This window comes from Pseudomonas tructae (assembly GCF_004214895.1).
Classification (GTDB): domain Bacteria; phylum Pseudomonadota; class Gammaproteobacteria; order Pseudomonadales; family Pseudomonadaceae; genus Aquipseudomonas; species Aquipseudomonas tructae.
This window is the reverse complement of record NZ_CP035952.1, coordinates 1,141,466-1,254,384: the sequence shown is the minus strand read 5'-3', so window position 1 is coordinate 1,254,384 and position 112,919 is coordinate 1,141,466. Positions and strand designations below refer to the sequence as shown.

At 61.5% G+C, this 112,919-nt stretch carries 107 protein-coding genes, 2 tRNA genes, 6 pseudogenes and 1 riboswitch (2 of these 116 running past the window's edge); of the genes and pseudogenes, 54 read left to right on the top strand and 61 right to left on the bottom strand.

What is annotated here, in order from left to right:
• The 3 genes from ampE to EXN22_RS05670 form a co-directional block, all read right to left on the bottom strand.
• Positions 1-583, bottom strand: partial view of a regulatory signaling modulator protein AmpE gene (ampE, locus tag EXN22_RS05680; RefSeq protein WP_130263146.1) — the 5' portion only. 239 nt of this gene lie to the left of the window's left edge; 583 of the gene's 822 nt are visible here — the first part of the coding sequence; its start codon is at positions 581-583; its stop codon lies beyond the left edge, outside the window.
• Positions 580-1,146 (bottom strand): 1,6-anhydro-N-acetylmuramyl-L-alanine amidase AmpD, encoded by a 567-nt coding sequence (gene ampD / locus EXN22_RS05675; protein WP_130263145.1) that lies wholly within the window; start codon positions 1,144-1,146, stop codon positions 580-582. Before ampD ends, ampE begins: the two co-directional genes overlap by 4 nt.
• A gap of 79 nt (positions 1,147-1,225) precedes the next feature.
• Entirely contained in the window at positions 1,226-3,424 is a 2,199-nt protein-coding gene (locus EXN22_RS05670; RefSeq protein WP_130263144.1) for a DUF1631 domain-containing protein, read from the bottom strand.
• Between the two features lie 245 nt (positions 3,425-3,669).
• On the opposite strand from EXN22_RS05670, the gene nadC reads away from it, so the two are divergent.
• Positions 3,670-4,518, top strand: a complete 849-nt coding sequence (nadC, locus tag EXN22_RS05665) for a carboxylating nicotinate-nucleotide diphosphorylase (protein ID WP_130263143.1) — start codon at positions 3,670-3,672, stop codon at positions 4,516-4,518.
• 68 nt (positions 4,519-4,586) lie between these two features.
• Here the strand turns inward: nadC and trxB are convergent, their stop codons facing one another.
• A complete protein-coding gene (gene trxB, locus EXN22_RS05660) occupies positions 4,587-5,549 on the bottom strand; it encodes a thioredoxin-disulfide reductase (RefSeq protein ID WP_130263142.1) in 963 nt (320 codons plus the stop codon).
• A gap of 105 nt (positions 5,550-5,654) precedes the next feature.
• Positions 5,655-6,254 (bottom strand): peroxiredoxin, encoded by a 600-nt coding sequence (locus EXN22_RS05655; RefSeq protein WP_130263141.1) that lies wholly within the window; start codon positions 6,252-6,254, stop codon positions 5,655-5,657.
• A 271-nt stretch (positions 6,255-6,525) separates the two neighbouring features.
• Between EXN22_RS05655 and cysZ the strand changes: the two genes are divergently transcribed.
• Entirely contained in the window at positions 6,526-7,254 is a 729-nt protein-coding gene (gene cysZ, locus EXN22_RS05650; RefSeq protein ID WP_130263140.1) for a sulfate transporter CysZ, read from the top strand.
• A gap of 39 nt (positions 7,255-7,293) precedes the next feature.
• On the opposite strand, the pseudogene EXN22_RS26625 reads toward cysZ, so the two are convergent.
• Together EXN22_RS26625 and EXN22_RS26620 are read right to left on the bottom strand one after the other, a co-directional pair.
• Positions 7,294-7,653, bottom strand: a pseudogene (locus tag EXN22_RS26625) (methyl-accepting chemotaxis protein); the annotation flags it as partial.
• 228 nt (positions 7,654-7,881) lie between these two features.
• Positions 7,882-8,520: pseudogene (locus EXN22_RS26620) on the bottom strand (PAS domain-containing protein); the annotation flags it as partial.
• A gap of 266 nt (positions 8,521-8,786) precedes the next feature.
• Here EXN22_RS26620 and EXN22_RS05640 point away from each other — a divergent pair.
• The gene (locus EXN22_RS05640) at positions 8,787-10,004 is read left to right on the top strand and encodes a glycosyltransferase family 4 protein (RefSeq protein WP_130263138.1); all 1,218 of its coding nucleotides are present in this window, start codon (positions 8,787-8,789) and stop codon (positions 10,002-10,004) included.
• Here the strand turns inward: EXN22_RS05640 and EXN22_RS05635 are convergent.
• The 3 genes from EXN22_RS05635 to EXN22_RS05625 form a co-directional block, all read right to left on the bottom strand.
• Positions 9,973-11,076: an NADH:flavin oxidoreductase gene (locus EXN22_RS05635; RefSeq protein ID WP_130263137.1), complete on the bottom strand. Its 1,104-nt coding sequence runs from the start codon at positions 11,074-11,076 to the stop codon at positions 9,973-9,975. The two genes, EXN22_RS05640 and EXN22_RS05635, sit on opposite strands and share 32 nt — an antisense overlap.
• A 141-nt stretch (positions 11,077-11,217) precedes the next feature.
• Positions 11,218-11,700, bottom strand: a complete 483-nt coding sequence (locus EXN22_RS05630) for a glutathione peroxidase (RefSeq protein ID WP_130263136.1) — start codon at positions 11,698-11,700, stop codon at positions 11,218-11,220.
• A gap of 154 nt (positions 11,701-11,854) precedes the next feature.
• Complete coding sequence (locus tag EXN22_RS05625) at positions 11,855-12,340, bottom strand: FKBP-type peptidyl-prolyl cis-trans isomerase (protein WP_130263135.1); 486 nt, start codon at positions 12,338-12,340, stop codon at positions 11,855-11,857.
• On the opposite strand from EXN22_RS05625, the pseudogene EXN22_RS26305 reads away from it, so the two are divergent.
• The 4 genes and pseudogenes from EXN22_RS26305 to EXN22_RS05605 form a co-directional block, all read left to right on the top strand.
• Positions 12,309-12,425: pseudogene (locus tag EXN22_RS26305) on the top strand (DUF3565 domain-containing protein); the annotation flags it as partial. The gene EXN22_RS05625 and the pseudogene EXN22_RS26305 overlap by 32 nt on opposite strands.
• Before the next feature lie 93 nt (positions 12,426-12,518).
• Positions 12,519-14,615, top strand: a complete 2,097-nt coding sequence (gene pta / locus EXN22_RS05615; RefSeq protein ID WP_130263134.1) for a phosphate acetyltransferase — start codon at positions 12,519-12,521, stop codon at positions 14,613-14,615.
• A 2-nt stretch (positions 14,616-14,617) separates the two neighbouring features.
• Complete coding sequence (locus EXN22_RS05610; protein WP_130263133.1) at positions 14,618-15,520, top strand: acyltransferase; 903 nt, start codon at positions 14,618-14,620, stop codon at positions 15,518-15,520.
• A 69-nt stretch (positions 15,521-15,589) separates the two neighbouring features.
• Positions 15,590-16,174, top strand: coding sequence for a hypothetical protein (locus EXN22_RS05605; RefSeq protein WP_130263132.1), 585 nt, complete (start codon positions 15,590-15,592; stop codon positions 16,172-16,174).
• 79 nt (positions 16,175-16,253) lie between these two features.
• Here EXN22_RS05605 and EXN22_RS05600 read toward each other — a convergent pair whose 3' ends face one another.
• The 13 genes and pseudogenes from EXN22_RS05600 to EXN22_RS05545 form a co-directional block, all read right to left on the bottom strand.
• Positions 16,254-16,559, bottom strand: a complete 306-nt coding sequence (locus EXN22_RS05600) for a DUF3077 domain-containing protein (protein WP_130263131.1) — start codon at positions 16,557-16,559, stop codon at positions 16,254-16,256.
• A gap of 382 nt (positions 16,560-16,941) precedes the next feature.
• The gene (locus EXN22_RS05595) at positions 16,942-17,637 is read right to left on the bottom strand and encodes an OmpA family protein (RefSeq protein WP_130263130.1); all 696 of its coding nucleotides are present in this window, start codon (positions 17,635-17,637) and stop codon (positions 16,942-16,944) included.
• A gap of 95 nt (positions 17,638-17,732) precedes the next feature.
• A complete protein-coding gene (locus EXN22_RS05590; protein ID WP_130263129.1) occupies positions 17,733-18,371 on the bottom strand; it encodes an MBL fold metallo-hydrolase in 639 nt (212 codons plus the stop codon).
• Positions 18,372-18,413: 42 nt separating this feature from the next.
• Complete coding sequence (locus EXN22_RS05585; RefSeq protein WP_130263128.1) at positions 18,414-19,217, bottom strand: hypothetical protein; 804 nt, start codon at positions 19,215-19,217, stop codon at positions 18,414-18,416.
• Complete coding sequence (locus EXN22_RS05580) at positions 19,214-20,362, bottom strand: AAA family ATPase (RefSeq protein WP_130263127.1); 1,149 nt, start codon at positions 20,360-20,362, stop codon at positions 19,214-19,216. Before EXN22_RS05580 ends, EXN22_RS05585 begins: the two co-directional genes overlap by 4 nt.
• A gap of 584 nt (positions 20,363-20,946) precedes the next feature.
• Positions 20,947-21,639, bottom strand: coding sequence for a sensor histidine kinase (locus EXN22_RS05575; RefSeq protein ID WP_130263126.1), 693 nt, complete (start codon positions 21,637-21,639; stop codon positions 20,947-20,949).
• Positions 21,636-23,243: a response regulator gene (locus tag EXN22_RS05570; protein WP_130263125.1), complete on the bottom strand. Its 1,608-nt coding sequence runs from the start codon at positions 23,241-23,243 to the stop codon at positions 21,636-21,638. The genes EXN22_RS05575 and EXN22_RS05570 overlap by 4 nt, the downstream gene beginning before the upstream one ends.
• A 199-nt stretch (positions 23,244-23,442) precedes the next feature.
• Positions 23,443-23,646: pseudogene (locus tag EXN22_RS26615) on the bottom strand (response regulator transcription factor); the annotation flags it as partial.
• Positions 23,647-23,717: 71 nt separating this feature from the next.
• Positions 23,718-26,163 (bottom strand): annotated as a pseudogene (locus tag EXN22_RS05565) (helix-turn-helix transcriptional regulator); the annotation flags it as partial.
• A 204-nt stretch (positions 26,164-26,367) separates the two neighbouring features.
• A complete protein-coding gene (locus tag EXN22_RS05560; RefSeq protein ID WP_130263123.1) occupies positions 26,368-27,732 on the bottom strand; it encodes a DUF1329 domain-containing protein in 1,365 nt (454 codons plus the stop codon).
• Between the two features lie 27 nt (positions 27,733-27,759).
• Positions 27,760-29,649, bottom strand: a complete 1,890-nt coding sequence (locus tag EXN22_RS05555; RefSeq protein WP_130263122.1) for a DUF1302 domain-containing protein — start codon at positions 29,647-29,649, stop codon at positions 27,760-27,762.
• 332 nt (positions 29,650-29,981) lie between these two features.
• A complete protein-coding gene (locus EXN22_RS05550) occupies positions 29,982-31,664 on the bottom strand; it encodes a fatty acid--CoA ligase (RefSeq protein WP_130263121.1) in 1,683 nt (560 codons plus the stop codon).
• Between the two features lie 126 nt (positions 31,665-31,790).
• A complete protein-coding gene (locus EXN22_RS05545; RefSeq protein ID WP_130263120.1) occupies positions 31,791-32,420 on the bottom strand; it encodes a LysE family transporter in 630 nt (209 codons plus the stop codon).
• A 131-nt stretch (positions 32,421-32,551) separates the two neighbouring features.
• Here EXN22_RS05545 and EXN22_RS05540 point away from each other — a divergent pair, with 131 nt between their 5' ends.
• The 5 genes from EXN22_RS05540 (at position 32,552) to EXN22_RS05520 (ending at position 36,378) form a co-directional block, all read left to right on the top strand.
• A complete protein-coding gene (locus EXN22_RS05540) occupies positions 32,552-33,130 on the top strand; it encodes an NAD(P)H-dependent oxidoreductase (RefSeq protein ID WP_130263119.1) in 579 nt (192 codons plus the stop codon).
• 11 nt (positions 33,131-33,141) lie between these two features.
• The gene (locus tag EXN22_RS05535; protein WP_130263118.1) at positions 33,142-33,510 is read left to right on the top strand and encodes a MerR family transcriptional regulator; all 369 of its coding nucleotides are present in this window, start codon (positions 33,142-33,144) and stop codon (positions 33,508-33,510) included.
• 20 nt (positions 33,511-33,530) lie between these two features.
• Positions 33,531-34,493, top strand: a complete 963-nt coding sequence (locus EXN22_RS05530; RefSeq protein ID WP_130263117.1) for a 2-hydroxyacid dehydrogenase — start codon at positions 33,531-33,533, stop codon at positions 34,491-34,493.
• A 51-nt stretch (positions 34,494-34,544) separates the two neighbouring features.
• A complete protein-coding gene (locus tag EXN22_RS05525; RefSeq protein ID WP_130263116.1) occupies positions 34,545-35,543 on the top strand; it encodes a class I SAM-dependent methyltransferase in 999 nt (332 codons plus the stop codon).
• Between the two features lie 38 nt (positions 35,544-35,581).
• Positions 35,582-35,703: riboswitch (yybP-ykoY riboswitch) on the top strand.
• 87 nt (positions 35,704-35,790) lie between these two features.
• Positions 35,791-36,378, top strand: a complete 588-nt coding sequence (locus EXN22_RS05520) for a TMEM165/GDT1 family protein (protein ID WP_130263115.1) — start codon at positions 35,791-35,793, stop codon at positions 36,376-36,378.
• A 58-nt stretch (positions 36,379-36,436) separates the two neighbouring features.
• On the opposite strand, the gene EXN22_RS05515 is transcribed toward EXN22_RS05520, so the two are convergent.
• Positions 36,437-37,252: a M48 family metallopeptidase gene (locus EXN22_RS05515; RefSeq protein WP_130263114.1), complete on the bottom strand. Its 816-nt coding sequence runs from the start codon at positions 37,250-37,252 to the stop codon at positions 36,437-36,439.
• A 155-nt stretch (positions 37,253-37,407) separates the two neighbouring features.
• On the opposite strand from EXN22_RS05515, the pseudogene EXN22_RS26610 reads away from it, so the two are divergent.
• A pseudogene (locus tag EXN22_RS26610) lies at positions 37,408-38,646 on the top strand (methyl-accepting chemotaxis protein); the annotation flags it as partial.
• Positions 38,647-38,706: 60 nt separating this feature from the next.
• Positions 38,707-39,549 carry a methyl-accepting chemotaxis protein gene (locus tag EXN22_RS26605; RefSeq protein WP_407691961.1) on the top strand — a complete coding sequence of 281 codons (843 nt, stop codon included), beginning with the start codon at positions 38,707-38,709 and terminating at the stop codon, positions 39,547-39,549.
• Positions 39,550-39,594: 45 nt separating this feature from the next.
• On the opposite strand, the gene EXN22_RS05505 is transcribed toward EXN22_RS26605, so the two are convergent.
• Genes EXN22_RS05505 through EXN22_RS05495 form a run of 3 tightly spaced genes read right to left on the bottom strand, consistent with a single transcriptional unit; the run spans position 39,595 to position 40,673 of the window.
• Positions 39,595-40,218 (bottom strand): SOS response-associated peptidase, encoded by a 624-nt coding sequence (locus tag EXN22_RS05505; protein ID WP_130263112.1) that lies wholly within the window; start codon positions 40,216-40,218, stop codon positions 39,595-39,597.
• A gap of 12 nt (positions 40,219-40,230) precedes the next feature.
• Positions 40,231-40,491, bottom strand: coding sequence for a putative signal transducing protein (locus EXN22_RS05500; RefSeq protein WP_130263111.1), 261 nt, complete (start codon positions 40,489-40,491; stop codon positions 40,231-40,233).
• On the bottom strand, positions 40,491-40,673 hold the full coding sequence (locus EXN22_RS05495; protein WP_130263110.1) for a CPXCG motif-containing cysteine-rich protein: 183 nt from the start codon (positions 40,671-40,673) through the stop codon (positions 40,491-40,493). Before EXN22_RS05495 ends, EXN22_RS05500 begins: the two co-directional genes overlap by 1 nt.
• 122 nt (positions 40,674-40,795) lie before the next feature.
• Between EXN22_RS05495 and EXN22_RS05490 the strand changes: the two genes are divergently transcribed.
• On the top strand, positions 40,796-41,962 hold the full coding sequence (locus tag EXN22_RS05490; protein WP_165392186.1) for a 1-acyl-sn-glycerol-3-phosphate acyltransferase: 1,167 nt from the start codon (positions 40,796-40,798) through the stop codon (positions 41,960-41,962).
• A gap of 39 nt (positions 41,963-42,001) precedes the next feature.
• Here EXN22_RS05490 and EXN22_RS05485 read toward each other — a convergent pair whose 3' ends face one another.
• Positions 42,002-42,262, bottom strand: coding sequence for a hypothetical protein (locus tag EXN22_RS05485; RefSeq protein ID WP_130263109.1), 261 nt, complete (start codon positions 42,260-42,262; stop codon positions 42,002-42,004).
• A 170-nt stretch (positions 42,263-42,432) separates the two neighbouring features.
• Between EXN22_RS05485 and EXN22_RS05480 the strand changes: the two genes are divergently transcribed.
• On the top strand, positions 42,433-42,639 hold the full coding sequence (locus EXN22_RS05480) for a hypothetical protein (RefSeq protein WP_010225766.1): 207 nt from the start codon (positions 42,433-42,435) through the stop codon (positions 42,637-42,639).
• 62 nt (positions 42,640-42,701) lie between these two features.
• Here EXN22_RS05480 and EXN22_RS05475 read toward each other — a convergent pair whose 3' ends face one another.
• Positions 42,702-43,286 carry a YajG family lipoprotein gene (locus tag EXN22_RS05475; RefSeq protein WP_130263108.1) on the bottom strand — a complete coding sequence of 195 codons (585 nt, stop codon included), beginning with the start codon at positions 43,284-43,286 and terminating at the stop codon, positions 42,702-42,704.
• Between the two features lie 176 nt (positions 43,287-43,462).
• Here EXN22_RS05475 and EXN22_RS05470 point away from each other — a divergent pair, with 176 nt between their 5' ends.
• Together EXN22_RS05470 and mqo are read left to right on the top strand one after the other, a co-directional pair.
• The gene (locus EXN22_RS05470) at positions 43,463-43,696 is read left to right on the top strand and encodes a hypothetical protein (RefSeq protein WP_130263107.1); all 234 of its coding nucleotides are present in this window, start codon (positions 43,463-43,465) and stop codon (positions 43,694-43,696) included.
• Between the two features lie 605 nt (positions 43,697-44,301).
• Positions 44,302-45,807, top strand: coding sequence for a malate dehydrogenase (quinone) (mqo, locus tag EXN22_RS05465; RefSeq protein ID WP_130263106.1), 1,506 nt, complete (start codon positions 44,302-44,304; stop codon positions 45,805-45,807).
• A 126-nt stretch (positions 45,808-45,933) separates the two neighbouring features.
• Here mqo and EXN22_RS05460 read toward each other — a convergent pair whose 3' ends face one another.
• The 4 genes from EXN22_RS05460 to EXN22_RS05445 all read right to left on the bottom strand — a co-directional run bounded on the left by EXN22_RS05460 (position 45,934) and on the right by EXN22_RS05445 (position 47,862).
• Entirely contained in the window at positions 45,934-46,224 is a 291-nt protein-coding gene (locus EXN22_RS05460) for a PA4642 family protein (protein ID WP_130263105.1), read from the bottom strand.
• 70 nt (positions 46,225-46,294) lie between these two features.
• Complete coding sequence (locus EXN22_RS05455; RefSeq protein WP_130263104.1) at positions 46,295-46,762, bottom strand: hypothetical protein; 468 nt, start codon at positions 46,760-46,762, stop codon at positions 46,295-46,297.
• A 65-nt stretch (positions 46,763-46,827) separates the two neighbouring features.
• Entirely contained in the window at positions 46,828-47,301 is a 474-nt protein-coding gene (locus EXN22_RS05450; RefSeq protein WP_130263103.1) for a WbuC family cupin fold metalloprotein, read from the bottom strand.
• Positions 47,302-47,304: 3 nt separating this feature from the next.
• The gene (locus EXN22_RS05445; RefSeq protein ID WP_130263102.1) at positions 47,305-47,862 is read right to left on the bottom strand and encodes a hypoxanthine-guanine phosphoribosyltransferase; all 558 of its coding nucleotides are present in this window, start codon (positions 47,860-47,862) and stop codon (positions 47,305-47,307) included.
• Between the two features lie 164 nt (positions 47,863-48,026).
• Between EXN22_RS05445 and upp the strand changes: the two genes are divergently transcribed.
• The gene (gene upp, locus EXN22_RS05440) at positions 48,027-48,665 is read left to right on the top strand and encodes a uracil phosphoribosyltransferase (RefSeq protein ID WP_130263101.1); all 639 of its coding nucleotides are present in this window, start codon (positions 48,027-48,029) and stop codon (positions 48,663-48,665) included.
• Between the two features lie 2 nt (positions 48,666-48,667).
• Entirely contained in the window at positions 48,668-49,942 is a 1,275-nt protein-coding gene (locus EXN22_RS05435) for a uracil-xanthine permease family protein (RefSeq protein WP_130263100.1), read from the top strand.
• Between the two features lie 68 nt (positions 49,943-50,010).
• On the opposite strand, the gene hemH is transcribed toward EXN22_RS05435, so the two are convergent.
• Complete coding sequence (gene hemH / locus EXN22_RS05430) at positions 50,011-51,024, bottom strand: ferrochelatase (protein ID WP_130263099.1); 1,014 nt, start codon at positions 51,022-51,024, stop codon at positions 50,011-50,013.
• 13 nt (positions 51,025-51,037) lie between these two features.
• Positions 51,038-51,943, bottom strand: a complete 906-nt coding sequence (locus EXN22_RS05425; RefSeq protein WP_130263098.1) for a TIGR01777 family oxidoreductase — start codon at positions 51,941-51,943, stop codon at positions 51,038-51,040.
• Positions 51,944-52,129: 186 nt separating this feature from the next.
• Between EXN22_RS05425 and EXN22_RS05420 the strand changes: the two genes are divergently transcribed.
• The 5 genes from EXN22_RS05420 to EXN22_RS05400 all read left to right on the top strand — a co-directional run bounded on the left by EXN22_RS05420 (position 52,130) and on the right by EXN22_RS05400 (position 57,270).
• Positions 52,130-53,116 (top strand): NAD(P)/FAD-dependent oxidoreductase, encoded by a 987-nt coding sequence (locus EXN22_RS05420; protein ID WP_130263097.1) that lies wholly within the window; start codon positions 52,130-52,132, stop codon positions 53,114-53,116.
• Between the two features lie 150 nt (positions 53,117-53,266).
• Positions 53,267-54,235 (top strand): YbgA family protein, encoded by a 969-nt coding sequence (locus EXN22_RS05415; RefSeq protein ID WP_130263096.1) that lies wholly within the window; start codon positions 53,267-53,269, stop codon positions 54,233-54,235.
• Positions 54,225-55,118 (top strand): MerR family transcriptional regulator, encoded by an 894-nt coding sequence (locus EXN22_RS05410; protein WP_130263095.1) that lies wholly within the window; start codon positions 54,225-54,227, stop codon positions 55,116-55,118. The genes EXN22_RS05415 and EXN22_RS05410 overlap by 11 nt, the downstream gene beginning before the upstream one ends.
• Positions 55,109-56,551, top strand: coding sequence for a deoxyribodipyrimidine photo-lyase (phrB, locus tag EXN22_RS05405; protein ID WP_130263094.1), 1,443 nt, complete (start codon positions 55,109-55,111; stop codon positions 56,549-56,551). The genes EXN22_RS05410 and phrB overlap by 10 nt, the downstream gene beginning before the upstream one ends.
• Complete coding sequence (locus tag EXN22_RS05400; protein ID WP_233281681.1) at positions 56,548-57,270, top strand: SDR family NAD(P)-dependent oxidoreductase; 723 nt, start codon at positions 56,548-56,550, stop codon at positions 57,268-57,270. Before phrB ends, EXN22_RS05400 begins: the two co-directional genes overlap by 4 nt.
• Positions 57,271-57,291: 21 nt before the next feature.
• Here EXN22_RS05400 and EXN22_RS05395 read toward each other — a convergent pair whose 3' ends face one another.
• The 6 genes from EXN22_RS05395 to hemA all read right to left on the bottom strand — a co-directional run bounded on the left by EXN22_RS05395 (position 57,292) and on the right by hemA (position 62,653).
• Positions 57,292-57,810 carry an acyloxyacyl hydrolase gene (locus tag EXN22_RS05395; RefSeq protein ID WP_130263093.1) on the bottom strand — a complete coding sequence of 173 codons (519 nt, stop codon included), beginning with the start codon at positions 57,808-57,810 and terminating at the stop codon, positions 57,292-57,294.
• 113 nt (positions 57,811-57,923) lie between these two features.
• The gene (gene murI, locus EXN22_RS05390) at positions 57,924-58,724 is read right to left on the bottom strand and encodes a glutamate racemase (RefSeq protein WP_130263092.1); all 801 of its coding nucleotides are present in this window, start codon (positions 58,722-58,724) and stop codon (positions 57,924-57,926) included.
• The gene (locus tag EXN22_RS05385) at positions 58,717-59,472 is read right to left on the bottom strand and encodes a molybdopterin-synthase adenylyltransferase MoeB (RefSeq protein WP_130263091.1); all 756 of its coding nucleotides are present in this window, start codon (positions 59,470-59,472) and stop codon (positions 58,717-58,719) included. Before EXN22_RS05385 ends, murI begins: the two co-directional genes overlap by 8 nt.
• Positions 59,466-60,296 carry a peptide chain release factor N(5)-glutamine methyltransferase gene (gene prmC, locus EXN22_RS05380; protein WP_130263090.1) on the bottom strand — a complete coding sequence of 277 codons (831 nt, stop codon included), beginning with the start codon at positions 60,294-60,296 and terminating at the stop codon, positions 59,466-59,468. The genes EXN22_RS05385 and prmC overlap by 7 nt, the downstream gene beginning before the upstream one ends.
• On the bottom strand, positions 60,297-61,379 hold the full coding sequence (gene prfA / locus EXN22_RS05375) for a peptide chain release factor 1 (protein ID WP_130263089.1): 1,083 nt from the start codon (positions 61,377-61,379) through the stop codon (positions 60,297-60,299).
• Complete coding sequence (gene hemA / locus EXN22_RS05370; RefSeq protein WP_130263088.1) at positions 61,376-62,653, bottom strand: glutamyl-tRNA reductase; 1,278 nt, start codon at positions 62,651-62,653, stop codon at positions 61,376-61,378. The genes prfA and hemA overlap by 4 nt, the downstream gene beginning before the upstream one ends.
• 176 nt (positions 62,654-62,829) lie before the next feature.
• Here hemA and EXN22_RS05365 point away from each other — a divergent pair, with 176 nt between their 5' ends.
• The 9 genes from EXN22_RS05365 (at position 62,830) to ppk2 (ending at position 70,620) form a co-directional block, all read left to right on the top strand.
• Positions 62,830-64,554 carry a tetratricopeptide repeat protein gene (locus tag EXN22_RS05365; RefSeq protein WP_130263087.1) on the top strand — a complete coding sequence of 575 codons (1,725 nt, stop codon included), beginning with the start codon at positions 62,830-62,832 and terminating at the stop codon, positions 64,552-64,554.
• A 4-nt stretch (positions 64,555-64,558) separates the two neighbouring features.
• On the top strand, positions 64,559-65,176 hold the full coding sequence (gene lolB, locus EXN22_RS05360; RefSeq protein ID WP_130263086.1) for a lipoprotein insertase outer membrane protein LolB: 618 nt from the start codon (positions 64,559-64,561) through the stop codon (positions 65,174-65,176).
• Positions 65,177-65,179: 3 nt separating this feature from the next.
• On the top strand, positions 65,180-66,031 hold the full coding sequence (gene ispE, locus EXN22_RS05355) for a 4-(cytidine 5'-diphospho)-2-C-methyl-D-erythritol kinase (protein ID WP_130263085.1): 852 nt from the start codon (positions 65,180-65,182) through the stop codon (positions 66,029-66,031).
• A gap of 34 nt (positions 66,032-66,065) precedes the next feature.
• Positions 66,066-66,140: transfer RNA gene (locus tag EXN22_RS05350), tRNA-Gln, on the top strand.
• A 48-nt stretch (positions 66,141-66,188) separates the two neighbouring features.
• A complete protein-coding gene (locus EXN22_RS05345; protein WP_010225730.1) occupies positions 66,189-67,130 on the top strand; it encodes a ribose-phosphate pyrophosphokinase in 942 nt (313 codons plus the stop codon).
• A 137-nt stretch (positions 67,131-67,267) separates the two neighbouring features.
• A complete protein-coding gene (locus EXN22_RS05340; protein ID WP_130263084.1) occupies positions 67,268-67,858 on the top strand; it encodes a 50S ribosomal protein L25/general stress protein Ctc in 591 nt (196 codons plus the stop codon).
• 80 nt (positions 67,859-67,938) lie between these two features.
• A complete protein-coding gene (gene pth / locus EXN22_RS05335) occupies positions 67,939-68,523 on the top strand; it encodes an aminoacyl-tRNA hydrolase (RefSeq protein WP_130263083.1) in 585 nt (194 codons plus the stop codon).
• A 21-nt stretch (positions 68,524-68,544) separates the two neighbouring features.
• Positions 68,545-69,645 (top strand): redox-regulated ATPase YchF, encoded by a 1,101-nt coding sequence (gene ychF, locus EXN22_RS05330; RefSeq protein WP_130263082.1) that lies wholly within the window; start codon positions 68,545-68,547, stop codon positions 69,643-69,645.
• A 165-nt stretch (positions 69,646-69,810) separates the two neighbouring features.
• Complete coding sequence (ppk2, locus tag EXN22_RS05325) at positions 69,811-70,620, top strand: polyphosphate kinase 2 (RefSeq protein ID WP_130263081.1); 810 nt, start codon at positions 69,811-69,813, stop codon at positions 70,618-70,620.
• Between the two features lie 13 nt (positions 70,621-70,633).
• On the opposite strand, the gene EXN22_RS05320 is transcribed toward ppk2, so the two are convergent.
• Complete coding sequence (locus EXN22_RS05320) at positions 70,634-71,803, bottom strand: MFS transporter (protein WP_130263080.1); 1,170 nt, start codon at positions 71,801-71,803, stop codon at positions 70,634-70,636.
• A gap of 371 nt (positions 71,804-72,174) precedes the next feature.
• Here EXN22_RS05320 and EXN22_RS05315 point away from each other — a divergent pair, with 371 nt between their 5' ends.
• Positions 72,175-72,732, top strand: a complete 558-nt coding sequence (locus EXN22_RS05315; RefSeq protein ID WP_130263079.1) for a hypothetical protein — start codon at positions 72,175-72,177, stop codon at positions 72,730-72,732.
• A 7-nt stretch (positions 72,733-72,739) separates the two neighbouring features.
• On the opposite strand, the gene EXN22_RS05310 is transcribed toward EXN22_RS05315, so the two are convergent.
• Positions 72,740-73,957, bottom strand: a complete 1,218-nt coding sequence (locus EXN22_RS05310) for an MFS transporter (RefSeq protein ID WP_130263078.1) — start codon at positions 73,955-73,957, stop codon at positions 72,740-72,742.
• 174 nt (positions 73,958-74,131) lie between these two features.
• Between EXN22_RS05310 and EXN22_RS05305 the strand changes: the two genes are divergently transcribed.
• The 4 genes from EXN22_RS05305 (at position 74,132) to EXN22_RS05290 (ending at position 78,277) form a co-directional block, all read left to right on the top strand.
• A complete protein-coding gene (locus tag EXN22_RS05305; RefSeq protein ID WP_130263077.1) occupies positions 74,132-74,653 on the top strand; it encodes an RNA polymerase sigma factor in 522 nt (173 codons plus the stop codon).
• Entirely contained in the window at positions 74,650-75,591 is a 942-nt protein-coding gene (locus tag EXN22_RS05300) for a FecR family protein (RefSeq protein WP_130263076.1), read from the top strand. Before EXN22_RS05305 ends, EXN22_RS05300 begins: the two co-directional genes overlap by 4 nt.
• A gap of 101 nt (positions 75,592-75,692) precedes the next feature.
• Positions 75,693-78,107 (top strand): TonB-dependent siderophore receptor, encoded by a 2,415-nt coding sequence (locus EXN22_RS05295; protein WP_130263075.1) that lies wholly within the window; start codon positions 75,693-75,695, stop codon positions 78,105-78,107.
• Positions 78,108-78,200: 93 nt separating this feature from the next.
• Positions 78,201-78,277, top strand: a tRNA-Met gene (locus EXN22_RS05290).
• A 66-nt stretch (positions 78,278-78,343) separates the two neighbouring features.
• Here EXN22_RS05290 and EXN22_RS05285 read toward each other — a convergent pair.
• A complete protein-coding gene (locus EXN22_RS05285; protein WP_130263074.1) occupies positions 78,344-78,958 on the bottom strand; it encodes a LysE family translocator in 615 nt (204 codons plus the stop codon).
• A 123-nt stretch (positions 78,959-79,081) separates the two neighbouring features.
• Between EXN22_RS05285 and EXN22_RS05280 the strand changes: the two genes are divergently transcribed.
• Positions 79,082-79,960, top strand: coding sequence for a LysR substrate-binding domain-containing protein (locus EXN22_RS05280; RefSeq protein WP_130263073.1), 879 nt, complete (start codon positions 79,082-79,084; stop codon positions 79,958-79,960).
• Here EXN22_RS05280 and EXN22_RS05275 read toward each other — a convergent pair.
• A complete protein-coding gene (locus EXN22_RS05275) occupies positions 79,948-80,565 on the bottom strand; it encodes a D-Ala-D-Ala carboxypeptidase family metallohydrolase (RefSeq protein WP_130263072.1) in 618 nt (205 codons plus the stop codon). The two genes, EXN22_RS05280 and EXN22_RS05275, sit on opposite strands and share 13 nt — an antisense overlap.
• A gap of 87 nt (positions 80,566-80,652) precedes the next feature.
• On the opposite strand from EXN22_RS05275, the gene EXN22_RS05270 reads away from it, so the two are divergent.
• A complete protein-coding gene (locus EXN22_RS05270) occupies positions 80,653-81,792 on the top strand; it encodes a hypothetical protein (protein ID WP_130263071.1) in 1,140 nt (379 codons plus the stop codon).
• An 80-nt stretch (positions 81,793-81,872) separates the two neighbouring features.
• On the opposite strand, the gene can is transcribed toward EXN22_RS05270, so the two are convergent.
• The 3 genes from can to EXN22_RS05255 are packed head-to-tail and all read right to left on the bottom strand — an operon-like array spanning position 81,873 to position 83,814.
• Positions 81,873-82,511 (bottom strand): carbonate dehydratase, encoded by a 639-nt coding sequence (gene can, locus EXN22_RS05265; protein ID WP_130263070.1) that lies wholly within the window; start codon positions 82,509-82,511, stop codon positions 81,873-81,875.
• Positions 82,512-82,571: 60 nt separating this feature from the next.
• Positions 82,572-83,024 (bottom strand): ribosomal protein S18-alanine N-acetyltransferase, encoded by a 453-nt coding sequence (gene rimI / locus EXN22_RS05260; protein ID WP_130263069.1) that lies wholly within the window; start codon positions 83,022-83,024, stop codon positions 82,572-82,574.
• A complete protein-coding gene (locus tag EXN22_RS05255; protein ID WP_130263068.1) occupies positions 83,017-83,814 on the bottom strand; it encodes an energy transducer TonB in 798 nt (265 codons plus the stop codon). Before EXN22_RS05255 ends, rimI begins: the two co-directional genes overlap by 8 nt.
• A 179-nt stretch (positions 83,815-83,993) precedes the next feature.
• On the opposite strand from EXN22_RS05255, the gene mksB reads away from it, so the two are divergent.
• The 3 genes from mksB to mksF are packed head-to-tail and all read left to right on the top strand — an operon-like array spanning position 83,994 to position 88,790.
• Complete coding sequence (gene mksB / locus EXN22_RS05250; RefSeq protein ID WP_036993806.1) at positions 83,994-85,271, top strand: Mks condensin complex protein MksB; 1,278 nt, start codon at positions 83,994-83,996, stop codon at positions 85,269-85,271.
• Complete coding sequence (gene mksE, locus EXN22_RS05245) at positions 85,261-85,962, top strand: Mks condensin complex protein MksE (protein WP_130263067.1); 702 nt, start codon at positions 85,261-85,263, stop codon at positions 85,960-85,962. The genes mksB and mksE overlap by 11 nt, the downstream gene beginning before the upstream one ends.
• Positions 85,959-88,790, top strand: a complete 2,832-nt coding sequence (gene mksF, locus EXN22_RS05240; protein ID WP_130263066.1) for an Mks condensin complex protein MksF — start codon at positions 85,959-85,961, stop codon at positions 88,788-88,790. The genes mksE and mksF overlap by 4 nt, the downstream gene beginning before the upstream one ends.
• A 74-nt stretch (positions 88,791-88,864) precedes the next feature.
• Here the strand turns inward: mksF and EXN22_RS05235 are convergent, their stop codons facing one another.
• The 5 genes from EXN22_RS05235 to rplU all read right to left on the bottom strand — a co-directional run bounded on the left by EXN22_RS05235 (position 88,865) and on the right by rplU (position 92,541).
• Positions 88,865-89,320 (bottom strand): CreA family protein, encoded by a 456-nt coding sequence (locus tag EXN22_RS05235; protein WP_177413995.1) that lies wholly within the window; start codon positions 89,318-89,320, stop codon positions 88,865-88,867.
• 10 nt (positions 89,321-89,330) lie between these two features.
• The gene (gene proB, locus EXN22_RS05230; RefSeq protein ID WP_130263064.1) at positions 89,331-90,449 is read right to left on the bottom strand and encodes a glutamate 5-kinase; all 1,119 of its coding nucleotides are present in this window, start codon (positions 90,447-90,449) and stop codon (positions 89,331-89,333) included.
• Positions 90,450-90,524: 75 nt separating this feature from the next.
• On the bottom strand, positions 90,525-91,748 hold the full coding sequence (gene cgtA / locus EXN22_RS05225) for an Obg family GTPase CgtA (RefSeq protein WP_130263063.1): 1,224 nt from the start codon (positions 91,746-91,748) through the stop codon (positions 90,525-90,527).
• Between the two features lie 192 nt (positions 91,749-91,940).
• Complete coding sequence (gene rpmA, locus EXN22_RS05220) at positions 91,941-92,198, bottom strand: 50S ribosomal protein L27 (RefSeq protein WP_010225698.1); 258 nt, start codon at positions 92,196-92,198, stop codon at positions 91,941-91,943.
• 31 nt (positions 92,199-92,229) lie between these two features.
• Positions 92,230-92,541: a 50S ribosomal protein L21 gene (gene rplU / locus EXN22_RS05215; RefSeq protein ID WP_130263062.1), complete on the bottom strand. Its 312-nt coding sequence runs from the start codon at positions 92,539-92,541 to the stop codon at positions 92,230-92,232.
• A gap of 252 nt (positions 92,542-92,793) precedes the next feature.
• Here rplU and EXN22_RS05210 point away from each other — a divergent pair, with 252 nt between their 5' ends.
• The 3 genes from EXN22_RS05210 to EXN22_RS05200 all read left to right on the top strand — a co-directional run bounded on the left by EXN22_RS05210 (position 92,794) and on the right by EXN22_RS05200 (position 94,617).
• Positions 92,794-93,762 (top strand): polyprenyl synthetase family protein, encoded by a 969-nt coding sequence (locus tag EXN22_RS05210; RefSeq protein WP_038997216.1) that lies wholly within the window; start codon positions 92,794-92,796, stop codon positions 93,760-93,762.
• 139 nt (positions 93,763-93,901) lie between these two features.
• Positions 93,902-94,243, top strand: a complete 342-nt coding sequence (locus EXN22_RS05205) for a zinc ribbon domain-containing protein YjdM (RefSeq protein ID WP_130263061.1) — start codon at positions 93,902-93,904, stop codon at positions 94,241-94,243.
• 125 nt (positions 94,244-94,368) lie between these two features.
• The gene (locus tag EXN22_RS05200) at positions 94,369-94,617 is read left to right on the top strand and encodes a PA4570 family protein (RefSeq protein WP_038997219.1); all 249 of its coding nucleotides are present in this window, start codon (positions 94,369-94,371) and stop codon (positions 94,615-94,617) included.
• 67 nt (positions 94,618-94,684) lie between these two features.
• Here the strand turns inward: EXN22_RS05200 and EXN22_RS05195 are convergent, their stop codons facing one another.
• The 5 genes from EXN22_RS05195 to EXN22_RS05175 form a co-directional block, all read right to left on the bottom strand.
• Positions 94,685-95,302 (bottom strand): FKBP-type peptidyl-prolyl cis-trans isomerase, encoded by a 618-nt coding sequence (locus tag EXN22_RS05195; RefSeq protein WP_130263060.1) that lies wholly within the window; start codon positions 95,300-95,302, stop codon positions 94,685-94,687.
• 86 nt (positions 95,303-95,388) lie between these two features.
• Positions 95,389-95,694: a DUF6482 family protein gene (locus EXN22_RS05190; protein ID WP_130263059.1), complete on the bottom strand. Its 306-nt coding sequence runs from the start codon at positions 95,692-95,694 to the stop codon at positions 95,389-95,391.
• A 134-nt stretch (positions 95,695-95,828) separates the two neighbouring features.
• Complete coding sequence (locus EXN22_RS05185) at positions 95,829-96,317, bottom strand: TIGR00645 family protein (RefSeq protein ID WP_010226381.1); 489 nt, start codon at positions 96,315-96,317, stop codon at positions 95,829-95,831.
• A gap of 99 nt (positions 96,318-96,416) precedes the next feature.
• A complete protein-coding gene (locus EXN22_RS05180; protein WP_130263058.1) occupies positions 96,417-96,758 on the bottom strand; it encodes a PA4575 family protein in 342 nt (113 codons plus the stop codon).
• 173 nt (positions 96,759-96,931) lie between these two features.
• Entirely contained in the window at positions 96,932-99,370 is a 2,439-nt protein-coding gene (locus tag EXN22_RS05175) for a Lon protease family protein (protein WP_130263057.1), read from the bottom strand.
• Between the two features lie 276 nt (positions 99,371-99,646).
• Between EXN22_RS05175 and EXN22_RS05170 the strand changes: the two genes are divergently transcribed.
• From EXN22_RS05170 to EXN22_RS05160, 3 genes are all read left to right on the top strand, one after another.
• Positions 99,647-100,135, top strand: a complete 489-nt coding sequence (locus EXN22_RS05170) for a DUF3015 domain-containing protein (protein WP_130263056.1) — start codon at positions 99,647-99,649, stop codon at positions 100,133-100,135.
• 77 nt (positions 100,136-100,212) lie between these two features.
• Positions 100,213-102,066: an Lnb N-terminal periplasmic domain-containing protein gene (locus EXN22_RS05165; RefSeq protein ID WP_130263055.1), complete on the top strand. Its 1,854-nt coding sequence runs from the start codon at positions 100,213-100,215 to the stop codon at positions 102,064-102,066.
• Between the two features lie 113 nt (positions 102,067-102,179).
• Entirely contained in the window at positions 102,180-102,533 is a 354-nt protein-coding gene (locus tag EXN22_RS05160; protein ID WP_130263054.1) for a hypothetical protein, read from the top strand.
• A gap of 1 nt (position 102,534) precedes the next feature.
• Here the strand turns inward: EXN22_RS05160 and gdhA are convergent, their stop codons facing one another.
• Positions 102,535-103,872, bottom strand: a complete 1,338-nt coding sequence (gene gdhA, locus EXN22_RS05155) for an NADP-specific glutamate dehydrogenase (protein WP_130263053.1) — start codon at positions 103,870-103,872, stop codon at positions 102,535-102,537.
• A gap of 233 nt (positions 103,873-104,105) precedes the next feature.
• Positions 104,106-105,770, bottom strand: coding sequence for an energy-dependent translational throttle protein EttA (ettA, locus tag EXN22_RS05150; protein WP_130263052.1), 1,665 nt, complete (start codon positions 105,768-105,770; stop codon positions 104,106-104,108).
• Positions 105,771-106,037: 267 nt separating this feature from the next.
• On the opposite strand from ettA, the gene EXN22_RS05145 reads away from it, so the two are divergent.
• The 4 genes from EXN22_RS05145 (at position 106,038) to EXN22_RS05130 (ending at position 112,709) form a co-directional block, all read left to right on the top strand.
• On the top strand, positions 106,038-109,868 hold the full coding sequence (locus EXN22_RS05145; protein ID WP_130263051.1) for a sensor domain-containing protein: 3,831 nt from the start codon (positions 106,038-106,040) through the stop codon (positions 109,866-109,868).
• Between the two features lie 151 nt (positions 109,869-110,019).
• Positions 110,020-111,273, top strand: coding sequence for a serine hydroxymethyltransferase (gene glyA / locus EXN22_RS05140; protein ID WP_130263050.1), 1,254 nt, complete (start codon positions 110,020-110,022; stop codon positions 111,271-111,273).
• A gap of 142 nt (positions 111,274-111,415) precedes the next feature.
• A complete protein-coding gene (locus EXN22_RS05135) occupies positions 111,416-112,009 on the top strand; it encodes a hypothetical protein (RefSeq protein WP_130263049.1) in 594 nt (197 codons plus the stop codon).
• A 109-nt stretch (positions 112,010-112,118) separates the two neighbouring features.
• Positions 112,119-112,709, top strand: coding sequence for a hypothetical protein (locus EXN22_RS05130; RefSeq protein WP_130263048.1), 591 nt, complete (start codon positions 112,119-112,121; stop codon positions 112,707-112,709).
• Positions 112,710-112,750: 41 nt separating this feature from the next.
• On the opposite strand, the gene yjiA is transcribed toward EXN22_RS05130, so the two are convergent.
• Positions 112,751-112,919 carry the 3' end of a GTPase gene (gene yjiA / locus EXN22_RS05125; RefSeq protein WP_130263047.1) on the bottom strand. 809 nt of this gene lie beyond the right edge of the window, so 169 of the gene's 978 nt are visible here — the last part of the coding sequence; its start codon lies beyond the right edge, outside the window; it ends in the stop codon at positions 112,751-112,753.

Here is a 112,919-nt window from a genome sequence, read left to right as displayed (position 1 = left end):
ACCGCACCGGTGCCCAGTCAAAGGCATGACGCAGTTGCAGGGCATGGTCACGCAGCACCGGTGTGCGTGCATGCTCGGCCGTCAGCGCCAGCAACCGATAGGCCAGGGCTGCGGCCGGGCCGAGCAGGAAGTACCAGAAGATCACGGCAAAAAAGCTCTGGTATGCCTGCCACAACAGGTTGGCCTGCACCCGCTCCAGCAAGGCCTGGGCATTGTCGGCGCTCAAGCGCAGGTCGCGTTCGGCCACATGCACTGCCGCTTGCTCGTCGCCGCGCCGCCAAGCATCGCGAAACGGCCCTTGCGCGCCCTTGATGTCGCCACGGCCAAGGCTGTAGATCAGCACCAGCAAGTGCACCGGCAGGGCGAGCAAGCCATAGGCCACCGGCTCCAGCACGTGCAGCAGCAAGGCCAGCACGGCCACCGGCAACAACACCAGGATGGTCAGTACCCACCACGGGTGCCGCCTGCCATCACGCTCCAGGCGCACAAGCTCGGTGACGAAAAAGCCGTCGCGTTGCAAACGCTGGCGCAAGGCGGAAAACTTCTCGAACCACAGCACCAGCAACAACACCAGAAAACTCATGCTTGATCCTCCTTGTCCTTGAGGCCGGCACGGTAGCGCCGCCAATCAAAAGCGCCACCAGGGTCGGTCTTGCGTCCCGGGGCAATGTCGCTGTGGCCCTGAATCCGTTCAGTGCCAATGGCCGGCCAGGCAGCCTGGATCTGCCGGGTCAATGTTTGTAGCGCCTGGTACTGGGCGTCGGTGAAAGGTAGCTCGTCGGTGCCTTCCAGCTCGATGCCGATGGAAAAGTCATTGCACGCCTCGCGCCCCTCGAAACTGGACACCCCGGCATGCCAGGCGCGGTCCAGACAGGAGACAAACTGAGTGACCTTGCCGTCACGTTCGATAAGAAAATGCGCCGACACGCGCAGGTGCTTGATACCTTCAAAGTAGGGATGTTCGCTGACATCCAGGCGGTTCTGGAAGAACTCCTGGACTTTGCCGGTGCCAAATTGCGCCGGCGGCAGGCTGATATTGTGGATGACCAGCAGGGAGATGACTTCGCCCTCGGCGCGGGCATTGCAGTTGGGCGAAGGACAATGGCGGACGCCGGCGAACCAGCCAGTAGCGCGGTCCAGTTGCATAGAAAATCCTGAGACACGGGGGCACTAGCTCAGTATGCCCCGTGGTGGCTCTGCATGCATCGTTAAAACACGTAGGAATCTAACGTGCCTGCGACTGACGCAGTTGGCTAAGCACCGAATCCAGCGCCCGGTCGAACAACAGGGTGTCGTCCAGCGGGCGCACATGCCCGCGGCGCAAGGCCACGGCCAAGGCCATGCGCGACCACTCCCGGACTTTAAGGCCGGTGCGGTTGACGAAGATGAAGCGGTCGCTGCTGTCGATCTGGGCGATCAGCTTGCAACGCTGCACTTCGTCTTCATCGAGCAACTCGACCCAGGCACCGATGCGCAGGCGCTCGACCTGCAGCAGCGCCGGGTCGTCTTCGGCCAGACGTACCTGGGACGCCTGCGGCCCGCAGGCCTCGGGGGCGGGCAAGACGATCTCATCGAGTACCAGCACCCGCTCGCTGGCATCGCTGTGCAGCGCGCGTCCGCCCACAACGGGTGTATCGAACATCTGCACGTGCAGGGTTTCAAGCTTGGCAAAGAACTCACTGGTAGCAAAGGGATCGAAGGCAGCGCCGGCCAGGCCATCGCGCAACGCCTTGAGCAGCCCCGGCACCAGCTCCAGCAGGCGCAGGCGTGCCTGCTCTTCTGGGTGCGGTTGCACGCTCCAGATCAGTTCATCCATGGTTTGCAGAGCGGCGAGCCACTGCCCGGACGTGTCGCCATGCTTGAGGCACGCCAGCAATAGTACCTGGCTCCAGGCCTCTTCGAGCAAGCGCACCACCACCTGTGGCATCGAGCGCCCAAGCAGACGCCGGTTGAGCTCATGCTGCACCCGCTGACGAGCCAGCGCGGTGCGCGCGCGGCCCTCTTCGGCATCACGGGTACGCTGTTCGAGCAACTCATTGCGGCGCCGTTCATCAGTGCTGAACGCAAGAAATTCGGCGAGCAACTCGGAGAATATCGCCGGGTCATCGACAAAGTCGCTGAGCAGGCGCTGGACGATTTTTTCGACCCGCAGGTACAGGCTGTCGCGCTGGCAATCATCGCTGGTGCCCCAGCCCATGGCTGCCGTGGCGATCTCATTGAGCAGGCGGCGAGCCGGGTGGCTGCTGCGGCTGAAGAAGCTCTTGTCGAGTACCGCGACCTTTAGCATCGGGATCTGCATGCGGCAGATCAGCACGCGCAGCGAACGGGGCAGGTTACGGTCGGCGAGGATGAACTCGAACAGCATGGCAATGAGGTTGATGACATCCTCATCGATCACCTCGATCTTGCGGTAGGTGCCGCTTTTGACGCTGACCCGGGTCAAGAGTTGCTCAAGCTGTTGGTGCAGGTCGAAATCATCGATTTGGGCCGTAGACGGCACGTAATGCTGCAGGTGCGAGAGCAGGCGCAACAGGTCACGGGTGCTGATCGCCTGCACGTGCTCACACGCCTCCAGACGCGGCGCAACTCGCCCGCGCACCGGCGACAGCAGGGCCTGCAGTGAAGCGAAAACCGCCTGGCAGTTGGCATCCAGCGCGTCATGGTGCGCGTCGCTGCCGGGTTCGCTGGCCACAGCCTCGCGCTCAACCTGTGGGCGGTCCTGGGCGCGGCGCCGTGGCACGGCCATGAGCCCTGGCAGTACGCCGGTGGCAATCAACAATTGGTTGGCTTCGCCGTACAACTGGTCGGCGTCATGCAACACATAGCGCTCGAACAGTTTGAGAATGATCAGCTTGACCTTGATCCCCACGCCCAGGCTGCGCCCGGCACGCAAAAAGTAATCGCAGAGCATCGCCGGGCCCAGGGGATTGCGCGGATCATCCAGGGCCTGGCCGACCAGGGCGCTGAAACGCAGGGTCAATTGATTGAGGGCAATGCCATCACGGGCAAGAACCCGTGCGACCATGGCATCCAGCGCCACCGTGCGCTCCAGCTCATCATTGGCCACCAGCAACAGGCGGTCATGGGCATCGCTGTGCAGGGCGGGCAGTGAGTCGCGCTGGCCGATCTGCACGAAGGCTGCATAGAAATGATCAAGATAGCCCCGTTCGATGTGCTTGCGCTTATGCCGCAGGTCACGCATGGCTTCGAACAGGATGTGCTGTTCAACGTTGTTGGCGGCCTTGTCGGCCATCTCGAACAGGGTGTCGTCGGCGTTGTCGAACAACGCCTGCAGGCCTTGGCGCAGTTGCAGCGCGGCCTTGTCACGAACCTGCAGAAGCACCACCGGCAGACGAGCGAGGGGCGCATTGTGCGCCTGATCGGTGATGGCCTTGATCGGCACCACCTTCGCGTCGTTGTGCATCCTGGTCTCCTTGCAGGTTCGAATTTGAGCTTCAATAGCGGTCGTCAATGCTATGACGCCAAATACAAGGCGCATTATCGAGCAAAAACCTTTCAGTCGCCAGTGCGCAGCTGATAGACCGGTACTTGGACGAAAAGCTCATTCGGCCTGACCAAAGGTCAAGCTTGGGTCGCCACTGCAGTGATTGCTGCATGCGCAGGCTGGCCTGCCCTATAATCGCCAGCACTTAGCTTGTGGAGCCCGCCATGCCGAATTTACGCCTCGCCGACCTGACCGCCGAAATCGAAGCCAACGTGCGCCGTGCGTTACTCGAAGACATCGGCAGCGGCGACATTACCGCCCAGTTGATCCCGGCCGAGCGCCTGGCCACGGCCACCATCATCACCCGCGACGACTGCGTGATTGCCGGTACTGCCTGGGTCGATGCGGTGTTCCGCCAGCTCGACCCGCGGGTCGCGGTGCACTGGCAGGTCAAGGATGGCGAGCGCGCCAAAGCCAACCAGGCCCTGTTCCAGCTTGAAGGGCCGGCACGTTCGCTGCTCAGCGGCGAGCGCTCGGCGCTGAACTTTTTGCAAATGCTCTCGGGCGTGGCGACACGTGCGCAGTGCCTCGCCGACCAGGTGGCCGACACCCAAGTCAAACTGCTCGACACCCGCAAGACCCTGCCCGGGCTGCGCCTGGCGCAAAAGTACGCGGTCACCTGCGGTGGCTGTCACAACCACCGCATCGGTCTGTACGACGCCTTCCTGATCAAGGAAAACCATATCGCCGCCAGCGGTGGCATCGCGCAAGCAATTGCCGCTGCGCACCGCATTGCCCCAGGCAAGCCGGTGGAGATCGAGGTGGAAAGCCTGGTGGAACTCAGGGAAGCGCTGGACGCGGGCGCCGACATCATCATGCTCGATGAACTGAGCCTTGACGACATGCGCGAAGCGGTACGTTTGAATGCGGGCAAGGCCAAGCTTGAGGCCAGCGGCGGGGTGACGGAGGACACCCTGCGGGTGATTGCTCAGACGGGTGTGGACTACGTCTCGATCGGGGCGATGACCAAGGATGTGAAGGCGGTGGACCTGTCCATGCGCCTTAGTCTCTAAAAACATCGCGGGGCAAGCCCGCTCCTACAGCTTTCTGTGGGAGCGGGCTTGCCCCGCGATAGGCCCTATCAGTGCGCTGCGTTCTGCAGCCCATCCAGGTAACGCTCGACGTCCAGCGCCGCCATGCAACCGGCACCGGCCGAGGTGATGGCCTGACGGTAAACGTGGTCAGCCACGTCACCAGCAGCGAACACACCTTCAACGTTGGTGGCGGTGGCATTGCCATCGCGGCCGCCATTGACCACCAGGTAGCCGTCTTTGAGCGTCAGCTGGCCTTCGAACAGCGAGGTGTTCGGGGTGTGGCCGATGGCGATGAACACGCCATCAACCTTGATTTCGTCGAAGCTGCCATCGTTGTTTTTCAGGCGCGCACCGGTAACGCCCATGTTGTCACCCAGCACTTCGTCCAGGGTCGCGTTGAGTTTCAGTTCGATCTTGCCTTCGGCCACGCGGGCGTTGAGCTTGTCGACCAGGATCTTCTCGGCGCGGAAGGTCTCGCGGCGGTGAACCAGGGTGACCTTGCTGGCGATGTTGGCCAGGTACAGGGCTTCCTCGACAGCGGTGTTACCACCACCGACCACGGCGACCGGCTTGTTGCGGTAGAAGAAACCGTCACAGGTTGCACAGGCGGAAACGCCCTTGCCCATGAATGCCTCTTCCGACGGCAGGCCCAGGTAGCGAGCGCTGGCGCCAGTGGCGATGATCAGGGCGTCGCAGGTATAGCTGGCGCTGTCGCCCTTGAGGGTGAACGGCTTGCTGGCCAGGTCAACGGCATTGATGTGGTCGAACACCACTTCGGTCTCGAAGCGCTCGGCGTGTTCCTGCATGCGTTGCATCAGCGCAGGGCCGGTCAGGCCGTGGGCATCGCCCGGCCAGTTGTCGACTTCGGTGGTGGTGGTCAGTTGGCCACCCGCCTGCATGCCGGTGATCAGCAGCGGCTTGAGGTTGGCGCGCGCTGCATAAACGGCGGCGCTGTAACCGGCAGGGCCGGAACCGAGGATAATCACTCGCGAATGGCGTACTTCAGACATGTCACACTCCTGTCGCCGGGATCGCCGGCTGGAATAAAAAAGAACCTGCGAAGCGCTTGGGGAAGGCTTTTGGCCGCAGGTCCTGAAAAACGTTGGTGCCTGGCCTTACAGGCTGGCAGCGTTCTCTGCCAGGTAGTCGGCAACGCCCTTGGCGTCAGCCTTCATGCCTTTCTGACCTTTGCGCCAGCCGGCCGGGCAGACTTCACCGTGCTGTTCGGTGAACTGCAGGGCTTCGACCAGGCGGATCATCTCGTCGACTTCACGGCCCAGCGGCAGGTTGTTGACCACCTGATGCTGGACAACGCCTTGCTGGTCGATCAGGAACGAGGCACGCAGGGCCACGCCATCTTCGTGCTCGATACCATAGGCACGGGTAATCTCGTGCTTGACGTCGGCGACCATGGTGAACTCGACGGCGCCGATGCCACCCTTCTCGACCGGAGTGCTGCGCCAGGCGTGGTGGGTGAACTGCGAGTCGATGGAAACGCCAACCACTTCCACACCCAACTCACGGAATTTGTCCATGCGGTTGTTGTGAGCAATGATTTCCGACGGGCAGACAAAGGTGAAGTCCAGCGGCCAGAAAAACAGCACGACGTATTTGCCGCGCAGGGAAGACAGGGTGAAGCTGTCGACGATCGAACCGTCGCCCAACACTGCCGCGGCGTCGAAATCCGGGGCTTGCTTGTTGACCAGAATGCTCATGAAAACTCCTTGAAAGTCAGTATTCGAAGGGGTTGAAAAGATGTGCGCACTTTAGCGAGGTGGCAGAGATTAAGGAAATATCCTTAGACAATCCACCTTATAGGCCGGCTCTATTCATGCATCGAGTGCCGGGCTGTTTCTCTATGAAGCCCTGCCAGAAAGCCTGCCGAGGTTTTGTTACAGCCCGTTTCTCGCTCTGCGCTGCGCTTTCGCCGGCCGCACAAACTCGGTAAGGTCAGCGCGTTTGCCTTTACCCGGAGCCTTCCCTTTTATGCATGCCCCTGTCCTTTCTGGCCCACAGTACCTGCGTGAAGGGCTGAAACTGGTCCTGAGCCCCAGCCTGCGCCTGTTCGTGTTGCTGCCGCTGGTGGTCAACCTGGTGCTGTTTGTCGGCCTGATTTACTTTGCCGGGCATCAGTTCAGCCTCTGGGTCGATTCACTGATGCCCAGCCTGCCGAGCTGGCTGAGCTTCCTCAACTATGTGCTATGGCCGCTGTTCGTGGTGCTGGTGGGGTTCATGGTGTTCTTCAGCTTTACCATGCTGGCTAACATCATCGCCGCGCCGTTCAATGGCTTTCTGGCAGAAAAAGTCGAAGTGGTGGTGCGCGGCACCGATGACTTCCCCGATTTCAGCTGGGCTGAACTGGCTGCCATGGTGCCACGCACCCTGGGCCGCGAGATGCGCAAGCTGGGCTACTTCCTGCCGCGGGCGATCGGCCTGTTCATCCTCTCGTTCATTCCGGTGCTGAACATCATCGCCGCGCCGCTGTGGCTGCTGTTCGGTATCTGGATGATGGCCATCCAGTACATCGACTACCCGGCGGACAACCACAAGCTGAGCTGGCAGGACATGATTGCCTGGCTGCGGGAAAAACGCTGGCAGAGCCTGGGTTTTGGTGGCTCGGTGTACCTGGTGCTGCTGGTGCCCTTCCTCAACATCCTGATGATGCCGGCAGCGGTGGCGGGCGCCACGCTGTTCTGGGTGCGTGAACGCAACTGAGGGATCGCCGCGTAGCTGCCCGGCTACGCGGCCCAACCATCAGGTCGACAGCTGGTTGGAGAACTGTCCGACCGCGTTGACCACCTTCTGCGCACCGTCCTGAATCTCGACGATCACCGTGCCGGTCTGCCCGGCCAATGACAGGCCCTGCTCGGCCTGGCGCTTGCTGCTGTCGATGATGTCCACCGCGGCCTTGGCCAGTTGTTCGTTTTGCTGCACCACACGGGCGATTTCCTCGGTAGCGGTGCTGGTGCGCGAGGCCAGTTGCCGGACTTCGTCGGCGACTACGGCAAAGCCCCGGCCCTGCTCCCCGGCCCGAGCGGCCTCGATGGCAGCGTTAAGGGCCAGCAGGTTGGTCTGCCCGGCGATGTCACTGATGGTCTTGATGATCGAGCCGATCACCTGCGACTGCTTGTCCAGTGCCTCGATGCCTTCGGCGGCCTCCTGCATGAAAGTTTCCAGGCCGCGCATGACATCCACGGTCTGGGTCACCACCTCGCTGGCCTTGCGCGCACAGGCATCGGTTTCCAGCGAGGTGTTGTAGGCGATATCGGCGGCCTGGGCCACGGCCTCTTCCTGGTTGACCTGATCGGTGATCACCGTGGCGAACTTGACCACTTTGTAGAGCACGTCGTGGGCATCGATGATCGGGTTGTACGAGGCTTCCAGCCAGACGACCCGGCCATGGGCGTCAATGCGCTTGAAGCGCTCGGCGACGAACTCACCGCGGCGCAACTTGTCCCAGAAGCCCTGGTAGGCCACCGAGTTGTATTCTTCCGGCTCACAGAACAGCCGGTGATGCTTGCCCACGACCTGATCGAGCTTGTAGCCCATGGTCTGCAGGAAGCGCTCGTTGGCGGCCAGCACTTCGCCTTTGAGGTTGAACTCGATCACAGCCGTGGAACGCATCAGCGCCTTGATCAGGCTTTCATGCTCACGGGAGGTTTCGATGGTGCGGGTCAGGTCACTGGAGTGCAGCGAGAAGTACTTGATCCGTCCTTCATTGTTTTTGACTGGCTGCAGGATCGAGCGCAGCCAGGCCTCCTCACCGTTGCCGCGCAGCAAGCGGAAGGCACCATTGAGATGTTCACCACGGGCAATGGCATGCTTCATGCGCTGATAAAAATCGAGCTGTTTGACGTGCGCCGGAACGATTTCTTCAATGTTGCGGCCAATCAGCTGGTTGCTGCTGTAGAGCATCTCTCGTTCAAAGTTGCTGTTGACTGATTCGATTCGCCCCTGCGGGTCGAGCTGCAGTACCAGCATCTCGCTGTCGAGGCTGCACTTTACTTGCTCCACGGATTGCAGTTCTTCACGCAGCCGGAGGATTTCTTGCTTGAGTTTGCTGTTGAACATGACGCTCTCCCGGAGCGAATTCAGTCATTCGAATGCTTCTGCATCGGCTGATTGCCAGACAATCTTGAGTCGCTTGCCGGGAAAATTTTGACGACGAAAAACGCCGGTAATCAGGCGTCACCGATCTGTCATTTACCGGTCACAGAGCGGCAATCCGGGCGGTCGACACTGGCGTCATGAGCACACCGTCCTTGCATGTCACCCTGATCAGCGAAACCTTCCCACCAGAGATCAACGGCGTGGCCAATACCCTTGGCCGCCTCAGCGATGGCCTGCGTTTGCGTGGCCACCGGGTCGAGCTGGTGCGCCCCCGGCAAGGCGCCGAACAGCCCACGGCCTGCGATGAAAACCTGCTGCTGTGCCGCGGCTGGCCACTGCCGGGCTACCCGGGCTTGCAGTGGGGCCAGGTGTCCATGCACAAGTTGATTCGCCGCTGGCGCCGGCAACGCCCGGATGTGCTGTACATCGCCACCGAAGGCCCGTTGGGCCTAAGCGCCCTGCGTGCTGCGCGGCGCCTGGGGATTGCCGTGGTCAGCGGCTTCCATACCAACTTCCAGCAGTACTCCGGCGAATACGGCCTGGGCCTGTTGGCACGCCTGCTGACCCATTACCTGCGCTGGTTCCATCGCTGCACCCACACCACCCTGGTACCCAGCGTGAGTCAGCGCCTGGAGCTGGAACGCCGTGGCTTCGACAACCTCAGCCTGATGGCTCGCGGCGTCGACAGCCAGCTGTTCACCCCGGCCAGGCGCAGCCAGGCGCTGCGTGAGCAATGGGGCCTGGGCGCCGACGATATTGCCTTGCTGCACGTCGGGCGTCTGGCCGCCGAGAAGAATCTCGGCTTACTGGCCCCCTGCCTGGAAGCTCTGCAAAGGCAACACCCCCAGCGGCGCATCAAGCTGATCGTGGTCGGTGACGGGCCGCAGCGCAGCGTGCTTGAACAGCGCTTGCCGTCTGCTGTGTTCTGCGGCGCCCAACGCGGCGAGTGCCTGGCCGAACACTACGCCTCCGGGGATATCTTTTTGTTTCCCAGCCTGACCGAGACCTTCGGCAACGTGGTGCTCGAAGCCCTTGCCTCAGGCCTGGGTGTGGTCGCCTACGACAAGGCCGCCGCCGCCCAGCATATTCGCCATGGCCACAGCGGCGCGCTGGCAATGCCGGGGGATACAGCGGCCTTTATCGATGCCGCCAGTTGGTTGCTGGAAGGGCCGGAAACCTTGCGCCGGGTGCGTCTGAACGCCCGCCAGCAAGTCAGCCGCCAAGGTTGGCCGGCCATTGTCGAGCAGTTCGAAGCCCATCTGCAGGCGGCCTGCCGCCAGAGCCAGGGCAGCATTGCGCTGCCCCGTCCGGCGCCAATGGCGATTAAACCAGAGTCGTCAACGCCTCACGGCTGAACGGCAGGATGTCCTGTTCGCGGCCATCGCGCACCTTGGCGGCCCACTCCGGATCCACCAGCAACGCCCGGCCGACTGCCACCAGGTCGAATTCGTCGTTGTTCAGGCGCTGCAGCAGATTCTCAAGGCTCGCAGGCTGGGCCACCTTGTCGGTCGCCACCATGAACTGCAGAAACTCGCCATCCAGGCCGACACTGCCGACGGTGATGGTCGGCTTGCCAGTGAGTTGGCGGGTCCAGCCGGCCAGGTTGAGGTCAGAGCCCGGGAACTCGGGCTCCCAGAAGCGTCGGGTCGAGCAATGAAAGATATCCACACCGGCTTCAACCAGCGGCTGCAGGAACGCGCCGAGAGCCTCAGGGCTTTGTACCAGGCGCGCGTTGTAGTCCTGCTGCTTCCATTGGGAGAAACGGAAAATGATCGGAAAGTCCGGGCCGACCGCAGCGCGAACAGCCTGAATCAACTCGATGGCAAAGCGCGAACGGCCGGCCAGGTCACCACCATACTCGTCGCTGCGCTGGTTGCTCGCCTCCCAGAAGAACTGATCGATCAGGTAACCGTGGGCGCCGTGGATCTCGACGCCATCCATGCCGATGGCCTGGGCGTCACGGGCGGCCTGAGCAAATGCCTCGATCACTTCATCAATATCAGCCTGGGTCATGCCGTGCACGACAACTTGGCCGTCCTTGAGCTTCTCGCTCGGGCCATAGCCCGGCACGCTGGCATCCGGCTCGGTGCCCAGGCGGCGCACACTGCCCACGTGCCAGAGCTGCGGAACGATGCGTCCGCCTTCGGCATGCACGGCGTCGACTACCTGCTTCCAGCCGGCCAGGGCATCTTCGCCATGGAAGCGCGGCACATTCGGGTAGCCATTGGCGGCTGGGTGAGCGACGGTGGTGCCTTCGCTGATGATCAGCCCAACCCCTGCGGCGGCGCGGCGGCGGTAATATTCGACGACCTGTGCATGGGGCACACCACCCGGGCAGAAGGTCCGGGTCATCGGCGCCATGACCACACGGCTGGGCAGCTCAAGGGCACCTAATTGGAAAGGCGTGAACAGTGCAGTGGCGGACATGAGGCGCTCCTGGGAAAAGGGGAATGCGCCTGAGGATAGGGCGAGCTGTTCGGGTGGCCCAGTACTATTGATCTGGGTGATTGAACAGCATCGCGGGGCAAGCCCGCTCCAGAGAGCGGGCTTGCCCCGCGATGGGATTGATCAGGCCAACGCCTTTTCGATCGCCTGCACCACCGTCGGATCATCCGGTGCGGTGCGTGGCGAGAAGCGCGCCAGCACCCGGCCGTCTTTACCGACCAGGAACTTCTCGAAGTTCCAGGTGATATCGCCAGGAAACTCGGCGCCCTCACCTGCCAGCAGCCGGTACAACTGATGACGGTCATGGCCATTGACCTCAAGCTTGCTGCTCAGGGGAAAACTCACCCCGTAGTTGAGGCTGCAAAACTGCTGGATCTCTTGCTCAGAGCCCGGCTCCTGCCCGGCAAACTGGTTGCATGGCAGGCCCAACACACTGAAACCCTGGCCCTTGTATTGCTGATAAAGGTTTTCCAGCGCCGCATATTGCGGGGTCAGGCCACACTTGGAGGCGACATTGACCACCAGCACCACCTGGCCCTTGAATGGCGACAGAGGCAAATCCTGGCCATCCAATGCCTGCAACTTCAGGTCGTGAAATGCACTCATGACGTACTCCCTTTTCCAGATCCCGGTTGCCGTTGCGGGCGGCAAGCGTAAAACCAGCCCACTAAAAAGGCGCCCTGCCAAGCCGTCTTCCCCTGGTGGAGTGCGACGGACTTGCCCGGGCGCCTTCGCGACTCTCTGAGCTTAGCGCAGAAAATCAGTGCTGATGGCCACCTTCGCCATGGACATGGCCATGGGCTACTTCTTCTTCGCTGGCGTCACGCACGTTGACGACCTTGACCTTGAAGTTCAGGCGCTGACCGGCCAGTGGGTGGTTGCCGTCGACAGTGACGTCGTCGCCGTCCAGGTCGCGAATGGTGACGATCTGCATCTGGCCATCCGGCGCCGAAGCATGGAACTGCATGCCCACTTCCAGCTCGTCGACACCTTCGAACATGCTGCGGTTCAGGGTGCTGACCAGTTCAGCCAGGTATTCGCCGTAGGCGTCTTCCGGCTCAACGGCGACTTCCAGCTCGTCACCGGTGGTTTTGCCTTCCAGGGCTTTTTCCAGGCCCGGGATGATATTGCCTGCGCCATGCAGGTAAACCAGCGGAGCGCCGCCGGCGGAGCTGTCGATGACCTCACCAGCGTCGTTGGTCAGGGTATAGTCGATGGAGACAGCCTTTTTGGCGGCGATCAGCATGGGGCGAGACCTTTTGCATAAGAATGTAGAACGAACAAGTGTAACCAAGGCATCGCCTGAAAGCGAACGCAACCCGGACAAACGGGTTGCCCGATGGTTACCGCGGGTGCACTCAGGGGGCCGATAGCGATACCCTTGGCAATTGTTTCTTTTGCACAGCTCATTTCGAGAAGCTCGCATGCAGACATTTTTTATCGCGCCGACCGACTTTGGCGTCGGCCTGACCTCCATCAGCCTCGGCCTGGTGCGCACCCTGGAGCGCGCCGGGCTCAAGGTCGGTTTCTTCAAGCCGATCGCCCAGCCCCACCCAGGCGACACCGGTCCGGAGCGCTCCACCGAACTGGTCGCCCGCACCCACGGCCTGAAGCCGCCACAACCGCTGAGCCTTGCGCATGTCGAACGCATGCTTGGCGATGGCCAGCTCGATGAACTGCTCGAAGAAATCATCACCCTCTATCAGCAGGCCTGCATCGGCAAGGACGTGGTGGTGGTCGAAGGCATGGTCCCAACCCGCCACGCCAGCTACGCCGCACGGGTCAACCTGCACCTGGCCAAGAGCCTGGATGCCGAGGTGATCCTGGTATCGGCGCCGGAAAACGAAGTGCTCACCGAATTGTCCGGGCGGGTCGAGTTGCAGGCCCAGTTGTTCGGTGGCCCGCGTGATCCGAAAGTGCTCGGGGTGATTCTCAACAAGGTGCGCACCGACGAAGACATGAGTGCCTTCGCCGCCCGTCTGGTCGAGCATTCGCCGTTGCTGCGCGGCGGTGACTTCCGCCTGCTCGGCTGCATCCCGTTCCAGGCGGGCCTGAACGACCCGCGTACCCGCGATGTGGCCGAGTTGCTCGGCGCCCAGGTGCTCAACGCCGGCGACTATGAAAGCCGGCGAATGAACAAGATCATCATTTGCGCCCGCACCGTGGCCAACACCGTGCCGCTGCTCAAGCCGGGCACCCTGGTGGTGACCCCAGGCGACCGCGACGACATCATCCTCGCCGTGAGCCTGGCGGCAATCAACGGCGTGCCGCTGGCCGGCCTGCTGCTGACCAGCGACAGCAAGCCCGACCCGCGCATCCTTGAACTGTGCCAGGGCGCCCTGCTTGCCGGTTTGCCGATCCTCTCGGTGAGTACCGGCTCTTACGACACGGCCAATCAGCTCAACGGCCTGAACAAGGAAATCCCGGTAGACGACCGCGAACGCGCAGAGATCATCACCGATTTCGTCGCCAGCCACCTGGATGCCGACTGGCTGCACCAGCGCTGTGGTACCCCGCGTGAATTGCGCCTGTCGCCGGCGGTGTTCCGCTACCAATTGATCCAGCGCGCCCAGCAGGCCAACAAACGCATCGTCCTGCCCGAAGGCGCAGAACCGATGACCGTGCAGGCCGCAGCCATCTGCCAGGCCCGTGGCATTGCCCGCTGTGTATTGCTGGCCAAACCTGACGACGTCCAGGCCGTCGCTCGCGCCCAGGGCATCACATTGCCAGAAGGCCTGGAAATTCTTGACCCGGACCTGATCCGCGAACGCTACGTCGAAGCGATGGTCAGCCTGCGCAAGAGCAAGAGCCTCAACGCACCGATGGCCGAGCAACAACTGGAAGACCCGGTAGTGATCGGCACCATGATGCTGGCCCTGGACGAAGTCGACGGCCTGGTCTCGGGCCTGGTTCACTCCACCGCCAACACCATCCGCCCGGCCCTGCAACTGATCAAGACCGCGCCAGGCTGCAGTTTGGTGTCTTCGGTGTTCTTCATGCTGTTCCCCGAACAGGTGCTGGTGTACGGCGACTGCGTGATGAATCCGCATCCAACGGCCAATGAACTGGCAGAAATCGCCCTGCAGAGCGCCGACTCCGCCGAAGCCTTCGGCATTGCCCCGCGGGTTGCGATGATCAGCTATTCCAGTGGTGACTCGGCCAGCGGCGAAGAGGTCGAAAAGGTCCGCGAAGCCACCCTGCTGGCCCAGGAGTCCCAGCGCAGCCTGCTGATCGATGGCCCATTGCAGTACGACGCGGCGGCCAACCTGGACATCGCCCGGCAACTGGCGCCCAACAGCCAGGTGGCCGGCCGTGCCACGGTGTTCGTGTTCCCTGACCTGAACACCGGCAACACCACCCACAAGGCGGTACAACGCAGCGCCGATTGCGTAAGCCTGGGGCCGATGCTGCAAGGCCTGCGCAAACCGGTCAACGACCTGCCACGCGGTGCCCAGGTCGATGACATCGTCTACACCATTGCCCTGACTGCCATTCAGGCCAACCGCTCACTGGAAAGCTGAACATGCTCGGATTGCTACCCGCGCCCCTGCGCGGGGTTATCGCCTCACTGCTGCTGGGGCTCAACACCATCGTCTGCTGTACCCCGCTGTTCATTGTCAGCCTGTTCAAGCTGTGCCTGCCGTTTGCGGCGGCGCAGCGAGTCACCGATGAACTGATGCGCCATATCCACGAAGCCTGGATCAGCAACAACAACGCCTGGATCAACCTGCTGGGCAAGGCCCGCTGGCAAGTCGAAGGCCTGGGCGGGCTGGACTACCAGCACAGCTACCTGGTGACCAGCAACCACCAGAGCTGGGTCGATATCCTGGTGCTGCAGTACGTGCTCAATCGGCGTATCCGCCCGCTGAAGTTCTTCCTCAAACAGGTGCTGATCTGGGTGCCGGTGATCGGCCTGGCCTGGTGGGCGCTGGGCTTCCCGTTCATGAAACGCTACTCCAAGGCTTACCTTGCCAAGCACCCGGAAAAGGCCGGCAAGGACCTGCAGACCACTCGCCGCACCTGCGCCAAGTTCCGCGGCAAGCCCACGGCAATCTTCAACTTTGCCGAGGGCACGCGCTTCACCCAAGCCAAGCATCGCCAGCAACAGTCACCGTTCAAGCACCTGCTCAAGCCCAAGGCCGGCGGCATTGCCTTTGTGCTGGATGCCATGGGCGAGCAACTGCAGTCGATCGTCAATGTCACCCTTCATTATCCGAACGGTGCACCGGGCTTCTGGGACTTGTTGTGCGGGCGGGTGAAGCACATCGTCGTGCACCTGGAAGAGCTGGCAATCCCGGCTGAGTTTCTGGGCAAGAACTACGACCAGGATGAGACATATCGCTTGGCCTTTCAGCAATGGATCAACCAGCTGTGGCACGACAAGGACTTGTTGCTGGAGCGACTGCGACAACAGGTCGACAGGTAATTTGCCGGGCAGCATCTATGCTCACTTCCTACGATGTTTTTCAGTAGCCATCACACGGAATGTAAGCCTATGAAACCGCTGCGCCGCTTTGCCCACGCCTTTGCTGTCGTTTCACTGCTGTCTGCCGCCAGTTTTACGGTGCAGGCAGAAGAGAAACTGATCGACGCCGTCGCAACCGAAGATGTGGTGGATACCAAGGTCCTTGCCATCGACCTCGACAAGCGCATCGTAACGGTGGCCGGCCCCAATGATTCCCAGGTCCCCATCCAACTGAGCGAGCAGGCCAAGGACCTGCATAACCTCAAAGTCGGCGACTTGGTCACTATCAAGGTCAACCGCTCGGTTGCCACCGTGCTCGACACCGAGGTTGGCGGTGCTCCGGGGGTAAGCAAGGAAGCCGGCGTAATTCGCGCCACCAAAGACAACCCCAACCCAGGTGGCGAGGCGTTCCGGCAGGTCAAGGTCACCTCGAAGATCACCAAGATCGACCTGAAAACCCACGAGGTCACTTTGTTGCCGCCTGATGGCCCGCAAAAGGTAGTGAAGGTCGAAGACCCTGAACTGCAAGCGCGGATGAAAAACCTCAAGGATGGCCAGACCGTCGACATCATCTACACCGATGTGCTGAAGATCACGACCAGACACGAAAGCTGAGTACATCGCGGGTCAAGCCCGCTCCCACAGAGATTTGTGCTATCTGTGTGGGAGCGGGCTTGACCCGCGATTAGCTGCCTCAAGCCTTGATCGTCCGACTCTCCAGCCCGTCAAGCAGCGCATCCACCAATGCCTTGGCCATCTCATGGGAATGCAGGGTCGCCTGAAGAAACCCTCGCCCCGGCTCACGGGTATGCTCGACCGCCAGCGGCCCAGTCAGGCTCGCGCATTTCAAATACAGCGACGCATGCACCAGCGCATCTTCGACATTGACCCCGGCACGCACGGCGAACAACTGTGGATGACCGACATCGCAGAGACCGAATGGGGTTTCTGTGGTTTCGAGAAGGTGGAATTCAGGTGGGTCTGGAACGAGTTTTTTCATGATAGAGCTCCTGATGTGAAGGGAGCTGCACCACATCTGTCGCCAAACAAAAATGGTGGCAGCTGTACGCAGGTTGGCGAACCGAGACATCAGGACAACCCGGCAGGGCCGAAGCCCTCCCGCGCACAACTGCCATAACGACTGACGTCATGGAAGCAGGATGATGTGCTCGGGTCGCCAAACCCGATCGCTGATGTTTCAGCGACCTGGTGAGCCTAGTGGCGTACTTCCCCAGGAGCAATCATCTGCAGGGCGACAGAATTCGTAGGATAGGTCCTAGGACGATCCAGACACCAGTCCAGAGCTGTTGCAGGATACTTAACATAGGGTCATCGCAGGCACAAAAAAGGGGAGCCAGGCTCCCCTTTTTCACCCCTGCAACTTACTGATACTGCTGCCCGGGAATCGGCTTGAGGTTGACCTCTACCCGACGATTCTGCGCACGACCATTGGCATCGCCGTTGCTGGCGATCGGTTGGTCCGGGCCCAGGCCACGGGCGCTGACACGGCTGCCATCGACACCTTGGGAAGTCAGGTAAGTGACCACCGATTGCGCACGACGCTGGGACAGGTCCATGTTGTGCTGGCGGCTGCCGGTGCTGTCGGTGTAACCGACCACTTCAATGGTGTTCTGGTTGAACTGCTTGAACGAGTTGGCCAGGTTGTTCAGCGGCGAGTAGAAGCTCGGGGCAATGTTGGCCGAGTCGGTGGCGAAGGTGATGTTGCCCGGCATGATCAGTTTGATCTGGTCGCCCTGGCGCTGAACCTCGACACCGGTGTTGGCCATGCTTGCACGCAAGGCGGCTTCCTGTTTGTCGGCGTAGTAGCCGTAACCTGCGGCGGCGGCGCCCACGGCGGCAGCGCCGATCAGCGCACCCTTGCCACGGTTGTTATGGTCGATGGCCGCGCCGGCAATGGCCCCGGCCAGCGCGCCCAGGCCGCCGTACTTGGCGGTTTTGCTCATCCCTGTGGAACCCTGCTGCGCCTGACCCTGGCTGTCATACGGGTTGGGGCTGGCACAACCGGACATCAGCGCGGCAGCGGTAGCGACGATAATCAAACGACGCATGGTGAACATGGACAAGCTCCTACTGTAATTCGAAAGTGCAGCGGATCTGATTCGGATCTATGCCAGCCTTGGATTGCAGCAAAGCAAAAAAATTCCCTGAACGTTCAGGCCCGCACAAACGGGTTCTGGCGCATTTCATCGCCCAGGCGCGTGTCCGGACCATGCCCGGTCACCACCGTGGCCTCTTCATCCAGGCTGTACAGGCGCTGCTTGATGGAACGAACGATAGTCGCCTGATCGCCACCCCACAAATCGGTGCGACCAATCCCACGACGAAAAAGCGTATCGCCTGCAATCAGCAGCTTGGCGTCAGCGAACCAGAAGCTCATCGAACCCGGCGTATGCCCCGGGGTGTGCAAGGCCACCCCGCAGCCGCAGGCCAGCTCTTCATCGTCGGCCAACCAGCGGTCCGGCGCCGGTACCGGCGTGTAGGGCACGCCGAACATCTGGCACTGCATTTCCAGGTTATCCCAGAGAAACTGGTCGTCCTTGTGCAGGTGCAAGGTGGCGCCGGTCTTCTCCTTCAACTGCCCGGAAGCGAGGAAATGGTCCAGGTGCGCGTGGGTATGGATGATACTCACCACCTTCAAGCCATGGGCATCGAGGCGGGCAAGAATCTGCTCGGGGTTGCCGCCCGGATCGACGACGATGGCCTTTTTGCTGATCGGATCGCCAATGATGGTGCAATTGCACTGCAACGGGCCGACGGGGAAGGTTTCGCGGATCAGGAGATTGGTGGCCATGGGAAACCTCGTGGGAATGAATGACAGGGCACAGCCTCTCCGTCAAGGCAAAGCCTCCAGCAGTTGACGATGTGGGCAGTTGTTACCGCTAAGCGAGCCTCGCAAAAAGCTTCGTACCTTGGGCATACCGTAATAGCTGGCAAGCATCAATGGGAAAGAGCTGAGCACATATACGAGCCCGCTTTCATTAATGAAACGCAGCTGCCCTTCAAATATTTCATGCGACTCGATGGGCGTCTCTGGAAGCTCCGACTGTCCATTTACGATCAGATTAGCTTTCTCGCAGTGCCGAAGTACGATTTCGTCCCAGTACTGGCGCGACCACACATTGACCTGCCTGAACGTATTCGAAGCATATTTGGAAGAAAAATCCTTGAACGCATTACCATAGGCCAAGGGTACCGCCAAGGTGGAGAAACAATCGACCCCACAGTCCTCATGTAGGCAACGAACCGCTTCAACCATAGGATAACTGATGAACAGTTTACCATGATCGGTTTCTTGCGTAAAAAACCCCAACAGCTCTTGTATTTTTACATCGCAGGCTTTGCTAGCATGAGGATCATAATCAAAAAACAAATATATTTCAGAGAACTGATCTCTCCGATACGACTTTAGCAACTGATTCTGGGGTATCTCCTGCAACAACGGAAACAAATCAATGCTACCAAGCCCAAAGTCATCATCTTTCATTTTCTCCAGCAACTGATAAATCTCTCCGCAAAATGCCGTTGTTACAACACTCCCAAGGGCATCGGAGAAATAATACTCAATAAACTTGCGACTAATTAGTTTTTCAGCACGCTCGCCTTCGAATACGAAAAGAATATGCTGCGACTTACTCATCCGCTGATTCTCTCCAGACTAAAACCTCCTGCCTTGTATATTTTTTCAAGATTATGGGCCTGCCTGATCTCCTTGTCCGTTGTGTCCGCAAGGGAAACAATCCGAGTTTCGTCCATGATAAAATAACAATCGGCCCTCAGCAGGTCGTTACTCATAATGGCGGTATTATGAGTTGTCAGGATCACCTGAATGCCCGAGTGCTTGAGTACTTCGACTACGGACAGCGATAATTCGTGATGATAGAAGGCATCGAATTCGTCAATGCATACCAAGCTGATTCGCCCGACCTCTCGAATACGCATTAACCAAAAATAGAATAGGCATAGAGTCCGGGTTCCGGTGGAAGCAATCTCGGCAAACGGAATCAAACTCCCATCAAAATCGAATGCAATATCCTTTCCATCGTTATCGGATATCTCTACCAACTTACACTTAATCCCATTCTTGTTGAGGAAAATCTCAAAATCCTCAATACCGCCGTTCTCCACAATATCTTCACATACGTTTTTCTCGGACTCATTCAACCCGACAAACGAGTTGCTTTCGAGAGAGCGCACCAACAACATACCATGAACAAATTTTACAAATTTATTAAACACCGCCGACTCACCAACATCTGGCAACAGCGTATTTGAACGAATATAAGAAACAATTGAAACCGCCGCCCCTGATATATCAAAAAGATCATCAATATCCTTATTCAAGGTATCAGCACCCGGCAAGTCAACAACTATATTTACCGCCCCACTTCGATCAGCAACTATACATGTGCGGCCATTAATCATCACCGTCTCTTTGAGAATCTTTGCAGAAGACTCCTTCTCGTAATTATAGACAAGCTCATCATCATCGAACTTGAAGGTATAACTAAATACAGCCTTGCGCTCGACGCTACCAGCGTTCAAATAATTTCTCGCGTAAAATTTTCGACGACTTGCTTTATCCCCAATGTTATTGACAATATCAAACAAAGCATAACTTAAATTTGTCTTACCACAACCATTACGCCCATATACAATACTGTTTCTAATAATTCCATTATTAACCGCCTCAGTATTGAACTTATATTCATTCTTCTGCTTCAAATCAAAAATAAATGTATCTCTGAACCCTTTAAATCCTTTAACTTCGAATTTACTCAACATAATTAGACCTTCCGAACGTGCAGAAACAGACTAGATCATATCGCAGGGCCGAAAAAACTGCCGTAATTTTTTTACGGCAAAATATTCAACTCTAATGATATCAATGTGTTGGGCCACCCTGAGCAATCCCGGTACTCGAACCAGCAATCCCCTCGCGCCATCAATTTTCGACAGCTCGCCGCCTGACTGTCGCCGCATCTCGACTTGGGCCAAGCGCCAGCTTTGGGCCATCTTGATCTGTAAGCGAGCATTGGCAGATGGCACACAAGGCGCGTAAAGCTCTGATTCCACAAATTGATGTGCAGGAAAATGCGCGTTTGCTTATCCTGAGAGTCCCGTTTTACCCACAGAAGAGCAGTGCAGCCGAAGATTGCCATCTATGTTGTCGTCAAGACCACATAGCGCTGGGCCGTTCATGTCATGCAAGCGCTCTAACTGTAGTCGTCCAGACGCTCCACCGGCACACGAACGAAGTTGTGCCATTGCCCCTGTGTGTCTCTCGAACAGCCCTCTTGGGCAGACCACTATTACTTCTCGCGCAGGCCCACCTTCGCACTTGTGCCGCCTAAAATCCTCTGAAGCCATTAAGGCAGGTAGAGCCTGAACAGCCCCCCGCCCAGAACACCGCCATTGGCGATCTCGATCCGCCCTTTCACGCCATTGCGCTCGTGCAGGCCGGCAATTCGCGCCGCGAAGTACAAGCCAAGGCCAGTGCTGCCGCTCTGGCCATCGATGCCCTGCACGTACTCCTGCTGGCGCTCGAGCATGCGTACCGGGAAGCCCGGGCCGTCGTCGTTGATGCTCAGCACCAATTGATCACCTTCGTCGCTGACGCTGATCAGCAAGGTATGCCCGGCATAGCGAATGGCGTTGTTGATGATATTGGCAACCACCGAGCCCACCAGTTCACGATCGAAAAAACCCAGCGGGCTGGCGGTTTCGATTCGGCAACTGGCAAGGATATCGCGGTGCTGCAGCAGGTTCTGCTGGGCTGCCAGTTGCGCTTCGAGAAAGTCATCGAGCTCGTGGTAGTCAGGGCACATGGGCAACTGGTTGACGCCCAGTTTGTACAGGCCCAGCAACTGCACCAGCATGCCGTTGAGATGGCTGAACTCATGCTCCATCACCCCCTGCTCACTGCCACTGCGCAGGGCCTCGGGCAGGCGCGCCAGCCACTGGCTGTGAGCCTGGGTCAGGGCCGCCAGGGAGTTTTTCATGTCGTGTACGGTGGAGGCGATCACCGTCGAAAAATCCAGCCCCTGGTTGTCCTGGTTCATGCGCCAAATGCCCGAAGGTGCAGTTTGCGGTAACGATCGTAGCGGTTGTCGCTTTTCGGGATGCCAGTGACACTGCCCAGGCAGGCGCGGCACTCGTCCATGATCGCTGCGGGTGGGGTCTCGCCACCGATGCGCAGCAGCGCCTGAGCGGTGTTGAGGGCAATACTGATGTTCTTCGGTTGCAGTGTCAGGGCCCGGCGGAATTGCGCCAAGGCTTCGCTGAGCTGGCCGGCCTGATAGCTACGCACGCCCTGGCGGTTGAGGTCGACCGCTTCGGTCACCGCCCCCAGCACGTTCGGGTCATCGGTCAGTTGCGCCACGCTCTGCATCACCTTGGGGTCGTCACCGTAGGTTTCCACACAGCTTTTCAGGATCGAGGTACCCGCGGATTCCTGCCCCAGTTTCTGCAGTTGCGTGGCCACCACCAGCGCCGCTTCCACCGAGAAGAACTGGTCCATTTTTTCCAGCCGGGCCATGGCCTGCTCGGTCAGCTTGGCGGCGGTTTCGGCGTCGCCGGCCTGCTGCAGGCTGGCGGCTTTCATCAACCGCGCACGCACCTGCAGGCCCTGGTCCTCGACGTTCTCTTTGGCCACTTCGCTGAGCACGGTGTTGATCTCGACCCGGGTTCGCGCATCCAGACCGTTGCCAGCGTTCTTGTTCATCAAGGCCTGCACCAGCCCCAGGTTGCTCTCCGGGTCTTTGTAGCGCGAGCTCTGGCCCTGGCTGACGGCATGCCGGTAGGCCTTGGACGAGGTGTCATAGTCGTCGTTGCTCAGGGCCAGCTTGCCCAGCATCATCTGCCGCCGCACGGCCAGCGGCGAGAGACGCACGGCCTCTTCGAGCACGCCCTGGGCACGCTTGCCTTCACCCAGGGCCACCAGTACTTCGGCAAGGCCGTCGTACAGCCCGGGCATCATCGGGAAGGCCTTGAGCGCTTGCTCGTACACGCCCTGGGCCTGGGCCAGCTGGTTACGCTTGAACAACAAGCCGCCGAGGGCGGCGTAGGCCCAGGGCGTGGCGCGACTGGAGATGATGGTGGTGAGGAATTTCTCCAGTTCATCGAAACGATTGAGGTCGCGCAGGGCATCGGCGCGATAGCGCAGGCACAAGGGGGCGAAGCGTGGGTCTTTCTTGCACAGCTCCGCGCAGGCTGCCAGCACTTCAGCCGGGCGGCCGCGGTCCAGGGCCTGGAGAATAGGCTTGAGCAACGTCTTGCGCTGCACCAGCTTTTCCAGGCGCTGGGCCAGGCCGATGCGGTTGAACGGTTTGGTCAGGTAGGCATCGGGCTCGTGCTCCAGGGCACTGAGGACAATGGCCTGGCTGCTTTCGGCAGTGACCATGAGAAAGACGCACTCATGGCTGATCAGTTTGTCGAGGATCAGGTCTTCGAGCACTTGCTGGCCGTTCTTCTTGCCATCGCCCAGGTGAAAATCCTGCAGGATGAAGTCGTAGCGCTTCTGCGCGCACATGCGCAGGGCCTGCTCGCCACTGTCGGCGGTGTCGACGTCACGGACACCCAGCTCGCGCAGCATCGAACGGGCCGAGCTGCGAAAATCAGAAAAGTCATCGACAATCAGAAAGCTTTTTTGGCTGTAGACCTGCATCCACGAAACCTGTCATGGCAAATAAAAAAAAGGACGCAGAGACACCTTCACGGACAGGCTCGGCTTCGCGGGTAACTTCACGGCGGCGATGAATCGGGCCGCACTCGCAGAGTATCGGCCGCACACAGCGATAGCTTGAGGCGCGCGCAGCGCCTATTAGCGGGACGTACGTACCAGATTACCGCAGTCTGCCTGGCGCTTAGCTCAGCAGCCCCAAGGCTTGAGCCCGGGCCACTGCCTGGGTGCGGCGCTCGACGCCCAGCTTGCTGTTGATATGGCTGGCGTGGGTTTTCACCGTGTGCAACGAGATGAACAACCGCTCGCTGATTTCCTGGTTCGAACAACCTTGGGCAATCAGCTCGAGCACCGCCTTTTCTCGGGCGCTCAAGGCCTCGCCACCGCCAGCGGGTGGTTCCGCTTCAAGCAGCGGAAGCAGGCCCATCAGGCTACTTTGTGCCGGGCCCTGGGGCTGCAGGCACAGTTGCTCGCGCAGCCACTGCGGGTGGTCGTGCAGCAGGCGCTGGAAAGGTTGCAGCGCGCCACCGCGGGCCGACTCCAGGGCCAGCACCAACAAATTGCGGGCCTGGTCTTGGTGATTGCTGGCCAATAGCAAACTTATCCACTGGCACAGCGCGGTGACACAAAGCATCTGCCCACCGTTGTCCTGACCACGTTCGTACAATGCCTGCAAGCGCCGCCCGGCCTGCTCCAGTCGGCCCTGAGTACGCTCCAGCAAGGCTTGCTGCAGTTCGATATGCAGGGGCAGCAGCGGATGGAACTCAGGCGCCGCGGCCGCCTGTTCGCCGCCGTAGGTCTGGCCCAGGCGCAACAGCCAGGATTCGGCCAGGTCAATTCGGCCCTGCGCCAGCCACAGTTCGCATTTGACCAGGGTGATCATCGCCAGATAGAAAATCGGCGGCACGTCCCAGATATGCATCAGCCGCTCGGCTTCGGCCAGTTCCGCGAAAGCCTCGGCGAAGCGCCCCTCGCGCCCCTCCAGCGACGCGATCACGCAATGGCCGATCAGTACGCTGATATCGCGGCAGGCACGCGCCTCGATCAACCCGGCACGCAGGCGGCTGCGCCCGGCCTCCGGTTGCAGGCGCGCCACCAGCAGGAAGCCTTCGTACAAGGTCAGCCGCGCCCGCGCCGCATACAGCCGTTGCGCCGACAAACCCTGCAAGCGCTGCAGCCCCTGGCGCACTTCATCCAGGGCGCGCAGCACCTCGCCACGGGCATGCAGCACCCGTGCCCGGTCGTAATGGGCCAGGGCCTCGAACAGCGGATTGCCTACCCGCTGTGCCAGCTCCAGGGCCTCGCGGTTCCAGCCACGGGCACGCCAGAAATCGGCATCGGCAATGGCCAGGTTGGACAAGGTCGACAGGCACACCAGGCGCTGTCCGTAGCGTTTGAACGGCAGGCTGTGAAGGGCTTGGGAACAGTATGCAACGGTTCGCTGGCGATCACCGCGGCTGCGGGCGATCACGCCGCTCAAGGCCAGCCACTGGGCCAGCATGGATTTTTGCGCGGTCGCCGAAGGCGCCGGCAGGAAGCGGCTCAAATGGCTGGCGAGGTCTTCGGCGGCATCCAGTTGCCCGGCCAGGCCCAACGCCCAGCTGTACAGCACGATCAGCCGTGGCGTACTGATCAACAGGCTGTCGGGCAGGTCCATCTTCCAGCGCAACAACATACCGACGTTCTGCTCGGCCAACAGCTGCTCTTCGGAAAGGTTCTGCACCAGGTTGGCCGCCACATCCAGGTGCCCGGCGCGCAAGGCCTGCTCGACCGCTTCATCGAGCAGGCCCTGGCCGTGGAACCAGCGACAGGCGCGCAGATGCAGGCTCGACAGCGGCAAGCTGGCCTGGCGCGTGCGCAGCAGGTCGGAGAACAGATGGTGGTAGCGGAACCAGCGTCCGTGTTCGTCCAGCGGCACCAGGAATACCTGATGGGCCTGCAGGTAGCGCAGGATCTCGGCGCCGTCATGGCTTTCGCGCAAGGCATCGCAGAGCTCGGCGCAAAAACGCTCCTGGCAGGCCGTGTCGTAAAGAAAGCCCTGCACTTCAGCCGGCAGCATCTCGATCACCTCTTCGAGCAGGTAATCGCGAATCAGCCCCTCGCCGCCGTGCAGGGCCTGGGGCAAGGCGCTGTCGACGCCCGCTTCATGGGCCGCCAGCAACCAGAATCGCAAACCGGCGACCCAGCCATCACTGCGCTGGATCAGGTTGTCCAGCGCCTGGCCGCGCAACACCGTGGGTTGTCGGCCAAGCACGGCCAGGGATTCATCCGTAGTCAGGCGCAGATCCTGCTCACTGAGTTCGAGCAACTGGTGTGACAGGCGTAAACGCGCCAGGTGCCAGTCCGGCCGTTGACGGCTGGTGACCAGCAGCACCAGGCCCGGCGGCAGATGATTGAGGAAGAACTGCAGGCAACGATCGAGTACCGGGCCTTGGGCCAGGTGGTAGTCATCGAGCACCAGCAGCAAGGGATTATGCGGTTGCAGGTGGCGGGCCAGCTCGTCGAGCAGACCGTCAAGCCATTCTTCGAAGGCGAAGGGCTGATGCCGTTGGCGCATTTTCAGCAAGCCCAGAGCCTGGCCGCCAAGCGCCGGGCAATACTGCTGCAAGCCTTCAAGCAGCCGTTCAAGGAAACGCCCGGGGTCGTTGTCGCGCCGGCTCAGCCCCAGCCAAAGGCTGCTCCAGTGGTTGGGCAAGCCCTGGCAGAACTCCACCGCCAACGAACTCTTGCCGAACCCCGCCGGTGCGTTGACCAGCAACAGGCGGCCACCGAGCCCCGCGTGCAAACGCTGGCACAACCGCCCCCGTGGCACATGGCCTTCGGGCAATGGCGGGCGAAAGAAGCGGCCCTCCAGGATGCTCATGGCCTGGCTGGCGAACCCTTGCGTACGGGACAGATCAGTCATGGCCGGCTCGTTTTAGTTAGAGAATCGTCGGCAGTACGGATCAGGGCAGACTAGCGGGTTAACCCGCACATTTGAAGATGATTGCTTCGCTTTGCGGAAAAAAGACTACAACAAAAAGCGACAAACCCGAGCCGATCAGGACAGGCAAACAGAAACGCCCCGGCAAGCCGGGGCGTTCTGGGAGATCACACGGAGGTTTGAAACTTAGCGCACACCTGCCTGGCGAAGCGCTGCAGGCTGGAACTCAGCCTTGGCGGCAGTGAAGCCGAAGTCGTAGGCTTTCTTTTCCTCGTTCTTCATGCCCAGGGCCAGGTAACGACCCGACTGCAGGTCATAGATGGCTTCCAGGGTGTACCATGGCACCTGGACGTTGTAGTAGTCCTGGGAGTGGGCCTCGGAAACGCGCCACAGTTGGTTGCGACCATCGTACTGGTCGATCACCGCGGCCTGCCAGGTGTCTTCGTCGATGTAGAAGTCACGCTTGGCATAAATATGACGCTGGCCAGGCTTGAGAGTCGCAACCACGTGCCAGACCCGGCGCAGTTCATAACGGCTCAGGTCTTGGTTGATGTGCCCAGCCTTGATGATGTCGCCGTACTTGAGCTTGGGGTCGTCGAGCTTGTAGCTGTTGGAGGCAATGTACATCTCTTTCTTGCCTTCCAGCTTCCAGTCGTAACGGTCCGGCGCACCGTTGAACATGTCCAGGTTGTCGGACGTGCGCAGGCCATCGGCAGCGGTACCCGGACCATCGTAGGACACCTGCGGTGCCTGGCGCACCCGGCGCTGACCGGCGTTGTAGACCCACGCCTTGCGCGGTTCCTTGACCTGGTCCAGGGTCTCGTGGACCAACAGCACGGTACCGGCCAGACGCGCCGGCGCAGTGACCTCCTGCTTGAAGTAGAACAGCACGTTGCCCGGGTTGGCCGGATCGAAGTCCTTCATTTTGTCACGAAAGACGAACTGGTCCTGGAAGTACACCAGGCTGTAGGAGCCGTTGGTTTGCGGCGTAGCCTGGGTCACCAGACGGGTCACACTACCGCCGCGATAGCGAGTGATGTGGTTCCAGATGACTTCGACACCGCTCTTGGGAATCGGGAACGGTACTGCAGTGGTAAAGTTTTCCAGTCCGTTGCCGCCGGCAACCAGGTTGGTCTTGGTGGCGTTTTGCTTGATCGCGGCAAATACATCATCCGGCACGGTGGCGCCGCGGTGGGTCGGGTACACCGGGATCTTGAAGGTGTCCGGGTAGCGCTTGAACATGGCGACCTGGCCTGGGGACAGTTTGTCCTTGTACTGGTCGACGTTCTGCGCAGTGATGGTGAACTTGGGCTGCTCGCTACCGTAAGGGTTGGAGAGGAAGCCCTTGGCGTCGACAGTGCCGGCAGTCTTGCTGAGCGGCTGCCAGGCGCTGATCGAGCCGTCAGCGTTGCCGGCCTTTTCCGCGCCCATGGGGGTGAGGCTTGCGCCCAGCTTGGCCGCCTCGTCGGCGGACACCGCCGCCATGACGCCGGTTGCCAACAACGACAGGCCCAGCACACCGGCTTGCAACAGAGTCTTGGTGGTTTTCATCTTTATGGTCGTCCTGAATCCGTGTTCTTAGAAGTTCACGCCGAAGCTGAGTGCGATGAAGTCGCGATCATCCACGGTGGTGTACTTGCCGTCGAAGAAGTTGGTGTACGACAGGCTGGTGGTGTAGGTGTTCTGGTACTCGGCATCCAGGCCCAGGCTGATCGCCTTGCGCCCTTCCTCGAAGTTGGCCCCTGGGCCAGGCGAGTAACCGGAAACGTCATGAGACCAGGCGATGTTCGGCTTGAGGTTGACCCCGGCGAACACGTCGTTGTAGTCCCAGATCGCCCGACCACGGTAACCCCAGGCAGTGCTGGTGGTGTAACCGTCGTTTTCGCACTTGCGGTTGAGGTTGGCCGTCGAGGTGCCAGGCCCGGCGCCAGCGATGGTCCCGGCATTGAGTATCTGCGAGCAGGTGTTGGCACCACCGGTAGAAGGCAGCGGGCCTGGGCCGTAGACCGGGTCACGGCCGTAGCGCATCTTGCTCGAGCTTTCCAGGCCGCCGACATGGGTTACGCCCACTTCACCGACCAGGGTCAGGCGGCTGGCGCCCATGACCTGATCGAAGAAGTGCGTGAAGGTGGTCTGGAACTGGGTGATTTCCTTGCGGGTGTAACCGTGCAGGTCCTGGCCCGGCACACCATTGAGCAATGAAGCGTTGGCCAGCGTCCCACCGATCGGGCGCACACCGGCAAACAGGATGTCGGTGGTGTTCAACTGCACCGGCGCGTTCGGCCGGTAACTGATTTCACCGCTCCAGGCCGTGCCGGTGGGCAAGGTGGTGGAGAAGCTCAAGCCGTACAGGCGGATGTCTTCGGGGTACTCGACGAAGTACTTCGAGTTACCGGCAACGATCAACGGCGCCAGTGGCCGCAGGTTGGCTGGCAGCCCTGCCAGGCCGGCATACACCGACGGTGCGGCGCCCGTGGCGCTGAAGATCGGCGCACGGCTGTGGTAGTTCATGAAGTAGGCGCCGAACTCGGTGTCCAGCGGCTCGAACATGTAGCGCATGGCAACGCCGAACTGGCCACTGTCGCGGGCATCGCGGTCCGGGCCGCGACGGACCATCACGCCTTCTTCGTTGATGTTCACGCCACGGCTGGCGAGGAACTGCTGGGCAGCACCCGGTACCGTACGGCTGCTGTTGAGCACGCGCAGGTTATCGGTACAACCGTCGGCAATGATGTCCGGCTGGGAGAAGAAGGTGCCGCAGTTGTCGACGACGGTCTGGTCCCACTCGATCTGGTAGAAGGCTTCGGCCGAGAGGTTGTCGGTCAGGCTCTGCGAAACGTAGAACATGTTGACCGGGATCAGGCCTTCCTTGACCTCGGCACCAGGCCGGCGGAACGCGGCCACGTCGATCGGGTTGATCGAGTTGATACCGCCACCGATAAAGGTACTTTCACCCCAGCTGACCACCTGCTTGCCCAGGCGCACCGAGCCCGGATGATCAGCGATCGAGTAGTTGTGGTAAACGAAGGCGTCGAGAATCTGCCCGCCGGACGACTTGGCACCCTCTTTGCGGTTGATGTCGCTGATGTCCTTGAACTCGCGATGCTCATCCTTGAGTTCAAAGTCGTACCAGTACTTGCCACGGACGAATACCCCGGTATCGCCGTACTTGAGCTCCAGGTCATGGATGCCCTTGAAGATCTTCGAGAAGGTCTCACCGCGCTTGAAGTTCAGGTGGCCGTCATCGGAGGTTTGCGACAGGCCCTTGCCGCCGTTGTTGACACCGATCAGGTCCCTGTTCGGCTTGGCTGTCGACCAGCTCGCCCCCACCGACAGCGACGAGTCGAACGAGCCTTCGATTTCCCCGATATTGAAACTGACGCCGAATGCAGGACCGGCGAGCGTAGAAGCGAGGCTGACGGCCAGCGGCAGTTTTGCCCGGCGCCAGAACAGATTTGCTGATGTCATCGACGCTACTCCATGTACTTTATTTTTATGGCAGTGAGTCCTTTGCAGAAACGCATCGTCGACCGGCGTGAGCGCGCCTTTTGGTCGAGCGAGTGGCTGGGCACATGCATGTGCGATCCCCCGTTCCTGAAAATCCCCTGAACCGACTATAGCCAGCAGGTTGAACTGCTTGATCCCTCTAAAGTGTGATTTGCATCCCAACCTCTCTGACGTGGGCTATAACGACAGGCCACTACGCTGGCTGGGGAAGAATGGCTGAATTTGGCAAATTGACAAGGCGGCCAAGCGTCTGGCGTGCGGGTCGCGCCCGGATGGGCACGACCCGCCAGGTTTTACAGGGTCGACAGGAAGGTGCTGTTACTGGCTTGCCACTGGCTGATGTCCAGGCGGATGCGCTTCTTGTCGAGCTTGCCGACACTGGTCTTGGGAATTTCAGTAACAAGGGCGATCTGGGTGGGGATCGCCCACTTGTTGATGTGCCCCAGCTCCACGAACGGCTTGAGGTGTTCCTTGAGGCCCTTGGCATCGATGCTCTGGCCGTCCTGGATCACCAGCAAGGCAAACGGCCGCTCGCCCCACTGTGGATCGGCGACGCCGACCACGGCCACTTCGCGGATCGCCGGATGGCGGCTGATCAGGTCTTCGAGCTCCAGTGATGAAATCCATTCGCCACCGGTCTTGATCACGTCCTTGATGCGGTCGCGAATGTCGATTATGCCCATGCTGTCGAGGGTCGCCACGTCACCGGTGTGCAACCAGCCACCCTGCCAGAGCTCGGCGCCCTTCTCAGGCTCGCGGAAGTAGCCCATGCTCAGCCAGGGCGCGCGCAACACCAGCTCGCCCTGGGTTTCGCCATCGGCTGGGAGGAAGTTGCCATTGCCGTCGACGGTTGCCGCTTCCACCAGTGGCACCGGCACACCGGCCTTGATCCGGTAGGTGATGCATTCGTCTTCGCTGCCGGCCAGCAACTCGTCGTTGAGGTGGGCGCAGGCCACCAGCGGGCAGGTCTCGGACATACCATAGGCTGCAGTCAACTGAATCCCGCGAGCCTTGGCCGCTTCATACAAGGCGCGGTTCAGCGAGCTGCCGCCAATGATGATCTTCCAGCCACCGAAGTCCTGCTGCTGGGCGCCCTTGGCGTTGAGCAGCATCTGCAGGATGGTCGGCACGCAATGCGAGAAGGTCACCTTCTCCTTGCGCCACAGCTCACAGAGCATTTCCGGCTCGTAGCGCCCCGGGTAGACCTGCTTGATTCCGAGCATGGTCGCCACGTAGGGGATGCCCCAGGCGTGAACGTGGAACATCGGGGTGATGGGCATGTACACATCGTTGCTGCCGAGCAGGCGCACACTGTCGATACTGCCGATGACCGAGGTCGTCGCCAGGGTGTGCAGCACCAGTTGCCGATGGGTGAAATACACGCCCTTGGGGTTGCCGGTGGTACCGGTGGTGTAGAAGGTGGTAGCCACCGAGTTCTCGTCGAAATCGGGGAACTCATACACCGGGCTGGCCGCCGCCAGCAGTTGCTCATACTCGCCGACCAGGTTGGGCAGGTCGGCGGTTTTCTGCTCGCCATCGGTCAGCAGCAGGGTTTTCTCCACCGTGGTCAATTGCCCGGCGATGGTCTGGTAAAGGCCGACGAAGTCGCTGTTGACCAGCACCAAGCGGTCGTCAGCGTGGTTCATGGTGTAGAGGATCTGCTCCGGCGACAGGCGCACGTTGATGGTGTGCGCCACCGCACCGATCATCGGGATGGCGAACATGCACTCGAGATAACGATGACTGTCCCAGTCCATCACCGCCACGGTGTCACCGGCCTTGACCCCAGCCGCGGTAAGCACATTGGCCAGCCGCGCGATACGCTCGTTGAGGGTCAGGTAGCTATAGCGCAACTGGTCGCGGTAGACGATTTCGCGGGTTTTCTCGTAGCGGCTGCCCGACATCAACAGGCGCTTGATCAACAACGGAAACTGATAGGCGCCCTCGGCGGGAGGAATGACGCGAGTCTGCAACATAGGAGTCCCTTTTCTAGAGTGCACAACAGGCTGGGCAAGACATGCCTTACTCTAGAACGCCACCGCAACGGCCAAATCAGCCAAAGGAATGATTTGCCCGGCGCAGGGACGAGTGGCTTCAAAGCATCAATGCATCTGGGTGAATGCGATCTTCACCCCCAGGGCAATCAGCACCGCGCCCATGGTGCGGTCAAACCAGTGGCCCATGCGGGCGAAAGCTGCGCGCACCCGCTGCTGGCTGAACAGCATCGCCACCAGGCAGAACCACAGGCCGGTCGCCACGGCCAGGTACACACCGTACCCGGCCTGGATTGCCAGAGGCGTGTGCGGGTTGATGACCACGGTGAACAGCGACAGGAAGAACAACGTCGCCTTGGGATTCAGGCCGTTGGTCATGAAGCCGGCGACGAACGCGGCCCGTGGCGTGCGTTCGACCGTCGAAGCCTGCACGGCTTCACTGCCGGGCGCCGCAGGGCCAGCACGCAGGGCCTTGAAGCCGATGTACAGCAGGTAAGCCGCCGCCAGCCATTTCAGCGCATTGAACAGCATGATCGACTGCGACACGATCAGGCCGATCCCCAGTAGCGAATAACCGACATGCAGGAAAATTGCCATACCGACGCCAAATGCGGTCCAGGTGCCAGCGCGCCGGCCATGGGTAACACTTTCGCGTACCACCACGGCAAAATCGGGGCCGGGGCTGGCCACCGCCAGCAGGTGAATCAACGCCACAGTCAGAAATTCGGCCCAGTACATGGGGGCTCCTTGCGCCATAGTAGGAAGTTGGGGGCGATACCTTACGCCTTCGCCCTTTCGGGCGACAGCCTTGACTCTCCTCCTAGGGGCAAGCATTAGCCTGCGCGCTTTTGACCATGGACCTGCCGTCGATGAGCACGCGAATCCTGGTGGTACTCGGCCACCCTTCCAGCAGCAGCTTCTGCGCTGCATTAAGCAACAGCTACCTCACCAGCGCCCGCGAGCAGGGGCACGACGTCTGCCTGCTGGAACTGGGCAAGCTGGCCTTCGACCCGATCCTGCGCGACGGCTATCAACAGGTCCAAGCCCTGGAGCCAGACCTGCTGCACGCTCAGCAGTTGATCCATTGGGCCGAGCACCTGGTACTGGTTTTCCCGGTCTGGTGGGGCGGTATTCCGGCATTGCTCAAGGGCTTTCTCGACCGCATCCTGCTGCCTGGCTTCGCCTTCCAGTACCGCACAGGCTCGCCCTTTCCTGCGCAACTGCTCAAGGGCCGCAGCGCCGACCTGCTGGTGAGCATGGACACCCCGCCCTGGTACTACCGCTGGGTCTATCGCATGCCGGCCCTGCAGCAGATGCGCCGCACAACCCTGGGCTTCTGTGGAATCAAGGCGAAAAAGACGTTAACGTTTGGCCCCATCATCAGCTCTACCCAGCAGCAACGCGATGCCTGGCTGCAACAGGCGCGCATGCTCGCTCGGCGGTACTAACAGGACGTTCGATGTACATCGGCAAAGCCGCGCAGTTGTCCGGGGCAACCATCAAGAGCATTCGCCACTATGAGCGCATCGGCCTGTTGCCGGCGCCCAGGCGCCAGGGCAGCTATCGCCTGTATGACCAGCAGAGCATCGCCCTGCTGAGCCTGATCAAGTGCGCGCAAAAGCTCGGTTTCAGTCTCAAGGAGATGCAAACCCTGGTCGCTGACGAACAGGCCGGGTTGCCGATAGAAAAGGTCCGCCAGGCAATTGCTGGCAAGAAAGCCCAGGTGCAGGCGCAGATCCAGGCGCTGCAACTGCAACATCAAGGCCTGCTCGAACTGGAGATCAGCCTCGAGCACAGCCAGTACGACTGCTTTGCCTACAACGCTTGAGCCCTCACTGGAGCCGCCCTATGCCCACACCCCGTCGCGCCGTGTTTCTCGACCATAGCTCCCTGGACCTGGGTGACCTGGCGCTGGGTCGCCTCAAGGCCTGTTTCGATGAACTGCAACTCTACCCGACGACCGCCCCCGGGCAAGTCACCGAGCGCCTGCAGGGTGCAACCGTGGCGATCAGCAACAAGGTCATGATCGACGCCGCCACCTTGGCAGCCTGCCCCGAGTTGAAGCTGATTCTGGTCGCTGCCACCGGCACCAACAATGTCGACCTGCAGGCGGCCCGCGCCCAGGGCGTGCTGGTCAGCAACTGCCAGGGCTACGGCACCCCGTCAGTGGCACAGCACACCCTGACCTTGCTGCTGGCTCTGGCAACGCGCCTGAGCGACTACCAAAAGGCCGTCGCCGACGGGCAATGGGCCAACGCCCAGCAGTTCTGCCTGCTGGACTTCCCCATCGTTGAGCTGGAGGGCAAAACCCTCGGCCTGCTCGGCCATGGTGAACTGGGCGGCGCGGTGGCGCGCCTGGCTGAAGCGTTCGGCATGCGCGTGTTGCTCGGCCAGTTGCCCGGCCGCCCGCCTCGCGAAGACCGCCTGGCCCTGGATGAATTGCTGCCGCAGGTCGACGCCCTGACCCTGCACTGCCCGCTCAACGAACACACCCGCAACCTGCTGGGCGCCCGTGAACTGGCCCTGCTCAAGCCTGGCGCGTTCGTGGTCAACACCGCCCGCGGCGGGCTGATCGACGAGCAGGCACTGGCTGACGCCCTGCGCGCCGGTCATCTGGGAGGCGCTGCCACCGATGTGTTGAGCGTCGAGCCACCGGTCAACGGCAACCCGCTGCTGGCAGCGGACATTCCGCGCCTGATCGTCACCCCGCACAGCGCCTGGGGTGCGGTCGAGTCGCGGCAACGTATCGTCGAGCAGTTGAGCGAAAACGCCGAGGCGTTTTTCGCCGGCAGCCCGCGACGCCTGGTCTAAGCCTGGGCCGGCTCTGGTAAACTGCGCCCCTTTTTTCAGGAGTCGCCGTCCATGGACCCGCGCAGTGAAGTGTTGCTTCGTCAGGCTGATCTTTTCCAGGGCTCGCTGTTGCTGGCCGGCCTGCCTGCCGACGACCTGCTCGGCAAGCTTGCGCTAGCCCATGGCTGGAGCTGGCACGCGGGTGACCAGGCGGCGCTTCAGGCACGTTTTGCCGGGCGCAGCCATTATGGGGTAGAGGCACCGACCCAGGCCTTTGCGGGCGCCGTGCTGTTCTTGCCCAAGTCCCGCGACCTTACCAACTACCTGCTCAACGCCCTGGCCTCGCGCCTGGCGGGTCGCGAGCTGTACCTGGTCGGCGAGAAGCGCGGCGGTATTGAAGGCGCCGCCAAGCAGCTGCATGCCTTTGGCAAACCACGCAAGCTCGACAGCGCCCGCCACTGCCAGCTGTGGCAAGTCACGGTAGAGCACGCGCCTGAGGCCAAGCCCCTGGAAAGCCTGGCCGAGCATTTCGAACTGCAACTGGCTGATGGCCCACTGCAAATCGTCAGCCTGCCGGGTGTGTTCAGCCATGGCCGCCTGGACCGTGGCAGCGCCCTGCTGCTGGAAAACCTCGACCAGTTACCGGTCGGCCACGTGCTTGATTTTGGTTGCGGTGCCGGGGTGCTGGGGGCGGCAATCAAGCGGCGCTATCCGCAAAACCGCATCACCCTGCTCGATGTCGATGCCTTTGCCGTGGCCAGCAGTCGTTTGACCCTGGCGGCCAACGGCCTTGAGGGTGAGGTGATCAGCGGCGACGGTATCGACGCCGCGCCGCGCGAGCTGGATGTGATCCTGAGCAACCCGCCGTTTCACACCGGGGTGCACACCAACTACCAGGCATCGGAAAACCTGCTGCGAAAATCAGCGAATCATCTGAAAAAAGGTGGCGAAATTCGCCTGGTGGCCAATAGCTTCCTGCGCTATCAGCCGCTGATCGAAGAGGCGCTGGGCAATTGCCGGATCCGCGACGAAGGGCAAGGCTTTCGCATCTACCAGGCAACACGCGGTTAAAAAGAGCGCTTGCCGAAACGGATTTGCCTAGGCAGAATCCGCTCCGTCCTAGGGGAGTAGTCTCCCGCGAGCACCCAGCTCGCCCGGTACGCGTCAACATACTTGGTCAACAGACCATGGCGCGTGCGACCCACGGTCCGCACAGACGGACCCAGGGTTTGACAAGACCTATGACACGCACACCTTACCCGGGGCGGGAAGGCTGTACGTGTCATAGCCGTGTCGACCCGCCCCCGTAGGAACCCTGATGCTGGAATCATTGCTCGTCCCCACCGCGATCGTGGCCCTCGCCGAAATTGGCGACAAGACCCAACTGCTCGCGCTGATCCTTGCCGCCCGCTTTCGCAAACCCTGGCCGATCATTGCCGGCATCATCGCCGCCACCCTGGCCAACCATGCGGCTGCAGGCGCGGTCGGGGCCTGGGTCAGCACATTCTTCAGCGCCGCCACCCTGCACTGGATTCTCGCCGCAAGCTTTGCCGCCACGGCGCTGTGGACGCTGATCCCGGACAAGATGGACGATGACGACGCCAGCACCGCGCGGCGCTTCGGCCCGTTCCTGACCACCCTGATTGCGTTCTTCATCGCCGAAATCGGCGACAAGACCCAGGTCGCCACGGTGATGCTGGCGGCGCAGTATCCGCACCTGATCATGGTGATTATCGGCACCACCCTGGGCATGCTGATTGCCAACGTGCCAGTGGTACTGGCGGGCAACTTCGCTGCCGAGAAGCTGCCATTGACCCTGATCCGCCGCCTGGCATCGGCGGCGTTCTTCGTCCTGGCTGCGGTGGCGGTGTACTCGGCCATGCAGGTCAGTGGCTGGATAGGCTGATCGCAATCGCGGGGCAAGCCCGCTCCCACAGTGTGGGAGCGGGCTTGCCCCGCGATTTTTACTTGCGCGCTTGCTCGTACAACGGCATCACCTTGGGAATCGCCGCCTGCAACGCAGCCTGACGGCTGGCCGACGCCGGGTGAGTGCTCATGAACTCCGGCTGCGAGCCGCCCGAGGCCTGGGCCATCTTGCCCCACAGGCTGATCGCGGCATTCGGGTTGTAGCCGGCGCGTGCTGCCAGCTCCAGGCCGATCAGGTCGGCTTCGTTCTCGTTGGCGCGACTGTTGGGCAGGGTCAGGCTGTACTGCACCACGGTGTCGGCAATGGCCAGGCTGTCCTGGCCCAGGCCCAGCAAGGCCCCGGCACCCTGGCGCGCCATCTGCACGCCATAAGCCTTGGACATCGCTTCACGACCATGCTCGCGCAGGGCGTGGGCGATTTCATGGCCCATCACGGCGGCGAGTTCGTCGTCAGTCAGCTTGAGCTGCTCGATCAGGCCGCTGTAGACGAAGATCTTGCCACCCGGCCCGCAGTTGGCATTGAGCTCGTCGCTCTTGATCAGGTTCACTTCCCAGTTCCATTGCGCCGAATCCGGGCGGAACTGCGGCGCCTGGGCGATCAGGCGGCTGGCAATAGCCTGCACGCGCTTGGCGTTGGCGCTGGTCTTGTCGAGCACACCCTTGCTCGAAGCCTCGCCCAGAGTTTGCTGGTACGACTGGGCGTACATCTGGTTGACCTCATCGGTCGACAGCATGCTGAACATATATTGCTTACGCTCGACACCCACGGCGCCGCCGCTGGTGGTGTTCACTGCCTGGCAACCCGCGAGCAGGACGCTGGCGCTCAATGCACCGATTACAAATGACTTACGCATGAAAACACTCCCTTCGAACATGCCGCGTATCCTAGGCCGACTCGCCTGAGCCCGCCATATCCCTGACGAAGATTTCTCCAGACGGCGCTCATGCTTTCGCAGCAGCAGGCCGATAACGCAAGGCAGACGCCTTTCCTTGCGCTTGGAGCCCCCTCATGAAGTTCCGGTCGATCCAGTTTTCCGTCGCAGCCCTTGCTGGCGCCATTGTCCTGAGCATTGTTGCCGCCCTGGTGCTCTACGCCGTGTATGCCGGTGAGCGGACCCAGGAGCTGGTACAGACCCGCACCCAGCAACAGTTCGAGGCGGTGATCGAGCAGCGCCTGACCGCCCTGGCGCGGACCCAGGTCAGCGAGATCCAGCGCGGCCTGGAAGCACCCTTGCTGATTGCCCGGGGCCTTGCCAGCAGCAACGCCATGCTCGGCATGCAGGACGCCAGCGGCAATGCCCTGCTCAAGATCGAACGGCAACAACTGATCGCCCTGCTCAAGCAGACCGCACTGACCAACCCGCTTATCCTCGGTGCTTACCTGGGCTGGGAAAGCAACGCCCTGGATCACGATGACGCGCGCTTCGTCGGTACCCCGGTCACCGGCATCGACAGCGCCAGCGGGCGTTTCCTGCCCTGGTGGTTCCGCAACGAAGACGGCAGCCTGGGCCTGGACAAACTGGCCGACGTCAATGATCAGACCATTCTCGCCACCGGCGTGCGTGCCAGTGAGTACTACCTGTGCCCGCGGGAGTCGAAAAAGGCCTGCGTGATCGACCCGGCACCTTACAAGGTGGGCAACAAGGTGGTGATGCTCGCCTCGTTCGTCGAGCCGATCATGATCGACGGCACATTCCAGGGCATTGCCGGCGCCGACCTCTCAGTCAACTTCATCCAGGACATGCTCATCAACGCCGACCGCCAGCTCTACAACGGTGCCGGCGAACTGGCGCTGGTGTCCGGCAATGGCCGCCTGGTGGCCTTCACCAAAGACCCGGGCAAGTTCGGCGAGAAAGCCAGCGATGTCCTCGACGCCAATGCCGCCGGCACCCTGGCGCAACTCAAGGGTGAGAACCTGCATTATGAAGTCGATCAGGCCGCTGGCCGCATCGAGCTGTACCTGCCGTTCAAGATCGCCAATACCGATGCCCGCTGGACCCTGCTGCTGGAACTGCCGATCAACGCGGTGATGGCGGATGTGGAAAAACTGCAAAACGACCTCGGCGCCCAGCGCCGCGCCGACATCACCGGCATGACCCTGGTCGGCCTGGGCATCGCCGCCCTTGGCCTGCTGGTGATCTGGTTGCTGGCCAAAGGTATTGCCCGGCCACTGCGGCAGATGGTGGCAATGCTCGATGATATCGCCCAGGGCGAAGGCGACCTGACCCGCCGCCTGAGCAGCGACCGCGCCGACGAGCTGGGATCGATCGCCACGGGCTTCAACACCTTCCTGAGCAAGCTGCAGGCCATGATCAGCCAGGTAGTGGCCTCGGTACAGAAGGTCAGCGACTCGTCGGAGCACACCGCCGACATCGCCATCCGCACCAACCAGGGCGTGCACAAGCAGATGGCCGAAATCGATCTGGTGGCCACCGCCGTGCACGAAATGACCGCCACTGCCCAGGACGTCGCACGCAACGCCACCCATGCCGCCCAAGCTGCCAGCAACGCCGACCAGGCCGCTCACAAGGGTCTGGCCATCGTGCGCGATACCTCCCATTCGATCAGCGCCCTGGCCGAGGAAATCGGCCGCGCTGTCGGTGTGGTGCAGAACCTGGCCCGCGACAGCGAGAACATCAACGCCATCCTGATTGCCATTCGCGCAATTGCCGAGCAGACCAACCTGCTGGCGCTCAACGCCGCCATCGAGGCTGCCCGTGCCGGTGAGCAGGGCCGTGGTTTTGCCGTGGTTGCCGACGAGGTGCGCAACCTTGCGCAGAAAACCCAGCAAGCCACCGAAGAAATCCAGCAGATGATCCAGCAACTGCAGCAGGGTACCCGCGACGTGGTGCGGGTCATGGAAGACAGCCAGGGCAAGACCGACGACAGCGTGCAGCAAGCCGCGCGCGCCGCCGAGGCGCTGGAGAGCATCACCCAGGCGGTATCGGTAATCAACGACATGAACACGCAGATTGCCAGCGCCGCCGAAGAGCAGAGCGCGGTGGCCGAGGACATCAATCGCAATGTGATCAACATCGGCCAGGTGGCCAACGAAGTGGCGGGCGGCGCGGACGAGTCGAGTACCGCCAGTGCCGAGCTGACCAAGCTGGCCGAGCAACAGCGGCGCTTGATCAATCAGTTCAGGGTGTGAGGCCTCATCGCGGGGCAAGCCCGCTCCCACCGTCCCGCGATGCTCTTAAGCCGGAGTCAAACACTCCGGCCCATTGAGTTTCGGGTCATTGACCATATTCGCCAGCACCCGCTCACGCAACGGCGCCTGGCTGCTCGCCAGCAGCTCGTACAAGCGCGCCGGCGGGGTCTGGGGATCAAGCCATGCCGCCTGCCCGGCAGCATCGAGAATCAGCGGCCTGCGCTGGTTCATCGCCGCCTGGGTCACCACTGCTGCACTCAGCCAGACCTGATCCTGCACCGGATACTGCTCCCAGATCGCCGCAAAGAACAGCGAAGAGCCCTCCCCCGGCGTCAGCCAGTACGGCCGCTTGCGCTGGGTGCCGCGCCATTCGTAAAAGCCGTTGGCCGGCAACAGGCAGCGGCGCTGGCGAAAGGCTTCGCGAAACATCGGCTGTTCGGCCAGGGTCTCGGCCCGGGCATGAGCCGGGGTGCGCGAAAGGTCAGTGAGCCAGGCCGGGGTCAGCCCCCAGCGCGCCCGCGCCAGCTCCATCTGGCCATCGTCGAGGCGGCGCTGGATCAGCACGGATGCGCCGGGTGAAATATTCCATTGCGCTTGCTGGTCACTGGGAAATCCCGGCAGGGCAGCAAAGGCGGGAGACCAGCGAAACAGCGCATAACGTCCACACATGAGGGCAAAAACCTAGCAAATCAGGGTTCCGGGAATGTTCTCCGGTTCGTCGCCGGCAAGGGGCTGGGCGCTATTGTACGCGGCGATCAACTGGCGTGCGCAGCCGGCCTGCTCATCCGCCACCGCCAGGCCCAGCAGGCCGTGCATCGGCAAGTCGCCCATGGCGCCCATGAGGTCGCGGCCGACCAGGTGCACAGTGATGCCTTCACTGGCCAGCATGCCAATGAGCATCTCGGCTTCCAGCAAGCTTTCAGGCTCGTAGATTCGCTGCATCAATCATTCTCACCATAGATGTCCAGCATCCATTCCTCGCCATGCACCTGCAGTACGAACCTGATCGGCTTGCAGCACACCTGGCAGTCCTCGATGTACTCCTGATCACCGCCGGACAGGTCCACCGTCGTCTCGACTTCTTCACCACAATAAGGACAATCGTAGATCGCTGTCTCCAGCATCGCGGCCTCCTGAGTGACTTATGCGTATAATTGCCGGTCTATTTACAGGTCCTGCGTGTGTCTGAGCCGTTTTTCAGACCCCGGCCCCTACCTATTACCCTAGCCGTTTCCAACAAGAGAGCATGATGGGCGAATTCGATGCCATCCGACCGTACGACGACGCTGAAGTCCCTGCCGTTCTGGCACGACTGCTCAGCGACCCGGCATTCCTCGATATCCTCACCCACTTTCGCTTCCCGCGCATGGCCGGGGCCTTTGGCTGGTTGCTCAAGCCGCTGATCGCCCGGCGCCTGCGCAAAGAGTTTGCCGGTGTCAGCTGCGTCTCGACCCTGCAGGACAAGGTCGAGTACTACGTCGACCATACCATCGAGCGGGCGACCGACGGCGTGACCTACACCGGCGTCGAGCAGCTCAAGGCCGGTACCGCCTATCTGTTTCTGGCCAACCACCGCGATATCGTCATGGACCCGGCGTTCGTCAACTATGCCGTGTATCACGCCGGCCTGCCGACGCCGCGCATCGCCATCGGTGACAACCTGCTGCAAAAGCCGTTCGTCAGCGACATGATGCGCCTGAACAAGAGCTTCATCGTGCACCGCTCGATCACCGGCCGCCGGGAAAAGCTCGCCGCTTACCAACTGCTGTCGGCTTACATCAACCATTCGATCCGCAACGACGGCCAATCGATCTGGATCGCCCAGGCCGAGGGCCGGGCCAAGGATGGTGATGACCGTACCGATTCGGCCATCCTGAAAATGTTCCACATGAGCCGCAAGGACGAACCGTTCGGCGCGGTCATCCAGTCGCTGAACCTGAGCCCGGTGTCGATCAGCTACGAGTATGACCCGTGCGACCAGGCCAAGGCGCGCGAGCTGTACATCCGCGCCACCACCGGCAGCTACAGCAAAGCGCCAGGCGAAGACGACGTCAGCATCGCCCAGGGCATTACCGGCTACAAGGGTCGTGTGCACATCAACTTCGCACCACCGGTGAGCGCGTTTGTCGAAGACGCCAAGCAACTGGCAGCAGAAATCGACCGCCAGATCCTCGCCGGATACCGGTTGTTCCCGGTGCATTACCTGGCGTATGCACAGTGGGCCGATGCCGACCCGGCGCTGGATGTACCGACAGCGGCCAAGGTCTTCCCGGCCGATGAACTGGCCCGCGCCCAGGCCGAATGGCAGCGCCGCCTGGACGCTTGCCCGGCCGAGCAACAGCCGTACCTGGTGCAGCAGTATGCGACGCCGGTGCGCAATCAGTACCGGGTCAAGGCGGGATTGGCGCTGTAAATTCATCGCGGGGCAAGTCGGGTCGCCCCGCGATAGGCTTCACGCCCAGGTGCTGAACCAGGACAGCAACAGGGCCAGCGCCAAAAAGGCAAAACCGAGAATGTAGTAGAAACGGTTGATGCGCAGGCTCATGCCCTCGACAACCGCCTCATCGGCGGCCATGCCCGCCAGGGTTTGCGCCGCACGACGGCGGGCACTGTGCAGCAGCAGCCCGCCCGGGCAGGTCAGCATCAGGGCCAGCAGGTTGATCAGCTTGGCCGGATGGGCGGCGAACAGCCCCCAGATCACTTGCAACGACATCACAAAACCTCAAAAAGAAGTACATCAATACCTTCAACACGGCGGGCATTCTACCCAAGCGTCGTGCCCCTGCCTGTGCTTTACGACAAACGACGATTAATTCCCGCCGTCATACGCTCGTCATCAAGACACGCCACTCTATCGGCCGTTACCACGCACCGGAGCTTGTCATGCTGCACGCCGAAAACCAGGACCGCCTCTACCTGATCGCCCAAAGCGACGAGCAGCAGGCACTGATCGATGGCCTGGCGTTCAACGTCCAGGACCGCCAGTGGCTGGTGTACTGCGCCCTGGGCGGGCATGCCCATGACGACCTGCCCGAAGTCGACGGCCCCACCGGCATCAGTGTTCTGGATTTCTACGTAGAAGCCGCCTGAGCCCCGCAAACGCAAAAGCCCGATGCCTGCCCTGCAGACATCGGGCTTTTTAATGGGCGGGCTTACTCGCCGAGGATCTGGCCGACAGCCTGGTCCTTGAACAAGCGGGTCAGTGCGTCGCTGAGCACGTCACTCACCAACTTGGTGTTGGTTTCCTGGTTGGGTGCCATGCCGAAGCGCTGGTCAAGCGAGGCGCCGTAGCGGCCGCTGTAACGACGGTTGGCATTGGCCACGTCAGCCTTGAAGGTTGCACCAATGGTGGCTTCGGTCACGTACATGCCCTCTTTGGGCGACTGGTACTTGAGTTCGGTCAGGGTCACGGTCAGTTGTGGCGCGTTGTAGGCGTTCGGCGTCGGGGTGAAGCCCAGCAGACGCACGGCGGCTTCCGCCTGGGCCTGCAGTTTTGGCAGGATATCGTTGCCGGTGACGGTGATAGCACTGGTTTCCGGGTACAGGCCGCCGCGGGTGCCCAGGGTTTGCGAAGCACGGCCATCGACCACCTTGACCACCACTGGCTGGCCATGACCGACCGGCGCCAGCTGGGCGGTGAGTTTCGGTTGCGGGCTGAGTTGTTGCGGGCTGTGGGCACAACCGGCCAAGGTCAGACTGGTCACCGCGATCAAACCGAACAACAAACGTTGCAACATGCTCATCTCTCCAGAATAGGCAGCAAAGGCCGCCAGTATAACCAGCAAGGGGCAGGCCAGCTATCGGCGTGCCATCAACGAATAAGACCGGCGAGCCCGGCCCCGGTTCGCTGTCATAATCGTTTCATCACGGCCTGGTTATCCTTGCACCAGTTTCTTCCTAGGGGATACCTGCCATGCCCTCGCTTCTGACTCTGCTGTTCAAACGCAACCCTCAACGCTGCTTCGCCCGCCTCGACGCCCTGGGCCATTGCCAGGCTTTCAAGCAGTGCGCACAGCCCCCCGCGAGCAGCGGCTGGGTGGAAATCTACGAAATTCGCCTGGCCTGGCTCAACCAACCACTGCCCTCCAGCGCCCGTGTTTCAAAGCGTGTCAGTGGAAACTGGCTGCAACGTAGCCTCGCCGCCTGAGTTTTGCCTCAATAAAAGTCGCTAATTAAGAGCTTTTCTGCCCGCGACATCGCTATAATCTCCCCCCGATTATAAGGACGTCTCCTGATCGGGCCTCGCAGTACCGCCAATGCACAACATTGCGCATCCCCCGCACCGCCCACAGAGAGCCTTCCACACAGGTCTTGCACCAGCCAGTGTGCCTGCGTCATTCGGCCCCCTGCTCTGCCTGAACCTGCCGGATTTGCCATTGCGCAGTCCATTTTGAGGTTCACGACTCCAAAAGAGCGTGAAAAAACAGGTTTTCACAACTTCACGAGAGTGTGGCGAGCAATGAACAGTCTGGCATGTGCAAAAGCACCTAAAGTGTCCCGAACAGCCCTGAACAGCTGGCAACAGCGCTCATCTCAAATGGGTGCCTGAAGCCGGTCCATAACGCACGACGGATACCTTGACCATAAGTCGAATTGCCGCACCGGCTGTAAAATGCGTTCATAGGCAACGCAAAGCCCGGTTGGTGGTGTCCGCTGAAGTTGCAAAAACTGCGAAGAATCGGACATGGCGATCCTGGCAAGCCAGGGATCCTATGCTGTCAATTTGGTGCTGAAGATTTTGGAGACGCGTTAATGGCGCAGAACGAAGCAGTCGATGTAGTACTGGTAGGGGCAGGCATCATGAGTGCCACCCTGGCCGTACTGCTCAAGGAACTCGACCCGGCAATCAAGCTGGAAGTCGTCGAGTTGATGGATTCGGGTGCCGCGGAAAGTTCCAACCCGTGGAACAACGCCGGGACCGGCCATGCCGGGCTGTGTGAACTGAACTACACGCCACAGGCCGCCGACGGCAGCATCGATATCAAGAAAGCGGTGCACATCAATACCCAGTTCGAGGTGTCCCGGCAGTTCTGGGCCTACCTGAGCAAGAAAGGTGCGTTCAGCTCGCCACGGGCGTTCATCAACCCCGTGCCACACCTGAGCTACGTCGAAGGTGAAAAGGGCATCAGCTTCCTCAAGAAGCGTTTTGAAATGCTCAAGCAGCACCATGCCTTCACCGAGATGGAATACACCGAAGACAAGGCGGTGATGAACGAGTGGATGCCGCTGATGATGCCGGGGCGCCCTGCCGACCAGCAAATCGCCGCCACACGCGTCATGAAAGGCACCGACGTCAACTTCGGCGCGCTGACCAACAAGCTGCTCAAGCACCTGGCCAATGCCCCCGAGGCCCAGGTCAAGTACTGCAAGAAGGTCACCGGCCTACGCCGTAATGGCAGTGGCTGGACCGTCAGCATCAAGGACGTCAACAGCGGCAGCAGCCGCGAAGTCGACGCCCGCTTCGTTTTCCTCGGCGCGGGTGGCGCGGCCCTGCCGCTGCTGCAATTGTCGGGCATCGAAGAGAGCAAGGGCTTTGGCGGTTTCCCGGTCAGCGGCCAGTGGCTGCGTTGCGATAACCCCGAAGTGGTCAAGCACCACCAGGCCAAGGTCTACAGCCAGGCTGCGGTAGGTTCGCCACCGATGTCAGTGCCGCACCTGGACACTCGGGTCGTCGACGGCAAGACTTCGCTGCTGTTCGGCCCCTATGCCGGCTTCACCACCAAGTTCCTCAAGCACGGCTCGTTCCTCGATCTGCCGCTGTCGGTACGCATGGGCAACATCGGCCCGATGCTGGCCGTAGCCCGCGACAACATGGACCTGACCAAGTACCTGGTCAGCGAAGTGATGCAGTCGATGGAACAGCGCCTGGACTCGCTGCGGCGCTTCTACCCCGAGGCCAAAGCCGAGGACTGGCGTCTGGAAGTGGCAGGCCAGCGTGTGCAGATCATCAAGAAAGACCCGAAAAAAGGCGGCATCCTGCAGTTCGGTACCGAACTGGTCGCGGCCAAGGACGGCTCCCTGGCCGCCCTGCTCGGTGCCTCGCCAGGTGCATCGGTGACCGTGTCGATCATGCTGGAACTGATCGAGCGCTGCTTCCCCGAGCAGGCCAAGGGCGCCTGGGCTGCCAAGCTCAAGGAAATTTTCCCGGCCCGGGAAAAGGTCCTGGCCAGCGACGCGGCCCTGTACCACAAGATCAGTGCGTACAACGACGAGGCCCTGGGCCTGGTCGAAAGCAGCCCGGCACAGAGCTACGCATAACCTGCCGGCATAAAAAAACGCCCTTAGGTGGGAGCGGGCTTGCCCCGCGATGCGATTGGCCTGGCAGATCGCAATCGCGGGGCAAGCCCGCTCCCACTGAAGGGCGCTTTTTATAGCGCGGTGTAGTCAGCCACGCGCTTTGTCGATGATCTCGATGTACTCGGCGCTGTTGCGCTGGTCCTTGATGGCTTCGACAAACGTCTGGCCGTGCTCGTCCTTGCCGTCCAGGTCATGACCTGCTTCGACGAAGAAGCCGACATAACGCTCGAAGTCATCGATGCGCAGGCCACGGTAGCCCTTGATCAGCTTGTGATGCGACGGCGAAGTGAGGTTATCGGCCGGCTCGTACTGCAGGAACGACTTGATGTAGTCGTCGCTGATCTCATCACCAATCACTTGCTTCTTGTCTTTACGCATTGCCGACTCCAACTGAACCATCACGGACATTTTCACGGGCCGGCAGTTTACCCCCGGGCAGCGCCGGCACTCAACGCGCGCGTACGCTGCCGGTGTGCAGATCGGCCCAGATGTGACCATTGGGATAACTGAGGAACTGCACATAGACAGTATCGTTGCGCAGCAGGTCGAGCATCACCCGGTACTGGGCCAGCGGGTAGTTCAGTGTCAGGGTCTTGCTCTTGTCGTCGAACACCGGTTTTTTCAGGCTTTTGCTTTCGGCATCGAAGCTGATCAGCACCTGGCTGATGGTCGCCCCCTTGCTCATCGGCTTGCCTTTTAGGCGCAGAATCAACGGCGAAGTGACAGGAATAGGTTGCTGGTTGGACTGGCGCTGATTGCCTACCACCACCGAGTAGCTGGTGACTTGCAACAGCTGTTGGGAATCAGCAGCCTCCTTGCGCACCCCGAGATCATCGGGCGGCAGGAACTGACCGTGCAGGGGCGTCGCGGCAAGCGGCATGCTCAACAGCAATAACAACGGGAGGATCGCACGCATGTCAGGCTCCTTGGGGGCAGCCTGGCACTCTAGCATGAGAAAACGTTCGCGGGCCCAAGGCAATTTCAGTCGAACTGCGCGCGCATCCAGGCGTGATACTCGGCGACACCCGGCTCACCTTCACGCGGTGCCCAGGTACTGAAATCGCCCTGTGCAACCGGACGGAACGGACCGGCCTTGCACTCAAACATCACAGTGTCCGGCTCAAGCACTACCAACCCATGGAATACACCGGTCGGCAGGTCGACACCTAGGCATTCGCCCCCCGCCTGAAGCACCCGCTTGTCAACAACCTCGCCCTGATCATTGAAAACCAGCAGACCCAGTGCCCCTCGAAGAACAAGCAGGCACTCAGCCTTGTCCGACGCCTGGTGACGGTGCGGCGGAATATAGGTAGAAGGCTGCATGCCTACGGCCATGCGGTGGCAGGGTTCTTCCATGTCATGGAAGTTGTGGTGCTGACGGCCGCGCGGATTTGCCGCAGCCTTGCTGGCCAGCTCGGTAAACAATGATTGATCGAGAAAACCGGGCTGGCGCATGAGTCAGAGTCCTTTGACGGCGTAAATACCGGCGGCATTGCGCCAGTAGCCTTTGTAATCCATACCGTAACCGAACACGTAGCGGTCGATGCAGCTCAGGCCACAGAAATCAGCCTTGAGGTCGGCGCTGGCCTTGCGGTCATGGTCCTTGTCGATCAGCACCGCAGTATGCACGGCACGGGCGCCGGCGTGCTTGCAGAAATCGATAATTGCGCTGAGGGTATGACCTTCATCAAGGATGTCGTCGATAATCAGCACATCGCGATCGATGAACGACACTTCCGGCTTGGCCTTCCAGAACAGGTCGCCGCCGCTGGTCTGGTTGCGGTAGCGGGTAGCGTGCAGGTAGGAGGATTCCAGCGGAAACTGCAGGTGGGTGAGCAGTTTGCCAGCGAAGATCAGGCCACCGTTCATCACGCAGAACACCACCGGGTTGCTGTCGGCCAGTACCTCGGTGATTTGCGCGCCCACACGGGCAATGGCGGCCTCGACTTCAGCTTCAGTGTGCAGGCAGTCAGCCTCGCGCATGACTTGACGGATGTGCTCGAGATCGGCGGACATGGCGCTCTCCAAAGGGCGGCAATTGAGAAAAGCGGGCAAAGGTACGCACCCAATCGCATCAGATCAAGCATTTCTGGACTAACGTCCAGTAAGTCTGAGGACATGCATGGCTGAATAGATTAATCTAGCGCGGTTTTTTTGCCCGCCCCCCGGAGCTTTTCCCTATGCCTACCCGTGAGATCCGCCATCCGCTGATCCGCCACAAGCTCGGCCTGATGCGCCGCGCTGACATCAGCACGAAGAATTTTCGCGAACTCGCCCAGGAAGTCGGCACGCTCCTGACTTACGAAGCCACCAAAGACCTGCCCCTGGAAAGCTATGAGATCGATGGCTGGTGCGGCAAGGTCCAGGTCGAGAAAATCGCCGGCAAGAAGATCACTGTAGTACCGATCCTGCGGGCCGGCATCGGCATGCTCGACGGCGTGCTCAGCCTGATTCCGGGCGCCAAGGTCAGCGCCGTGGGCGTGGCCCGTAACGAGGAAACCCTCGAAGCGCACACCTACCTGGAAAAACTGGCACCGGAAATCAACGAACGCCTGGCCCTGATCATCGACCCGATGCTGGCCACCGGCGCCTCGATGGTTGCCACCATCGACCTGCTGAAAAAAGCTGGCTGCAAGGACATCCGCGCCATGGTTCTGGTTGCGGCTCCCGAAGGCATCGCGGTGGTGGAAAAAGCCCACCCGGACGTGCAGATCTACACCGCCTCGATCGACGAGCGCCTGAACGAGCACGGCTACATCATCCCTGGCCTGGGCGATGCCGGTGACAAGATCTTCGGTACCAAGCAGAAGGACGCCTGAACATGCAGGATGAGTTCAACGACCCGCTCTGGCGCCAGGTCGTTTCCGGCGCGCAGATGCTCTTCGTCGCCTTCGGCGCGCTGGTACTGATGCCACTGATCACCGGTCTGGACCCCAACGTCGCGCTGTTCACGGCGGGTCTGGGAACTCTGCTGTTCCAGCTGGTGACAGGCCGCCAGGTACCCGTGTTCCTGGCCTCGAGCTTCGCCTTCATTACCCCGATCATCCTCGCCAAGGGCCAGTTCGGCCTGGCCGAGACCATGGGCGGGGTCATGGCTGCCGGTTTCGTCTACACCTTCCTGGGCCTTGCCGTGAAGATCAAGGGCACCGGTTTCATCGACCGTCTGCTGCCTCCGGTCGTGATTGGCCCGGTGATCATCTCCATCGGCCTGGCCATGGCGCCGATTGCCGCCAACATGGCCATGGGCAAGGCCGGTGACGGCGCCGAGCTGCTGCCTTACAGCACCGCCATGATGATCTCGATGCCAGCACTGCTGACCACCCTGATTGTCGCCGTGTTCGGCAAGGGCATCTTCCGCCTGGTACCAATCATCGCCGGCGTGCTGGTGGGCTTTGGCCTGTCGTTCTACTTCGGTGTGGTCGACACTGCCAAGATCGCTGCCGCGCCATGGCTGGCCCTGCCGCACTTCACTGCACCGGCCTTCAACTGGCAGGCGATCCTGTTCATCGTACCGGTTGCCCTGGCGCCGGCGATCGAACACATCGGTGGGGTAATTGCCGTGGGCAGCGTGACTGGCCGCGACTACCTGAAGAAGCCTGGCCTGCACCGTACCCTGCTCGGTGACGGTATCGCCACGACCACCGCCGGCCTGTTCGGCGGGCCGCCCAATACCACTTACGCCGAAGTGACAGGCGCGGTGATGCTGACCAAGAACTACAACCCGAAGATCATGACCTGGGCGGCAGTGTTTGCCATCACCCTGGCCTTCATCGGCAAGTTCGGCGCGCTGCTACAGAGTATTCCGGTACCGGTGATGGGCGGCATCCTCTGCCTGCTGTTCGGCTCGATTGCAGCGGTGGGCATGAACACCATGATCCGCCACAAGATCGACCTCAGCGAGGCACGCAATCTGGTGATCGTTTCGGTAACCCTGGTGTTCGGTATCGGCGGCGTGCTGATCGGCACGGGCACCGGCCCGGATGACTGGGGCCTGAAGGGCATCGCCCTGTGCGCCGTGGTGGCCATTGCCCTGAACCTGCTGTTGCCGGGCAATGATGGCTGGAAGAACAAGGCACTGGACGATCAGTTGCCTTGATCTGAAACCCATCGCGGGGCAAGCCCGCTCCTACAGTCTGTGGGAGCGGGCTTGCCCCGCGATGAGGCTCAAGCCTTTTCGCACATCCCCTTCAACGCCTGCACCCACTGCGGGTGATCATTCAGGCACGGCACCAGCACCAGCTCCTCGCCACCCGCCTCGACAAACTGCTCGCGCCCACGATCGCCGATCTCCTCCAGGGTTTCGATGCAATCGGCCACGAACGCCGGGCACATCACCAGCAGTTTTTTCACCCCGGACTTGCCCAGCTCGTCCAGACGTGTCTCGGTATAGGGCTCGATCCACTTCGCCCGCCCCAGGCGTGACTGGAACGACACCGACCACTTGCCGTCGGGGATGCCCATCTTCTTCGCAAACGCCTGGGCGGTGCGCAGGCACTGGCCGCGGTAACAGACCGCCAGCATTTCAGGTGAAGCATCGCGACAGCAATCGGCGTCCTGAAAACGGTGATTACCCGTCGGGTCGAGTTTTTTCAGGTGCCGCTCAGGCAGGCCATGGAAACTCAGCAGCAGGTGATCGTAATCCTGCTGCAAATAGGGCTGCGCGCTGGCCACCAAGGCATCGATGTATTCAGGCTGGTCGTAGAACGGCTGCAGTATCGCCATTTCAAGCGCCAGCATCTGCTCGGCAATCACCTGTTTGGCTTGCTCCACCACCGTGGTCACGGTGCTGTCGGCAAACTGCGGATACAGCGGCGCGAGGGTGACTTTCTTTACCCCCTGGGCAGCCAGGCGCGCCAGCACGGTGGGCAGCGAAGGCTCACCGTAGCGCATGGCGATCTCCACCGGACCGTGACACCACTGGTCGCGCATAGCCGCTTGCAGGCGGCGGGTCAGCACCACCAAGGGTGAACCTTCGTCCCACCAGATCGAGGCATAGGCATGGGCCGATTGCTCAGGACGCTTGATCAGGATCAGCGACACCAGCAGGCGCCGCACCGGCCACGGCAGGTCGATGACGTAGGGGTCCATGAGAAACTGATTGAGGTAGCGGCGCACGTCGGCGACAGAAGTGGAGGCCGGTGAACCCAGGTTGACCAGCAGCAAAGCGTGATCGGTCATGCAACGTCCTATTTCAGAGGCGGCTGGACAGTTCGTCCAGGGCCGATTGCAGATCATTGAAGCGGAAGGTGAAACCGGCGGCCAGCAAACGTACCGGCCGCGCCCGTTGCCCTCCGAGCAGCAGGGTCGACAGCTCGCCCAGACCAGCCTTGAGCACCAGCGCCGGCAGCGGCATGAACGCCGGGCGGTGCAAAGCCCGGCCCAGGCGCCTGGCGAACTCACGGTTGCGCACCGGCTCCGGGGCGCAGGCATTATAAGGACCGCTGGCATCCTTGCGCTGCAAGAGAAAATCAATCAGGGCGATCTGATCGTCTATATGTATCCATGGCATCCATTGCCGACCATCGCCGATAGGCCCGCCCAGCCCCAGTTTGAACGGCAGGCGCAGGCGCGACAAAAAGCCGCCCTCACTCGACAGCACCAGGCCCGTGCGCACCAACACAACACGCACCCCCAGAGGCTGGGCAGCCATGGCAGTTTCCTCCCAGGCGATGCACAGTTGGCTGGCAAAGTCCTCCTTGACCGGCTGCGAGGCTTCGCTCAGCTCGCGTTCGCCGCCATCCCCATACCAACCTACCGCCGAACCCGAAATCAGCACCTCGGGACGCTGTTGACGCGCCTCCAGCCAGGTCAGCAAATGCTCGGTCAGGGTGATACGACTGGCCCACAACACAGCCCTTCGACCGGAGCTCCAGGGCCGATCGGCGATCGGTGCCCCGGCCAGATTGATGACCGCATCCAGGCTGTCGTCATCGCTCAGTTCCTCAAGCCGGGCGATGCCACGCACGCCAGCACCACACAACCTGCCCACCTGTTCAGGGCGTCGACTCCAGACCGTCAACCGATGCCCTTGGGCCAACCAGTGCTGACACAGCTGTTGGCCGATCAACCCGGTACCGCCGGTCAGCAATATATGCATGGCTGTGTCCTCGCATCGCGCGCCAGTGGTCTATTTTTAACAACAAGGCACTTTTTTGACCGATCGCTCTCGGATAAACATAGGCCAACCTGTGATAACGAGCGGAATCATCTTATACGGGGTTCATGCATTGTACAGGTTTGCTGCGCAGCCCAGTCTGCAACCACATGGTTCGAAGAGGCCATCATGACTGTACCTATTGCCATCATCGGGGCTGGTATCGCCGGCCTGTCCGCCGCCCAGGCCCTGCAAAAAGCCGGGCAGACCGTTCATTTGTTCGACAAGGGCCATGGCAGCGGCGGCCGGATGGCCAGCAAACGCAGCGATGCGGGCGCCCTCGATCTTGGCGCCCAGTACTTCACCGCCCGCGACCGGCGCTTTGTCGACCAGCTCCAGCAATGGGTAGCGGCAGGTTGGGCAGCAGAGTGGAAACCACAGTTGTACCACTACCAGGATGGCGTACTCAGCCCCTCCCCCGACGAACAGACGCGCTGGGTTGGCGTACCGCGCATGAGCGCTATCACCCGCGGCCTGCTCAAGGACGTCACGGTTAACTTCAGTTGCCGCATCGCCGAGGTCTATCGCGGCCAGAAGTACTGGCACCTGCAAGACACCGACGGTTGCAGCCACGGCCCTTTCAGCCGGGTAGTGGTCGCGGTGCCCGCGCCCCAGGCAACGCCCCTGCTGGCGGCTGCACCCAAGCTCGCTGCTGCGGCCGCCGGCGTTCAGATGGACCCGACCTGGGCGATTGCCCTGGCCTTCGACACCCCGCTCGACACCCCGATGCAAGGCTGCTTCGTACAGGACAGCGCCCTCGACTGGCTGGCGCGCAACCGGAGCAAACCCGGACGCGATGCACACATGGACACCTGGGTACTGCATGCCACCTCAAGCTGGAGCAAAGACCACATCGACCTGGCCAAGGAGGCTGTGATCGAGCAATTATGGGGCGACTTCGCCGAATTGGTCGGCTGCGTGGTGCCGGCCCCCACCTTCTCCCTCGCCCACCGCTGGCTCTATGCACGCCCGGCCAGCAACCACGAGTGGGGGGCGCTGGCCGACGCTGACCTGGGCCTGTATGCCTGTGGCGACTGGTGCTTGTCCGGTCGCGTCGAAGGCGCTTGGCTCAGTGGCCAGGAAGCCGCCCGACGCCTGCTCGAACACCTGGAATGACCCCTGGGGCGGCCTCTGAGCCCTCCCATCACGCTCGGGTGACCTGAACAAACGTTGTACAGCGCATTTGACTTGCACAGCTTTATCTCTATGATGAGATTTATCTGTACAACTTAATTTACTTGTACAATATTTTTCAGGACCTGCCACATGGACGCTCGTGACCTGTCGCGCAAGCCCCGTATCGCCATCAGCGCTTGCCTGCTGGGCCAGGCGGTGCGCTTCAATGGCGGTCACAAGGCGTCACGCTGGTGCACCGAGGTGCTCGGCGAACACTTCGATTTGCTCCCGGTCTGCCCGGAAGTCGCCATCGGCCTGGGCGTACCTCGCCCACCTATTCGCCTGGTCGGCGACCCCGCCGACCCGCAAGCGGTGTACAGCCGCGATCCCGGCCTGGATCTTAGCGGCCCGCTGCGTGCCTACGGGCAACAGATGGCCCAGGACCTGAATGATATCTGCGGCTATATCTTCATGCACAAGTCACCGTCGTGCGGCCTGGAACGGGTCAAGGTCTACCAGGCCAATGGTTATCCGGCGCCCGAGGGTGGCCGCGGAGTGTTCGCCGACGCATTCTGCACGCTACGCCCGGACCTGCCGGTGGAGGAAGATGGTCGGCTGTTTGATCCCGTATTGCGAGAGAACTTCATTACCCGCGTTTACGCCTACGCCGATTGGCAACAGTTGCTCGCCAGGGGCCTCAGCCGCGGCGCACTGATCGCATTTCACGCCCGTTACAAGTATCAGCTGATGGCCCACAACCCACAGCAGTACAAGGTACTGGGCAAGCTGCTCGGCAGCATGACCCGAGACGACGATCCGCAAATCCTCGCCCCGCGCTACTTCAGCCAGTTGATGCAAGCCCTGACCCGCTGTGCCAGCCGTGGCACTCATAGCAATGTGCTGCTGCACCTGAGCGGCTACCTGCGCGACGCCCTGAACGATGCCGACAAACAGGAGATCCGCCAGCTGATCAACCAGTACCATGACGGCGTGGTGCCGCTGGTGGTACCGCTGACCCTGCTCAAACATCATTTGCGCAACCACCCGGATCACTACCTGGCCCAGCAGGTCTACTTGCAGCCACACCCGGAAAACCTGAGCCTGCGCAATGCCATCTGAAGCGCTGCTGCCGATCCGCGATGTGACGCGGCTGACCGGCATCAATCCGGTCACCCTGCGCGCGTGGGAGCGGCGCTACGGTTTGATCGTGCCGCAACGAACCGGCAAAGGGCACCGTCTATACAGCCAGGAAGACATCCAGCGCATTCAGCAGATTCTCGCCTGGCTCAACCGCGGCGTCGCCGTCAGCCAGGTCAAGAGCCTGCTCGACGCTGCGCCCAGCACTCCTCGGACAACGCCAGGAAACACCTGGCAAACATTGCGCGAGCAATTGATCGAAGCCATCGCCAGCCTCGCCGAGCGCCGCCTCGACCAGCAGCTTAACCAGGCCATGGCCCTCTACCCTGCGGCGACGCTGTGTCAGCAACTGTTGCTGCCACTGCTCGAGGAGCTGGAGCGGCGCTGGCAGGGCCAGTTCGCCGCAAGCCTTGAGCGGGTGTTCTTCCACTCCTGGCTGCGCAGCAAGCTGGGCGCACGGATTTATCACAACAATCACCAGCTTGGCGGCGCCCCGTTGCTGCTGGTCAACGGCTGCGACCTGGCCTTCGACCCGCGGTTGTGGCTGAGCGCCTGGCTGGCGAGCAACGCCGGGCACCCGGTACAGGTCTTCGACTGGGCGCTCCCCGGCAACGAGCTGGCCCTGGCCGTGGACCGCCTGCGGCCATGGGCGCTGCTGCTGAGCATCGACAAGGCACTCGATGTGTCGCGCCTGCAACGAAACCTGGCCCACATCGACATTGCGAAACTCCTGTGCGGGCGCGCAGTCAGCATTCACAAGCAGGCGCTGCAAGCATGGAACGACGAGACGGTATTTGCCCTCGAAACGCCCCAGGCGGCGCTCGAGTGCCTGCACAGGCTATCAGGACACACGACATGCAATTGATCTGGCTGCGCAGCGATTTGCGCGTACTCGACAACACTGCTCTGACAGCGGCCTGCGAACGCGGCCCGACCCTGGCAGTATGGCTGCTGAGCCCGAGCCAATGGCTGGCCCATGACGATGCGCCGTGCAAAGTCGACTTCTGGTTGCGCAACCTGCAAAGCCTGAGCACGGCACTGGCGCAGTTGAACATCCCCCTGCTGATCCGCCATGCCGATACCTGGCAACAGGCCCCCCAGGTGCTGCTTGAACTGTGCCGGGAGCACAAGGTGCAGGGCGTGCACTTCAACGAAGAATACGGCGCCAATGAAAGCGCCCGCGACCAGGCTGTCAGTGCCCACCTGGAGCAGGCCGGCATCACCACCCACACCTACCTGGATCAATTGCTGTTGCACCCGGGCAGCATCCTCACCCGTAGCGGCGGCTACTTTCAGGTGTTCAGCCAGTTTCGCAAGGCCTGTCATGAGCGCCTGCACCTGAGCCTGCCACGCCTGGGCCATGCGCCCAAGGCGCAGGCGTCAATGGCCGTTGCCAGCGACCCGCTGCCCCACCAAGTGCCCGGCTTTGAGCTACCGCCCCAGTCACTACGAGACCTCTGGCCTGCTGGCGAACAGGAGGCGCAACACCGACTGCAGCATTTCATCGATGAATGCGCCACCGACTATCAGACACAACGCGACTTTCCCGCTGTCGCCGGTACCAGCCAGCTCTCGGCGTACCTGGCTGCAGGGGTGATTTCACCGCGCCAGTGCCTGCACGCGGCATTGAGCAACAACTATGGCGAGTTCGACAGTGGCAACCAGGGCCTGACGACCTGGATCAACGAGCTGCTCTGGCGCGAATTCTACAAGCACATCCTGGTTGGCTACCCGCGCGTCAGCAAGCACCGTGCCTTTCGCGCACAAACCCAAGCCCTGCCCTGGCGCCACGCGCCAGACGATCTCAAAGCCTGGCAGCAGGGGCAAACCGGCATCCCGATCATCGATGCAGCCATGCGCCAACTGCTCGCCACTGGCTGGATGCACAACCGCCTGCGCATGGTGGTCGCCATGTTCCTGAGCAAGAACCTGCTGATCGACTGGCGTGAAGGCGAACGCTTTTTCATGCGTCACCTCATCGACGGCGACCTCGCCGCCAACAACGGTGGCTGGCAGTGGAGCGCATCGACCGGCACCGATGCCGCGCCATACTTCCGCATCTTCAATCCGCTCAGCCAGTCACGACGCTTTGACGCTGACGGTCGCTTCATTCGGCAATGGGTACCGGAGTTGGCTGATCTGGATGCAAAAAAAATCCACAATCCAGTGATTACTGGCGATCTTTTTGCTTCTAAACTCTATCCACAGCCCATTGTGGACCTCGGTAGCAGTCGCCAACGTGCGTTGGATGCTTTTCAGAATTTACCCACGCGGCAGGAACAGAGGGCAGCATCGTGATCAATCCCGTCTCGCGCAGAGTGTGGGTCACCGGCGCCGCTAGTGGCCTAGGCCTGGCATTGGTGCAGCAGTTGCTTGAACACGGCTGGAAGGTTGCCGCCAGCGGTCGTGCGTCCCCCGAACTGCAGGGGTTGTCACTGCAAAACCCCGAGCAGTTGTTACTGCTCGACGGTAACTTGACGGATGCCACGCAAGCAGCGGCGGCCAGCAAGCAGCTCAGCGAAAGCTGGGGGGCGCTTGACTGCCTGTTGGTGAATGCTGGCACCTGTGATTACCTGGACATCAGCATCGCACCCACCGCGATTTTCGAGGCCATCACCAGCACCAACCTGAGCGCTTCGGTGCATTGCCTACAATCTGCAACCCCGTTGCTGGAGAAAGGCCAGGCACCACAGGTGTTGGCGATTCTCAGCCACTATTCCTCACTGCAATTGTTCGAACCAAGCCAGCCAGCCACGCCGAGCAATAGTGTCACAGAGGTGTTTCGCAGCGCCCGGCAAGCCTTGAAAAATCAGGGCATCGACTTGACCCTGGTCGCCCCGCAGACGTTGAAAGTGCCCGTGGTGTCGATTCAGGTCATGCCTGAGCAGTGGACGCCAGACACGGCTGCCGATGTCATCATCAAGCGCCTGCCTGAACACGCGCCGGAGTTACTGTTCGAAGCACTCAACCTCAATAGCCTCTGGCCATTACCTGAACAACCGGCAAGCCCTGTGTAAAACACAGGGCGCTGCGCCGGCTCAGAGCGACATGCGGTAGTGCAATGAGTAGCTCTCGACACCATCGTTGGGTGTTTGCAACCCGGCGTTGGAGTAATGAATGGCGCGCACGCCCACTTCATGTCCACCGGCAAAGCGCAAACCAAAGCCAATGCGGTCTTCGAATTGAAAGGAAGAGCCAAGTTCGTTGCTCTCGACCTCAGTACTGGAAAACGCCGCTACACCGATACCGGCTTCGATGTAGGGTTTGACTGACTCGCCGGCAAACTCGTAAACGAATACTGGCGAAAACGACAGGCTGTGATTGCTGGCGGTTTCATCACCCTCCCAGTAGGTGTAGGCACCATCCCAGTAGCCAGTAATACGTCCTACGCTAGTTTGCCACCAACTGACATCCCAGTTCGATTGCAGGCCCAGTCGATAGGTCATGGTCGAGTCGCCGGTCTGCCCTACCGAGAACGACACGTCCGCTGCTTGAGTTGGAAGAGATTGCCCCAGGGTGACGGCTGCAAGAGCAGCCAAGCAAAGCAGTTTCTTCATGAGAAACGTCCTTTTTCTTAATGCTGTTGTTGGTTTGTTGTCTCACCAGACAATAAATAGAAATCGGTAGCGTTGCGTTAGTTCAGCCAATGTTCAGTGCTTTTCACACTTTCTTACACTGGAAAGCTTCGCACACTGTCAGATTTATTCCACAGAATTGGAAGGATGTTTCTCAGATGTTCAGGGCTGGCACTGGTCCAGAATTGCGTCGCGCGCGCCGGTCCCGCAGCCAGCAACTGACGCTCGCCCAGCAGGCGCTGTAATTGCCGGGCAACGGCGGCCCCGGTATCGATAATTGCCACCGAGGCCGGGATCATTTGCGCCAGTAGGGGCTTGAGGAAGGGATAGTGGGTACAGCCCAGGATCAGCGTGTCGCAGCCGGCGTCGAGCAAAGGTTTTACATAGCCTTGCAGCAGTTCGCGCACCGCCGGGCTGTTCAGGTCACCCGCCTCGATGCACTCCACCAGCCCCGGGCAAGGCTGGGTGACGACCTGTACATCACTGGCGAAGCGATCGAGCAAGGCGGCGAACTTGGCACTTTGCAGGGTACCCGTGGTGGCCAGCACACCGACAACACCACTGCGGGTAGCGGCGGCGGCAGGCTTCACCGCTGGCTCCATGCCCACCAGCGGCCATTGCCGATAGTGCTCGCGCAGGTCAGCCACTGCCGCCACGGTCGCGGTATTACACGCCAGGACCATGGCCTTGGCGCCCTGCTCGCGAAAAAACTCGGCAACCACACGACAGCGCTGGCGGATAAATTCCGGCGACTTCTCGCCATAGGGGATATGCCCGCAATCGCCGACATACAACAGCGACTCGTTGGGCAGCAGGCGCTGAATCTCAGCCAGCACCGACAGGCCGCCGACCCCGGAATCAAAGACGCCGACCGGCGCCGCTGTACCTTCAGCCATGTTGCCCGCCACAGACACGGCAACCTGGGTCACGCTTGACCCGCAGTTCACGGAAGCGGCTACCCAGGGCATCGATCAATAGCAGACGCCCTACCAGCGGCTCACCAAAGCCGGCCAGCAGCTTGAGCGCCTCCAGTGCTTGCAGGCTGCCAACCAATCCTACCAGCGGGCCGAGCACGCCGGCTTCGCTGCAGGTCAGTTCGGCTTCGCTGCCATGGCCGTACAGGCAGTGGTAGCACGGGCTGTGCGCAAGACGTGGGTCGAACACCGACAGTTGCCCTTCCAGGCGAATCGCCGCGCCGCTGACCAGTGGTTTGCCCTGGGCGACGCAGGCGGCATTGACCGCTTCGCGAGTAGCGAAGTTGTCCGAGCAATCGAGCACCAGGTCGACGGCCTTGACGGCAGTGGCCAGGGAGTCTTCATCGAGGGCCGAGCGATGAGCCATCAGGGTGATTTCAGGGTTGATCGCCGTGAGTCGGGCAATCGCAGAATCGACCTTGCTCAGGCCTACCGAAGCGCTGTCGTGCAGAACCTGGCGCTGCAGGTTGGTGACGTCCACTGTGTCGAAATCGGCCAGGTGCAACTCGCCGACGCCGGCCGCCGCCAGGTACAGCGCCACCGGCGAACCAAGGCCGCCGAGGCCGACGATCAGCGCCCGGCTGTTTTTCAGACGCAGCTGACCGGCGACATCTACCTGCGCCAGGAGGATCTGCCGGCTGTAGCGCAACAGCTCCTGATCGCTCAGCACGACAGCCGCCCCAGGGTGATGCGCTCGTGACCGTTGAGGTCAAGGCGGCTTTCGATCTGCTCGAAACCATATTTGGCCAGCAGTTCGCGCACGGCAGCGGCCTGGTCATAACCGTGCTCGAGCAGCAACCAGCCAGCAGGCAACAGGTGTTCCGGTGCCTGGCTGACAATACTACGCAGATCGTCCAGGCCGTCTTCACCGGAAACCAGCGCGCTGCTTGGCTCAAAACGTACGTCACCGGCCACCAGGTGCGGGTCGGCGGCGGCAATGTACGGCGGGTTGCTGATGATCAGGTCGTAGCGCTCGCCAGCCAGGGCGTCGAACCAGTGACTGCTGCGCACGTTGACGTTGTCCAGTTGCAAGCGCTGGCGGTTGCGTTCGGCCAGGGCCACGGCTTCGAGCACGCGGTCGACGGCGCTGACCTGCCATTGTGGACGCTCACTGGCCAGGGCCAGGGCAATCGCGCCAGTCCCGGTGCCCAGGTCGAGCAGACTGACTCTGCTGGCCGGCAGCAACTGCAGGGCGGTTTCAACCAGCAGCTCGGTTTCCGGGCGCGGAATCAAGGTATGCGGGGCCACTTCCAGGTCGAGTTTCCAAAAACCCTGCTGACCGAGAATGTAGGCCACCGGCTCGCCAGCGCGGCGGCGCTGCAGGTAGTCGGCGAAGGTCAGCGCAGCTTCACTGCTGACAATGCGCTCCGGCCAGGTGTGCAGGTAACTGCGCGACTTGCCGATGGCCGCAGCCAACAGCAGTTCGATGTCCAGACGCGCCGTCGGCGAATCCGGCAACTCCGCACCGCGGAGCAAGCTGGCAATAATCGTCATTTACTCACCCAGTGCCGCCAGTTGATCCGCCTGGTACTCGGCCAGCAATGGCTCGATTACCGCATCGACTCCCCCGGCCAGAACGTCATCCAGGGAATACAGGGTCAGGTTGATACGGTGATCGGTCACCCGCCCCTGTGGATAGTTGTAGGTTCGAATTCGCTCGGAACGATCGCCCGAGCCGACCAGCAGCTTGCGCTCGCTGGCCATGGCGTTCTGCGCCGCGCTGGTCTGGATGTCGTTAAGCTTGGCCGACAGCCAGGACATTGCCCGCGCCCGGTTCTTGTGCTGGGAACGTTCTTCCTGGCACTCGACGACGATGCCGGTGGGCAAGTGCGTGATACGGATCGCCGAGTCGGTCTTGTTGATGTGCTGACCGCCGGCCCCGGAGGCGCGGTAGGTGTCGACTCGCAAGTCCGCCGGGTTGATTTCGATCGCTACCTGCTCGTCCGGCTCCGGCAGCACCGCCACGGTGCAGGCCGAAGTGTGGATACGGCCCTGGGACTCGGTCTCGGGTACACGCTGAACGCGGTGGGCACCGGACTCGAACTTCAGTTTGCCATACACGCTGTCGCCTTCGACCCGGGCGATGATTTCCTTGTAGCCGCCATGCTCGCCTTCGTTCTCCGAGAGAATTTCCAGGCGCCAGCCGCGCTTTTCAGCGTAGCGCGAGTACATGCGGAACAGGTCGCCAGAGAAGATCGCCGCTTCGTCACCGCCGGTACCGGCGCGGATTTCCAGGAACACGTTGCGCCCATCATTGGGGTCCTTTGGCAATAACATGCGCTGCAGCTGGTTTTCCAGCAGCGCCAGTTGATCCTTCGCCTCACGCACCTCTTCCACGGCCATTTCGCGCAGGTCCGGATCGCTGTCCTTGAGCAGCGCCTGGGCGCCGGCCAGGTCATCCTGAACCTTGCGCCACTGGGCATAGGCAACGGCTACCGGCTCGACTTCGGCATATTCACGGGAATAGGCGCGAAAGCGGGTCTGGTCGGAAATGACTTCGGCATCGCCCAGCAGGGCAGTCAATTCCTCGAAACGGTCCTGGAGCGTATCCAGTTTATTGAGCAGCGACGCTTTCATTGCGGGGTTTTATCCGTCGAACCCTCGGAGAGGGCAAAGAGTTCCTGGGCCATGGCCAGCGCATCGAGGCGGCCTTCGGCAGAGAGCTTTTTCAGCTGCACGCTGGGCGCATGCAGCAACTTATTCGTCAGGCCACGGGCCAGTTGCACCAGCACTTCATCGGCGCTGGCACCGTTGGCCAGTAAACGCTGGGCCTTTTGCAGTTCCTCGTCACGCAGGCGTTCGCTCTGCTGACGGTAAGCCTTGAGTACATCCACTGCAGCCAGCTCACGCAGGCGCAGCATGAAGTCTTCGGCGCCTACCGAGACCAGCTCTTCGGCGGCCTGGGCAGCGCCCTGGCGGCTCTTGAGGTTCTCGGCGACCACTTCGTGCAGGTCATCGACGGTGTACAGGTAAACGTCATCGAGCTCGCCAACCTGCGGCTCGATATCCCGCGGCACGGCGATGTCGACCATGAAGATCGGCTTGTGCCGACGCTGCTTCAGGGCGCTCTCCACCGCACCCTTGCCCAGGATCGGCAACTGGCTGGCGGTGGAACTGATGACGATATCGCTGTTGACCAGCTCCTGGGGGATGTCAGCCAACAGCACCGCATGGGCACCGAACTGTTCGGCCAGGATACTGGCGCGCTCCAGAGTCCGGTTGGCAACGACGATGCGCCGTACGCCTTGCTCGTGCAGGTGACGAGCCACCAGGGTGATGGTTTCGCCCGCACCGATCAACAGCGCCTGGCTACGACCAAGGTCACTGAAAATCTGCTTGGCCAGGCTGACCGCAGCGAACGCCACCGACACCGGGTTTTCACCGATGGCGGTATCCGTGCGCACCTGCTTGGCGGCACTGAAGGTGGCCTGGAACAGCCGTCCGAGCAACGGGCCAATGGTGCCGGCTTCGCGGGCCACGGCATAGGCCGACTTCATCTGCCCGAGGATCTGCGGCTCGCCCAGCACCAGCGAGTCCAGGCCCGAGGCCACCCGCATCATGTGTCGCACGGCATCGTGATCTTCATGGATGTAGGCGCTGGCGCGCAGCTCATCGAGGCTCAGCTGATGATATTCGGCCAGCCAGCGCAGCACACTCTCTGCCGCCAGGTGGTCCTGCTCTATATAAAGTTCACTGCGGTTGCAGGTCGAAAGGATCGCGGCTTCGCGGCTGGCGGTCAGTCGGCAGAGCTGCTGCAAGGCGTCCACCAGCTGCTCAGGGGTAAACGCCACGCGCTCGCGTACGTCTACCGAGGCAGTCTTATGGTTGATACCGAGGGCAAGAAAGGCCATGCAAGGTCGCTGATTGTGACGAGAAGCCGATAATTGTCCTACTTCGCAGGGCGCAGAACAACCACCGCTCGCTATTGTCTCTATAGTCTACCCCTACCGAGACCTTCGCTTATGGGTTTGCCCCGGCGCTTGTGTCATGATGAGCCGACCGCTGGTAAGCCGCCCAAATCCCGATTATGAATAGATCCTACGCGTTGCTCCTTGCCCTTGCCTTGCTCCAGGGCTGCCAGACCCTGGCTCCGAATTCTCCGGATGCCAAGGCGCCTGCAGATGCCGTCCCGGTGCAACCGGCCAAGCCCATCGTCTATGGGTCGTTCAGCCAGGACACCATCTACAGCCTGCTGAGCGCCGAGCTGGCCGGCCAGCGCGACCGTTTCGACATTGCCCTGGACAACTATGTCAGCCAGGCGATCAAGACCCAGGACCCGGGTATCTCCGAGCGTGCCTACCGCATTGCCGAATACCTGGGCGCCGACCAGGCCGCCCTCGACACCTCGCTGATCTGGGCGAAAAACGATCCGGACAACCTCGATGCCCAGCGCGCCGCCGCCATCCAACTGGCCCGCAGTGGTCGCTACGACGAGTCGATGGTGTTCATGGAGAATGTCCTCCAGGGCCAGGGCGACACCCACTTCGATTTCCTCGCCCTGTCGGCGCTGGAAACCGACGCTGACACCCGCGCCGGCCTGCAGAACAGTTTCGATCGCCTGCTGGTGAAATATCCCGACAACAGTCAGTTGGTGTTCGGCAAAGCCCTGTTGCTGCAGCAGGACGGCAAGGCCCAGGCGGCCCTCGACCTGCTCGAAGAACACCCGCCCGAGGCTGGCGAGATTGCCCCGGTGCTGCTGCGCGCCCGTCTGCTGCAAGGCCTGGACCGCGGCAAGGAAGCCCTGCCGCTGCTGCAAAAAACCATTCGCCAGTACCCGGACGACAAGCGTCTGCGCCTGACCTACGCACGCATGCTGGTCGAACAGGATCGGCTGGCCGATGCCAAGGCCGAGTTCGTCAGCCTGGTCCAGCAGTATCCGGATGACGACGAGCTGCGTTACTCGCTGGCCCTGGTCAGCCTGGAAACCAAGGACTGGGACGAAGGTGCCAGCTACCTCGAAGAGCTGATCGCCCGCGACAGCCATGTCGATGCCGCGCACCTGAACCTGGGCCGCATCTTCGAGGAGCGCAACGACCCGCAAGGCGCCCTGAACGAATACGCCCTGGTCGGCCCCGGTAACGACTACCTGCCGGCGCAACTGCGTCAGGCCGATATTCTCATCGGCAACGGCCGTAGCGCCGAGGCCTCACGGCGCCTTGCCGCAGCCCGCGAGGCCCAGCCCGACTACGCCATCCAGCTGTACCTGATCGAAGCCGAAGCGCTGGGCAACAACGACAAGGACGCCCAGGCCCTGCAAGTACTGCAGCAGGCCATCAAACAGTATCCGGACGACCTCAACCTGCTCTACACCCGGGCGATGCTTGCGGAAAAACGCAACGACCTGGCCCAGATGGAAAAGGACCTGCGCAGCATCATCAGCCGCGAGCCGGAAAACGCCATGGCCCTCAACGCCCTGGGCTACACCCTGGCTGACCGTACCAGCCGCTACGCCGAAGCCAAGACCCTGATCGACAAGGCGCACCAGATCACCCCGGACGATCCGGCGGTGCTCGACAGCCTCGGCTGGGTCAACTACCGCCTGGGCAATCTCGACGAAGCCGAGCGCCTGCTGCGCCAGGCGCTGGAGCGCTTCCCCGACCATGAAGTGGCCGCCCACCTGGGTGAAGTGCTCTGGGCCAATGGCAAGCGCCGCGAAGCCCGCCAGGTCTGGGCCAAGGGCTTCGAAGCCCAGCCCGAAAGCCCTATCCTGCGCAAGACCGTCCTGCGCCTGACCGGATCCGAGACTCTATAAGCCTATGTTTTTGCGCCACTGCATTACCTTCTGCCTGATCGCCCTGCTTGCCGGCTGTGCCGGCTTCGGCTCCCGTGAGGCCCTGCGGGGTGAGGGTAGCCCGCAGCTGTGGCGCGAACACAAGCAACAACTGAGCACCCTCGATGGCTGGCAGATCAACGGCAAGGTCGGGATCCGCGCGCCGAAAGACTCCGGCAGCGGCACCCTGTTCTGGTTGCAACGCCAGGACTACTACGATATTCGCCTGTCCGGCCCGCTGGGCCGCGGTGCTGCACGCCTGACCGGACGTCCCGGCGGCGTGACCCTGGAAGTCGCCAACCAGGGGCGCTTCGAAGCGCAAAGCCCCGAAGCCCTGCTCGAAGAACAACTGGGCTGGGAACTGCCGGTATCGCATCTGGTCTGGTGGATTCGCGGCCTGCCTGCCCCTGACAGCAAGAGCCAGCTGACCCTCGACAGCGACAGCCGCCTGGCCAGCCTCAAGCAAGATGGCTGGGACGTGCAGTACCTGAGCTACGCCGAACAGAACGGCTACTGGTTGCCCGAGCGCATCAAGTTGCACGGGCAAAACCTCGACGTGACCCTGGTGGTCAAGGACTGGCAACCTCGGCAACTGGGCCACTGATTTATGAACACTGCAACCCTGACCCTGCCGGCACCGGCCAAGCTCAACCTGATGCTGCACATTCTTGGCCGCCGTGCTGATGGCTATCATGAGCTGGAAACCCTGTTCCAGTTTCTCGACCATGCCGACGAGCTGTCCTTTGCCCTGCGCGAAGACGGTGAAGTTCGCCTGCACAGCGAGATCGACAACGTTCCCCATGAAAGCAACCTGATCGTCAAGGCCGCGCGCAAGCTCAAGGCCCTGACCGGCTGCGACAAGGGCGTGGATATCTGGCTGAAAAAGATCCTGCCCATGGGCGGCGGCATTGGTGGTGGCAGCTCCGACGCCGCCACTACCCTGCTGGGCCTCAACTATTTATGGCAATTGGGCTTGAGCGAAGACCAACTGGCCGAGCTGGGCCTGAGCCTGGGCGCCGACGTGCCGGTTTTCGTCCGTGGCCACGCGGCATTCGCCGAGGGCGTGGGCGAGAAGCTCACCCCAGTGGACCCCGAGGAGCCCTGGTATGTTGTGCTGGTCCCGCAAGTATTTGTTAGCACAGCAGAAATTTTTTCCGATCCGCAGTTGACACGTGATTCCTTGCCCCTTAAGATGCGCCCCGTTCCCAAGGGAAACAGTCGAAATGACTGCCAACCGGTGGTAGAGCAGCGTTACCCAGAGGTACGCAATTCATTGTATCTGTTAAACAAATACACTGAAGCCCGACTGACCGGAACTGGAAGTTGTGTGTTTGGGGCCTTCCCAAACAAAGCTGAAGCTGATAAAGTTTTGGCCCTTCTTGCAGAGACCCAAACAGGGTTTGTAGCCAAAGGAAGCAACATTTCGATGTTGCACCGAAAGCTGCAGAGTCTGCTCTAGGAACCGAGTACCAGGTACTCGCAGCAACAGATACAGGGGCGTCGCCAAGCGGTAAGGCAGCAGGTTTTGATCCTGCCATGCGTTGGTTCGAATCCAGCCGCCCCTGCCATTTTCCTTATACTCATCCAGGTATACCCTCAGCCTTCAGGTACTGCGCGTGTCCAAGATGATGGTCTTTACGGGGAACGCTAACCCCGATCTGGCTCGGCGTGTCGTACGTCAGCTGCATATCCCACTCGGTGATGTTTCTGTCGGTAAATTCTCCGACGGCGAAATCAGCACTGAGATTAATGAAAATGTTCGCGGTAAGGACGTTTTCATCATTCAGCCGACTTGCGCGCCAACCAACGATAACCTGATGGAACTGGTAGTGATGGCCGATGCCTTCCGCCGCTCCTCAGCTTCCCGAATCACTGCCGTGATTCCTTACTTCGGATATGCCCGCCAGGATCGCCGTCCGCGTTCGGCGCGTGTAGCTATCAGCGCCAAAGTCGTCGCTGACATGCTCACCGTCGTAGGTATCGACCGTGTTCTCACCGTCGACCTGCACGCTGACCAGATCCAGGGTTTCTTCGATATTCCGGTAGATAACATCTACGGCTCCCCCGTTCTGGTGGATGACATCGAAGACCAGCGTTTCGAGAACCTCATGATCGTGTCCCCGGACATCGGTGGCGTCGTGCGTGCACGTGCTGTTGCCAAGTCCCTGGGCGTTGATCTGGGTATCATCGACAAACGCCGCGAGAAGGCCAATCACTCCGAAGTGATGCATATCATCGGCGACGTCGAAGGACGTACCTGTATTCTCGTCGACGACATGGTCGACACCGCCGGCACCCTGTGCCACGCGGCCAAGGCCCTGAAAGAACACGGCGCTGCCAAGGTTTACGCCTACTGCACGCACCCTGTCCTGTCGGGTCGGGCGATCGAGAATATCGAGAACTCCGTGCTGGACGCACTGGTGGTGACCAACACCATCCCGCTGTCCGCTGCAGCACAAGCCTGTGACCGTATCCGTCAACTGGATATCGCACCGGTTGTTGCCGAGGCGGTCCGCCGCATCAGCAATGAAGAATCGATCAGCGCGATGTTCCGCTGAGGGTTTTCCCTCGCGAACCTCTTGTTGACGAAAAGCGCCCCGCCCCAACACTGGTTGTTGGGGCGGGGCTTTTTTGCCCACCCCGTTTGGCGCTGGTCGCAAACGCCTGCGGGAGATGGCTATTTTGGAGATACAAAATGACTGATTTCATCCTGAACGCCCAAGCGCGTACCGACCTGGGGAAAGGTGCGAGCCGCCGCCTGCGTCGTCTCGCCGCCCAGATCCCTGCCGTTGTTTACGGTGGTGACAAAGAAGCTCAATCCCTGACCATCGTGGCCAAGGAAATCGCCAAACTGTTCGAAAACGAAGCTGCCTACAGCCACGTTATCGAACTGAACATCGACGGCAAGAAAGAAAACGTCGTTGTCAAAGCGATGCAGCGTCACCCGTCCAAGCAGTTCATCATGCACGCTGACTTCGTCCGCGTTGTTGCTGGCCAGAAACTGACCGCCAAAGTACCTGTGCACTTCATCAACGAAGAAGCCCCGGTCAAGAAAGGCGGCGAAATCTCCCACGTAGTGGCTGATATCGAAGTTTCCTGCGAAGCCAAAGACCTGCCTGAGTTCATCGAAGTTGACCTGGCCAACGCTGAAGTCGGCGCGATCATCCACCTGTCGGACCTCAAAGCTCCGAAAGGCGTTGAGTTCGTCGCTCTGGCTCACGGCAACGACCTGGCAGTTGCCAACGTCCACGCTCCAAAAGTAGCACCAGAAGCAGCCGCAGAGTAATTCGTTACTCCGCAGGTGTTGCTCGGGCCCCTGATGCGTCAAGCACAGGGGCCTCACAACTCCAAGGAAGAGCCCCTGACGTGACCGCCATCCAACTGATCGTCGGCCTGGGAAACCCCGGCCCCGAATACGAACAGACCCGGCATAACGCAGGGGCTCTTTTCGTAGAACGCATTGCCAACGCACAGCGCGTCAACCTGACCGCTGATCGCAAGTATTTCGGCCTGACGGCTAAATTCAGCCATCAGGGCAACGACGTTCGTCTACTGATTCCGACCACCTACATGAACCGCAGCGGCCAGGCCGTTGCTGCACTGGCGAATTTTTTCCGTATCCCGCCAGATGCCATCCTGGTGGCCCACGACGAACTCGACCTGCCTCCGGGCGTCGCCAAGCTCAAGAAGGGCGGCGGCCACGGTGGGCACAACGGGCTGCGCGATATCATCGCCCAGCTCGGCAACCAGAACGACTTTCACCGTCTGCGGCTTGGCATCGGCCACCCGGGTGACAGCAGCAGGGTCTCCGGTTTCGTCCTCGGCAAGGCGCCCCGCGCCGAGCAGGAGAAGCTGGACGCCAGTATCGATTTTGCCCTCGGCGTGCTGCCGGACATCCTCGCCGGCGACTGGACGCGTGCGATGAGAGAGCTGCACAGCCAAAAGGCCTGACTCTTCGAAGAGGGAATCACCATGGGTTTCAATTGCGGCATCGTCGGCCTGCCCAACGTCGGCAAGTCCACTCTGTTCAACGCCTTGACCAAATCCGGCATCGCTGCTGAGAACTTCCCGTTCTGCACCATCGAGCCGAACAGCGGCATCGTCCCCATGCCCGATGCACGCCTGGATGCCCTGGCGGCCATCGTCAAGCCGAACCGCGTACTGCCGACCACCATGGAATTCGTCGACATCGCCGGCCTGGTTGCCGGCGCCTCGAAAGGTGAAGGCCTGGGCAACAAGTTCCTCGCCAACATCCGCGAGACCGACGCCATCGCCCACGTGGTGCGCTGCTTCGAAGACGAGAACGTGATTCACGTCTCCAACAGCGTCGACCCCAAGCGCGATATCGAAATCATCGACCTGGAACTGATCTTCGCCGACCTCGACAGCTGCGAGAAGCAACTGCAGAAGGTTGCGCGCAACGCCAAAGGCGGTGACAAGGACGCTCTGGCGCAGAAAGCCATCCTCGAAAAACTGATCCCGCACTTCACCGAAGGCAAGCCTGCGCGCAGCCTTATGAAGAGCATGGCCGACGACGAGAAGGCTGTGATTCGCGGCTTCCACCTGCTGACCAGCAAGCCGGTGATGTACATCGCCAACGTTGCCGAAGACGGCTTCGACAACAACCCGCACCTGAACACCGTGCGCGCCATCGCTGAAGAAGAAGGCGCAGTCGTGGTGCCGGTGTGCAACAAGATCGAAGCGGAAATCGCCGAGCTCGACGAAGGCGAAGAGAAGGACATGTTCCTCGAGGCCCTGGGCCTGGAAGAGCCAGGCCTGAACCGCGTGATCCGCGCAGGCTACGGCTTGCTCAACCTGCAGACCTACTTCACTGCCGGCGTGCAGGAAGTCCGTGCCTGGACCGTGCGCGTCGGCGCTACCGCACCACAGGCTGCTGGCGTGATCCACACCGACTTCGAGAAGGGCTTCATCCGTGCCGAAGTTGTCGCCTATGACGACTTCATCCAGTACAAGGGTGAAAGCGGCGCGAAAGAAGCCGGCAAATGGCGTCTGGAAGGCAAGGACTACATCGTCAAGGACGGTGACGTGATGCACTTCCGCTTCAACGTCTGATCCGCCTGCTCGGTCCTGCCGGATCCGGATGAGCCCGAAACCCCTTGAGGCCATGCTTCAAGGGGTTTTTCTTTTCCTGCGCTGCGCCCAAACGCCGGCCAATACCCAGATCTATACTCAAGGCCGCATTCACACGGCTCTCGCCCACAGATCAGGTATCGGTCCATGGCTAAAAAGAAGGAAAAGCAAAGCAACAGCGAACGCCTCCCCCGCAAAGAATACGAGCAAGCGCTCAAAGCCCTGCACGTCGAACTGGTCAAGTTGCAGCAGTGGGTGGTGGCCAAGGGTCTGAAAGTCTGCATCGTCTTCGAAGGTCGCGACGGTGCTGGCAAGGGCGGTACCATCAAGGCCATCACTGAACGCGTCAGCCCGCGGGTGTTTCGTGTGGTGGCGTTGCCCGCACCGACCGAGCGGGAAAAAAGCCAGATGTACGCCCAGCGCTACGTACAGCATATGCCCTCGGCCGGGGAGGTGGTGATCTTCGACCGCAGTTGGTACAACCGCGCCGGCGTGGAACGGGTGATGGGTTTCTGCACCGAAGAGCAGGCCAACAAGTTCCTCTCGGTGGCGCCATCGTTCGAGAAGATGCTGGTCGAATCCGGCATCGTGCTCGTCAAGTACTGGCTGGAAGTCAGCCCTCAGGAGCAGGAACGGCGCTTGAAAGAGCGTATTACCGACGGCCGCAAAATCTGGAAACTGACGCCGATGGACCTCAAGTCCTTCACCCGCTGGGACGACTACACCCGCGCGCGCGATGACATGTTCGCCGCCTCAGACACCTCCTGGGCTCCCTGGTATGTGGCCGTTTCCGAGGACAAGCGACGGGTGCGCCTGAACATCATCAGCCACCTGCTCAAACAGGTGCCTTACGAGGACATCACCCACAAACAGAAGATCGAGCTGCCCAAACGCGGCAAGATCGGGCGCTACAAAAGCACTCGCTACACCTCGCGCATGGTTCCCGAGCGTTTCTGAAGCGGCAACTGTACTACGCCGCGCCCTGATCGGCGCGCTGCGCGCGAAAGGCTCGGCGCCGGGCACTGCGAGCGAACACCACGAACAGCGCAGCCATGGCCGTCAACGCCATCGGCAGGCCATGGGGCGCCACGTCCATGGCCGCGCCACTGATCAGCGGCCCAAGCAGGCTGCCGACACCCCAGAGCAAACCGACACTGGCATTGGCGGTGACCAGGTCCTGGCCTTTGAACTGCTGGCCGATCAACACCAGTGCCAGGGTATAGACCCCGCCCGCCACGGCGCCGAGCACCACCAGAGCTGGCCACAACAACCATTGCAGGCCGATCAGCCACGGCAGCGCCAGGCCGATCAGCATCGCCACCACGCCGCACACCAGGTGCACGGTGGTGCGTTCGCAGCGGTCGGCCAGCCAGCCGATGGGCAACTGGAACAGCATGTCGCCCGTGAGGATCACCGTCACCATCAACGCTGCAACGCCCACGGCGTAGGCATGGTTGGTGGCGTACACCGGCAGCAGTGAAAGAATCACCGCATCGAAGAACGAGAAGAACAGTACGCCCATGCACAAGGCTGGCGCGACGCGAAAAAAGCCCGCCAGGGAAAAGCTCTTGCCGCCCTCCTCGCCATGCTCGACATGATCATTGGGTACCGTCAGCACGATGCACAGCAGCGCCAGGCCGTAGCAGCCGGTCACCACCGTGGTCACCCAGGTGCTCTGCGCCCCGAGCAGCGCCAGCATCGCCGGGCCGAGCATCTGAAAGCCGGTGAAGGCCGTGGCGTACAGCGCCATGATCTTGCCGCGGTTGTGCTCCGGGCTCAGCTCGTTGACCCACGACTCACCGAGGATGATCGCGATGCCCATGCCGATCCCCAGGCACAGGCGCAGCAGGCCGAGCCAATAGAGCGAAGAGAAGCCCCATTCGAGCAAGCCGATGCTCAGGGTGCACAACCCAAAACTCAGCAGGTAGATGGTGCGCCGGGTCAGATGCCGGCAACAGGCATCGACCATGAACGCCGAGAGCATCATCCCCGCCGCCGGAATGGCCGAGACGATGCCGATCTGCAAAGTACTGGCACCGGCGTCGAGCAAGCGCAGCGAGACCAACGGCAAGCTCGCCCCAAGGCTGAAACCGACCACCGACACCGCAAACAACAAGCCCAGCAACAAACGCGTATTCATCACAACTCCAGACTCACCGGCGCAAGCACGACATCGCACCTGCGCAGGCGCCTACATGACCGTAAAGGATTCGGTTACTGGCATGCCGGCCACGGCAAAACGCCGGGCATACAACCGCCAGGTCAGGAGGTGTGACGGTGAGGCGAGAAGGTAAAGGCGAACAAGACGCTGCGCCGACGCTTGAGCACCGTGTCACACGGCCAGTCGCACACAACGGCTTGTAGAACAGCCGGCTGAATTGCGCATGGACGGGAAAAGCACTTCATGGGTCGACTACAGGCAAAAAGGAAGGACGGCACTCTAGGGGAAGCCCGGGCCAGACGTCAATCTCGCTGTGCTACCCTCGCGCCATCATGGAAGAGGATCAGCGCATGTCCGAGCATCATCAGTTCATATTCCCGCGCTATCGCCACCTGCCCGCGCCGGACTGGAAAGCCCTGGAGCGACAGCTGCTGGCGCTGGACTGGCTGGAGCCTGCTGCGAACGGCGCAGTGGATGAAACCTGCGACTGTGATGACAGCCTCTGGTGCAGCCCGCTGTACCGGCCGAGCGCCGAGCTGTTCGGGCGCCTTGGGGTCGAGGTGGACCTTGCGCAGGTCGTGCGCCTGTTCGAATTCGAGCGCGGCCAGCCGTTTGTCTGCGCGGGCGAGAACTTCACCTTACCTGGGCAATGCCAGCACGCCCTGGTCGACGAAGAAACTTTGATGCAGTTCATGGGCGACGCCATTGAAGCGCCGCACACGACCTGGTGCAGCCCGCTTGACGGTACCGCGTACTACCTGATGGACCTGGACTGGGAATTCAGTTTCGGCGTTGGTGAGCAAGTACTGCGCAGCGACCGCCTCAACCGCGCGCAAACCGAACGCCTGGCCGCGCTGATCGGTGAGCTGACCGGGCAGCCGATGAGCGGCGCCCATCGGCATCGCTGATGCAACCTCAGCGTTTGCCGGTAGACGGCAGCAGGATCGCCAGCAAGCCGAACAGCGGCAAGTACGAACAGAGGCTGTAGACGTACTCGATACCCTTGAGGTCAGCCAGGTAGCCCAGCGCCGCTGCACCAATACCGCCAAAGCCGAACATCAGGCCGAAGAAGATCCCGGCGATCATGCCGACATTGCCCGGTACCAGTTCCTGGGCGTAGACGACAATGGCCGAGAACGCCGAGGCGAGGATAAAGCCGATGATCACACTGAGCACGCTGGTCCAGAACAGGTCGACATAGGGCAGCAACAAGGTGAACGGCGCGACACCCAGTATCGAGAACCAGATCACCGCCTTGCGCCCGATTCGGTCACCGATCGGCCCGCCAAAGAAGGTCCCGGCGGCCACCGCGCCAAGAAACAGGAACAGGTGCAACTGCGAGCTGGCCACCGACAGGTCGAATTTCTCGATCAGGTAGAAGGTGAAATAGCTGGTGAAGCTGGCCATGTAAAAGTACTTGGAGAACACCAGCAGGCCCAGCACCACCAAGGCACCGATCACCCGCTGGCGGGACAGCCCGTGGGTGGCGCGCTGGCCCTGCTTGGCCTTGAACAGGCTCAGGTGCTCCTTGTACCAGCGGCTCAGGCCATAGGTGACCAGCACGGCGCAGACTGCGAACAAGCCGAACCACACCACATTGCCCTGGCCGAAGGGAATGATGATCGCCGCCGCCAGCAACGGCCCGAAGGCCGAGCCGGCATTGCCGCCGACCTGGAAGGTCGACTGAGCCAGACCAAAACGCCCGCCGGAGGCCAGCCGGGCGATACGCGAGGTTTCCGGGTGGAAGGTCGACGAGCCGATCCCCACCAGCGCCGCTGCCAGCAGAATCATCGGGAAGCTGCCGACATAGGCGAGCATGACAATACCCACCAGGGTGCACAGCGTGCCCAGCGGCAGCAGGTTCGGCATCGGTTTGCGGTCAGTGTAGAAGCCTACCCAGGGCTGCAGCAGCGAGGCGGTGACCTGGAAGGTCAAGGTGATCAGCCCTACCTGAGTGAACGTCAGGCCATAGTTGGCCTTGAGCAGCGGATAGATCGACGGCAGCACCGCCTGGATCAGGTCGTTGATCAGGTGCGCCAGGGCGCAGGCAGCAATGATGCGCATCACCAGCGGGCTGCTCTGGGCAGTCGCGGTGCTGGCAGATGACGTTGACGAGGCAGTGCTCACAGCCATGACAAAAGCTTCCATCCGGTAGGCGGGATCCAATTATCCAGAAATCGTTAGCAAGCGCACTATTCTTTTCGACCAACGTACTTTTGACGTACTTGTTAATAATTCTCAATAACGCTAGCATCGCCTGCGTTTTCAACGACTCCACTGCCTGCCTATTCGAGACCCGCATCCGCCATGTCCGACGACCAGGACAATCGCAGCCTGGCGCTGCTCTATCAGCATCACCGCAGTGAACTGCTGGCGTTCCTGACGCGGCGCGTACGTTGTCGGGAGACCGCCCGCGACCTGCTGCAGGATGCCTTTGTGCGGCTGATGCACAGCGAACGTGGCGAGGTTGGCAACTTGCGAGCGTTTTTGTACCGCATCGCCAACAACCTGAGCATCGACCATGCTCGGCGCAGCCAGGTACGCGGGATCAATGACGAGCAGGCGCTGGAGCAACTGCTCAACGAAACCTCACCCGAGCGCAGTGCCGTGGCCGGAAATACCCTTGACCATCTTGAACGCCTGATCGACGGCTTGCCTTCGCCGACCCGCGAGGTGTTCTTGCTCGCCCGGGTCGAACAGCTGAGCTACAAGGACATCGGCGCACGCCTTGGGCTGGACCCCCGTGCGGTCGAACGTCATCTGAACAAAGCCCTGAGCCATTGCGCCGCGGCGGCCCTGCATAACCGAAACAAGACTGACTTGCCATGAACCCATCGCCCAACACACCTCATCCAAGCGAACCAGGCGACCGGGAACAACAAGCCCTGGACTGGTTTACCCGGCTGCGTGCCAGCGACCTCAGCGTCGAAGAGCGCCAGGCCTTCGAACAGTGGCGCCAGGCCCCCGAAAACGCCCGGACCTTTGCCGAGGTCGAGCTGTTCTGGCAACAGCTGGAACTGCCGGCGCGTCGCCTGCACAAGATCGAACGCCGCGCCGCGCCGCGCTCCTGGGGCGGTTGGGCAGTGGCGGCGAGCATCTTGCTGATCAGTGGCCTGGTCATGCTGCAGCTGCCGTTGCTGCAGCGCCTGAACAGCGATGTTGCCACCGCCGTTGGCGAGCGCCGGCAGATCCAGCTGGCCGATGGCTCGCGGCTGACCCTGGACAGTGCCAGTGCGGTGGATGTCGACCTGCGCGGACCGGTGCGCAAGCTGCGTTTGGTGCAAGGGCAGATGTTCATTGAAGTGACCCATGACGGTCGGCCCTTCGTGGTCGACATCGATGACGCCCAGGTGCAGGTATTGGGTACGCGCTTCTCGGTCAGCCGCGGTCGCGATCACGATGAAGTGGTACTGCTCAAGGGCAAGGTCGAGGTCAGCAGCGCCGGTGACAAACGCATGCTTGCCCCCGGTGAACGCGTAACCCTGAGCGGCAGTCGCCTGGACCAGGTCGAGAAAGTCGATGCCGAACGCTTGCTGGCCTGGCGCGAAGGGCAACTGCGGGTCCGTGAAGTGCCATTGCGCCAGGTGCTGGAGCAACTTGCCCAGTACCAGGGCAGTCGCCTGCTGTACATCGACGAACAAGTCGGTCGGCGCCGAGTCAGTGGCAGCTTCAACCTCGACCAGGCCGGCAGTGCCATCGATGCCCTGGCGCGTACCCAGAACCTCAACGTGAGCAATCTGGCCGGGCAATGGGTCATCGTGCGCTGAGCCATAAAAAAAACTTTGCGCGCATTCGGTAATTGCCGTGCCTGCTGCGTCACACCTCCACATAAGAAGCATTATCGTTTGTATTCTCTGGGGGAGGACACATGCAGTACCCACGCGATTTCCGATTCAGCCGTCTGCCGCTGGCCCGCGCCATTCTTGCCGCCAGCCTGTTTAGCGTAACCCTGGGCCTGCCGGTGCAGGCCGCCGAATCTGCCCAGGCCCAGGCCCAAGCGCTGGACTTCAACATCCCGGCGCAACCCTTGGCCGATGCCCTGGACCAATTCAGCGCCCAAAGCGGGCTGCAGGTGATCTACGACGCCAACCAGCTGGCCGGGCGCTCATCGCCGGGGGTCAAGGGCCGCATGAGCCCGACCCAGGCGCTGCAGGCACTGACTGCTGGCAGCAGCGCGCGCTTGAGCCAACCCAACGCCAGCAGCTTCGTCATCGACCTGCCGATGGAACTGGGCAGCGCCTTGCAACTGGATGCCGTGAGCATTTCCGGCAAGGCCCCGGGCTCCACCACCGAAGGCACCGGGCTGTACACCACCTACTCCTCCAGTAGCTCGACGCGGCTCAACCTCACCCCGCAGGAAACTCCGCAGTCGCTGACCGTGATGACCCGCCAGCGCCTGGATGACCAGCGCCTGACCAATCTCAGTGATGCCCTTGAAGCGACCCCGGGGGTAATTGTCGTGCGCGACGGCCTGGGCGCCGAGACCGACAGCTACTACTCGCGCGGCTTCGTCATCCAGAACTACGAGATCGACGGTGTGCCGACCGTGACGCGGATGGACAACTACACCCAAAGCATGGCGATGTACGACCGTATCGAGATCGTGCGCGGCGCCAGCGGCCTGATCAGCGGCATGGGTAACCCGTCGGCGACCATCAACCTGATCCGCAAGCGCCCGACCGCCGAAGGCCAGGCCAGCGTCACCGGCTCGGCAGGCACCTGGGATCGCTATGGCACAGGCTTCGACGTCTCCGGACCGCTGACCGAAAGCGGCAACGTGCGTGGCCGCCTGGTGGCCGACTACAAGACCGAAGGCGCCTGGATCGACCGCTATAAGCTGGAGAGCCAACTGTTGTATGGCATCACCGAGCTCGATCTGAGCGAAGACACCCTGCTGACCATGGGCTTCAGCTACCAGCGCACCGACGTCGACTCGCCGCTGCGCACCGGCCTGCCGACCCGCTTCAGCACAGGCGAACGCAGCAACCTCAATCGCTCGATCAACATGGCCCCGGACTGGTCGTACAACGACCACGAACAGACCAGCTACTTCGCCTCGGTGGAGCAGCAACTGGGCAATGGCTGGAGCGGCAAGATCGAGTACAGCCATTCCGAGAACAAGTTCGATGAAGTGTTCGGCTTTCTCATGGGTAACCTGCAACCCGACGGCAGCGGCCTGACCCAACTGCCGGTGCGTTTTTCCGGTACACCACGCCAGGACAACCTTGACCTGTACCTGACCGGCCCATTCAACCTGTTCGGTCGCGAGCATGAACTGATTGGCGGCGTGACCCTGTCCAAGTACAACGAAAACGTACCGAGCTGGGGCGGCTGGCGCTACGACTACAACGCCACCCCTGGGGCTGCGGTTGACAACATCTTCGACTGGGACGGCAAGCAGCCCAAGCCGGACTGGACCATCAGCGGCAAATCGTCGATGGAAGAAACCCAGTACGCCGCCTACCTCACCTCGCGCCTGCACCTGAGCGACGACCTCAACCTGATTCTCGGCAGCCGGGTGATCGACTGGAAGCGTGACACCGAAGATCGCCCGTACGGTGGTGAAAAGACCGAGGTCAACCGTAAAGAGACCGGCGTGTTCATCCCCTATGCCGGGGTAGTCTACGACCTGGATGAAACCTGGGCGCTGTATGCAAGCTATACCAAGATCTTCAACCCGCAAGCCTCCTGGGTCACCGACGAGAACAACAAGCCGCTCGACCCGATGCAAGGTATCGGTTACGAGATGGGGGTCAAGGGCAGCCATTTCGACGGCAGGCTGAACTCGAGCCTGGCGCTGTTCAAGCTCGAACAGGACAACCTGGCGATCTGGGTGCATGACAACGTCTACGAGGCCAAGCAGGACACCACCTCCAAAGGCCTGGAGATGGAGCTCAACGGCGAGCTGGCCGAAGGCTGGCAGGCTTCGGCGGGCTACACTTACACCCTGACCACCGACAACCAGGATGAACGTATCGCCACGGTGTATCCGCGTCACAGCCTCAAGACCTTCACCAGCTACCGCCTGCCCGGGGTGCTCGACAAAGTCACCGTGGGTGGCGGCGTCAACTGGCAAAGCAAGGTTGGCACCGACCTGCACAGCTTCGACCAGGGCAGCTACGCACTGGTCAACCTGATGGCGCGCTACAACATCAGCGAAAACCTCAGTGCCACGGTCAACCTCAACAACGTCTTCGATCGCGAGTACTACTCCATGGCGTCGTCCTATGGCAACTACGGGGCGCCGCGTAACCTGATGACCACGTTCAAATACGACTTCTGAGCCCGTTTACGGCTAAGCGGTTGATCGCGCGTTAATTTTTTTTAAAAAGAGTGTTGACACAAATCCGTTTCAGGCGAATAATGCGCGCCACTTGGCTACATAGCTCAGTTGGTTAGAGCATAGCATTCATAATGCTGGGGTCCGGGGTTCAAGTCCCTGTGTAGCCACCAAGTACTAAAAAGGGCTTACCGCAAGGTAAGCCCTTTTTTCTTGCCTGCGATTTTTACCCTCCCCGCTTAGCGCACATTGGCGAACACTACCGCCAGCCCCAGACCAATCAACGCCACGCCGATCACCCGATCGACCAGACGCTGCCGCTCGAGCATGGCCCGGCGCAAGACTGTGCTAGAAAAAAACACCGCCACCAGGCTGAACCACAACCAGTGGGCAAACGACATGAACGCGCCATAGCCGAAGTTGATTGCCAGCGAGCTGCCTGGCTGTACCACCTGGGTATAGGCACTGACCACAAACAGCATGGTCTTGGGGTTCAGGGCGTTGGTCAGAAAGCCTGAGCGCAAGGCCGCCAGCACGCCTAGCTGGCTGGCGTTGGCACCCTCCAGGGAAATCCGCGTGGTGTTGGTCAGTGACTTGTAGCCAAGATAGATCAGGTACCCCGCCCCCAGCACCTTCATGGCCAGGAACAGCGCCGGGCTCTGGCTGATGATCACCGCGATGCCCAACACGGTGTAGAGCACATGCACCTGTACGCCCAGGGCAATGCCCAAGGCTGCCGCCAGGCCCGCCCGGCGGCCAAAGGCGTAACTGCTGCGGGTGACCATGGCAAAGTCGGCCCCCGGGCTGATCACCGCCAGCACGGTAAACAGGGCAACGGCTATGAGTTCATTCACGTAAAGCTCCTCGATCTGCTAGGCCAATGCACAGATAGCTCTGCGCGCCGACATTATCGAAAGCTTCGGGTAAGGCAAAAAGCGATTTATAGTGAAGCAAATCCGCTAGTTTTTCTCACAGATATGAAATTGCCTGCGCTGTCCGCCTTTCGCTACTTCGACGTTGCCGCGCAAACCCAGAGCTTCGTGCGCGCCGCCGAACTGCTCAATGTCACCCACGGCGCGGTAAGCCGGCAGGTGCGCCTGCTGGAGGAGTCGCTGGGGGTGCAACTGTTCGAGCGACGCAACCGGGCCATCTTCCTCACTGCGGCCGGACGCGCCCTGCACGGCACCACCCTGTCGATCTTTGAGCAACTGGAAGGTGCGGTGTACCGCCTGCAGCAGCAAGCACGGGAGAACGTGCTGGTACTGTCGTGCGAACCGACCATCGCCATGCGCTGGTTGATCCCGCGGCTGCCAGCCTTTCATGCCTCTCACCCGGATATTCATCTGCACCTGGTGGCGGCGGGCGGGCCGATCGACTTTGCCCGTAGCGGTGTCGACCTGGCCCTGCGCCGTGATGACTTTCACTGGGACGCCAACCTGCATGCACTGAAGATCTGCGACGAATGGGTCGGCCCGGTGTGCAGTGCCGGGCACGCCCTGCCCAAACACGGCCTGGCCGGCCAACGCCTGCTGCACAGCGGATCGCGCCCCCATGCCTGGAACACCTGGCTGCGCCAGGCGGGCGAATCGGCCAAGGGCAGCAGCCGCGCCGATTACGAACACTTCTACCTGTGCATCCAGGCCGCCGCAGCAGGGCTGGGCGTGGCCATGGCCTCGCGCCTGATGGTCCAGGATGAAATCGACAGCGGCCAGTTGCAGGCGCCGCGCGGCTTTATCCAGGACCAGTCGGCCTACTACCTGCTCAGCCCCCAGGCGATTCTTGACGATGACAAAAGCCGCTGTTTCGCCCAGTGGGTGATAGAACAATCACACGCCTGCCTGGCTCACCTGACCTGAGCCTTGCCGGCCACCGCCGGGGCGCAGAAGGAGGAACCGGCACTGAAATCACCACCCCAGGTGCGGAACCCCGCCGTGTCGATGTGAATGCGCCCTGACGGGTAACGCCCCAGGCCCATGTTCCAGTCCTTGCCATGCACTTGCCAGAAGCTGCACAGCGGCGTCGGATCGGCCCAGTTCGGCAGCAACAGGTCGACCGCAAAGGCCCGGGTATGGGCGCTGGCCTCGGCGCCTCCGGCACAACGGTTGAGCACCGGGTTGCGGTAAGCCGACACCACTTCGTACTGTTTGAGCGCGCCTTGCTCGCCCAGGGTCTTGAGCAACAGCAGTGTCGAGCGCACCGCCGGCCACTGCGCCGTTGGCGCCACCGCAAAGGGCTCGGCCCTGCACAAGCGCCAGTCACTGGCCGAGCGTAGCAGTTGATGAATCGGCACCACGCCATACAGGCGCGCGTCCACCAGCATCTGGCGAAACGGCCGGGTCTGGTGATCGCCCGCCCACTGGGCAAACAGATGCAGGTCACGCTCTTCGGCCCGGGCCTGAGTGACTGCGAGCACTGTCAGTAAAAGCCCTGCACCGATACCAGCTTTGCACCACGAATTCATCAGCCCGCTCCCCTTCCCAAGCCCCAGGAAATTCCTCCAGTATGGCAAGCCTCCCGACTACGGGGAGGAACTGACAAGGAGTTAAGCATGCACACGACTGCTCCACTGGCCTTCGCCCTGGCCACACTGGCCTTCAGCAGCGCCATCCAGGCCGACGCCCGAATCGACCTGGGCGACCAGGAACGGGTGACCCGGCTGTTTGCCTACCCCAACAACTGCAACGTTATCTGCTTTCGTGACTGGACACTGGAGCAGACGGTGGAGCACTACCTGACCCAAAGCGTGCGACGCGACGGATACGCGGGCGCGACCGTCAAGGTCAATCGCGACAACGACAAACTGCATGCTGACATCCAGGGTGTCCCGAGCGACTACAGCAAGCCCCTGCAGGCGCTGCTCGACACCGGCGAGCTGGCCTACCAGGGCGCGAGCCAGCTCAACCGCGACGGCAAGTGGGCCTACAGCTGGAACCTGTTCCTGCCCCTGGGCATGGCCCTGGAAAAGCGCCGTAGCATCGAACTCTTGCACTTCCCGCCCGACTACTCGCTGACCCAGGCTCAGGACTACCTGCGCTCCAACACCACCGACCGCTGGGCCACGCTGCTGACCTTCAACGGCATCCCCGCCGAGCACACCCCCGCCTACCAGACCATCGTCGACATCGCCCCGATCGCCGCACCAGCCAGTGCCGGCAAGGATCTGGAAGGCGTGTACGGCTACTTCAAGGATTATCAGGTGCAGATGGTCAAGGAAGTGACCCGCACCGGTGATGGCGCCTCCTTGCCGATGGTTGCCTTCGGTTCGCCGGTACGCAGCTGGATCGAGCAGCAGTACGGACCCAAGCTCTACGTGCTGGGCCTGGCGACCATCAGCCCGACGCCTGGGCAGAAGGTACCGGTGCTGGGTGCCAACCACCCGAGTGCGATCTGGTATGCGGCGGACAAGACCAACTATGGGGGTGACCAGGACAAGGCCGATCAGGCCGGGCTGAAAATGATGGGGCAGGACTTGAGTGCGGCCTGCTGGCAAGCGGGCATGGGCCGTAACCCGGCGGCGGATGCCAAGGCAACCCTGGGCGCCTGCACCCAGAAGTGGCAGGTAACGGCGAAGAAACAGACGTGCGAGCTGTACTTCCGCACGATTCGCAACATGACCCCGGAGCAGGCCAGTGCCAAGTGCAATACCGGTGCGGTGACGCGGACGCTGCGCGATTTGCAGAAGAGTTGAGGTGGACTCATCGCGGGGCAAGCCCGCTCCCACAGGGCTGAGCATCAATCCTGTGGGAGCGGGCTTGCCCCGCGATAGACTCAATCCTGCGGACGCAAGCGGTACTGCGGCGGCAACTGGTCGATGCCACTGATGGTCGCATTCAAGCTCTTCCAGCGCCCATCCTTGATGCCATAGATGCAGCCATGCACCGACAGGCTCTGCCCACGGTGCCAGGCATTCTGGACGATGGTGGTATGACCGACGTTGGCCACCTGCTGGATCACGTTCAGTTCGCACAGGCGATCCACCCGCTCCTCCTCGGTCGCAAGCTTGGCCAGCTCCACACGGTTGTCGTAGTACAGGTCGCGTATCGAACGCAGCCAGCCATCGATCAGGCCTAGCTGACGATCCTGCATCGACGCCCGCACCCCGCCACAACCGTAGTGGCCGGTGACCAGGATGTGCTTGACCTTGAGCACATCCACCGCGTACTGGATCACCGACAGGCAGTTGAGATCGGTGTGCAGCACCACATTGGCGACATTGCGGTGAACGAACAGGTCGCCCGGCAACATGCCGACGATCTCGTTAGCCGGCACCCGGGCGTCCGAGCAGCCGATCCAGAGGAACTCAGGGGTCTGCTGACGCGCAAGCTTGGCGAAAAAATCCGGATCTTCCTGCTTGATCGCATCGGCCCAGCGCGCGTTGTTATCAATCAGTTCTTGTAGATCGTGCATGTTCAAGCCTCATGGTGAATGCGCATCGTGTGACAGGCGGCAAGCCCGAGCCGCTACCAGCTACTCGAACAGGGTGCAGGCCATGACCAGGGCGTCTTCGCGACCGCCAGCAACCGGGTAATAGTCACGACGACGGCCAATTTCATTAAAGCCAAAGCGTTCGTACAGGCGATAGGCCGACTGGTTGCTGGCACGTACTTCCAGGAAGCACTCGCGGCCATTGCTTGCGTAGGCGCGCTTCATCAGCTCTTCCAGCAGGCGCAGGCCCAGGCCGCGGCCCTGGCTTTCCGGCTTGACGGTGATATTGAGCAGGTGCGCCTCATCGATGATCACGTTGATCACGCCGTGGCCAACCTGCTGCTGGCCTTCGAACATCAGCCAGATTTCATAGGACTTGAGCCCGTCGAGGAAGATCCCACGGGTCCAGGGGTGGCTGAAGGCTGCGTATTCGATCTTCAGTACGGCATCCAGATCCGCCTCGGTCATCCGGCGGAAGCTGATTGTGTCACTCATCACGTGGTTTCCAGCGCGCCATCAGCCGGCGCATGGCTTGCCAGACGTCCGCTTTACGCTGCGGCTCGTCCATCAACAGTTCAAGCCCCGGCAAGGCCCAGGCAGTGCCTAGCCCTTCAACCGGTAACTCGCGGTAGTAAGCTTGGGCGTCGGCCTCGCCGGCAAAACGCACGGCAGGCAGGCCGATCAGCCACAGACAGACGCACGGCGCTTCTTCAAGCCGGGCCTGGATAAAACCCTGAACGAAATCGGTCGCAGCCTGCGGCCCCTGATCGAGGTTGCCACGCACCAGCAGCGGCCAGCGCACCGGCTCGCCGATGATCTGCGGGCTGTCCGGCAGGCCGGCGGCGCGCAGCATGTCCTTGAGCAGCAGATAGGAAGGGTCGCGGCTCTGGAACGCCTCGCCGGTGGCAAGCTCAACCAGCAGCAGGCAATTGCCGGCACGCAGCAGTTGCAGGGCAAAGCGTGGCGGTGGCACGGGGGCGGGCCTGGCCGCGACAGGTGGCTTTTCGGCCTCTTGCGCAGGCTTGGCGGCCACTTTCGGCGTACTGCCGGGGCGCGGGATCTCGATCTTCGGGCGCTCACCGGTGCGCACCTGCGGCGCACTCGGTGCAACGGCCGCCACCGCTGGTGCACGCTCCTGCGGCTCGAATGCCGGCTCCTCCAGCGGCGCCACCGGCAGCAACAGCTCCGGGCGCGACGGTGCGGCGAACGGCAGTTCGGCACGCGGCAGCCAGTGCACCACTTGCATGGCGTTGAGGTAAGCGCGGCGGCGGGACTCGATTAACAAGAAGGATCGGCCATCTGTGGGTAAGTCAGGGGCGATATTCTAACGTTGTTCGTCGCTCGGCGCCGCTGTTGATCGGCAGAAAACCGCCCGACAGCAGCTTGAAGCGATCAGGGGGTGAATCGACAGGCGTCTGATGCAGTACAATCGGCGCTTTTATTTGGCAACGAGTCGACCCGCCAATGATCGAACCCAAGCGCGTCCTGCGCGCCCTAGCCGAACACTGGGCCCTGCTCGAGCCACTGTGCGAGCGCTTCGACGGGGGCACCCTGAGCCTGGCCGAACTGCGCCAGCAACTGGCCACCCAGCAGCTCGAGAGCACGCCTCAGGACATCACCAGCCTGCTCGATGTGTGGATCCGCCTGGATATCCTGGTGCCCGTGGCGAAAAGCCCGAACCGTTTCGAGCTCAACGCCCAGATCCACGACTTTCTCGCCTACCTGCGCCGCGAGCACCGCCTGGGCCTGTGCCTGGAGATCGAAGCCTACCTGCGCCACCTCGAGCGCCTGGCCGGGCATATCCAGGATGCCTTCGAGATTCGCGACGGCAACGACCTCGCGCGCCAGCTGCGCCTGCTCGACATGCGCGTGCGCGATGTCCTGAAGAAACTCGACAACGACGAGCAGGCGCTGGTCGCCGTGGCCGAACGCGCCAAGACCAGCGACCGGCAGATCCCCTTGCGCCAGCGCTATGCCGAAGTCCTGGCGACCTGGGACGAATACGTCGAACCGATGATCCAGCTGGTCAACGCCGATGGCGCCTTCGAGCAAGGTGTACGCAAGGTCGAGACGGTGCTGCTGCGCCTGCTCGGCGAGCAGGCCCGCCTGGGCCATCTGGTCGACGACGACATGCTCTTGCGCACCCATGCGCGCATCCTGGAAATGCAGACCAGCGCCCAGCTGACCCTGCGCCATGCCCGCGAACTGCTGTTGCCGCTGCGTGAAGAAGCCCGCCGGCACAACGCCGTGACCCGCGGCGCCGCCCTGGCGCTGTCGGTGATCCGTCGCAAAGGCCTGGACGCCGTGCCACAAGCCGCCATGCCGCTGTTCACCCGTCCGCAGAGTACCTTCCTGGGCAGCGCCAGCCAGGTCGAAGCCTACGTCTATGCCCTGGCCCGTTTCGAGCCCAAGCCTGCGCAGTTCCCCAAGGCCCACAAGAGCCACAAGGGCGACGCCCCGCGTGCGCCGCGTACGGTCAAGGAGATGCTCGAGCGCTGCGAAGACGCCCTGCCGCTGCCGGACCTGATGGTCTGGCTGCTCGACCAGGAGCCTGAAGGCGCCACCGACGAGCTGCTGTACTGGTTCTCGCGCCTGTCGCGGGAAAAACGCTTTGCCCGCGAGCGCCTCGAGCGCCGCGAGTACACCACCCGCGAACACCTGGTCAGCCTGCGTTCCTTCGCTCTGACATCGAGCCGCGAACCTTCGCCTGAGCCAACTGCGAGCCCTGCCCATGCATCTTGATCTCTCCGAACTGCCCCAGCTCGCACCGATCTTCCGCGAGCTGTTCAAGGGCTTCCATATCAGCCGCCGCGATCCGGAGCTGTACGCCCAACTGTCGAACTTCCAGGACCAGTACCGTGGCCTGTTCAAGGCCCTGGGCTTTGAACTGGTGTGCGACACCCGCGGTTTCTACTACTTCGTCCCGGACCTGGCGGCCGCCCAGGTCAACAAGACCGCCCAGCGTCTGTCGCTGTTCACCTTCATCCTGGTCGAACACCTGGCCGACCAGGGCCGCGACCCGATGTCGGTGCTCGACGGCGGCAGCCTGGGCCGCGACGAGCTGCCTTCGCTGCTGGAAAAGTACCGCGACCTGTTCATCCAGGCCGAAGTGCAGACCCCGGACGAGCTGGAAGAAAAAATCATGCGCCGCATGACCCAGCTCGGCTTTGCCCACGAAGAGAACGGCATCTACCGCTTCCTGCCGCCAATGCACCGCTTCCTCGATGTCTGCCTGTCGGTCCAGCAGGACCGCGACCTGGCCGCCAGCCTGCACAGCGCCCTGCCGCTGCCAACACCGGTGCTGGTCGAGGAGGAGAGCCCGGAACAACTGAACCGTACCGACGACCCGCTGGACCTCAGCCCATTCGAAGAAAGCGAAGAAGACGCCTTGGCCCGGGCCATTGCGCAAGAGCAACAGGAGATTGACGCATGAGCCAGGAACGCTACGGCATTCGCCGCTTCGCACTGCTCAACACCGCCGGCTACAGCCTGGGCCTGTTCCCCCTGGAACACCCGCTGTCGGTCTACGGTGCCAACAACCTGGGCAAGAGTGCCTCGATCAACGCCCTGCAGTTCCCGATCCTGGCGCGCATGTCCGACATGAGCTTCGGCAAATACAGCCTGGAGCAGTCGCGGCGCTTCTACTTTGCCAGCGACACCAGCTACATCCTCTGCGAGGTCAACCTGCCCCACGGCCCGCACGTGATCGGCGTGGTCGGCCGCGGCCCGGGAGGCGGTTTCGGCCACCAGTTCTTCGCCTATGCCGGCGAGCTGGACCTGGCCCACTACCAGAAGAACGACACCTGCCTGCGCCAGAAAGAGCTATTCAGCAACCTTGAGCGCAATGGCCTCAAAGCCTACGAGCTCAAGCCTGACGAGCTGCGCCGGTTGCTGGTCGGTGGCCATACCTCGATCCCGCTGGACCTGACCCTGATCCCGCTGCGCTCTACCAGCGAGCAGAGCCTGAAGACCTTCCGCGCGCTGTTCATCAACCTGCTGCACATGCGCGAGATCACCGCCGCCAAGCTCAAGCAGCTGTTCCTCGATGCCTTCGAGCACAGCCTGCGCTCGGGCAGCGTCGACTACATCGCCGCCTGCGAAGAAGCCTTCCGCGACGTGCGGCGCATGGAGCAGGACTACAACTCGCTGGTCGCCGCCGGCCCCTTGGTCGAAGCCCTGGCCAATGGCGTGGCCCAGCGCGACATCCTGCGCGGCAAGCTACACCGCCTGTCGCCACTGCTCGACTCGTTGCTGGGCACCTGGCAAGACTACGCCGGCGCGCGCAAAGAGGAGCTGGTGATCCAGGCCGAGCACTACAAGAACGAGCAGGACAGCCTGCAGAACGACCAGCGTGGCGGCACCCAGGAGCTGATGCGCCTGGAACGCGAGATCACCGGCGTGCAACGCTGGCTCGGCGAGCTGTCGGTGCTCAAGCACCGCTTTGCCCTGGTCGATGACGTCAAGGTCCTGGAGCAGCAACTGCTGGCCGCCAAGGACGCTCACGACGAACTGGCCGGTGCCCTTGCGCAGTCACGTCAATTCAGCGCCGAAGACCTCGAAGAGCGCCTGCGTGAGCTGGAAAAACGCCTCAAATCGGTCAAGCAGCAGCTCGACCACGCCGACAACAACAGCTATGCACGGCTGCGCGAAGAGTTTTCGCAGCAGGACGTCGAGCGCCTGATGCGCCTGTTCAACGGTGCCCTGTTCAGCCTGCCGCTGGGCGAGCGCGGCATCGAGCTGGACGACAGCGACGTCTGGGTAAAATCCCTGGAAGCGGTCCTCGACGGCTTCAAGGGCGAGCGCTTCGAAGCGCCGGGTCTGTCCATCGACCTGACGCACATCGAGCCCCCTGCCCTGCAGGCCCTGGCCGACCGCGCCGCCTTGCGCGATCAGAAAGAGCGCCTGGACAAAGAGCTCAAGCAGCTCAAGACCCAGCAGGCCGTAGCCGCCGACCGCGCCGCGAGCAAGACCCAGACCGAAGCCCTGTACCAGCAGGTACTGGATGCACAGAAGGCCCTGGAAGACTTCCGCCGTAGTGAGACCCTGTCCGCCGAAGAGGGCGACAAGCTCGAGCAACTGGCACAGATGGAAGCTGCCCAGGACGAACTCAAGCGCTCCAGCGACGCCTTCACCGAACGCGTCCAACAACTGTCAGCCAAGCTGCAACTGGTCGGCCGGCAGATCGCCGACATGGAAGCCAAGCAACGCACCCTCGACGACGCCCTGCGCCGTCGCCAGCTGCTGCCTGCCGACCTGCCGTTCGGCACTCCGTTCATGGAACCGGTCGACGACAGCATGGATAACCTGCTGCCGCTGCTCAACGACTACCAGGACAGCTGGCAGGGCCTGTTGCGCGTCGATGGCCAGATCGAGGCGTTGTACGCCCAGGTGCGCCTCAAGGGCGTGGCCAAGTTCGACAGCGAAGACGACATGGAGCGTCGCCTGCAACTGCTGATCAACGCCTATTCGCACCGTACCGAAGAAGCCCTGACCCTGGGCAAGGCACGCCGCGCCGCGGTCACCGACATCGCCCGGACCTTGCGCAACATCCGCAGCGACTACGACAGCCTCGAGCACCAACTGGCGCTGTTCAACCGCGAGATCAACAAGCGCCAGGTCTCCAACCTGCAGAGCTTCCGCATCGTCCTGGCACCGAACAAGGAAGCGCTCAAGCACATCGACCAGATCATCCACAGCGCCGGCCAGTACGAGGAAGGCGAGACCCTGTCGGTGTTCGACCTGAGCCAGAGTGCCGAGCAGGACAACAAGAACGAAGAGGCCAAGGAGTACCTGGCACGGCTAGTGGCGGCCAACCACAACCAGCTGGGCCTGAAGGACTTGTTCGAACTGGCCTTCGAGATCACCAAGGTCGGTGGCCAGCCGGTGATCCACACCGACATCGACGGTGCGGCGTCCAACGGCACCACCATGACCATCAAGGCGCTGACCAACATGTACTTGTTGCTGCACCTGATGGACCGCGACCTGGCCGGCCGCGTACGCCTGCCGTACTACCTGGACGAAGCGGCCGACATCGACGAACGCAACCAGGCAGCACTGCTGGAAACCAGCTTGCAGTTGGGCTTTGTGCCGATTCTGGCCAGTGTGAAGCCGCAGGTTTCGGCGCATGTCGCCATCGACCTGGAAGGCGGCAGCGGGCCGAACGGGATCTACATCGACGAGGCGGACTGGAAGTACATCAGCCGCCGGGATGTGGAGAAGGCGGTGGTGCGGGCAGAAGAGGAAGAAGCTTCAGCTTGAGGCTAATCGCGGGGCAAGCCCGCTCCCACAGGGATCAACATCATCCTGTGGGAGCGGGCTTGCCCCGCGATGCTTTATTGAGCCCACGGCAAGATCGGAATCGCCGTCACCGCATTCTGCGGGCTGCCTTCTATGATCCGGTCGGAGTACACCAGATAGACCAGGGTATTGCGCTTCTTGTCGAGGAAACGCACCACCTGCATGGTCTTGAACACCAGCGAAGTGCGTTCCTTGAACACCTCGTCACCGTCCTTGAGCGGCTCTTTGAAGCGAATCGGCCCGACCTGGCGGCAGGCGATCGAAGCTTCGGCGCGGTCTTCAGCCAGGCCCAGGCCGCCTTTCAAACCACCGGTCTTGGCCCGCGACAGGTAGCAGGTCACGCCCTCCACCTTCGGATCATCAAACGCTTCGACAACGATGCGGTCATTCGGCCCGACGATCTTGAACACCGTCGATACCTGGCCGATCTCCTCGGCCGCCGCCAGTACCGGCAATGCCAGCAGCGCTGCTGCAACTATCCCTTTGAACACGCGTATTTCCTCAGACCAGAATCAGGTTGTCACGGTGCACCAGCTCCGGCTCGGCGATGTAGCCCAGCAGGCCCTCGATCGCGTCGGACGGCTGGCCAATGATTTTCTGTGCTTCCAGGGCGCTGTAGTTGGCCAGGCCACGGGCGACTTCGAGGCCATCCGCGCCGACGCAGACCACCATCTCGCCACGGCGAAAGCTGCCCTGCACAGTCTTGACGCCCACTGGCAACAGGCTCTTGCTGTCCTTGCGCAGCGCCTTGACCGCGCCATCGTCGAGCACCAGGGTGCCACGGGTCTGCAGGTGTCCGGCCAGCCATTGCTTGCGCGCAGCGAGCATGCCGCGCTCGGGCGACAGCAGGGTACCCAGACGCTCACCAGCCTTGAGCCGGTCCAGCACGCGCTCCAGGCGACCACCGACGATGATCGTGTGCGCCCCGGAACGGGCTGCCAGGCGCGCGGCGCGCAGCTTGGTCTGCATGCCGCCACGGCCCAGGGCGCCGCCGGTACCACCGGCCACCGCATCGAGACTCGGATCATCGGCACGGGCTTCGTAGATGAGCTGCGCATCTGGGTTGTTGCGCGGGTCGGCATCGAACATGCCGTCGCGGTCGGTGAGAATCACCAGCAGGTCGGCCTCCACCAGGTTGGCCACCAGCGCCGCCAGGGTGTCGTTGTCGCCGAAGCGGATCTCGTCGGTGACCACCGTGTCGTTCTCGTTGATCACCGGCACCACGCCCAGCTCCACCAGGGTGCGCAGGGTGCTGCGGGCGTTGAGGTAACGCTTGCGGTCAGACAGATCGTCGTGGGTCAGAAGAATCTGCGCGGTGTGCCGGCCATGCTCGGCAAAGCTCGACTCCCAGGCCTGCACCAGGCCCATCTGGCCGATCGAGGCGGCAGCCTGCAGTTCGTTCATCGCACTCGGTCGCTTGGCCCAACCCAGGCGGCTCATCCCGGCGGCAACCGCCCCGGACGACACCAGCACCAACTCGACACCCGCCTCATGCAACGCCACCATCTGCTCGACCCAGACACCCATGGCCGCGCGATCCAGGCCCTTGCCATCCGCTGTCAGCAGGGCACTGCCGATTTTCACCACCCAGCGCTGCGCACCCGTCACCTTGCTCCGCATCTTCTTCCAACCTATTCAGATCTTTAGATACCAAAACGCCGCTCCTGAGAGCGGCGTTTAGTGTACTGCAACGAATCAGTCGCGCACGTAAATGATTTCCGGACCGTCTTCGTCTTCCTCATCCCAATCATCGTCATCGTCGTCGCCGATGTCGTGCACGCTCTTGACGCCGCTGCGGCGCAGGGCACGGGCGTCATCCAGGGCCTGCAACTGGGCACGGGCTTCGTCTTCGATGCGCTGATCCAGGTCGGCCAGCGCTTGGGCGTAGGCCGGATCGTTGGCCAGGCGGTCGGCGCGGTCTTCAAGGTAGCGCATGATGTCGCGGCTAAGCTGCTCGGTGCCCTGCTTGGAGATGGCCGAGATCACATAGACCGGACCTTCCCACTGCAGGCGCTCGACCACTTCCTTGACCCGCTCGTCACGCTCGTCGTCCATCAGCATGTCGGTCTTGTTCAGCACCAGCCAGCGGTCACGCTCGGCCAGCGACGGGCTGAACTGGGTCAGCTCGTTGACGATGACTTCGGCGGCATCGGCACTGCTGCTTTCATCCAGCGGCGCGAGGTCGACGAGGTGCAGCAGCAGACGGGTACGCGCCAGGTGCTTGAGGAAGCGGATACCCAGGCCGGCCCCATCGGAGGCGCCTTCGATCAGACCCGGGATGTCCGCAACAACGAAGCTCTTCCAGCGGTCGACACTGACCACGCCCAGGTTCGGCACCAGGGTGGTGAACGGGTAGTCGGCAACTTTCGGCTTGGCGGCCGAGACCGAGCGGATGAAGGTACTTTTGCCGGCGTTCGGAAGACCCAGCAGGCCAACGTCAGCCAGCACTTTCATTTCCAGCTTGAGGTCACGCTGCTCACCTGGCTTGCCCGGGGTGGTCTGGCGTGGCGCACGGTTGGTACTGGATTTGAAACGGGTGTTGCCCAGGCCGTGCCAGCCGCCCTGAACCACCATCAGCTTCTGGCCTGGCTTGACCAGGTCGCCGATGACTTCCTGAGTGGCGGCGTCGATCACCGTGGTGCCGACTGGCACACGCAGGATCAGGTCTTCGCCCTTCTTGCCGGTGCAGTCGGTGCTGCCGCCATTGGAACCGCGCTCAGCGTCGAAATGACGTGTGTAACGGTAGTCGACCAGGGTGTTCAGGTTATCGTCGGCGACCATATAGATCGAGCCACCGTCACCACCATCACCACCGTTAGGACCACCGTTCTCGATGAATTTTTCGCGACGGAAACTCATGCAACCGTTACCGCCATCACCGGCTTTGACCCGGATCGATACTTCGTCAACAAACTTCATAAAAACCGCCTCTCGTCAGCTGGACGAGCTGAGTGACACAAAGACATAAGGCTCTTGCAAAAGTGAGCGCGGCGGCCCCGTCACGACAGTAACAACCCACGCCGGCAGCCCATACAAACAGCTTTGCAAGAGACTCACTCCACAAACGAAAAAGCCCCGTCGCAAGACAGGGCTTTTCCAGCGTTCGCGCGATTACTCGGCGACAACGCTCACGTAACGACGACCGAAGGCGCCTTTTACTTCAAACTTGATCTTACCCGCGATCTTGGCGAACAGGGTGTGATCTTTACCCATGCCAACGCCGTAGCCAGCGTGGAATTGGGTGCCGCGCTGACGCACGATGATGTTGCCAGGAATGATAGCCTGGCCGCCATACATCTTCACGCCAAGGCGTTTGGCTTCTGAGTCGCGACCGTTACGGGTACTACCACCAGCTTTTTTGTGTGCCATGGTTCAATTCTCCAGAAATGGATTCAGGCGATTAAGCCGAAATACCGGTGATCTTGATTTCGGTGAACCACTGGCGGTGGCCCATACGCTTCATGTGGTGCTTACGGCGGCGGAACTTGATGATGCGCACTTTGTCGTGACGACCTTGGGAGATCACTTCAGCAACAACCTTGGCACCAGCAACGACTGGAGCGCCGATGTTCACGTCGTCGCCATTGGCAACCAACAGAACGTGGTCGAAAGTCACGGATTCGCCAGTGGCGATTTCCAGTTTTTCGATTTTCAGGTATTCACCTTCGGCGACTTTGTACTGCTTGCCACCGGTAACAATTACTGCGTACATGGGTATTTCTCCGATAATCCTGCTCACCCAGCTCTTTATAGGAAGAGTATTGGCTGGCATGGCTGCATAGGGCTGGAACGGCCCAGTGCAATTGCGTAAGGCAGGTGCTGCCCAGGAAGTTCAGGGTGCGCGATTGTACGCAAGCCCCGCTTTGCTTGCAAGTCCCACCCCCGGCCTGCGGGCTGCGCGCCTTGACACGCCGGGACCTGCGACCTAGCATGCCGCGCAACCTTTATGGAGCACCTGTGGCCGATGCAACCCCAAGCTTTCTACCGTGCGGTAGCGGACGACTTCAGCGCCGTTGACGAGATTATCAAGAAACAGCTGACTTCGCGTGTACCGCTGGTATCGAAAATCGGCGACTACATTACCTCGGCTGGGGGCAAACGCCTGCGTCCGTTGCTGGTGTTGCTGTGCGGCAAGGCCCTGGGCCGCGAAGGCGACGATCTGCGCCTGCTGGCTGCCACCATCGAGTTCCTGCATACCGCTACCTTGCTGCATGACGACGTCGTCGACATGTCCGGCATGCGCCGTGGCCGCTCCACCGCCAACGCCCTGTGGGGCAACGCGCCAAGCGTACTGGTGGGTGACTTCCTATACTCGCGCTCGTTCGAGATGATGGTCGAACTGGGCTCGATGCCGGTCATGCAGATCCTCTCCAAGGCCACCCGGGTCATCGCCGAAGGCGAAGTCCTGCAGTTGTCCAAGGTCCGCGACGCCAGCACCACCGAAGAAGTCTACATGGACGTCATCCGTGGCAAGACCGCGATGCTGTTCGAGGCCTCGACCCACAGCGCCGCAGCCCTGGCCCAGGCGACTGAAGAGCAGAGCGAAGCCCTGCGCACCTTCGGTGACCACCTGGGCGTGGCCTTCCAGTTGGTCGACGACCTGCTCGACTACAAGGGCGATGCGCAAACCCTGGGCAAGAACGTCGGTGACGACCTGGCCGAAGGCAAGCCAACCCTGCCGCTGATCTACACCATGCGCGAAGGCACTGCCGAACAGGCCGCACTGGTCCGCCAGGCGATCCAGAAAGGCGGCATCGAAGACCTCGAAAGCATCCGTGCGGCCGTTGAAGCCTCGGGTTCGCTGGACTACACCGCTAAGCTGGCACGCGACTACGTGGCCCGCGCCATTGCCTGCCTGGATGTTCTGCCAGCCAGTGAATACCGCGATGCGCTGGTCGAACTGAGCGAATTCGCCGTCGCCCGCACGCACTGATTCGCCACCTCCCTCATCGCGGGGCAAGCCCGCTCCCACAAACCTGTGGGAGCGGGCTTGCCCCGCGATTGCATTCACCTCCCTACAACAAAACCTTATACAATGTAGGTTTTGTACCTGTACGTCTTGAGGAACCTTAGTGAGCACTTTGCCACCCTGCCCCAAATGCAACTCCGAATACACCTACGAAGACGGCGCCCAGCTGATCTGCCCCGAGTGCGCCCACGAGTGGTCGGCTGCCGGTGAAGCCGAAGTGGCCAGCGACGATGCGGTGAAAAAGGATGCAGTGGGCAACGTCCTGCAGGACGGCGACACCATCACCGTGATCAAGGACCTCAAGGTCAAGGGCACCTCGCTGGTGGTCAAGGTCGGCACCAAGGTCAAGAACATCCGCCTGTGCGATGGCGACCACGACATCGACTGCAAGATCGACGGCATCGGCCCGATGAAGCTGAAATCGGAATTCGTCCGCAAGGTCTGATTCTTCAGGGTTTCGGGGCCGCTCTGCGGCCTCGACGACTCACAAGCAGGAAAAAACCGCCAATAGGCACTTGCTATTTTGATAATAAGAATTATTCTCATTGAACGCTTTCAAGGAGAATAGCCATGACTTATCTGATAGACGCCTGGCTTGACCGCCCCCATCCGTACCTGCGCATCCTGCACCGGGAAACCGGCGAGGTCTGTGCCGTGCTTGAAGAAGAAGCACTGGACGAACTGCGCGACCAGGGTGACCTGGACCTCAATGGCCTGAATTCGAGTGAGCCGAGTGTGCTCAAGGAACTGGTGAGAAACCTGTTCCTGTTCTGCTATGCGCGGGCGTTGCGCCCTGGTGGCGGAACCGACTGGAATTGAACAGCATCGCGGGGCAAGCCCGCTCCTACACAATTCGGGTAGGAGCGGGCTTGCCCCGCGATAGGTCTTACAGAACGTCCAGCAGCTCGACGTCGAACACCAGCACGCTGTGCGGCGGGATGCTGCCAACGCCCTGAGCGCCGTAAGCCAGCTCGCTCGGTACGTACAAGCGCCATTTGCTGCCGGCGTTCATCAGTTGCAGGGCTTCGGTCCAGCCGGCAATCACGCCACCGACCGGGAATTCTGCCGGCTGGCCGCGCTCGTAGGAGCTGTCGAACACGGTGCCATCGATCAGGGTGCCGTGGTAGTGGGTGCGCACGCTGTCTTCGCGGCTTGGCTTGGCGCCTTCACCTGCGGTCAGTACTTCGAACTGCAGGCCCGAAGCCAGGGTGGTGATGCCATCACGCTTGGCGTTTTCAGCCAGGAAGGCCTTGCCTTCGCCAGCGGCGGCTTCGGCCTTGGCAGCAGCTTCGGCTTGCATGATTTCACGGATGACCTTGAAGCTGGCCGACAGGTCGGCTTCGCTGACGCGGCTGTCCTGGCCGCTGAAAGCGTCGGTCAGGCCGGCCAGGATGGCGTCCAGGCTCACGCCCGGTGGCGGGTTGTCGCGCAGTTGGCCACCCAGCTGACGGCCAATGCCGTAGCTGACGCGAGTTTCGTCGGTAGACAGGTTGAGTTCGGACATTTGCTTGCTCCGCTGCAGGGCGCACAACAACCGCGCCCTTTATGAAAAGGGCGAGCAGCCTAGCACACTGCGGTTGCGCAGATCAGCTACCAGGCAGAACGGCGTGGCATCGGCAGTTTCAGGTCGCCGTCACCGGCCTCGCTACCGCCGCACATCTCATCATCCATCGACCAGTGCACCAGGTGCATCGGCACTGCTGGCAAGCCACCAAGCAAGCGTTGCGCATCGACTACCGAATGCACTTTAAGACGCTGCCCCCGAGCGTCCGACAGCGGATGGGCATGGCCTTTTACTCGTGCTTCGAGAATGAAGTCACCACCTTCGATGGCGATCAGGTTGAGCTCTTCGACATGACCGGCCCTGGCCTCGGTGTTCAGCTGTTGAAGGTTCATTGCGATACCTCGTGCCTGGCACTTCGAGTGACCGTTCATTTTTTGTACAGCCGCACACAAAGCACAAGGCAAAAACGCAACCGCCCGTCCGTTTTGCAACGGACGGGCGGTGGTAACTCGGCAAAACGCCCGAATCAGTGCTTGGTGACCTTGTCCAGGTAACCCATGGCAAAAGCCGAGACCACGAAGGTCATATGGATGATCACGTACCACATCAAGTACTGGGGCTCGATGTTGCGCGCATCCATGAATACCCGCAGCAGGTGGATCGAGGAAATCGCCACGATCGAGGCGGCAACCTTCATCTTCAGCGAAGACGAGTCCATCTTGCCCAGCCAGCTGAGCTTTTCCTTGTCTTCATCGATGTCCAGTTGCGAGACGAAGTTCTCGTAGCCGGAGATCATCACCATCACCAGCAGGCCGCCGACCAGGGCCATGTCGATCAGCGACAGCAGCACCAGGATCAAGTCAGCTTCGGCCAGGGCGAAGACGTTGGGCAGGACGTGAAAGATCTCCTGGAAGAACTTCAGTGCCAGCGCCAACAGGCCCAACGACAAACCAAAATAGATCGGCGCGAGCAGCCAGCGCGAGGCATACATCGCATTTTCGATAATACGTTCCATTGAAAACTCGTCAGGTTGGCAAAAAGCGAGCGCGAGTATAACAGCCAGCCATGACAGAAAAAGCCCGTGGCACGCTGCCACAGGCTCGACGCGAGCATCTCAGGTTTCCGGATGGAACTGGAAGTCGCCGACGTGATGGACCCGTTCACCGTTGATGCGGCGCAGTTGGGCCTGCAGGTGGACAGACCAGATCTGCGGATCATCGGCCAGTTGATAACCGTGCAGGGTCAGGCTGTCGACGATGGCATTGAGTACTGATTCGGCCACGAACGGGCCATGAAACGGCCCCTGGGCCTTGATCGCCGAAGGTTGCTCGCCAGCCATGCCGGCGGCAAACAGCAAGGTCCACATACCGTTGTCGCCGGCCAGTGGACGTATGCTGCATTCAATGCGGGTCACCAGGCCCAGGCATTGACGGGTGAGGCTGAGGCTGCGCGGCATGGCGAAGGTCCTCGGTAAACCCTGGTTCAGCCCTGCAAGCAAGGCTGTTTCTTTCCTGACCCTACGACTGTCCCTGAGTTGAAGGATAGGCGAAATCCGCCAAAGCGTGAAAAAACCGGCGCCGAATGGTCATGTTCCATTTAGCGCCGTTTTTTTGACTCGTATCACTCAGGTCAGGACGGCTTGACCTGGGCCAGGGCTTGCTCGGCCTGCTCCTTCTCGGCCTCCTTCAAGTCCTCTTCGCTGATCATTTCGGCAATCACCCGCAGGCGCTCAACCACCCGGGCGTTGACGCTGCCTTCAGGAAACTGCCCTTCTTCATCCGGCTCGCCAGCAGGCTCGCCAACCAGCAGGCTCAGGGCCTCGTCAGCCTGGCTCACCGCATACACGTGGAACATGCCGGCACGCACCGCCTGCAACACCCGCTCATCGAGCATCAGCGTGGCAACGTTGGCACGCGGGATGATCGCCCCCTGCTCGCCCGTCAGGCCGCGGGCCTCGCAAAGCCGGAAGAAGCCTTCGATCTTCTCGTTGACCCCGCCCACCGCCTGCACTTCACCGAACTGGTTGATCGAGCCGGTGATGGCGAAGCACTGCTTGAGCGGCGTCCTGGACAAGGCCGAGATCAGCGTGCAGGCCTCGCCCAGAGACGCGCTGTCGCCGTCCACGTAACCGTAGGACTGCTCCAGGGCGATACTCGCCGAAATCGCCAAGGGGAATTCCTGGGCATAACGGCTGCCCAGGTAACCGGTGAGGATCATTACCCCCTTGGAGTGGATCGGCTGACCGAGGTTGACCTCACGCTCGATGTCGACGATACCGCTGCCGCCAGGGTAGACCGTGGCGGATATCCGCGCCGGTATGCCGAAGGCCGAGTCGCCGACTTCCAGCACCGTCAGGCCGTTGCACTTACCCACGGCCGCACCGTCGGTATCGATCAGGATGATACCGGCCAGCATGTCGTCGAGAATCCGCGCCGACACGCGCCCGGTACGGGTGGCCTTGGCCTTGAGTGCACGCTCGATGTGCCCGGCGTCAGTCATTTCATCGTTGGCCAGGTGGCGGATGAAATCCGCCTCGCTGACCAGCTGGAACAGGTCGCCGATACGCGCCGACAACCGCCCCTGATGCTCCGCCAGGCGCGCGCTATAGGTCGCCAGGCGCGCCACCGCATCAGCGCTCAGCGGCGCCATGCCCTCCTCGCTGGTACGGGTTTTGAGCAACTGGGCGAACTGCTCCAGGCTCTCGTCGACCATGGGAATGTCTTCGTCGAAGTCGACCAGCACCCGGAACATCTCCTGGAAGTCCGGATCGTGATCCTGCAGGGCGTAGTACAACTGCCGCGCCCCGATAATCACCACCTTGATGTTCAGTGGCAGCATTTGCGGGTTGAGGGTCACGGTGGCCAGCCGGCCGAACTCGCCCAGGGGCGATTCCATTTTCAGCTTGCGCGACTGCAAGGCACGCTTGAGGGCGTCCCAGACAAACGGCTCGCCGAGCATTTTTTCGGCTTCAAGAATCAGAAAGCCGCCGTTGGCTCGGTGCAAGGCCCCTGGGCGCAACTGCCGGTAAGTGGTGTACAACGCGCCCTGGTCAGTGCTGTATTCGATGCGACCGAACAGGTTGTCGTAGGTCGGGTGCGGCTCGAACACCACCGGCGCACCGCCACTGGCGTGGTGGCCGACGACCAGGCTCGGTGCGTACTGCTCTTCAAGCAGCTTGCGCGCCTGGGCATCGGTCTTGCTGTCATCGACCAGTTGCTCGACCACAGTGCGCAGCAGGTTGACCTGCATGGCCTGCAGGTAGGCGCAGACAGCGGCGTTTTCTGCATACTTTTCAGACAGCGGCGCCAGCAATGGCTGCAAGGCCAGGGTGATGGTTTCTTCGTTGAGATGACGCAACTGGTTGTTCGATTCGCGCTTCCATTGCGGCAGGCTCGCCAGCTCTTCGTTGAGGCGTTCCTCCAGAATGGCAATGTCGTCGTGAAAACGCTCCCGCTCGGCTTCCGGTAGCTGGGCGAACTCGGCCTCATCCAGCGCCTTGCCGTCGGCCATCGGAGTGAAGGCGACGTTGCTGCTGTCGCGGTACAGGGCCACGTCCTTTTCCAGCGAGGCACGCTCGATCACATCCAGGGCACGGTCGTAGCGCTGGTTGAACGCGCGGTCGATGGCGCTCTTCTTCTGCTGGTAGGACGGGTGCTCGAAAACCGCCGGAAAGGTCGCCAGCAGGTTGTCGATCAGACCGCCGATGTCGCTGATGAAGGCGCCGGCGCTGCCCGGTGGCAACTCCAGGGCACGCGGCTCCCGCGGCTCGTCGTAGTTGTTGACATACACCCAGTCCGATGGCGTTTGCAGGCGCTTGCCTTCGGCCTTGAGGTAGCGTTTGACGAACGAGAAGCGGCCCGTGCCGGGCTCGCCCATGACAAATACGTTGTACCCCGGACGCGGCATGGCGACGCCGAACTGCAAGGCTTCGACAGCACGTTCCTGGCCAAGCACACCGCGAAAAGGCTCCAGATCATTGGTAGTGGAAAAAGCGAACTGTTCAGCGGAAAACGGCCGGGTCAGGGCTTCGGGCGCAAGACGCAGGCTCGCAGCGACAGGATCGGGCATCGGGCTTCCTTACTTCGGCGGGGCGATGTCAGCATTCTGGCGCCGCGCGCGTGCGCCTTGCAAGGCTCATCGCTGCTTATTGTCGCAGGGGCGAAATGCCGATCCACGTCAACAAATTCAGACAATCTTTCGCAATAAACCACGGAACCCTTAGATCGTGCCTAAACTCCAAACTGCGCGGCTGGGTAAATAACCGACCCGCCCTGGCAGCTGGCTCTGCAGGTATGCCAGACAACCCTGACCTTTGGTTTGCACTTCGACAAAGAGAACAATGCTATGAAACGGATTCTTCTGGGTACTCTGTTCACCGCGGTCTCCCTCAATGCCATGGCCCAGGCCCCTGGTGGTCCGGACTGCGGCTGGGGCAACATGCTGTTCGAGGGCCAACGCGGCACACCGGCCCACTTCCTTGCATCCACCACCAACGGCACCTCCGGCAACGCCACATTCGGCATGACTTCGGGCACCAATGGCTGCTCGACCAACGCTGCGCTGACCTATGGCGGTAAATCATGGTTCGCCATGAACGGCATGATGAACGAACTCTCCGAAGACATGGCCAAGGGTCAAGGTGAAGCCCTGACCACTTATGCCGTGGTGCTGGGCGTTGCCCCGGAAGATCGCGCGCACTTTGCCGCGGTTACCCATCAACACTTCCAGGACATCTTCAAGACCGCCGATGCAACGGCCGAAGATGTTCACAACAACACCCTCGCCGTGCTCAAAAGCGATCCGCGCCTGGCCAAATACGTCACCCAGGCTTAAGCTCGGCCCACCCGCCCCTTCACCGGGGCGGGTTGTTGTCCGCCTCTATCGGCATCATTCAGACTTAGTTGCCCGACATGCTCAAACGCCTTGCTTACCTGGCGCTGTGTGCCTGCGCCCCGTTGCATGCTGCCCCTTCATTCGATGACGCACGCCTTACGCAACTAGCGGCCGAGCGCTATTGGATCGCCCTCGGTCACTACGAGACAGCCAAACTCGGCGGCTGGCGCAGCTACGTCGACGACAAGCGCTTTTTTCTCGCCGACGACGGCGCCCACCACCCGGACCAGGAGCTGCGCGCCACCGTCAAAGCCCTGTATGCACCGGCAAGCCTTGGCGAGCGCCATGCCCAATGCGTGTTCCCGGCACGTACCCGCTGGCTGCGCGAGCAATTGCAACTCAACGACTTGCCGAGCCCGGCTTGCAAGGAATACACCCAGTGGTTCAAGGACGTCTCGCCGCACAGCGCGGTGATGATCTTCCCGGCGGCCTACCTGAACAGCCCCTCGTCGATGTTCGGCCACACGCTGCTACGGATCGACCAGGCCGACGTGCAGAGCAACAACACCGCTCTGCTCAGCTACGCGATCAACTTCGGCGCCTATATCGAGGGTAGCGACAACAGCATCCTGTATGCCTGGAAGGGCCTGATGGGCGGCTATCCGGGGCTGTTCGCGCTGGTGCCCTACCAGGAAAAACTCTCCGAATACCGCAGCCTGGAAAACCGCGACCTGTGGGAATACCGGCTGAACCTGACCCCGGAAGAAACCGGGCGCATGGTCGAACACGTGTGGGAGCTCAAGCAGATCCAGTTCGACTACTTCTTCTTCGACGAGAACTGCTCCTACCGCTTGCTCGAACTGCTGCAGGTGGCACGTCCGAGCCTGGACCTGACCTCGCAGTTTCCGCTGACCGCCATCCCCACCGACACGGTCAAAGCTGTAAAGCAGGCCGGCCTGGTGGAGCGCATCGACTACCGGCCATCACGCGAACGTGAACTGCTGGAGCGGGCCAAGCCGCTGACTGCCGAGGAGCAACAACAGGTGCTGGCGCTCAGTGCCGATACCGCGCAACTGCAAGGCCCTGACTTCACCACCCTGCCCCGCGAGCGCCAGGCCTTGGTGCAAGACGCGGCCTATCGCCTGGAACGCTACCGGGCCAACGGCCAGGAGCGTGACCCGGCGCGCAGCAAACGCAGCTTCGAGCTGCTGCGGGCGATCAACCGCAACCCACCGCCGGAACTTGAAATCGAACGCCCGGGATTGCCTGAAGACGGCCATCAGTCGCGCACCTGGCAGTTGGGCGTGGGCAGCCGCGATGATCGCGCCTATGCCGAATATGGCCTGCGCATGGCGTATCACGACCTCAACGACAACGCCTACGGTTTCCCCCTCGGCGCGCAGATCGAGATCCTCCAGCTCAAACTGCGTCAGTACGAGGGCAATGACTGGCAGGTGCAGCGCCTGGACCTTGCCACCATTCGCTCGCTGACGCCGCGCAATGCCTTGCTCAAACCCTGGTCGTGGCAGGTGGCCGGGGGGCTTGAGCGGGTGCAGGGCAAGCATGGCGACGAGGTGCTGGTCAGCCATGTCAACGGTGGCGCCGGCGGCACCTGGCAGTTGGCCGATGACCTGCTGGGCTTTGCCCTGGGCACCGTGCGGGTCGAGCACAACAATGACTTCGCCGCCTTCGTTGCGCCGGCGGCGGGGTTCAATACCGGGTTGTTGTGGCGCAATCCGCTGGGCAACCTGAGCGTCGAGGCCAAGGCCGACTACTTCACCAATGGCGAGGTGCGCCGCAGCCTTAGCCTGAACCAGCAGTGGGAACTGTCCCGCGACCTGGGCCTGCGCCTGAGTGCCAGCCGCGATTTCAGCAAGCTGAGCTCGGCGCAGAACGAGGTGACGCTGGAATTGAAGTGGTACCAGTATTGAGGATCTGTGGGAGCGGGCTTGCCCCGCGAAGCACCGCAACTGTTTCACACGGTTTTGACACGCCAGCGACAATCCCCCACCTAGACTTTCCCTGGCAAGCGGAGAGTCTGAAGATGCGGTGCTATTGGCTGGTCATGGTGGTAATCGGCATGCTCACAGGTTGCCAGACAACCCACGAGCAATTGATCAATCAAGGTTATCCACCGGCCTATGCCGATGGTTTCCAGGACGGCTGCAGCAGCGGTCGCCAGGCGGCCGGGGTGATGGCCGGGGACTTTCGCAAGGACGTGCCGCGCTACCTGCGCAACCGCCAGTACGAGTCCGGCTGGGACGATGGCTTTCGCCAGTGCCACGCCATGCAGGAGAATCAGGACCTACAGGAATATCGCGCCCGTCACTGGGACGAGCGCGATGATCAGTGGCAACAGGAAAAGGACCGCGACGCTGCGCGGGCCTATCGCCGCTAGATCAAACCACGCCCTGGGCCAGCATGGCGTCGGCAACCTTGACGAAGCCGGCGATGTTGGCGCCTTTGACGTAGTTGATCGTGCCGTTTTCCTCACCGTAGTGCACACAGGCGTGGTGGATCGACTGCATGATGTTGTGCAGCTTGCTGTCCACTTCACCGGCGGTCCATAGCAGGCGCATGGCGTTCTGCGACATCTCCAGGCCACTGACGGCAACACCGCCGGCGTTGGACGCCTTGCCTGGGGCGAAGAGGATGCCGGCTTCGATGAAGATGTCCACCGCGTCGAGGGTGGTCGGCATATTGGCGCCTTCGGCCACGCAGATGCAGCCATTGCGCAGCAGGGTGCGGGCGTCTTCGCCGCCCAGTTCGTTCTGGGTCGCGCAGGGCAAGGCGATGTCGCACGACAGGGTCCAGGGGCGCTGGCCTTTGCGGAATTCCAGGCCAAAGCGTTCGGCCAGTTCGCTGATCCGCCCGCGCTTGACGTTTTTCAACTCCATCAGCGCATCCCACTGTGCGTCGCTCATGCCGGCCTCGCAGTACAGGGTGCCTTCGGAGTCGGACAGCGAGATCACCTTGCCGCCCAGGTCCATGACCTTGCGCGCAGCATACTGGGCGACGTTGCCGGAACCGGAGATGGCCACCCGGCGACCGTCGATACGCAGGTCCTGGCGCTTGAGCATCTCTTGGGCGAAGTACACACAGCCGTAGCCGGTGGCTTCCGGGCGGATCAGGCTGCCACCGTAGGCCATGCCCTTGCCGGTCAGCACCGAGGTGAACTGGTTGGCCAGGCGCTTGTACTGGCCAAACAGAAAGCCGATTTCGCGGGCACCGACACCGATGTCTCCGGCCGGCACGTCGAGGTCGGCGCCGATGTGACGATAGAGCTCGCTCATGAATGCCTGGCAGAAGCGCATCACCTCGGCGTCGCTCTTGCCCTTGGGATCGAAGTCCGAGCCGCCCTTGCCACCGCCCATGGGCAAAGAGGTCAGGGAGTTCTTGAACACCTGCTCGAAGGCCAGGAACTTGAGCACGCCAAGGTTGACCGACGGGTGGAAACGCAGGCCGCCCTTGTACGGGCCGATGGCGCTGCTCATCTGGATACGGTAACCGCGGTTGACCTGGACCTTGCCCTGGTCATCGACCCACGACACGCGGAACAGGACTGCCCGCTCCGGCTCGACCATGCGTTCGAGAATACCGGCCTGCAGGTAGTGCGGATTGGCTTCGAGGAACGGCCAGAGGCTGCGCAGCACCTCTTCGACCGCCTGGTGGAACTCAGGCTGGGCCGGGTCGCGTTGCTTGAGGCGAGCGAGGAAATCTTCGACAGATTCGATCATTAGACATTCACCAGATCAGAGAGGCTTATTGGTTTTTTTCCCGACTCTACCAAGAAGCACGCGCACCGGAACAGGGCGAAATGTCGTTTTTATGAAATTAAATGGTGCATTTGTATAAGTGTATACATGTTGTGCCGTGATCGCGGGGCAAGCCCGCTCCTACGGGGTGAGGTGAAAGTCGGGTATAAAAAAACGGGGCCCGAAGGCCCCGTTCCAGTGCAAACCCGTGAGAGTTATGCCAGTTTTTTGTGCCGTACCCGATGCGGCTGGGCAGCTGCTTCACCCAGGCGCTTCTTGCGATCGGCTTCGTACTCGGTGTAGTTGCCTTCGAAGAACACCGCCTGCGAATCGTCTTCGTAAGCCAGGATGTGGGTAGCCACGCGGTCAAGGAACCAGCGATCGTGAGAAATCACGATGGCGGCGCCCGGGAAGTCCAGCAGGGCTTCCTCCAGCGAACGCAGGGTTTCAACGTCCAGGTCGTTGGACGGTTCGTCGAGCAGCAGGACGTTGGCGCCCTCTTTCAGGGTCAGGGCCAGGTGCAGACGGCCGCGCTCACCACCGGAGAGGTCCTTGACGAACTTCTGCTGATCGCCACCCTTGAAGTTGAAACGACCGACGTAGGTGCGCGACGGAATCTCGTAGGTGCCGATACGCAGTTGGTCGGAACCGTCCGAGATCTGCTGGAACACGGTTTTGTTGCCGTCCAGGTCCTCGCGGCTCTGGTCGACGCAGGCCAGTTGCACGGTATCACCGATCTCGATGCTGCCCGAGTCTGGCTGCTCTTTGCCCATCAGCATGCGGAACAGGGTCGACTTACCGGCACCGTTACCGCCGATAACGCCGACGATCGCGCCTTTTGGCATGGAGAACGACAGGTTGTCGATCAGTACGCGATCGCCGTAGCCCTTGCTGACGTTCTTGAACTCGATAACCTTGTCACCCAGGCGTGGACCGGCCGGGATGTAGATCTCGTTGGTCTCGCTGCGCTTCTGGAATTCCTGCGACTGCATCTCTTCAAAGCGCTGCAGACGGGCCTTGGATTTGGACTGACGAGCCTTGGCGCCTTTGCGCACCCACTCCAGTTCTTCCTTCATGGCCTTTTCGTGGGCCGACTGCTGCTTGGATTCCTGGGCCAGACGATCGGACTTGGCTTCCAGCCAGCCCGAGTAGTTGCCTTCATAAGGAATACCGGCGCCGCGGTCGAGCTCGAGGATCCAGCCAGCGACGTTGTCGAGGAAGTAACGGTCGTGGGTAATGGCTACCACGGTGCCCGGGAAATCGTGGAGGAAGTGCTCAAGCCAGGCGACGGAGTCGGCGTCCAGGTGGTTGGTCGGCTCGTCGAGCAGGAGCATGTCAGGGGCCGACAGCAGCAGGCGGCACAGGGCCACACGGCGCTTCTCACCACCGGACAGGTGCTCGACCTTGGCTTCCCAGGCTGGCAGGCGCAGGGCGTCGGCGGCCACTTCCAGCTGGCGCTCGAGGTTGTGACCGTCACTGGCCTGGAGGATGGCTTCAAGCTTGGCCTGTTCGGCGGCCAGCTTGTCGAAGTCGGCATCCGGTTCGGCGTAAGCGGCATAGACTTCGTCCAGGCGGGCCTGGGCGTCCTTGATCACGCTGACCGCTTCCTCGACCACTTCACGCACGGTCTTGGACGGATCCAGTTGCGGCTCCTGGGGCAGGTAGCCGATGTTCAGCTCTGGCATCGGACGGGCTTCGCCGTCGAACTCGGTGTCTACACCCGCCATGATTTTCAGCAGAGTGGATTTACCCGAGCCGTTGAGGCCGAGCACGCCGATTTTGGCGCCGGGGAAAAACGACAGGGAGATGTTCTTCAAGATTTCCCGCTTCGGCGGGACAACTTTGCCCAGCCGATGCATGGTATAGACGTATTGAGCCATGGAAAAACCTAGCGTCAGAGACGAAAAGATGAAAGCTAAACAGATAAAGGGCGCCGTAGCGCCCAGGAAAGGGCCAAAGCTACCGTAATGCGCCGGGTTGGGCAAACCGCCGACGAACAGGGCTGGCACTTTGCCACGTTTGCGGGCATGCTAGCCGCCCTTCGGGCGTCCAGCTTATAGTGCGCAACCGGAGCCGTCGCCAGGAACGCGGCACTTGCCAATCAGCAGCTCTAAACCTGCCATTCCGCCATACCGCAGGATCAACGTTTGACCAATCTCACTCAGCCGTCATCCCTGCGCAAGCCGGCCAGTGCGCCAGGCTCGCCATTGCGCGGCTCATTGAAAAGCGCGCTGGCGGTGTTGGTGCTGTTGCTGCTCGGCCTGCTGCTGTGGCAGTTGATCGCCCAGTTCCGTCATACCCAGGCCGACCAGTACCAGCACAGCCTCGACGCCAGCGCCGAGCTGGCCGATCACATGAGCCTGAACATGACGCTCAAGGCCCAGGTGGCCTTGAACCAGGTCCAGCAATACCGTTCGTCGCCTGGTCCTGAGCAATTGCCGCAGGTCATCGCCCGGTTGCAGCAACAACAGCCGAAGCTGCTCAGTGTCGCCTGGATCGGAGCTGACGGCAGCCTGCAGGCCGACAGTTTAAGCGGCACGCCCGATTACCAGGCGCTGGACGAACTGCTGCGGCTCAACCAGGGACGCGATTTCTATTACAGCAACAGCGCCGACAACCAGCAGGTCTACCTGCTGCTGCGCCAGCCTGGCGATGCGCCCAGTGGTTACTGGTTCCTGCGCCTGGCATCGAGCTACTACAACGACCTGACCAATCATCTGGACCGCCCCAACCATCCTTTGTGGTTGCTGGAAAACAGCCGCACCGGCGACATCATCAACCGCCACCAACCTACACCCGGCAGCGATGAGCCCTTGCAGAGCGTAATGCTGGCCTTCCTCGACAACAGCACCTGGCAATTGCGCGGGCTGTTCGACGCAGGCCAGGCGCGCCAGCAATTGCTGCCGGCGCTGATCGGCAAATGCATGCTCGGCCTGTTCTGCGCCCTGGTCCCGCTGCTGGCGCTGATCAACATGCGCCGCCGTCACCGCCTGCTGCAGGAAAGCCGTCGGCGCTACCACGATATTTTCGAAGGCACCGGTGTTGCCTTGTGCGTGCTCGATCTTTCCGGCCTACCTGGCCAATTGGAACGTTACCGCCTGCGCAGTCGTCCGGCCCTGGAACAGCGCCTGGCCTTCGACCCGCCGCTGCGCCGGCTGCTGCTGCAGGAACTCAAAGTTACTGAAGTCAACCAGGTGGCTTTGCAACTGCTGGGGGTCAACTGCTGCGACAGTGCCTGGCAGCGCCTGGTGGAGGGTGAGCAGAGCGGCAACGACGGCATCGGTATCCAGTTGCTCGGGGCAATCCTCGACAACCAGCAACAGCTTGAACTGGAAATGCGCCTGCCCACCGCCGATGGCCAGGACCTGCACCTGTGGTTGATGGTGCGCTTCCCGCAACAGCGCCGCGACTACCAGGCGGTCATCCTCAGCATCAGCGATATCACCAGCCGCAAGCAGGTCGAGCTGTCGTTGCTCGAGCGCGAGAGTTTTTGGTCGGATGTGGTACGCACCGTGCCCGACCAACTGTACGTGCAGGATGTGCACAGCCAGCTGATGATCTTCAGCAACCGCAACCTGGGCCAGACCCTGGGTTACAACCGCACCGAGCTTGCGCAGATGGGCGACCACTTCTGGGAGCTGTTGCTGCACCCGGACGACGCCGAACTGTACCGGCAGATGCGCCTGCAACAGCGCGCCTCGGGATACGTCGAGCAATTGCATTGCCAGTTGCGCTTTCGTCATCACGACCAGAACTGGCGCCGCTTCGACATCCGCGAGCAGGCCCTGACCCGCGACAACGCCGGTTGCGTGACGCGGATCATCGGCGTCGGCAAGGATGTAACCGAACAGATCGAGGCCAGCGAGTCCCTGCGCGACAGCGAACAGCGCTACCGCATGCTCGCCGAAAGCATCAGCGATGTGATCTTCTCCACCGACAGCCAGATGCAACTGAACTACGTCAGCCCGTCAATCCAGGCAGTGCTGGGCTTTGAAGTGCAGTGGATCTTCGAAAACGGCTGGCACTCGACCATCGCCAACCCGGCCCAGCTCACTGGCATCTACAGCCTGGTCGAGCGGATCAACAAGGCCCTGACAGATCCTGAACAACTCGAGCAGTTGCGTACCCAGTTGCCGCCCCAGCTGTTCTTGTTCGACTGCCTGCGCGCCGACGGCCGCAAGATACCCATCGAACTGCGCCTGGTGCTGGTCTGGGATGACCTCAACCGTTTCGAAGGCATCCTTGGCGTCGGCCGCGATATCAGCCAGCAACGCCGCGCCGAAAAAGACCTGCGCATGGCCGCCACGGTATTCGAACATTCGACCTCGGCCATCCTCATCACCGACCCGGCCGGTTACATCGTCCAGGCCAACGAGGCCTTCAGCCGCGTCAGTGGCTACGATGTCGCCGATGTCCTCGACCAGTTGCCGAGCCTGCTGACCGTCGACGAGCACCAGGAAGCGCACCTGCGCTACGTGCTCAAGCAGTTGCACCAGCGCGGTACCTGGGAAGGCGAAGTGTGGCTCAAGCGACGCAACGGCGAACACTATCCAGCCTGGGTCGGCATCACTGCGGTGCTCGATGACGAAGGCGACCTGGCCAGCTACGTGTGTTTCTTTACCGACATCAGCGAGCGCAAGGCCAGCGAACAGCGTATCCATCGCCTGGCCTACTACGATGCCCTGACCCACCTGCCCAACCGCACCCTGTTCCAGGACCGCTTGCACACGGCCCTGCTGCAGGCCGAGCGGCAGAAGGCCTGGGTGGTGTTGATGTTCCTCGACCTCGACCGCTTCAAGCCGATCAACGACTCCCTTGGCCATGCTGCGGGCGACCGCATGCTCAAGGACATGGCCGAGCGCCTGCTCGACTGCGTGGATGACGACGATACCGTGGCGCGCATGGGCGGCGACGAGTTCACCCTGCTGCTGCAACCGCGTGCTACCCGCGAAATGGCCCTGAACCGGGCCATCCACGTGGCTGAACAGATCCTGGGCAGCCTGGTGCGGCCGTTCGTACTGGAGAACCGTGAGTTCTTCGTCACCGCCAGTATCGGCATCGCCCTCAGCCCGCAGGATGGCAGCGAGCTCAGCCAGCTGATGAAGAACGCCGACACCGCCATGTACCACGCCAAGGAGCGCGGCAAGAACAATTTCCAGTTCTACCAGGCCGACATGAACGCCAGTGCCCTGGAGCGTCTGGAGCTGGAAAGCGACCTGCGCCATGCGCTGGAACAGAACGAGTTCATCCTCTACTACCAGCCGCAGTTCAGCGGTGACGGCAAACGCCTGACCGGTGCCGAGGCGCTGTTGCGCTGGCGCCATCCGCGGCGCGGGCTGGTGCCGCCTGGGGACTTCATCCCGGTGATCGAGGAGCTGGGCCTGGTGGTCGATGTCGGCGACTGGGTGCTCAAGGAAGCCAGCCGTCAGCTCAAGGCCTGGCACCAGGCCAAGGTGCGGGTGCCGAAGGTCTCGGTGAACATCTCGGCGCGACAGTTCTCCGACGGCCAGTTGGGCGAACGCATCGCCACCATCCTCCAGGAGACTGGCCTGCCGCCGGCTTGCCTGGAACTGGAGCTGACCGAAAGTATCCTGATGCGCGAGGTCAACGAGGCCATGGTGATCCTCGACAGCCTGAAGAACCTCGGCCTGAGCATCGCGGTCGACGACTTTGGCACTGGTTACTCCTCGCTCAACTACCTCAAGCAGTTCCCCATCGACGTGCTGAAGATCGACCGCACCTTCGTCGACGGCCTGCCCGAGGGTGAACAGGATGCGCAGATCGCCCGGGCAATCATTGCCATGGCCCACAGCCTGAACCTGGCGGTGATCGCCGAGGGTGTGGAAACCCACGAGCAACTGGAATTCCTGCGTGAACATGGCTGCGACGAGGTCCAGGGCTACCTGTTCGGACGGCCGATGCCGGCGCATCAGTTCGAGGCGCAGTTCAGCAACGAAACCCTGTTCATGTTCGAGTAGACCCTGTGGGAGCGGGCTTGCCCCGCGATGAATCCACCACCTATCTCTGAATGAAGCCCACTTGTCTGCGACATGATGCCCTTTCATATGCCAGACAAAAGCTGATGAGGTAGAATGCCCGCCTATTTCAGCACGATCCTTGAGGACCGCCATGTTCAGCCGTGATTTGACCATTGCCAAGTACGACGCCGATCTCTTTGCCGCCATGGAGCAAGAAGCCCAGCGCCAGGAAGAACATATCGAGCTGATCGCCTCGGAAAACTACACAAGCCCCGCCGTCATGGAAGCCCAGGGCTCGGTGCTGACCAACAAGTACGCCGAAGGCTACCCGGGCAAGCGCTACTACGGTGGTTGCGAATACGTCGACGTGGTCGAGCAACTGGCCATCGACCGTGCCAAGGAACTGTTCGGCGCCGACTACGCCAACGTTCAGCCGCACGCCGGCTCCCAAGCCAACAGCGCCGTCTACCTGGCCCTGCTGTCGGCCGGTGACACCATCCTGGGCATGAGCCTGGCCCACGGTGGTCACCTGACCCACGGCGCCAACGTCAGCGCCTCGGGCAAACTGTACAACGCCATCCAGTACGGCATCGACGCCAACGGCCTGATCGACTACGACGAAGTCGAGCGCCTGGCAGTCGAGCACAAGCCGAAGATGATCGTTGCCGGTTTCTCGGCCTACTCGCAGATCCTCGACTTCCCACGCTTCCGCGAAATCGCCGACAAGGTCGGTGCCTACCTGTTCGTCGACATGGCTCACGTAGCCGGCCTGGTCGCTGCAGGCGTGTACCCGAACCCGGTTCCTTTCGCCGACGTGGTCACCACCACCACCCACAAGACCCTGCGCGGGCCGCGTGGCGGCCTGATCCTTGCGCGTGCCAACGCCGAGATCGAGAAGAAGCTCAACTCCGCCGTCTTCCCGGGCGCCCAGGGCGGCCCACTGGAGCACGTGATTGCCGCCAAGGCCATCTGCTTCAAGGAAGCGCTGCAGCCTGAGTTCAAGACCTACCAGCAACAAGTGGTGAAAAACGCCCAGGCCATGGCCGGCGTGTTCATCGAGCGCGGTTTCGACGTAGTGTCCGGCGGAACTGAAAACCACCTGTTCCTGCTGTCGCTGATCAAGCAGGAAATCTCCGGTAAAGACGCCGACGCCGCCCTGGGTCGCGCCTTCATCACCGTCAACAAGAACTCGGTACCGAACGACCCACGTTCGCCGTTCGTCACCTCCGGCCTGCGCTTCGGCACCCCGGCAGTGACCACTCGTGGCTTCAAAGAGGCCGAGTGCAAGGAACTGGCCGGCTGGATCTGCGACATCCTGGCTGACCTGAACAACGAAGCGGTGATCGACGCCGTTCGCGAGAAGGTCAAGGCCATCTGCGCCAAACTGCCGGTATACGGCAACTGATAGCAGTCGCTTGATGTGAACAAGCCCGGCCATGTGCCGGGCTTGTTCTTTTCAGACCAGGCGCGGAACAGGTTCCAGCTGTGTGAGCCATTTCAAAGCACTTAGCGTGTAACACTCACGCAAGCCGCAATGGAGCCACGCAATGGCTGACGACAAACTACTTTCCTTCACCGCAACCCTTCTGATCAATGGTCATCCACTCTTCGTCCTGAGCGAAGCCACCGACCGGAACGTCATGGTGGCTCATCCCGATCCCAATCTGGGATCACTGGACGCGTCCCACGCCCTGGGCAGCCTGAGTACGCCAGACGAGGTCTGGGACAACGCCCGTGATGCAGGGCTCGTCGACTTCCACCTGACGGGGACCCCTTCGCCCACGCAATTCTACTTCCGCCATAGTGAGGGGACTTACCGGCTCTACATACGTAGTGGTAACTACCTAGGGCAGGCTATGTTCAAGAGCAAGTATGGGGTACCCATCGCTCGTCCCATTGAAGACAACACGCCATCACCCTGGCGGTTGATCTTTGCTCATACGGGTCAGGCCGTGGTCCTTTCGGACCTGATTACGGATTTCGCCATCATCAACCTGGAATGCCCGTCGACCAGTGCTCGCCTATCGACAAATACCTTCGGTCTGGATGAAGGCGGATATCTCATCGCCCGGAAGTCGGCGCCAGCAACCAGCCTGAGATTGAACATTCTGGAGCGCGAGGTGGACTGGCAGAGCCATTGATTTAGAGACGCAGGCTCAAGCCTCCACTCAGGCCTACCTGAACAACAAAGCGGTGATCAACACCGTTCGCGAGTGAGTGAAGGCCATCAAGTAATCAAGGAGAACTCCTATGGCTACGCACCGACAACAGTCGTTCATCGCTCAAATCGATACCCCGCGCTTGCCCCTGCATTTTCTGGACACACTGACCGGTGGCCCGGTGCAGGTCACCCAGGCTCGCACCGGCGGTGGATTTTTCAGCGGCCGTCTACAGCAACGCGACGACTCCCACTTGCTGGGCCACCAACCCAGCGATACGGCCAACGAGCCCTTGCTGCTCTACTTTCGCAGCACGGATGATGGCTATGCCCTGTATGTCCGCTCGCCTGGCGCACATTTTGGCAAGTGCATCAGCATGGACACCCATGAGGACATGGAACGCTATGCCCGCGGTGCCATTGGCGCCTTTGCACCCGACAGCCACTCCCCCTTGAAGGTCAAACTCATGGGCTCCAAAGGCCCGATGCATTTGCTCGACTTCAAGAGCGACACGCTGATCATCCACTTACAGGACTGTCGTTCCGGGAAAGCCTGGCACCGTTATCGACGCCATGACGCCCCCCACATCTACATGGGCGCCAAAGGTGGCGAAGCACTGCCGTTGCGCTTGCGTATCACTGAACGCAATGCCGCTTACCTGAGCAATCCTGACGAAGTCTAGTGAACAGCAATCACAGGGGTTTCGGCCCCGTGATTGCACCCTCAACGCTCGGTGTGGCTTAACGCCTCGAAGCGGGTGGTGATTGTTTCCTGTGGTAGCTCATCGCCAATGAACACCATCACGCTTTCACGTTCCTGCCCTTGGGCCCACTCGCTGTCCCAGTCAAAACCGTAAAGCTTCAACACCCCCTGGAACACCAGGCGCCGATCC

Coding starts and splice junctions, on each gene's coding strand:
- ampD (WP_130263145.1), bottom strand. CDS start 1,146: ATGCAACTGGACCGCGCTACTGGCTGGTTCGCCGGCGTCCGCCATTGT.
- EXN22_RS05670 (WP_130263144.1), bottom strand. CDS start 3,424: ATGCACAACGACGCGAAGGTGGTGCCGATCAAGGCCATCACCGATCAG.
- nadC (WP_130263143.1), top strand. CDS start 3,670: ATGCCGAATTTACGCCTCGCCGACCTGACCGCCGAAATCGAAGCCAAC.
- trxB (WP_130263142.1), bottom strand. CDS start 5,549: ATGTCTGAAGTACGCCATTCGCGAGTGATTATCCTCGGTTCCGGCCCT.
- EXN22_RS05655 (WP_130263141.1), bottom strand. CDS start 6,254: ATGAGCATTCTGGTCAACAAGCAAGCCCCGGATTTCGACGCCGCGGCA.
- cysZ (WP_130263140.1), top strand. CDS start 6,526: ATGCATGCCCCTGTCCTTTCTGGCCCACAGTACCTGCGTGAAGGGCTG.
- EXN22_RS05640 (WP_130263138.1), top strand. CDS start 8,787: ATGAGCACACCGTCCTTGCATGTCACCCTGATCAGCGAAACCTTCCCA.
- EXN22_RS05635 (WP_130263137.1), bottom strand. CDS start 11,076: ATGTCCGCCACTGCACTGTTCACGCCTTTCCAATTAGGTGCCCTTGAG.
- EXN22_RS05630 (WP_130263136.1), bottom strand. CDS start 11,700: ATGAGTGCATTTCACGACCTGAAGTTGCAGGCATTGGATGGCCAGGAT.
- EXN22_RS05625 (WP_130263135.1), bottom strand. CDS start 12,340: ATGCTGATCGCCGCCAAAAAGGCTGTCTCCATCGACTATACCCTGACC.
- pta (WP_130263134.1), top strand. CDS start 12,519: ATGCAGACATTTTTTATCGCGCCGACCGACTTTGGCGTCGGCCTGACC.
- EXN22_RS05610 (WP_130263133.1), top strand. CDS start 14,618: ATGCTCGGATTGCTACCCGCGCCCCTGCGCGGGGTTATCGCCTCACTG.
- EXN22_RS05605 (WP_130263132.1), top strand. CDS start 15,590: ATGAAACCGCTGCGCCGCTTTGCCCACGCCTTTGCTGTCGTTTCACTG.
- EXN22_RS05600 (WP_130263131.1), bottom strand. CDS start 16,559: ATGAAAAAACTCGTTCCAGACCCACCTGAATTCCACCTTCTCGAAACC.
- EXN22_RS05595 (WP_130263130.1), bottom strand. CDS start 17,637: ATGTTCACCATGCGTCGTTTGATTATCGTCGCTACCGCTGCCGCGCTG.
- EXN22_RS05590 (WP_130263129.1), bottom strand. CDS start 18,371: ATGGCCACCAATCTCCTGATCCGCGAAACCTTCCCCGTCGGCCCGTTG.
- EXN22_RS05585 (WP_130263128.1), bottom strand. CDS start 19,217: ATGAGTAAGTCGCAGCATATTCTTTTCGTATTCGAAGGCGAGCGTGCT.
- EXN22_RS05580 (WP_130263127.1), bottom strand. CDS start 20,362: ATGTTGAGTAAATTCGAAGTTAAAGGATTTAAAGGGTTCAGAGATACA.
- EXN22_RS05575 (WP_130263126.1), bottom strand. CDS start 21,639: ATGAACCAGGACAACCAGGGGCTGGATTTTTCGACGGTGATCGCCTCC.
- EXN22_RS05570 (WP_130263125.1), bottom strand. CDS start 23,243: ATGCAGGTCTACAGCCAAAAAAGCTTTCTGATTGTCGATGACTTTTCT.
- EXN22_RS05560 (WP_130263123.1), bottom strand. CDS start 27,732: ATGAAAACCACCAAGACTCTGTTGCAAGCCGGTGTGCTGGGCCTGTCG.
- EXN22_RS05555 (WP_130263122.1), bottom strand. CDS start 29,649: ATGACATCAGCAAATCTGTTCTGGCGCCGGGCAAAACTGCCGCTGGCC.
- EXN22_RS05550 (WP_130263121.1), bottom strand. CDS start 31,664: ATGTTGCAGACTCGCGTCATTCCTCCCGCCGAGGGCGCCTATCAGTTT.
- EXN22_RS05545 (WP_130263120.1), bottom strand. CDS start 32,420: ATGTACTGGGCCGAATTTCTGACTGTGGCGTTGATTCACCTGCTGGCG.
- EXN22_RS05540 (WP_130263119.1), top strand. CDS start 32,552: ATGAGCACGCGAATCCTGGTGGTACTCGGCCACCCTTCCAGCAGCAGC.
- EXN22_RS05535 (WP_130263118.1), top strand. CDS start 33,142: ATGTACATCGGCAAAGCCGCGCAGTTGTCCGGGGCAACCATCAAGAGC.
- EXN22_RS05530 (WP_130263117.1), top strand. CDS start 33,531: ATGCCCACACCCCGTCGCGCCGTGTTTCTCGACCATAGCTCCCTGGAC.
- EXN22_RS05525 (WP_130263116.1), top strand. CDS start 34,545: ATGGACCCGCGCAGTGAAGTGTTGCTTCGTCAGGCTGATCTTTTCCAG.
- EXN22_RS05520 (WP_130263115.1), top strand. CDS start 35,791: ATGCTGGAATCATTGCTCGTCCCCACCGCGATCGTGGCCCTCGCCGAA.
- EXN22_RS05515 (WP_130263114.1), bottom strand. CDS start 37,252: ATGCGTAAGTCATTTGTAATCGGTGCATTGAGCGCCAGCGTCCTGCTC.
- EXN22_RS26605 (WP_407691961.1), top strand. CDS start 38,707: ATGATCAGCCAGGTAGTGGCCTCGGTACAGAAGGTCAGCGACTCGTCG.
- EXN22_RS05505 (WP_130263112.1), bottom strand. CDS start 40,218: ATGTGTGGACGTTATGCGCTGTTTCGCTGGTCTCCCGCCTTTGCTGCC.
- EXN22_RS05500 (WP_130263111.1), bottom strand. CDS start 40,491: ATGCAGCGAATCTACGAGCCTGAAAGCTTGCTGGAAGCCGAGATGCTC.
- EXN22_RS05495 (WP_130263110.1), bottom strand. CDS start 40,673: ATGCTGGAGACAGCGATCTACGATTGTCCTTATTGTGGTGAAGAAGTC.
- EXN22_RS05490 (WP_165392186.1), top strand. CDS start 40,796: ATGATGGGCGAATTCGATGCCATCCGACCGTACGACGACGCTGAAGTC.
- EXN22_RS05485 (WP_130263109.1), bottom strand. CDS start 42,262: ATGTCGTTGCAAGTGATCTGGGGGCTGTTCGCCGCCCATCCGGCCAAG.
- EXN22_RS05480 (WP_010225766.1), top strand. CDS start 42,433: ATGCTGCACGCCGAAAACCAGGACCGCCTCTACCTGATCGCCCAAAGC.
- EXN22_RS05475 (WP_130263108.1), bottom strand. CDS start 43,286: ATGTTGCAACGTTTGTTGTTCGGTTTGATCGCGGTGACCAGTCTGACC.
- EXN22_RS05470 (WP_130263107.1), top strand. CDS start 43,463: ATGCCCTCGCTTCTGACTCTGCTGTTCAAACGCAACCCTCAACGCTGC.
- mqo (WP_130263106.1), top strand. CDS start 44,302: ATGGCGCAGAACGAAGCAGTCGATGTAGTACTGGTAGGGGCAGGCATC.
- EXN22_RS05460 (WP_130263105.1), bottom strand. CDS start 46,224: ATGCGTAAAGACAAGAAGCAAGTGATTGGTGATGAGATCAGCGACGAC.
- EXN22_RS05455 (WP_130263104.1), bottom strand. CDS start 46,762: ATGCGTGCGATCCTCCCGTTGTTATTGCTGTTGAGCATGCCGCTTGCC.
- EXN22_RS05450 (WP_130263103.1), bottom strand. CDS start 47,301: ATGCGCCAGCCCGGTTTTCTCGATCAATCATTGTTTACCGAGCTGGCC.
- EXN22_RS05445 (WP_130263102.1), bottom strand. CDS start 47,862: ATGTCCGCCGATCTCGAGCACATCCGTCAAGTCATGCGCGAGGCTGAC.
- upp (WP_130263101.1), top strand. CDS start 48,027: ATGCCTACCCGTGAGATCCGCCATCCGCTGATCCGCCACAAGCTCGGC.
- EXN22_RS05435 (WP_130263100.1), top strand. CDS start 48,668: ATGCAGGATGAGTTCAACGACCCGCTCTGGCGCCAGGTCGTTTCCGGC.
- hemH (WP_130263099.1), bottom strand. CDS start 51,024: ATGACCGATCACGCTTTGCTGCTGGTCAACCTGGGTTCACCGGCCTCC.
- EXN22_RS05425 (WP_130263098.1), bottom strand. CDS start 51,943: ATGCATATATTGCTGACCGGCGGTACCGGGTTGATCGGCCAACAGCTG.
- EXN22_RS05420 (WP_130263097.1), top strand. CDS start 52,130: ATGACTGTACCTATTGCCATCATCGGGGCTGGTATCGCCGGCCTGTCC.
- EXN22_RS05415 (WP_130263096.1), top strand. CDS start 53,267: ATGGACGCTCGTGACCTGTCGCGCAAGCCCCGTATCGCCATCAGCGCT.
- EXN22_RS05410 (WP_130263095.1), top strand. CDS start 54,225: ATGCCATCTGAAGCGCTGCTGCCGATCCGCGATGTGACGCGGCTGACC.
- phrB (WP_130263094.1), top strand. CDS start 55,109: ATGCAATTGATCTGGCTGCGCAGCGATTTGCGCGTACTCGACAACACT.
- EXN22_RS05395 (WP_130263093.1), bottom strand. CDS start 57,810: ATGAAGAAACTGCTTTGCTTGGCTGCTCTTGCAGCCGTCACCCTGGGG.
- murI (WP_130263092.1), bottom strand. CDS start 58,724: ATGGCTGAAGGTACAGCGGCGCCGGTCGGCGTCTTTGATTCCGGGGTC.
- prmC (WP_130263090.1), bottom strand. CDS start 60,296: ATGACGATTATTGCCAGCTTGCTCCGCGGTGCGGAGTTGCCGGATTCG.
- prfA (WP_130263089.1), bottom strand. CDS start 61,379: ATGAAAGCGTCGCTGCTCAATAAACTGGATACGCTCCAGGACCGTTTC.
- hemA (WP_130263088.1), bottom strand. CDS start 62,653: ATGGCCTTTCTTGCCCTCGGTATCAACCATAAGACTGCCTCGGTAGAC.
- EXN22_RS05365 (WP_130263087.1), top strand. CDS start 62,830: ATGAATAGATCCTACGCGTTGCTCCTTGCCCTTGCCTTGCTCCAGGGC.
- lolB (WP_130263086.1), top strand. CDS start 64,559: ATGTTTTTGCGCCACTGCATTACCTTCTGCCTGATCGCCCTGCTTGCC.
- ispE (WP_130263085.1), top strand. CDS start 65,180: ATGAACACTGCAACCCTGACCCTGCCGGCACCGGCCAAGCTCAACCTG.
- EXN22_RS05340 (WP_130263084.1), top strand. CDS start 67,268: ATGACTGATTTCATCCTGAACGCCCAAGCGCGTACCGACCTGGGGAAA.
- ychF (WP_130263082.1), top strand. CDS start 68,545: ATGGGTTTCAATTGCGGCATCGTCGGCCTGCCCAACGTCGGCAAGTCC.
- ppk2 (WP_130263081.1), top strand. CDS start 69,811: ATGGCTAAAAAGAAGGAAAAGCAAAGCAACAGCGAACGCCTCCCCCGC.
- EXN22_RS05320 (WP_130263080.1), bottom strand. CDS start 71,803: ATGAATACGCGTTTGTTGCTGGGCTTGTTGTTTGCGGTGTCGGTGGTC.
- EXN22_RS05315 (WP_130263079.1), top strand. CDS start 72,175: ATGTCCGAGCATCATCAGTTCATATTCCCGCGCTATCGCCACCTGCCC.
- EXN22_RS05310 (WP_130263078.1), bottom strand. CDS start 73,957: ATGGCTGTGAGCACTGCCTCGTCAACGTCATCTGCCAGCACCGCGACT.
- EXN22_RS05305 (WP_130263077.1), top strand. CDS start 74,132: ATGTCCGACGACCAGGACAATCGCAGCCTGGCGCTGCTCTATCAGCAT.
- EXN22_RS05300 (WP_130263076.1), top strand. CDS start 74,650: ATGAACCCATCGCCCAACACACCTCATCCAAGCGAACCAGGCGACCGG.
- EXN22_RS05295 (WP_130263075.1), top strand. CDS start 75,693: ATGCAGTACCCACGCGATTTCCGATTCAGCCGTCTGCCGCTGGCCCGC.
- EXN22_RS05280 (WP_130263073.1), top strand. CDS start 79,082: ATGAAATTGCCTGCGCTGTCCGCCTTTCGCTACTTCGACGTTGCCGCG.
- EXN22_RS05275 (WP_130263072.1), bottom strand. CDS start 80,565: ATGAATTCGTGGTGCAAAGCTGGTATCGGTGCAGGGCTTTTACTGACA.
- EXN22_RS05270 (WP_130263071.1), top strand. CDS start 80,653: ATGCACACGACTGCTCCACTGGCCTTCGCCCTGGCCACACTGGCCTTC.
- can (WP_130263070.1), bottom strand. CDS start 82,511: ATGCACGATCTACAAGAACTGATTGATAACAACGCGCGCTGGGCCGAT.
- rimI (WP_130263069.1), bottom strand. CDS start 83,024: ATGAGTGACACAATCAGCTTCCGCCGGATGACCGAGGCGGATCTGGAT.
- mksB (WP_036993806.1), top strand. CDS start 83,994: ATGATCGAACCCAAGCGCGTCCTGCGCGCCCTAGCCGAACACTGGGCC.
- mksE (WP_130263067.1), top strand. CDS start 85,261: ATGCATCTTGATCTCTCCGAACTGCCCCAGCTCGCACCGATCTTCCGC.
- mksF (WP_130263066.1), top strand. CDS start 85,959: ATGAGCCAGGAACGCTACGGCATTCGCCGCTTCGCACTGCTCAACACC.
- proB (WP_130263064.1), bottom strand. CDS start 90,449: ATGCGGAGCAAGGTGACGGGTGCGCAGCGCTGGGTGGTGAAAATCGGC.
- cgtA (WP_130263063.1), bottom strand. CDS start 91,748: ATGAAGTTTGTTGACGAAGTATCGATCCGGGTCAAAGCCGGTGATGGC.
- rpmA (WP_010225698.1), bottom strand. CDS start 92,198: ATGGCACACAAAAAAGCTGGTGGTAGTACCCGTAACGGTCGCGACTCA.
- rplU (WP_130263062.1), bottom strand. CDS start 92,541: ATGTACGCAGTAATTGTTACCGGTGGCAAGCAGTACAAAGTCGCCGAA.
- EXN22_RS05210 (WP_038997216.1), top strand. CDS start 92,794: ATGCAACCCCAAGCTTTCTACCGTGCGGTAGCGGACGACTTCAGCGCC.
- EXN22_RS05200 (WP_038997219.1), top strand. CDS start 94,369: ATGACTTATCTGATAGACGCCTGGCTTGACCGCCCCCATCCGTACCTG.
- EXN22_RS05195 (WP_130263060.1), bottom strand. CDS start 95,302: ATGTCCGAACTCAACCTGTCTACCGACGAAACTCGCGTCAGCTACGGC.
- EXN22_RS05190 (WP_130263059.1), bottom strand. CDS start 95,694: ATGAACCTTCAACAGCTGAACACCGAGGCCAGGGCCGGTCATGTCGAA.
- EXN22_RS05185 (WP_010226381.1), bottom strand. CDS start 96,317: ATGGAACGTATTATCGAAAATGCGATGTATGCCTCGCGCTGGCTGCTC.
- EXN22_RS05180 (WP_130263058.1), bottom strand. CDS start 96,758: ATGCCGCGCAGCCTCAGCCTCACCCGTCAATGCCTGGGCCTGGTGACC.
- EXN22_RS05175 (WP_130263057.1), bottom strand. CDS start 99,370: ATGCCCGATCCTGTCGCTGCGAGCCTGCGTCTTGCGCCCGAAGCCCTG.
- EXN22_RS05170 (WP_130263056.1), top strand. CDS start 99,647: ATGAAACGGATTCTTCTGGGTACTCTGTTCACCGCGGTCTCCCTCAAT.
- EXN22_RS05165 (WP_130263055.1), top strand. CDS start 100,213: ATGCTCAAACGCCTTGCTTACCTGGCGCTGTGTGCCTGCGCCCCGTTG.
- EXN22_RS05160 (WP_130263054.1), top strand. CDS start 102,180: ATGCGGTGCTATTGGCTGGTCATGGTGGTAATCGGCATGCTCACAGGT.
- gdhA (WP_130263053.1), bottom strand. CDS start 103,872: ATGATCGAATCTGTCGAAGATTTCCTCGCTCGCCTCAAGCAACGCGAC.
- ettA (WP_130263052.1), bottom strand. CDS start 105,770: ATGGCTCAATACGTCTATACCATGCATCGGCTGGGCAAAGTTGTCCCG.
- glyA (WP_130263050.1), top strand. CDS start 110,020: ATGTTCAGCCGTGATTTGACCATTGCCAAGTACGACGCCGATCTCTTT.
- EXN22_RS05135 (WP_130263049.1), top strand. CDS start 111,416: ATGGCTGACGACAAACTACTTTCCTTCACCGCAACCCTTCTGATCAAT.
- EXN22_RS05130 (WP_130263048.1), top strand. CDS start 112,119: ATGGCTACGCACCGACAACAGTCGTTCATCGCTCAAATCGATACCCCG.